This is a genomic window from Burkholderia reimsis (assembly GCF_003294055.1).
GTDB lineage: Bacteria > Pseudomonadota > Gammaproteobacteria > Burkholderiales > Burkholderiaceae > Burkholderia > Burkholderia cepacia.
Genome location: NZ_QMFZ01000016.1, coordinates 1 through 115,343, shown reverse-complemented (window position 1 = coordinate 115,343; position 115,343 = coordinate 1). Strand labels below are relative to the sequence as shown.

The 115,343-nt window shown below is 66.2% G+C and carries 96 protein-coding genes and 2 pseudogenes (1 of these 98 running past the window's edge); 50 read left to right on the top strand and 48 right to left on the bottom strand.

What is annotated here, in order from left to right; translation table 11 throughout:
• On the top strand, window positions 1-193 hold the final stretch of the coding sequence (locus DPV79_RS19710; protein ID WP_113046257.1) for an NAD(P)/FAD-dependent oxidoreductase. The gene continues 1,142 nt to the left of window position 1, outside the view; only the last 193 of its 1,335 coding nucleotides appear in the window; the start codon falls outside the window, past its left edge; it ends in the stop codon at window positions 191-193.
• An 82-nt stretch (window positions 194-275) separates the two neighbouring features.
• Window positions 276-1,370 carry a potassium channel family protein gene (locus DPV79_RS19705; protein WP_027789331.1) on the top strand — a complete coding sequence of 365 codons (1,095 nt, stop codon included), beginning with the start codon at window positions 276-278 and terminating at the stop codon, window positions 1,368-1,370.
• 171 nt (window positions 1,371-1,541) lie between these two features.
• Here the strand turns inward: DPV79_RS19705 and DPV79_RS19700 are convergent, their stop codons facing one another.
• Entirely contained in the window at window positions 1,542-2,471 is a 930-nt protein-coding gene (locus DPV79_RS19700) for a LysR family transcriptional regulator (protein WP_021156881.1), read from the bottom strand.
• A gap of 310 nt (window positions 2,472-2,781) precedes the next feature.
• Between DPV79_RS19700 and mdlC the strand changes: the two genes are divergently transcribed.
• The 13 genes from mdlC (at window position 2,782) to DPV79_RS19635 (ending at window position 19,801) form a co-directional block, all read left to right on the top strand.
• Window positions 2,782-4,371: a benzoylformate decarboxylase gene (gene mdlC / locus DPV79_RS19695; protein ID WP_113046256.1), complete on the top strand. Its 1,590-nt coding sequence runs from the start codon at window positions 2,782-2,784 to the stop codon at window positions 4,369-4,371.
• A 55-nt stretch (window positions 4,372-4,426) separates the two neighbouring features.
• Window positions 4,427-5,878 carry an aldehyde dehydrogenase gene (locus tag DPV79_RS19690; RefSeq protein ID WP_113046255.1) on the top strand — a complete coding sequence of 484 codons (1,452 nt, stop codon included), beginning with the start codon at window positions 4,427-4,429 and terminating at the stop codon, window positions 5,876-5,878.
• 263 nt (window positions 5,879-6,141) lie between these two features.
• Window positions 6,142-7,488 (top strand): MFS transporter, encoded by a 1,347-nt coding sequence (locus DPV79_RS19685; RefSeq protein ID WP_113046254.1) that lies wholly within the window; start codon window positions 6,142-6,144, stop codon window positions 7,486-7,488.
• A 114-nt stretch (window positions 7,489-7,602) separates the two neighbouring features.
• The gene (locus DPV79_RS19680) at window positions 7,603-8,775 is read left to right on the top strand and encodes a 4-hydroxybenzoate 3-monooxygenase (RefSeq protein WP_113046253.1); all 1,173 of its coding nucleotides are present in this window, start codon (window positions 7,603-7,605) and stop codon (window positions 8,773-8,775) included.
• A gap of 121 nt (window positions 8,776-8,896) precedes the next feature.
• Window positions 8,897-10,057, top strand: coding sequence for an alpha-hydroxy-acid oxidizing protein (locus tag DPV79_RS19675; RefSeq protein ID WP_081076231.1), 1,161 nt, complete (start codon window positions 8,897-8,899; stop codon window positions 10,055-10,057).
• Window positions 10,058-10,125: 68 nt separating this feature from the next.
• Window positions 10,126-11,085, top strand: a complete 960-nt coding sequence (locus tag DPV79_RS19670) for an AraC-like ligand-binding domain-containing protein (protein ID WP_162175278.1) — start codon at window positions 10,126-10,128, stop codon at window positions 11,083-11,085.
• Window positions 11,086-11,237: 152 nt separating this feature from the next.
• Window positions 11,238-12,290: a carbon-nitrogen hydrolase family protein gene (locus DPV79_RS19665; RefSeq protein WP_113046251.1), complete on the top strand. Its 1,053-nt coding sequence runs from the start codon at window positions 11,238-11,240 to the stop codon at window positions 12,288-12,290.
• Window positions 12,291-12,423: 133 nt separating this feature from the next.
• A complete protein-coding gene (locus DPV79_RS19660; protein WP_208866733.1) occupies window positions 12,424-13,656 on the top strand; it encodes an MFS transporter in 1,233 nt (410 codons plus the stop codon).
• A gap of 195 nt (window positions 13,657-13,851) precedes the next feature.
• Complete coding sequence (gene iaaH / locus DPV79_RS19655) at window positions 13,852-15,273, top strand: indoleacetamide hydrolase (RefSeq protein ID WP_113046250.1); 1,422 nt, start codon at window positions 13,852-13,854, stop codon at window positions 15,271-15,273.
• 36 nt (window positions 15,274-15,309) lie between these two features.
• A complete protein-coding gene (locus DPV79_RS19650) occupies window positions 15,310-16,494 on the top strand; it encodes a substrate-binding domain-containing protein (protein ID WP_113046249.1) in 1,185 nt (394 codons plus the stop codon).
• Between the two features lie 4 nt (window positions 16,495-16,498).
• Window positions 16,499-17,344, top strand: coding sequence for a branched-chain amino acid ABC transporter permease (locus tag DPV79_RS19645; RefSeq protein WP_059589073.1), 846 nt, complete (start codon window positions 16,499-16,501; stop codon window positions 17,342-17,344).
• Window positions 17,322-19,097: a branched-chain amino acid ABC transporter ATP-binding protein/permease gene (locus DPV79_RS19640; RefSeq protein ID WP_113046248.1), complete on the top strand. Its 1,776-nt coding sequence runs from the start codon at window positions 17,322-17,324 to the stop codon at window positions 19,095-19,097. Before DPV79_RS19645 ends, DPV79_RS19640 begins: the two co-directional genes overlap by 23 nt.
• Before the next feature lie 20 nt (window positions 19,098-19,117).
• A complete protein-coding gene (locus tag DPV79_RS19635) occupies window positions 19,118-19,801 on the top strand; it encodes an ABC transporter ATP-binding protein (protein ID WP_063806577.1) in 684 nt (227 codons plus the stop codon).
• A gap of 63 nt (window positions 19,802-19,864) precedes the next feature.
• Here DPV79_RS19635 and DPV79_RS19630 read toward each other — a convergent pair whose 3' ends face one another.
• Window positions 19,865-20,602 carry a helix-turn-helix transcriptional regulator gene (locus DPV79_RS19630; RefSeq protein WP_113046247.1) on the bottom strand — a complete coding sequence of 246 codons (738 nt, stop codon included), beginning with the start codon at window positions 20,600-20,602 and terminating at the stop codon, window positions 19,865-19,867.
• A 456-nt stretch (window positions 20,603-21,058) separates the two neighbouring features.
• Between DPV79_RS19630 and DPV79_RS19625 the strand changes: the two genes are divergently transcribed.
• A complete protein-coding gene (locus DPV79_RS19625; protein WP_244321779.1) occupies window positions 21,059-22,117 on the top strand; it encodes a porin in 1,059 nt (352 codons plus the stop codon).
• A gap of 66 nt (window positions 22,118-22,183) precedes the next feature.
• On the opposite strand, the gene DPV79_RS19620 is transcribed toward DPV79_RS19625, so the two are convergent.
• The gene (locus DPV79_RS19620; RefSeq protein ID WP_113046246.1) at window positions 22,184-23,575 is read right to left on the bottom strand and encodes an aminotransferase-like domain-containing protein; all 1,392 of its coding nucleotides are present in this window, start codon (window positions 23,573-23,575) and stop codon (window positions 22,184-22,186) included.
• 381 nt (window positions 23,576-23,956) lie between these two features.
• Between DPV79_RS19620 and DPV79_RS19615 the strand changes: the two genes are divergently transcribed.
• The 14 genes from DPV79_RS19615 (at window position 23,957) to DPV79_RS19550 (ending at window position 38,039) form a co-directional block, all read left to right on the top strand.
• The gene (locus DPV79_RS19615) at window positions 23,957-24,439 is read left to right on the top strand and encodes an MSMEG_0572/Sll0783 family nitrogen starvation response protein (protein WP_006405208.1); all 483 of its coding nucleotides are present in this window, start codon (window positions 23,957-23,959) and stop codon (window positions 24,437-24,439) included.
• Between the two features lie 19 nt (window positions 24,440-24,458).
• On the top strand, window positions 24,459-25,481 hold the full coding sequence (locus DPV79_RS19610; RefSeq protein ID WP_113046285.1) for a Nit6803 family nitrilase: 1,023 nt from the start codon (window positions 24,459-24,461) through the stop codon (window positions 25,479-25,481).
• Window positions 25,474-26,544: an MSMEG_0568 family radical SAM protein gene (locus tag DPV79_RS19605; protein ID WP_042973019.1), complete on the top strand. Its 1,071-nt coding sequence runs from the start codon at window positions 25,474-25,476 to the stop codon at window positions 26,542-26,544. The genes DPV79_RS19610 and DPV79_RS19605 overlap by 8 nt, the downstream gene beginning before the upstream one ends.
• Window positions 26,545-26,546: 2 nt before the next feature.
• Complete coding sequence (locus tag DPV79_RS19600) at window positions 26,547-27,107, top strand: MSMEG_0567/Sll0786 family nitrogen starvation N-acetyltransferase (protein ID WP_027789319.1); 561 nt, start codon at window positions 26,547-26,549, stop codon at window positions 27,105-27,107.
• A complete protein-coding gene (locus DPV79_RS19595) occupies window positions 27,104-28,087 on the top strand; it encodes a sll0787 family AIR synthase-like protein (protein WP_060319575.1) in 984 nt (327 codons plus the stop codon). The genes DPV79_RS19600 and DPV79_RS19595 overlap by 4 nt, the downstream gene beginning before the upstream one ends.
• On the top strand, window positions 28,084-29,268 hold the full coding sequence (locus DPV79_RS19590) for an MSMEG_0565 family glycosyltransferase (RefSeq protein WP_113046245.1): 1,185 nt from the start codon (window positions 28,084-28,086) through the stop codon (window positions 29,266-29,268). Before DPV79_RS19595 ends, DPV79_RS19590 begins: the two co-directional genes overlap by 4 nt.
• A 9-nt stretch (window positions 29,269-29,277) precedes the next feature.
• Complete coding sequence (locus DPV79_RS19585) at window positions 29,278-29,562, top strand: MSMEG_0570 family nitrogen starvation response protein (RefSeq protein ID WP_021156903.1); 285 nt, start codon at window positions 29,278-29,280, stop codon at window positions 29,560-29,562.
• Between the two features lie 56 nt (window positions 29,563-29,618).
• On the top strand, window positions 29,619-30,920 hold the full coding sequence (locus DPV79_RS19580) for an MSMEG_0569 family flavin-dependent oxidoreductase (RefSeq protein ID WP_113046244.1): 1,302 nt from the start codon (window positions 29,619-29,621) through the stop codon (window positions 30,918-30,920).
• 5 nt (window positions 30,921-30,925) lie between these two features.
• The gene (locus DPV79_RS19575) at window positions 30,926-31,759 is read left to right on the top strand and encodes a Pnap_2097 family protein (protein ID WP_113046243.1); all 834 of its coding nucleotides are present in this window, start codon (window positions 30,926-30,928) and stop codon (window positions 31,757-31,759) included.
• Window positions 31,756-33,897: a methylmalonyl-CoA mutase gene (gene scpA / locus DPV79_RS19570; RefSeq protein WP_113046242.1), complete on the top strand. Its 2,142-nt coding sequence runs from the start codon at window positions 31,756-31,758 to the stop codon at window positions 33,895-33,897. The genes DPV79_RS19575 and scpA overlap by 4 nt, the downstream gene beginning before the upstream one ends.
• A 203-nt stretch (window positions 33,898-34,100) precedes the next feature.
• A complete protein-coding gene (locus DPV79_RS19565) occupies window positions 34,101-35,027 on the top strand; it encodes a TauD/TfdA dioxygenase family protein (RefSeq protein WP_113046241.1) in 927 nt (308 codons plus the stop codon).
• Window positions 35,028-35,075: 48 nt separating this feature from the next.
• Window positions 35,076-36,107: an ABC transporter substrate-binding protein gene (locus DPV79_RS19560; RefSeq protein WP_059622643.1), complete on the top strand. Its 1,032-nt coding sequence runs from the start codon at window positions 35,076-35,078 to the stop codon at window positions 36,105-36,107.
• A gap of 67 nt (window positions 36,108-36,174) precedes the next feature.
• Entirely contained in the window at window positions 36,175-37,155 is a 981-nt protein-coding gene (locus DPV79_RS19555) for an ABC transporter ATP-binding protein (protein WP_060217289.1), read from the top strand.
• Window positions 37,152-38,039, top strand: coding sequence for an ABC transporter permease (locus DPV79_RS19550; protein ID WP_113046240.1), 888 nt, complete (start codon window positions 37,152-37,154; stop codon window positions 38,037-38,039). The genes DPV79_RS19555 and DPV79_RS19550 overlap by 4 nt, the downstream gene beginning before the upstream one ends.
• A 275-nt stretch (window positions 38,040-38,314) precedes the next feature.
• On the opposite strand, the gene DPV79_RS19545 is transcribed toward DPV79_RS19550, so the two are convergent.
• From DPV79_RS19545 to DPV79_RS19505, 9 genes are all read right to left on the bottom strand, one after another.
• A complete protein-coding gene (locus DPV79_RS19545) occupies window positions 38,315-38,839 on the bottom strand; it encodes a c-type cytochrome (RefSeq protein ID WP_060125752.1) in 525 nt (174 codons plus the stop codon).
• On the bottom strand, window positions 38,832-40,088 hold the full coding sequence (soxC, locus tag DPV79_RS19540) for a sulfite dehydrogenase (protein WP_113046284.1): 1,257 nt from the start codon (window positions 40,086-40,088) through the stop codon (window positions 38,832-38,834). The genes DPV79_RS19545 and soxC overlap by 8 nt, the downstream gene beginning before the upstream one ends.
• A 132-nt stretch (window positions 40,089-40,220) precedes the next feature.
• The gene (locus DPV79_RS43395; RefSeq protein ID WP_113046239.1) at window positions 40,221-40,445 is read right to left on the bottom strand and encodes a hypothetical protein; all 225 of its coding nucleotides are present in this window, start codon (window positions 40,443-40,445) and stop codon (window positions 40,221-40,223) included.
• Window positions 40,446-40,471: 26 nt separating this feature from the next.
• Entirely contained in the window at window positions 40,472-42,148 is a 1,677-nt protein-coding gene (locus DPV79_RS19530; RefSeq protein WP_113046238.1) for a dipeptide ABC transporter ATP-binding protein, read from the bottom strand.
• Entirely contained in the window at window positions 42,145-43,014 is an 870-nt protein-coding gene (locus DPV79_RS19525; RefSeq protein ID WP_081071545.1) for an ABC transporter permease, read from the bottom strand. Before DPV79_RS19525 ends, DPV79_RS19530 begins: the two co-directional genes overlap by 4 nt.
• Window positions 43,015-43,027: 13 nt before the next feature.
• Window positions 43,028-44,038: an ABC transporter permease gene (locus tag DPV79_RS19520; RefSeq protein WP_059496945.1), complete on the bottom strand. Its 1,011-nt coding sequence runs from the start codon at window positions 44,036-44,038 to the stop codon at window positions 43,028-43,030.
• Between the two features lie 59 nt (window positions 44,039-44,097).
• Entirely contained in the window at window positions 44,098-45,738 is a 1,641-nt protein-coding gene (locus DPV79_RS19515) for an ABC transporter substrate-binding protein (protein WP_113046237.1), read from the bottom strand.
• Window positions 45,739-45,803: 65 nt separating this feature from the next.
• Window positions 45,804-46,379: a GNAT family N-acetyltransferase gene (locus DPV79_RS19510; protein WP_113046236.1), complete on the bottom strand. Its 576-nt coding sequence runs from the start codon at window positions 46,377-46,379 to the stop codon at window positions 45,804-45,806.
• Window positions 46,376-47,503 carry an MsnO8 family LLM class oxidoreductase gene (locus DPV79_RS19505; RefSeq protein WP_113046235.1) on the bottom strand — a complete coding sequence of 376 codons (1,128 nt, stop codon included), beginning with the start codon at window positions 47,501-47,503 and terminating at the stop codon, window positions 46,376-46,378. Before DPV79_RS19505 ends, DPV79_RS19510 begins: the two co-directional genes overlap by 4 nt.
• Before the next feature lie 333 nt (window positions 47,504-47,836).
• Between DPV79_RS19505 and DPV79_RS19500 the strand changes: the two genes are divergently transcribed.
• From DPV79_RS19500 to DPV79_RS19475, 5 genes are all read left to right on the top strand, one after another.
• On the top strand, window positions 47,837-49,144 hold the full coding sequence (locus tag DPV79_RS19500) for an NtaA/DmoA family FMN-dependent monooxygenase (protein ID WP_113046234.1): 1,308 nt from the start codon (window positions 47,837-47,839) through the stop codon (window positions 49,142-49,144).
• Between the two features lie 183 nt (window positions 49,145-49,327).
• Window positions 49,328-50,131, top strand: coding sequence for a transporter substrate-binding domain-containing protein (locus tag DPV79_RS19490; protein WP_059496937.1), 804 nt, complete (start codon window positions 49,328-49,330; stop codon window positions 50,129-50,131).
• Window positions 50,132-50,135: 4 nt separating this feature from the next.
• Window positions 50,136-50,870: an ABC transporter permease gene (locus DPV79_RS19485; RefSeq protein WP_113046233.1), complete on the top strand. Its 735-nt coding sequence runs from the start codon at window positions 50,136-50,138 to the stop codon at window positions 50,868-50,870.
• Complete coding sequence (locus DPV79_RS19480) at window positions 50,867-51,637, top strand: ABC transporter permease (protein ID WP_021156913.1); 771 nt, start codon at window positions 50,867-50,869, stop codon at window positions 51,635-51,637. Before DPV79_RS19485 ends, DPV79_RS19480 begins: the two co-directional genes overlap by 4 nt.
• 26 nt (window positions 51,638-51,663) lie before the next feature.
• The gene (locus tag DPV79_RS19475; RefSeq protein ID WP_113046232.1) at window positions 51,664-53,043 is read left to right on the top strand and encodes an LLM class flavin-dependent oxidoreductase; all 1,380 of its coding nucleotides are present in this window, start codon (window positions 51,664-51,666) and stop codon (window positions 53,041-53,043) included.
• Between the two features lie 114 nt (window positions 53,044-53,157).
• Here the strand turns inward: DPV79_RS19475 and DPV79_RS19470 are convergent.
• Window positions 53,158-53,412, bottom strand: a pseudogene (locus tag DPV79_RS19470) (preprotein translocase); the annotation flags it as partial.
• A gap of 38 nt (window positions 53,413-53,450) precedes the next feature.
• On the bottom strand, window positions 53,451-54,371 hold the full coding sequence (locus DPV79_RS19465) for a LysR family transcriptional regulator (protein ID WP_113046230.1): 921 nt from the start codon (window positions 54,369-54,371) through the stop codon (window positions 53,451-53,453).
• Window positions 54,372-54,874: 503 nt separating this feature from the next.
• On the opposite strand from DPV79_RS19465, the gene DPV79_RS19460 reads away from it, so the two are divergent.
• Window positions 54,875-55,897: a formylglycine-generating enzyme family protein gene (locus DPV79_RS19460; RefSeq protein WP_124466815.1), complete on the top strand. Its 1,023-nt coding sequence runs from the start codon at window positions 54,875-54,877 to the stop codon at window positions 55,895-55,897.
• A 390-nt stretch (window positions 55,898-56,287) separates the two neighbouring features.
• Here DPV79_RS19460 and DPV79_RS19455 read toward each other — a convergent pair whose 3' ends face one another.
• The 5 genes from DPV79_RS19455 to DPV79_RS19435 all read right to left on the bottom strand — a co-directional run bounded on the left by DPV79_RS19455 (window position 56,288) and on the right by DPV79_RS19435 (window position 62,383).
• Window positions 56,288-57,034 (bottom strand): glucose 1-dehydrogenase, encoded by a 747-nt coding sequence (locus DPV79_RS19455; protein WP_113046229.1) that lies wholly within the window; start codon window positions 57,032-57,034, stop codon window positions 56,288-56,290.
• Between the two features lie 159 nt (window positions 57,035-57,193).
• Window positions 57,194-57,835, bottom strand: coding sequence for an HD domain-containing protein (locus DPV79_RS19450; protein ID WP_021156918.1), 642 nt, complete (start codon window positions 57,833-57,835; stop codon window positions 57,194-57,196).
• 66 nt (window positions 57,836-57,901) lie between these two features.
• On the bottom strand, window positions 57,902-59,371 hold the full coding sequence (locus DPV79_RS19445; protein ID WP_113046228.1) for a catalase: 1,470 nt from the start codon (window positions 59,369-59,371) through the stop codon (window positions 57,902-57,904).
• A gap of 376 nt (window positions 59,372-59,747) precedes the next feature.
• Window positions 59,748-60,680, bottom strand: a complete 933-nt coding sequence (locus tag DPV79_RS19440) for a helix-turn-helix domain-containing protein (RefSeq protein ID WP_165843535.1) — start codon at window positions 60,678-60,680, stop codon at window positions 59,748-59,750.
• 236 nt (window positions 60,681-60,916) lie between these two features.
• Entirely contained in the window at window positions 60,917-62,383 is a 1,467-nt protein-coding gene (locus DPV79_RS19435) for an efflux transporter outer membrane subunit (protein WP_048022556.1), read from the bottom strand.
• A 96-nt stretch (window positions 62,384-62,479) separates the two neighbouring features.
• Here DPV79_RS19435 and DPV79_RS19430 point away from each other — a divergent pair, with 96 nt between their 5' ends.
• The 3 genes from DPV79_RS19430 (at window position 62,480) to DPV79_RS19420 (ending at window position 67,390) form a co-directional block, all read left to right on the top strand.
• Window positions 62,480-63,097: a TetR/AcrR family transcriptional regulator gene (locus DPV79_RS19430; RefSeq protein ID WP_048022517.1), complete on the top strand. Its 618-nt coding sequence runs from the start codon at window positions 62,480-62,482 to the stop codon at window positions 63,095-63,097.
• Window positions 63,098-63,173: 76 nt separating this feature from the next.
• On the top strand, window positions 63,174-64,295 hold the full coding sequence (locus DPV79_RS19425) for an efflux RND transporter periplasmic adaptor subunit (protein ID WP_113046226.1): 1,122 nt from the start codon (window positions 63,174-63,176) through the stop codon (window positions 64,293-64,295).
• Entirely contained in the window at window positions 64,292-67,390 is a 3,099-nt protein-coding gene (locus DPV79_RS19420; protein WP_113046225.1) for an efflux RND transporter permease subunit, read from the top strand. Before DPV79_RS19425 ends, DPV79_RS19420 begins: the two co-directional genes overlap by 4 nt.
• A 196-nt stretch (window positions 67,391-67,586) precedes the next feature.
• On the opposite strand, the pseudogene DPV79_RS19415 reads toward DPV79_RS19420, so the two are convergent.
• From DPV79_RS19415 to DPV79_RS19390, 6 genes and pseudogenes are all read right to left on the bottom strand, one after another.
• Window positions 67,587-67,778, bottom strand: a pseudogene (locus DPV79_RS19415) (integrase core domain-containing protein); the annotation flags it as partial.
• A gap of 117 nt (window positions 67,779-67,895) precedes the next feature.
• Complete coding sequence (locus tag DPV79_RS19410) at window positions 67,896-70,058, bottom strand: TonB-dependent siderophore receptor (protein ID WP_244321778.1); 2,163 nt, start codon at window positions 70,056-70,058, stop codon at window positions 67,896-67,898.
• Between the two features lie 191 nt (window positions 70,059-70,249).
• Window positions 70,250-72,262, bottom strand: coding sequence for a Fe(3+)-hydroxamate ABC transporter permease FhuB (gene fhuB / locus DPV79_RS19405; protein ID WP_279636574.1), 2,013 nt, complete (start codon window positions 72,260-72,262; stop codon window positions 70,250-70,252).
• 4 nt (window positions 72,263-72,266) lie between these two features.
• Window positions 72,267-73,241 carry an iron-siderophore ABC transporter substrate-binding protein gene (locus DPV79_RS19400; protein ID WP_113046223.1) on the bottom strand — a complete coding sequence of 325 codons (975 nt, stop codon included), beginning with the start codon at window positions 73,239-73,241 and terminating at the stop codon, window positions 72,267-72,269.
• Window positions 73,238-74,068, bottom strand: a complete 831-nt coding sequence (locus DPV79_RS19395) for an ABC transporter ATP-binding protein (protein WP_113046222.1) — start codon at window positions 74,066-74,068, stop codon at window positions 73,238-73,240. Before DPV79_RS19395 ends, DPV79_RS19400 begins: the two co-directional genes overlap by 4 nt.
• Window positions 74,065-75,759: a cyclic peptide export ABC transporter gene (locus DPV79_RS19390; RefSeq protein WP_113046221.1), complete on the bottom strand. Its 1,695-nt coding sequence runs from the start codon at window positions 75,757-75,759 to the stop codon at window positions 74,065-74,067. The genes DPV79_RS19395 and DPV79_RS19390 overlap by 4 nt, the downstream gene beginning before the upstream one ends.
• 219 nt (window positions 75,760-75,978) lie before the next feature.
• On the opposite strand from DPV79_RS19390, the gene DPV79_RS19385 reads away from it, so the two are divergent.
• A complete protein-coding gene (locus DPV79_RS19385; protein WP_042972995.1) occupies window positions 75,979-76,764 on the top strand; it encodes an AraC family transcriptional regulator in 786 nt (261 codons plus the stop codon).
• 80 nt (window positions 76,765-76,844) lie between these two features.
• On the opposite strand, the gene DPV79_RS19380 is transcribed toward DPV79_RS19385, so the two are convergent.
• Together DPV79_RS19380 and DPV79_RS19375 are read right to left on the bottom strand one after the other, a co-directional pair.
• Window positions 76,845-77,603 (bottom strand): SDR family oxidoreductase, encoded by a 759-nt coding sequence (locus DPV79_RS19380; protein WP_059622682.1) that lies wholly within the window; start codon window positions 77,601-77,603, stop codon window positions 76,845-76,847.
• 127 nt (window positions 77,604-77,730) lie between these two features.
• Entirely contained in the window at window positions 77,731-78,675 is a 945-nt protein-coding gene (locus DPV79_RS19375) for a LysR family transcriptional regulator (RefSeq protein WP_048022509.1), read from the bottom strand.
• Window positions 78,676-78,841: 166 nt separating this feature from the next.
• On the opposite strand from DPV79_RS19375, the gene DPV79_RS19370 reads away from it, so the two are divergent.
• Window positions 78,842-80,056 carry an FAD-dependent monooxygenase gene (locus DPV79_RS19370; RefSeq protein ID WP_059622685.1) on the top strand — a complete coding sequence of 405 codons (1,215 nt, stop codon included), beginning with the start codon at window positions 78,842-78,844 and terminating at the stop codon, window positions 80,054-80,056.
• A gap of 123 nt (window positions 80,057-80,179) precedes the next feature.
• Here the strand turns inward: DPV79_RS19370 and DPV79_RS19365 are convergent, their stop codons facing one another.
• Window positions 80,180-81,109 (bottom strand): alpha/beta hydrolase, encoded by a 930-nt coding sequence (locus DPV79_RS19365; RefSeq protein WP_113046220.1) that lies wholly within the window; start codon window positions 81,107-81,109, stop codon window positions 80,180-80,182.
• 61 nt (window positions 81,110-81,170) lie between these two features.
• A complete protein-coding gene (locus tag DPV79_RS19360) occupies window positions 81,171-82,268 on the bottom strand; it encodes an OpgC domain-containing protein (RefSeq protein ID WP_059488221.1) in 1,098 nt (365 codons plus the stop codon).
• A 380-nt stretch (window positions 82,269-82,648) separates the two neighbouring features.
• Between DPV79_RS19360 and DPV79_RS19355 the strand changes: the two genes are divergently transcribed.
• Entirely contained in the window at window positions 82,649-83,803 is a 1,155-nt protein-coding gene (locus tag DPV79_RS19355; RefSeq protein ID WP_021156938.1) for a porin, read from the top strand.
• Window positions 83,804-83,846: 43 nt separating this feature from the next.
• Here DPV79_RS19355 and DPV79_RS19350 read toward each other — a convergent pair whose 3' ends face one another.
• Window positions 83,847-84,758: a LysR family transcriptional regulator gene (locus tag DPV79_RS19350; RefSeq protein ID WP_048022506.1), complete on the bottom strand. Its 912-nt coding sequence runs from the start codon at window positions 84,756-84,758 to the stop codon at window positions 83,847-83,849.
• Between the two features lie 138 nt (window positions 84,759-84,896).
• Between DPV79_RS19350 and DPV79_RS19345 the strand changes: the two genes are divergently transcribed.
• Together DPV79_RS19345 and DPV79_RS19340 are read left to right on the top strand one after the other, a co-directional pair.
• Entirely contained in the window at window positions 84,897-85,913 is a 1,017-nt protein-coding gene (locus DPV79_RS19345) for an aldo/keto reductase (RefSeq protein WP_113046219.1), read from the top strand.
• Between the two features lie 211 nt (window positions 85,914-86,124).
• On the top strand, window positions 86,125-86,865 hold the full coding sequence (locus DPV79_RS19340) for a sulfite exporter TauE/SafE family protein (RefSeq protein WP_113046282.1): 741 nt from the start codon (window positions 86,125-86,127) through the stop codon (window positions 86,863-86,865).
• A gap of 102 nt (window positions 86,866-86,967) precedes the next feature.
• Here DPV79_RS19340 and DPV79_RS19335 read toward each other — a convergent pair whose 3' ends face one another.
• Together DPV79_RS19335 and DPV79_RS19330 are read right to left on the bottom strand one after the other, a co-directional pair.
• The gene (locus tag DPV79_RS19335) at window positions 86,968-89,154 is read right to left on the bottom strand and encodes a hypothetical protein (RefSeq protein WP_113046218.1); all 2,187 of its coding nucleotides are present in this window, start codon (window positions 89,152-89,154) and stop codon (window positions 86,968-86,970) included.
• 631 nt (window positions 89,155-89,785) lie between these two features.
• On the bottom strand, window positions 89,786-90,682 hold the full coding sequence (locus tag DPV79_RS19330) for a LysR substrate-binding domain-containing protein (RefSeq protein WP_048022504.1): 897 nt from the start codon (window positions 90,680-90,682) through the stop codon (window positions 89,786-89,788).
• Window positions 90,683-91,203: 521 nt separating this feature from the next.
• On the opposite strand from DPV79_RS19330, the gene DPV79_RS19325 reads away from it, so the two are divergent.
• From DPV79_RS19325 to DPV79_RS19315, 3 genes are all read left to right on the top strand, one after another.
• Window positions 91,204-92,061: a peptidoglycan DD-metalloendopeptidase family protein gene (locus DPV79_RS19325; protein ID WP_113046217.1), complete on the top strand. Its 858-nt coding sequence runs from the start codon at window positions 91,204-91,206 to the stop codon at window positions 92,059-92,061.
• Window positions 92,062-92,280: 219 nt separating this feature from the next.
• On the top strand, window positions 92,281-93,180 hold the full coding sequence (bla, locus tag DPV79_RS19320) for a class A beta-lactamase (RefSeq protein ID WP_113046216.1): 900 nt from the start codon (window positions 92,281-92,283) through the stop codon (window positions 93,178-93,180).
• A 107-nt stretch (window positions 93,181-93,287) separates the two neighbouring features.
• Entirely contained in the window at window positions 93,288-94,160 is an 873-nt protein-coding gene (locus DPV79_RS19315) for a LysR substrate-binding domain-containing protein (protein ID WP_021161359.1), read from the top strand.
• A gap of 67 nt (window positions 94,161-94,227) precedes the next feature.
• On the opposite strand, the gene DPV79_RS19310 is transcribed toward DPV79_RS19315, so the two are convergent.
• From DPV79_RS19310 to sapR, 9 genes are all read right to left on the bottom strand, one after another.
• Window positions 94,228-94,563 (bottom strand): hypothetical protein, encoded by a 336-nt coding sequence (locus tag DPV79_RS19310; RefSeq protein ID WP_048022501.1) that lies wholly within the window; start codon window positions 94,561-94,563, stop codon window positions 94,228-94,230.
• A 328-nt stretch (window positions 94,564-94,891) separates the two neighbouring features.
• The gene (locus DPV79_RS19305; RefSeq protein ID WP_021161357.1) at window positions 94,892-95,146 is read right to left on the bottom strand and encodes a GlsB/YeaQ/YmgE family stress response membrane protein; all 255 of its coding nucleotides are present in this window, start codon (window positions 95,144-95,146) and stop codon (window positions 94,892-94,894) included.
• A 129-nt stretch (window positions 95,147-95,275) separates the two neighbouring features.
• Window positions 95,276-96,052, bottom strand: a complete 777-nt coding sequence (locus DPV79_RS19300) for an ABC transporter ATP-binding protein (RefSeq protein ID WP_113046215.1) — start codon at window positions 96,050-96,052, stop codon at window positions 95,276-95,278.
• Window positions 96,049-96,963 (bottom strand): ABC transporter ATP-binding protein, encoded by a 915-nt coding sequence (locus DPV79_RS19295; RefSeq protein ID WP_060158447.1) that lies wholly within the window; start codon window positions 96,961-96,963, stop codon window positions 96,049-96,051. The genes DPV79_RS19300 and DPV79_RS19295 overlap by 4 nt, the downstream gene beginning before the upstream one ends.
• A gap of 1 nt (window position 96,964) precedes the next feature.
• On the bottom strand, window positions 96,965-97,879 hold the full coding sequence (gene nikC / locus DPV79_RS19290; RefSeq protein ID WP_060217312.1) for a nickel transporter permease: 915 nt from the start codon (window positions 97,877-97,879) through the stop codon (window positions 96,965-96,967).
• 67 nt (window positions 97,880-97,946) lie between these two features.
• A complete protein-coding gene (locus tag DPV79_RS19285) occupies window positions 97,947-99,017 on the bottom strand; it encodes an ABC transporter permease (RefSeq protein WP_113046214.1) in 1,071 nt (356 codons plus the stop codon).
• Window positions 99,018-99,027: 10 nt separating this feature from the next.
• Entirely contained in the window at window positions 99,028-100,629 is a 1,602-nt protein-coding gene (locus tag DPV79_RS19280) for an ABC transporter substrate-binding protein (protein ID WP_113046213.1), read from the bottom strand.
• 61 nt (window positions 100,630-100,690) lie between these two features.
• Window positions 100,691-101,254, bottom strand: a complete 564-nt coding sequence (ddpX, locus tag DPV79_RS19275) for a D-alanyl-D-alanine dipeptidase (RefSeq protein ID WP_113046212.1) — start codon at window positions 101,252-101,254, stop codon at window positions 100,691-100,693.
• A 27-nt stretch (window positions 101,255-101,281) separates the two neighbouring features.
• A complete protein-coding gene (gene sapR / locus DPV79_RS19270) occupies window positions 101,282-102,169 on the bottom strand; it encodes a sap1 transcriptional regulator SapR (protein WP_048022495.1) in 888 nt (295 codons plus the stop codon).
• A 540-nt stretch (window positions 102,170-102,709) separates the two neighbouring features.
• Here sapR and DPV79_RS19265 point away from each other — a divergent pair.
• Window positions 102,710-103,966 carry an oxalate decarboxylase family bicupin gene (locus tag DPV79_RS19265; protein WP_059553582.1) on the top strand — a complete coding sequence of 419 codons (1,257 nt, stop codon included), beginning with the start codon at window positions 102,710-102,712 and terminating at the stop codon, window positions 103,964-103,966.
• A 90-nt stretch (window positions 103,967-104,056) separates the two neighbouring features.
• Window positions 104,057-105,382: an Nramp family divalent metal transporter gene (locus DPV79_RS19260; RefSeq protein WP_059650387.1), complete on the top strand. Its 1,326-nt coding sequence runs from the start codon at window positions 104,057-104,059 to the stop codon at window positions 105,380-105,382.
• A gap of 32 nt (window positions 105,383-105,414) precedes the next feature.
• On the opposite strand, the gene DPV79_RS19255 is transcribed toward DPV79_RS19260, so the two are convergent.
• The 7 genes from DPV79_RS19255 to DPV79_RS19225 form a co-directional block, all read right to left on the bottom strand.
• Window positions 105,415-106,668: a hypothetical protein gene (locus tag DPV79_RS19255; protein WP_113046211.1), complete on the bottom strand. Its 1,254-nt coding sequence runs from the start codon at window positions 106,666-106,668 to the stop codon at window positions 105,415-105,417.
• A gap of 27 nt (window positions 106,669-106,695) precedes the next feature.
• Entirely contained in the window at window positions 106,696-107,238 is a 543-nt protein-coding gene (locus DPV79_RS19250; RefSeq protein ID WP_021161346.1) for a class I SAM-dependent methyltransferase, read from the bottom strand.
• 178 nt (window positions 107,239-107,416) lie between these two features.
• Window positions 107,417-109,006: an ABC transporter substrate-binding protein gene (locus tag DPV79_RS19245; RefSeq protein ID WP_021161345.1), complete on the bottom strand. Its 1,590-nt coding sequence runs from the start codon at window positions 109,004-109,006 to the stop codon at window positions 107,417-107,419.
• Between the two features lie 137 nt (window positions 109,007-109,143).
• A complete protein-coding gene (locus DPV79_RS19240) occupies window positions 109,144-109,479 on the bottom strand; it encodes a sugar ABC transporter ATPase (protein ID WP_113046210.1) in 336 nt (111 codons plus the stop codon).
• Between the two features lie 257 nt (window positions 109,480-109,736).
• The gene (locus tag DPV79_RS19235; RefSeq protein WP_021161343.1) at window positions 109,737-110,066 is read right to left on the bottom strand and encodes a hypothetical protein; all 330 of its coding nucleotides are present in this window, start codon (window positions 110,064-110,066) and stop codon (window positions 109,737-109,739) included.
• A 175-nt stretch (window positions 110,067-110,241) separates the two neighbouring features.
• Entirely contained in the window at window positions 110,242-111,801 is a 1,560-nt protein-coding gene (locus DPV79_RS19230; RefSeq protein WP_059622710.1) for a DHA2 family efflux MFS transporter permease subunit, read from the bottom strand.
• A 421-nt stretch (window positions 111,802-112,222) separates the two neighbouring features.
• Window positions 112,223-113,125 (bottom strand): LysR family transcriptional regulator, encoded by a 903-nt coding sequence (locus tag DPV79_RS19225; RefSeq protein WP_021161341.1) that lies wholly within the window; start codon window positions 113,123-113,125, stop codon window positions 112,223-112,225.
• A gap of 145 nt (window positions 113,126-113,270) precedes the next feature.
• On the opposite strand from DPV79_RS19225, the gene DPV79_RS19220 reads away from it, so the two are divergent.
• Window positions 113,271-115,301, top strand: a complete 2,031-nt coding sequence (locus DPV79_RS19220; protein WP_113046209.1) for an FUSC family protein — start codon at window positions 113,271-113,273, stop codon at window positions 115,299-115,301.
• The last annotated feature ends 42 nt before the right edge of the window (window positions 115,302-115,343 follow it).

The following is a 115,343-nucleotide window of genomic DNA, read 5'->3' as shown; positions in this document are numbered from 1 at the left end:
CGACGCGCCGGGTACGCCGTCCGGGCTCGCGATTGCGACGGGGTTCTGCGGCCACGGTTTCGCGATGGGGCCGATCGTCGGGCGGCTGCTTGCCGAATGGATCGACACCGGCGCGCCGTCGCTCGACCTGTCGGCATTTCGCGCGCAGCGCTTCGTCGACGGGACGATGGTGCGGCCGCGCAGCATGCTGTAACGGACGAATCGATGCGATGACGTCGGCCGGTCGCGGCCGACCCATCGTAGAATCGAGCCCGCATCCTTCAGGAGATTCCCCGTTGGCATCGCCCTCCGCCCAGCGCCGCTCGTTGCGCTCACGCCTGCGTCGCGCGCGCAACCCGTGGCAGGCGCCGCGCGCGCGCACGCTGTTCACGCGTCGCGCGACGTCGCCGCGCCGCACGCTGCTGTTCCGTCTCGGCGCGGTCGCGCTGCTGTGCACGCTCGCGTTCCTCGTGCTGTATCTCGATCGCGACGGGTTGCGCGATTCGACCAAGAGCACGCCGATGACCGTCGCCGATCTTGTGTACTTCACGATGGTCACGGTCGCGACGGTCGGCTACGGCGACATCGTGCCCGTCACCGCACGGGCGCGTCTCATCGATGCGTTCTTCATCGTGCCGATCCGCATCGTCATCTGGTTCATTTTCCTGGGCACGGCCTATCAGTTCGTGATCCAGCGCGTCGTCGAGGAATTCCGCATGAAACGCCTGCAAAAGCAATTGTCCGATCACATCGTCGTATGCGGTTATGGCCTGTCGGGCTCGATCGCGGTGCGCGAATTGCTCGAGAGCGGTGTCGATCCGGCGACGGTCATCGTGATCGATTCGCAGCAGCAGGCGCTCGAGGCCGCGACGTCGCTCGGCGTGACGGGGCTGCTCGGCGATCCCGCGCACGAGGATCTGCTGCAGCAGGCGCAGGTGCGTTCGGCGAAGGCGGTGATCATTTCGGTGACCGACGATCCGACCGCGATCCTGCTGACGCTGTCGGTGCGCAGCATCGCGCCCGATACGAAGATCGTCGTCCGGATCCAGGAGAACCTGTACCAGCGGCAACTGCGGCAGGCGGGCGCCGACGTGATCGTGTCGTCGACGAAGATCGGCGCGCTGCTGCTCGCGGACGCCGTGCATAGCCGCTATATCGTGCCGTTCGTGAACGACATGCTGTCGACGCGCGGGCGCGCGACGCTGCTGGAGCGCGAGGCGATGCCGCAAGAGGTCGGCTGCATGACGAACGTCGTGCCGGGTGCGATCGTCGTCGGCCTCGATCGGTGCGGGAAGATTTTTTCGTTCTACGAGGATCCGCCTTGCAGGATCGAGGCAGGGGATACGCTGGTTGTGATTCAGTCGGCGCGGATTCCGGATCCGGATGTTTGATGCTTGAACCAATGCATTTTCATCAGGATTCCCTGGGTGGCGACTGCTGGCGACGGCGCATCAACGCGCAAACGCGGGGCCAGACCCGGGCTGACTTCAGTTGACCAAGGCGGGGTGTGCGTCGGGTCATGCCAAAACGCACGAATCGCGGGCACGCCCGATTCACGGCCATCAAGACAGGCTTTGCCCGTCCTTGCGCAAAGATCCCGTCAGGTGACGCAATTCGTCCAGCAGCTTGACGGCGGGCGCGGGTAGCGTGCCACGCCGGCGCCGGAATGCCGTCAGAGTGCGTTGCGCGTCCAGGCCTTCGATGTCCAGCGCGTCAATGACGCCAGCCTTGCTTTCGGTGTCGTACATCGGCTCGGCCATCCATGAGACGAAGCCGCATCGTGCTACCAGGCTTTTGAGCACGGTCACCGAACGGGTCTCGACTGCAATGGCCGGCATCGGCAGACCGCGGGCCCTGAAGGTCTCCTGCATGTGGGCATAAGGTCCGGTGCCCTTGGGTGTGAGTGCCCACCGTTGTGTCAGTGTGTCTTCGAGCCGCAGACCGCGCGTCGAGCGCAACGGATGATCGGTCGCCGCGACCACGAAACTCCGGTCGGTCCATGAACAATCGGAGAGCGCAGCGACCTCGTCGGTTTCGATTCCCGAGGTGCAGAGCGCCAGGTCGATCTCGTAAGCGAGCAAACCCTCGACGAGACGATCCCACACGCCTTCGATCACCTCGACGCGCAGGTTGGGCCATTTCTCGAGCACGCACGCGATGGCCATCGGCAGCACGAGGCTCGCGATGCTGCCCACCGCGCCCACCTTGATGACGCCTTTCGCGAGGCCGCGCATCGCGTCCAGTTCCTCGCGCGCCTGTTCGGCTTCCCGTTGCAGCAACATGGCATGCGGCATCAATGCCTCGCCCAGCGCGGTCAGCTGCATCCCTTTCGTGTGGCGCTCGAACAGCGGCGCCCCGACCGATTCCTCGAGCCGCTTGATCGATCTGCTCAGCGCGGGCTGGGTCATGTCGAGCAGCGTCGCGGCTCGTCCCAGGCTACCGGCGGACACGATCGTCGTGAACATCGTCAACTGCTGCAGATTGAAACTCATCGCGGCGAACCTGATTGAAAGGGAATAAAGGGGGGCGAGCAGGGTCCCGAGTTGGACGGCGCTAGGTGTCTTCCCTGAAAGGCACTGCCGCGTACGCTCGCGGCGGCTGCCGGAAAACCGGTGCTGGCGGCGCTCAGCCCCGCCCGGTAAGGCTTCCGGCCTGAATGGGCCCGTCAGGCCACTCGGTGATGCCATGCTTAAATGTAATGACTTTGAGCATTATTGGCAATTTTCAAACAAGGTATCGAATCCCATACTGCGGCTCATCCAATCACCGCCAGCCCGAATGGCTAACCGCAGAGGATTCGAGATGCAACGAAACACAAGTGGGCAGCCGACCGTTCGCGATGCCGTCGTGGACTTGATGCGGCGCCTCGGCATGACGTCCGTGTTTGCCAATCCCGGCTCGACCGAACTGCCCATGTTCCGCGACTTCCCGGAGGATTTCCGGTACGTGCTGGGCCTGCAGGAAGCGGTCGTGGTCGGCATGGCGGACGGGTATGCCCAGGCGACCGGCAATGCCGCGCTGGTCAACCTGCATTCGGCGGCCGGCGTCGGCAACGCGATGGGCAACATCTTCACGGCGTTCAAGAACCGCACGCCGCTGATCGTGACCGCCGGCCAGCAGGCCCGCTCGATCCTGCCGTTCGACCCGTTTCTGTCGGCATCGCAGGCAACAGAGTTGCCGCGCCCCTACGTGAAATGGAGCATCGAACCGGCTCGTGCCGCCGATGTGCCGCTGGCGCTCGCCCGTGCGTACCACGTGGCGATGCAGGAGCCGCGTGGTCCGGTGTTCGTTTCCATTCCGGTCGACGACTGGGATCAACCGGCCGACTTCGTCGAGGCGACACGGGTCAGCACCCGGTCCCGCCCCGATCCGGAACGGATCGCGGAGATCGGCGATGCGCTGGATCACTGCCAGCGGCCGGCCCTCGTCGTCGGCGCGGAACTCGATCGTGCCGATGCGTGGAGCGAGGTTATCCAGCTTGCCGAGCGCCACAACGCGCGGGTTTATGTTGCGCCGATGTCGTCGCGCTGCAGCTTCCCTGAAGATCATCGGCTCTTCGCCGGATTCCTTCCGGCGATGCGCGAAAAAATCGTCCGGATTCTGCACGGGCATGACCTGATCTTCGTCGTCGGGGCGCCGGCGTTTGCGTATCACGTCGAAGGCAGTGGGCCGCATGTGCCTGACGGTGCGGCGTTGTACCAGCTCATCGACGATCCGGCCACCGCCGCGTGGACGCCGGTCGGCACGTCGGTGGTGGCGAACATTCGCCTGGGGCTCGCGGACCTGCTCGCCCGTCCGGCGCCGCGAGGCCGGCCGCTGCCGGCGCCTCGCGAGGCCGTCGAGCGCGCCGAGCCCTCCGCGGTCATGTCGGTCGCCTATGCGTTGCAGACGCTGTCCGAGGTCCGCCGCGCTACCGATATCGTGGTCGAGGAGGCGCCCAGTTCGCGCCCCGTCATGCAACGTTATCTGCCGTTCACGCGCAGTCAGACGTTCTACACGATGGCAAGCGGCGGTTTGGGCTACGGCATGCCCGCCGCGGTGGGCGTCGCGTTGGCCAGACCCGGCAGCCGCGTGATCGGCCTCATCGGCGACGGCTCGGCGATGTATTCGCCGCAAGCGATCTATAGCGCGGTCCAGCTCGATCTTCCGATCACATTCGTGATCCTGAATAACTCGCGCTACGCCGCCTTGCAGGAATTCGCGCCCGTGTTCGGCTTCGCCGCATCGGATCCGGTACAGGGCACCGACCTGCCAGGGCTGGATTTCGTTTCCCTGGCCAACAGCATGGGGTGCGAAGGCGTTCGAGTGAGCGACGCGCTGTCGCTGAAGCCCGCGCTGGAAGACGCGTTGTCTTCGGGAAAAACACGCGTCGTCGAAATTGTCGTGGCCTGACCGCGAGCCGGTGATTCGGCAGGCCGGTTTTTCAAGAATATTCCAGGAGACGGTAATGAATCAGGTAACGATGTTGATCAACGGCGAGCGTGCGATGGCTCGCGACGGCACGACATTCGAGCGCCGCAACCCGCTCGACGACACGGTTGCCTCGACGGCGCCGGCCGCGACTGTCGCCGATGCACAAGCGGCAGTGCATGCGGCGGCCGCCGCGTTTCCCGCATGGTCGGCGATGGGCCCCGGCGAGCGACGCGCTCTACTGAATCGGGCCGCGGATGCGCTCGAAGAAAAAGGCGACGCGTTCGCGATGGCAATGGCAACCGAAACGGGTGCGTCCCGCCTGTGGGCGGATTTCAACGTCAAGCTTGCGGCCGACGGGCTGCGCGAAGCGGCTGCGATGATCACGCAGATTTCGGGCGAAGTGATTCCGTCCGATGTGCCCGGCAGTCTCGCACTGGGCGTTCGGCAGGCCGCCGGCGTCGTGCTCGGGATCGCGCCGTGGAACGCGCCCGTCATCCTGGGCGTGCGTGCGGTTGCGTTGCCGCTGGCGTGCGGCAATACCGTCGTGCTCAAGGGTTCCGAAATTTGCCCCGCGACCCACGGCCTCATCATCGAGGCATTGCAGGACGCGGGACTGCCGCGTGGCGTCGTGAACTTCGTCACGAACGCGCCGGCGAATGCCGGCGACATTGTCGAAGCGCTGATTGCCGAGCCTGCGGTCAGACGGGTGAACTTCACGGGTTCGACGCGCGTCGGCCGCGTCATCGCGACCCAGTGCGCGAAGTATCTGAAGCCTTCGGTACTTGAACTCGGCGGAAAGGCGCCGTTTCTGGTGCTTCACGATGGCGATCTCGACGCCGCCGTGCAAGGCGCGGCATTCGGCGCGTTCGCCAATTCCGGCCAGATCTGCATGTCCACCGAACGCATCGTCGTCGACACGGCGATCGCCGATGAATTCGTCGCGCGTCTGGCCGAGAAGGCGAAGAGCCTGCCGCTTGGCGATCCGAGAAAGGGCCCGGCCGTCCTCGGCTCCGTCGTGGACATGGCGACCGTCAGGCGATGCAACGACCTGATCGACGACGCGCTGGCGAAAGGCGCGACCCTGGTGTGCGGCGGGAAATCCGAGACCACGCTGATGCCGGCCACGTTGCTCGATCATGTGACGGCGGACATGCATATCTACCGGGAGGAGTCGTTCGGGCCAGTCAAGGCGATCGTCCGCGTCGATGGAGACGACGAGGCCATCGCATGCGCAAACAACAATGAATATGGTCTGTCGGCGGCGGTCTTCAGCCGTGATGTCGCGCGGGCGTTGACGGTAGCGAAGCGGATCGAGTCCGGGCTTTGCCACGTCAACGGGCCGACGGTTCACGACGAGGCGCAGATGCCGTTTGGCGGGATGAAGTCCAGTGGTTTCGGGCATTTCGGCGGCAAAGCCGGAGTCGCGGAATTTACCGATTTGCGCTGGATCACCGTGCAAACGACGCCTCGTCACTATCCGTTCTGATCGTTGCCGCGGTCAGCGCGCGTGATGCTCGCCATGGATGCGATGGGCTTCCGGATGGTGGGCACGAACACAATAACAACCCGATACCGTTGAGATGCCTTCGCTCCTGGAACGACGAGCGATCGGCTTAAGGAGACTGCAATGCCTGTCATCAATTTCGAGTCGTCGCTCGATCGCACCTGGTTCGAGTCCGACCGTCACGTCGGAAAACCAATTGCTCAGGACTGCGATTCGGACGTCGCCGGCCGGGCCGGGAGCGCGAAATGAACGATCGTAATCCGCGTCTGCCGACCGTAGACATCGGCCGCACCCTCGACGACGGGCTGTTCTCGGCGTTCCAGCGAATGGTCGTCCTGCTCGCCGCACTTGCGATCGTGATGGATGGATTCGATGGGCAACTCATCGGGTTCGCCATTCCCAGCCTGATCAAGGAATGGGGCATCACGCGCAACGCATTTGCGCCCGCCGTTGCCGCCGGCCTCGTCGGCATGGGCATCGGCAGCGCGTTCGCCGGGCTGTTCGCGGACAGGTTCGGTCGGCGCTGGGCGATCATCGGGAGCGTGCTGGTATTTGGCCTGGCGACGAGCTCGATCGCGCTGTCGCCGGACGTCACGACCATTGCGATCCTGCGCTTTTTCGCGGGATTGGGTATCGGCGGCGCACTGCCGAGCGCGACGACCATGACGGCGGAATTTACGCCTGCTCGCCGGCGGACGCTCGCCGTGACCGCAACCATCGTGTGCGTACCGCTGGGGGGCATGCTTGCGGGGCTGTTCGCGAGCGTCGTGCTTCCGCATTACGGCTGGCGCGGGCTCTTTCTGATTGGCGGCACGCTTCCCGTCGCACTGGCGCTCCTGCTGTATTTCGTCATGCCGGAATCGCCACGTTATCTTGCGCGTCATCAGGAACGCTGGAACGAACTGCGTCACCTGTTGACCCGCATGTCCCGCTCGGTTCAGCCGGACGCCGTGTTCGCCGATCAGAAGGAACAGAAGGCGGTACAGCGTCCAGGCTTTCGTGCGCTGTTCGCGGACGGTCAAGGCCGCGACACGATTGCAATCTGGGTCGCTTTCTTCATGAACCTGATCGCGGTCTACAGCGCATTCAGCTGGCTGCCGACGATGCTTGCAGGGGAGGGGCTCAGCCCTTCGGTGGCGGGTTCGGGTCTTACCGCCTACAACCTCGGCGGCGTATTCGGCGCAATAAGCTGCGCGGTGGCAATCGGTCGGTTCGGATCACGCTGGCCTTTGCTCGTCTGTTGCCTGATGGCGTCCGCGAGCGCGCTTTTCCTGCGCGGTCTCGACGTCTCTGCCCACACGACGTTGCTCGTGTTCGGAATCGGGTTGCACGGCCTCTTCGTGAACGCGGTTCAGTCGACGATGTATGCCCTTTGCGCGTATGTCTATCCCACCGAGATTCGCGCGACCGGGACCGCATCCGCGCTCGCGTTTGGGCGGCTCGGCGCGATTCTCAGCGCGTTCGCGGGGGCCTTCGTGATCACGCAGGGTGGAGCGTCTGCGTACCTGGGCATGCTGGGCGCCGCGATGGCGATGGTGTTCATCTGCCTGATGATCGTGCATCGCCATATTCCGCCCATCAAGGGCGCTTGAGATCAGTGTCGAGGGTGACGTTTGTCACGCGCTCCGCGCAGAGCACGTAACGATGTCGCTCATGTTGAACCGAATGACGGAAAACGTCCGACAGTACCTTCAGTTGGAGATAGCATGCGCACTCAAGTAGGCATTATTGGCGCCGGTCCTGCCGGCCTCCTTCTTTCTCATCTTTTGCATCTGAAAGGTATCGAGTCTGTCGTGCTCGAAACCCGCCGACGCGAGCAGATCGAATCGACGATCAGGGCGGGTGTACTCGAGCAGGGGACGATGGACCTGCTTGAAGCGTCCGGTGTCGGTGAGCGTATGAAGGCAGAAGGAGCGTTGCATCACGGCTTTGAACTCGCCTTCGACGGAAAGCGGCGGCGCATCGACCTCAAGGCGTTGACCGGGCGGGCCATCACCGTCTATGCGCAGCACGAAGTCATCAAGGATCTGGTGGCGGCTCGCGTTGCCGCGGGCGGCTCTATCCTGTTTGGTGTCGCGGATGTCTCGCTTCACGACATCGACACGTCGGCCCCGTCGATACGGTTCGTGCATCAAGGGCAATCGCATACGCTGGACTGTGATTTCGTGATCGGATGCGACGGTTCGCAAGGGGTGTCCCGTTCGGCGATTCCCGAGAGCGTTCGCCGCGATTTCGAGCGCGTCTATCCGTTCGGTTGGTTCGGCATTCTGGTCGAAGGTGCGCCGTCTGCGGACGAGCTGATCTATGCACGTCATGATCGTGGTTTTGCATTGGTCAGTACCCGTTCGCCGACAGTTCAGCGCATGTATTTCCAGTGCGACCCGAAAGATTCAGTCGACAACTGGTCCGACGACCGGATCTGGGCCGAAATGCACGCACGTGTCGACTCCGCCGATGGTCAATGCGTTGTCGACGGGAAGATTATTCAGAAGAATATCGTCGGCATGAGGAGCTTCGTCTCGACGACGATGCAGCACGGCCGACTGTTTCTTGCCGGCGACGCCGCTCATATCGTTCCTCCTACCGGAGCAAAAGGTCTCAACCTGGCAGTCTCCGACGTACGGATCCTGAGCAGCGGACTCGACGCGTATTACCGGACCGGCGATGAAGCGCAACTCGCTTCGTACAGTGAGCTTGCGCTGAAGCGGATCTGGCGCGCCGAGCATTTCTCCTACTGGATGACCCGCATGATGCATCGCCTCGACGATGCCTCGCCGTTCGAACAGCAGTTGCAGGTTGCCGAGCTCGAGCATGTGACCACGTCCGAGACTGCGGCGAGGTCCATGGCGGAAAACTATGTCGGTAGCGTCGTCGTCTAGCTTTCGACTTTGCGTCGTTACTCGGCATTCGGCATCGAACGGCCAAGAGAGACGCGCGAAACCGGCGTGCAGCGCGCCTCGAACTTTTCGCATCACGATTCAATCTGACAGTACCTCAATCATGACAACAGGATTTCCCGGCATTTTCTCCGTCAGCGACTATCGTGACGCAGCCAGACGGCGGCTGCCACGCATGGTGTTCGACTATCTGGAAGGCGCGGCGGACGATGAGTCGGGATTGACGCATAACCGTTCGGCGTTCGACGGATTGCAGTTGTTGCCGCGCCGGCTGTCGGATGTCAGCACGCGAGCGCAGTCGATGACGCTCTTGGGCCGCCGGATTCCATTACCGCTGGTAATCGCGCCGACGGGCCTCAACAGCGCGTTCTGGCCCAAGGGCGACCTCGCGCTTGCGCGCGCGGCGGGCAAGGCCGGTATTCCGTTTGCGCTATCGACGGCTTCCAACATGTCCATCGAAGAGGTGGCAAAGGGGGCCGACGGAGAACTGTGGTTCCAACTGTACGTCGTTCATCGCAACCTCGCGAAGAGCCTGGTCAATCGTGCCCGCTCGGCGCGTTATTCGACCCTGATCCTTACCACCGATGTCGCGGTCAACGGCTTTCGCCGACGCGATCTTCGCAACGGCTTTGCGATGCCGTTCAAGGCCAGTGCACGTGCGGTCGTCGACGGACTGTCGCACCCGCGCTGGCTTTGGTCTTACCTGATGAACGGCATGCCGGAGCTGAGGAATTTCGCGACGGACGATGCATCGGACACGGCCTCGCAGGCCGCGATCCTGCGCCGGCAGATGGATGCGAGTTTCGGTTGGGACGACCTGCGCCGTCTGCGGGACGAATGGCCGGGCAAACTCCTCGTCAAGGGCATCGTGACGGCCGACGATGCCGCGCGGTGTGTCGCGCTCGGCGCGGACGGCGTCATCGTTTCGAACCACGGCGGCAGGCAACTCGCCGACCTGCCGGCGACAGCCGACGTGCTGCCGGACATCGTCGAGCGCATCGCGGGCGCGACGGTCATGCTCGACAGCGGCATACGGACGGGGGCCGACGTCGTCAAGGCGATCGCGCTGGGGGCCCAAGCCGTGATGCTGGGGCGCGCTACGTTATACGGGTTGGCGGCCAGAGGGGAAGCCGGCGTGAGCGACGTCATCGAGATGATCAAACGGGAAACGGACCGGACGCTTGCCCTCATCGGTTGTCGCTCGGTGGAGGCGCTCGATCGCAGCTACGTTTCGAAGCGGCCGTCCCGGGGTATTGCGCATTGACGCCGGATTTTGGATGCGCAATGGTCCGGGATAACGCTCTCGCGTGTCTGCCACCGGAACCTCGTGCCATGAATCAAGTGACGACCACGGATCATTACCATCGTGACGACAGGCTTCTGGCATGGTCGGATCAGGTTCGGGCCAGTTGCGTCCCGATGGTTTTCAGGACCGAATCCGGGCAGGGATTTCATGGCGAGATTTCCAGCGTGGACACCGACGGCGTGTGTGTGTCGCGGATCTCGGCGGTCGATCACGTCGCGGCACATGACTGGGACGAAGTGCGGCGCACGGCGGACGACTACCTGCTCGTGTCGATCCAGACCGAAGGGCGAGGCGCGATCGAGCAGGATGCCCGCACCGCGTTCGTCGGCCCCGACGACATGGTGCTGTTCGATTCGTCGCGCAGTTTCGTCTGGCATTTCTCCGGACAACATTACACGATCCGCTTTCCCCGCAAGGCACTGGAGAAATGGGTGCCGTGCGGCCGGCAGCACACCGCGGTGAGGATTCCCGCGGCCACCGGGGTACGCCGGATCGCGGCGGACCATATCGCGTCCCTGCACCGGGCGCTTTCGGCGGACGAAGGCGCCATGACCGGTTGCGAGCGGCTTGGCGATGTGTCCGCGAACCTGGTCGCGCTGGCGTTGGCGGATTATTTCAACACGGTTTCGCTGCCCAAATCCAACGTGAAAGAGATGCATCTGCTTCGCGCACGTGCGTTGATCCATGACCGTATTCGCGAACCGGAACTCGGACCCGAACAGATCGCCGACGAACTGGGGGTATCGAGCCGTTATCTTTACCGGCTGTTCGCCGAGGTCGGAGAGTCGATCGGCGAGATCATCTCTACGGCCCGACTCGACGGATGCGGCGAGTGGCTTCGGCAACGCGCGTACGCCAACCGCTCGATTACCGATATTGCGATGGCTTGGGGTTTCAATAATGCATCGCATTTCAGTCGCACGTTTCGACGTCGCTTCGGCATGTCCGCGCGCGACTACCGTGCGACGCATCGCGACGTTGGTTGAATCGCCCCTGAGCGGGCCGCGCGGTAATCCCGCCGGCTGGCAGCATAAGTAAAAATCCTGTTCTGTCAGAGTCAAGCGTCCGCCATATTGGCCCCGGACACTTCCTCTACAACGTTGCGGGCGTCCCGTCCCGCGAGTCGTGGAGGAGTATCTTGGCTCTCAACCATCCCCAATATAAGGCGGCTGTCGTGCAGGCCGCCCCGGCGTTCCTCGATCTTCAGGCCGGAATCGAAAAGTCCATCCGCCTGATTGAAGAGGCGGCGCAGGCCGGCGCCGCCCTGATCGCCTTTCCCGAAGTGTGGCTGCCCGGCTACCCGTTCTACATCTGGCTCGGCACCCCGGCCTGGTATATGAGCAAGGGCTATGTTCAGCGCTACTTCGACAATTCGCTGAGCTACGACAGTCAGGAAGCCGATGCGCTGAGGGACGCAGCGAGGAAAAACCGCATCACGGTCGTGATGGGCCTCTCGGAGCGCAAGGGCCATTCGTTGTATATCTCCCAATGGATCATCGGCCCCGACGGCGAAACCCTGCTGCAACGACAGAAACTCAAGCCCACCCACCTCGAACGGACGGTTTTCGGTGACGGGGAGGGCAGCGGCCTGACCGTGATCGACAGTCCGTTGGGCAAGCTCGGCGCGCTGTGTTGTGCCGAACACGTGCAGCCTTTGACCAAAGCCGCCATGTACGCGCAAGGCGAACAGGTCCACGTTGCCGCGTGGCCGAGCTTTTCCCTCTATGAATTCGCCAGCGCATTGAGCTACCAGGTGAACAACGCGGTTTCGCGGACCTATGCCGTCGAAGGCGGATGCTTCGTCCTCGCGCCGTCGACAGTCGTCACCGAGGAGATGGTCGAGCATCTTTGCGACACCGAGGACAAACGTCAGCTGTTGCGGGCGGGCGGTGGCCATAGCGTTGGCTACGGGCCCGACGGGGCGGAGCTGTTCGACAAGATCGACGAAACCGCGGAAGGCCTGCTCTACGCCAATATCGATCTCGGCACGCAATCGCTGTCGAAGTGCGTTTTCGATCCTGTGGGGCATTACTCGCGGCCCGACGTGCTGCGATTGCTGATCGACCGGCGACCGCGCCCCCCTGTCGCCGAGATACTCGACAGAACGCCGGCGGAGACGGCCGCCGATGATCCCGCTTCATCGGACGGCGGCTGCCCGTCCGGGTTGGCGGGAAGCGGCGGAGATCGGTAGCGGGACCATCGGGCTCGCCATGTCGTTCCATGGCGGGCCGGTCGGAGGGGTTCGTTTCGCGGCCGGGTAGGCCTGGCGGTTTTTCTTCGAAACAACGGTCATTCAGTCACGACAATATAGTTAGGATGGCGATATGAAATACAAGGAAAGCGGAAACTACGAATGGAAGATGGTCATCTTTCTTGCGGTGCTGTTCGGCATCGTGGGTCTCGACCGTCTGGTCATCGTGTACCTGTTCCCGGTTCTGCTGCCGGAACTGAAACTGAACAACACGCAGGCAGGCGCCATCGCCTCGGTGCTTGCGTTGACCTGGGCCATTTCGACATGGGTGCTCGGAAGCCTGTCCGACCGCCACGGGCGTCGCAAGATTCTGCTCGGGTCTTCGATTTTCTTCTCGGTGATGACATCCTTCACCGGGGTCGCCAAGTCGTTCCACAGCATGCTGCTCGTGCGCGGCCTCCTTGGCGTCGGAGAGGGGGGCGTCTTCAGTGCCAGCGTCGCGACCATCGATGAAATATCGACACCGCGTCGGCGCGGCTTGAATCTGGGCATCCATCAGTCGTTCTTTCCCCTTCTGGGTATCGGCCTGGGACCGATTATCGCTACCCAGCTCGTGATGCATATGCGCTGGGAGTGGGTGTTTTTCGTTCTCGGTATCCCGGGGCTTCTGCTGACGTTACTGATCGGCAAGACCATGCGAAAGCCGGAGGCAAGTCGAGATAAACAGGCGCGATCGGCATCGGCCAGCCCCTTGACCGTGCTGAGATACAAGAACATCTGGTTGACCACGGTCATCGGCTCCCTTTTCCAGACGGGCCTGTTCGTTTTCTCGACGTTTGTCGCACTCTATCTGACCAAGGTAGTGGGCCTCAGCCTCGGCACGGTCGGCCTGATCATCTCCGGATGGGGTTTCGGCGGATTTATCGGGATGATCGCCGTTCCAGCGATGTCTGATCGGCTTGGTCGGCGTATTGTGCTCGTCGTTTCCGCGGCTTGCTACGGAATCCTGATGTTGGCATTCGTTCTTTGTCACGCGTCTCCGATCGTCATGTTCTGCAACCTCTTTGCCGCCGGGATTTGTGGCTTCGGCATCGCACCGCTCTTTCTTGCCGTGATTCCCTGCGAATCCGTACCGTCCACGCTGACCGGCTCCGCCGTAGGTGTTCCCACCGCTGTCAGCGAACTCATCGGTGGGGTCCTGATGCCGGTGGTGGCAGGCGGGCTCGCCGACACATTCGGTCTTGGTTATCCGATGCTGATCGTCGGGGGCGTGTCGTTGGTTAGCGCGCTCGTGGGGATGTTTCTCGAGGAAACGGTGCCCACCGCGACCTCGAAGCGTTCAGTCTCGAACATGGACGCGGTCTGAACGTCTGGCGAAGTGCCGGTGGATTTCAGGCCATTGCGGGGAATCGCGCGATCCAGGCCGCTGACGGCGGCCTGGAGGCGGTTTCGGGGGCGGTAAGGCGACGTTGCGAGGGTTGACAGCGTCGTCAATTCTAACGATGCGATACAAAAAAGCGGGCGCGCATTCTACGAAGACCAAAACGTAAGAGAGACGTAGATGCCAACCCTTCCGCAGCTTTCAGTCGTCGACGCAAAAGATGCGATTGATCGGGGCGAGATCTCCTGCCTGGAATACGTTCAGGCTCTGGTGGATCAACAGGCCAAAACCGAGTCGCTGAACGGGTTCGTGTATTTCGACCCTGAGGCGTTATTGCAATCGGCGCGGGCCCATGATGAATCGCCCGCTTCCCGGACAGGGCGGACGTCACTTGACGGCATTCCATTGGCAATCAAGGACAACATCGACTGCGTCGGCATGCCGACAGCCGCGGGAACAGCGGCGCTTCGCCACGCTGTACCTCGAGCGAACGCGCCGGTCGTCGCGCGCGTGATCGAAGCGGGCGCGTTGGTCGCCGGCAAGGCCAACATGCACGAACTCGCTTTCGGCTGCACGAACGACAACGGATTTTTTGGTCCGGCCCGCAACCCGTATGACCCGTCCAGCATTCCCGGAGGAAGCAGCGGCGGGTCCGCCGTGGTGGTGTCAAGTGGTGCGGTGCCGGCGGCCCTCGGCACCGACACGGGCGGATCGGTGCGGATACCGGCGGCGCTGTGCGGACTGGTCGGCTTTCGTCCTACGCATGGACGCTATCCGTCGGAGGGAATCGTCCCGATATCGCCCACGCGTGACACGGTCGGCCCGATCGCCCGAACGGTCTCCGACGTGATGTTGCTGGATGAGATCCTGTCCGGAAATGGCCCGGCACTGCCCGTTGTCGACGGCGCATGTGACTTCAGCCTGGCAGTCCCGTACTCGACGTTGTGGGAGGGGTTGTCACCCGACGCCCGGCCGGTACTCGAAGATGCGTTGCAGAAGCTCGAGGATGCAGGCTTCGAACTGGTCGACGTAGATCTGCGACGTTATCCATTTTTCCGTGCGCAGAAGAGCGCAACCATCCCTTTTTTCGAGTTCGGCGGTGCCGTCGGCCGCTATCTGGAAACAGGCGGGGTGGCCGTGACGTTCCCGGAGATCGTTGCCCAAATCAGGAGCCCGGATGTGGCGCGGATCGTCAGCGACATCCTGGGGGACGGTGCGATTTCCGCGACCGAATATGCCAAAGCACTTCTCGCGCGAGAGCGGTCGCGCACGTCTTACGTGGAGTGCCTTCGCGAAGTGGAGGCAGACGCACTGCTATTTCCCACCGTCCCGATTCCGGCATGCCACATCGGCGCGGAAACCGTGACGGTCGGGTCCGATGCACTCGACGTCTTTGCTGCCTATACACGAAACACCGAACCAGGCAGCAACGCAGGGGTACCCGGCATCACCATTCCCGCCGGCCTGACTCAAGATGGGCTTCCGGTTGGATTGGCGCTGGACGGTGCTCCGTATTCGGATCAGCGAATCCTGCAGATCGGCAAGGCAATGGAGCGCGTTCTGTGTGCCGCGACGTTTCCGCGTCTCGACGCACTCATTTAATACGTCCGGCAACGGCTTAACGAGAAAGGCAAGCAAATGAATCGTCGAAATATCCTGAAAAGTATTGCGCTCGGTGCTGCAAGTGCCGCGGTGGGCGTCGGGGGGCTCGTGCCGGCATCGGTACGCGCGGCCAACCAGCCGCTGAAGTTGGCGCTGATGGCGCCGATGAGCGGGCCGGCCGCATTTTTCGGTCAAGCCTGCAAGAACTGCGCAGCGATGGCGGTCGATGAGATCAATGCGCGCGGGGGCGTTCTGGGGCGCCCCCTCGAGTTGCTTGTGGGAGACGCCGGCGCCGCGCCTTCCGAGTCGGCGCAGACGGCTCTGCGCCTCTGGAAGCGCGACAAGGCGGAGGTCTTTGTCGGATCGCACGATAGCGCTGTCCGCACGGCGCTGGAAAGCCTGTTCAGAGGCCAGGTGCCCTACATCTATACCCCGATGTACGAGGGGGGCGATTGCGCGAAGGGCACGTTCTTCGTCGGCGAGACGCCCGCGCAGCAACTGACGCCGGTCATTCCGTGGCTGACCGCCCAGCACCAGGTCAAGCGCTGGTTCCTGATCGGCAACGACTACATCTGGCCGCGCAAGTCGAACGAAGTGGCGAAAAAGGCGATTCAAGGTTCCGGCGCGACCGTGGTCGGCGAAGAGTACGTTCCATTCGACGTCGATAACTTTGACGCGGTGCTCGGCAAAATCCGGGACAGCAAGGCAGATGCGGTTTTCATCACGCTGGTGGGCGGGTCGGCCGTCACGTTCAACAGAAGTTTTGCGAGCTTCGGTCTCAGCGACAAGATGATCCGCTTCGGCACGATGATCGAAGAAAACACATTGATCGGCATCGGGGCGTCCAACTCCAGGAACCTCTACTCGGCTTCCGGCTTTTTCTCGACGCCGACCGCCACGTCCGGCGAGTTTCTGGAGCGCTATCACAAGCGATTCGGCGCTTCGGCGGTATTGAGCAGCATCGGCGAGTCGACATACGAGGGCATCCTGATGTATGACGCCATGGCCAGGAAGGCGAACTCGGCGGCGATCGGCGATCTGACGAAGGCTTCCGACGGGGCAAGTTACAAAGGCCCGCGTGGCGTGATCACGATGAAGTCCCGCAACGTGACGGCCGACATCTTCCTTGCCAAGGCTTCAGGGGCCCGATACGACATCGTCAAGACGTTCTCGCAACTCAGCTCGGCCGAAACCTGCACGAGCGGAGCGGGTGCGGGTTGAAGTCATGCTTCTTTCCTACCTTCTCAATCTCGGGTACGCGTGTGCGGCCCTCGCGCTCACGACGATCGGTCTGGCAATCGTGTTCGGGCTGCTGGGCGTGCTGAACATGGCGCATGGCGAGTTCATCATGCTGGGCGCGTACTCGGTGGTCGTCGTGCAGCGTCTCGGGTTGCCCGCCTTGCTTGCCATACCCTTGGCGATCGTCGTATGCGCTGCTGTCGGGTGGATCGTCGAGCGCGTGCTGGTTCGTCCTTTGTATCAGCGGCCGTTCGATACCTTGCTCGCAACCTGGGGCGTTTCGATCCTTCTCCGCGAAGGCGTGGTCGCATTGTTCGGAAAGGGTTACCAGGACGTGGCGGGTGCGGATGGCGCATCGATCGATGTCTTTGGCACCCAGTACCCGGCATTCCGGCTTGCGATGATGCTCGCGGTGGGCGTGGCATTCGCCGGGCTCGCGGCATGGTACAGCCGCAGCCAGACGGGCGCGCGGATTCGCGGCATGGTCGCGAATCCCCTGCTTGCCAAGGCGGCCGGCATCAATACGACCCGCCTGGCCAGTGGCACTTTCATCACGGGTGTGGTTCTGGCCGGGTTGGCGGGCGTGCTGCTTGCACCGATCGTGCGGGTCGAGCCGTACATGGGCCTCGACTATCTGCTCAATTCGTTCTTTGTGCTGGTTGTCGGCGGTCTGGGCAGTCTGCTCGGTCTCGCGGTAGGCACGTTCGTCATCGGCGGAACGCAGGTCGCGGTGTCGAGTTTCATCGATCAGACGTCGGGGTATACCGCCGTTCTGATCCTGTCCATCTATTTCTTGTGGAGTCGCCCAAATGGCCTCGTCTCGCGCCGTTGAATCGTCCCTCCAGGCTGTCACGGCGGCGATTCTTCTAAGCTTGCCGCTGTGGGCCGGTGACTACAGTGCAAACCAGATCGGGCTTCTGTTGCTGTATGGAATGGCAACGCAAAGCGTTGCCTTGTGCTGGGGGAATGCGGGATTCCTGCCGCTGGGGCAAAGCCTGTTTTTCGGGTTGGGCGCGTATGTCAGCGCCTTTGTATTGCGCTCCGCGGCAGCGGCCGGCGGCGAATGGCAGATTGTTCTGCTTCCGCTTGCAATCGCGATACCGGCGGCCCTGGCCTATGCAATCGGATTGATCGTCTTTGCGCGCCGGATTGACAGTGGGCCGTTCTTTTCATTGATTACGCTTGCGCTATGCATGTTGGGATTTCTGGTCGCCAATCAATGGAGCAGCGTAACCGGTGGCTTCAATGGGTTGACCGATATCCCCGACCTGCCGATGACCGACAGGTATGGAAACCTGTATTACGTGATCGCCGCGGCTGCGGTTGTCGTCACGGCACTGATCACCTGGTTGAACCGCAGACCGATCGGGACGCTCTGGGCCGCCATCTCGGAGAATGAAGATCGCCTCCAGTTTTTCGGATTCGCGACGCACAAGCTGAAGGCCTCCGCTTTCGGCCTCTCGGGTGCGATCGCGGGTTTGGGCGGCGCCCTGTATGCGCCGCACGAAGGTCTGGTCGGTCCGCAGGCGGTCGGCGTGGCGTTGTCGGCGCAGTTCGTCATCTGGGCAGCCGTCGGCGGAAAGCGCAGTCCGTTGGGCGCGCAACTCGGTGCCGTCGTGATCGGACTGCTCGCCGCGACCTGGCGTGACCTGTTCACTTATTGGGAAGTGCTGGTCGCGCTGATTTTCATCGGCGTGGTGCGGTTATTTCCCGATGGCCTGGCCGGCGCGGCCGCCGCGCTTGCGCGAATGGCCGGCCTACGCGTCGCGAACCCCATTCCGGAGAAACGGATCGACGCGCACGACATCGCGACGATCGACCTGCGACCGGCTCAATCCACGCTGCTCAGCTTCAGGAAGGTGGAGGTCAGCCAGGGCGGCGTCAACATTCTCAACGGGCTCGATCTCGAGGTGGGAGCAGGGGGTGTCAATTGTTTCATCGGCCCCAATGGCGCCGGGAAGACGTCGACGTTCAACGCAATGACGGGCCGCTTGCCGGTCCGTTCCGGTGAAATCCACTTTCGCGGGGCCGAGATTTCGTCCTCGCAGGCGTGGCAGGTCGCCCGACTGGGCGTCGGCCGCAAGTTCCAGATTCCGTCGGTTTTTGCGCAGTTGTCCGTCAACGAGAATCTTCAGATCGCGCTGTGGGCGAACCGGATCCGTCCGCGAGAGATGTTGGCCGCCGCGCCGCTGCATTGGAATTCGCTTCAACGCGTTCGCACACTCGAAAAATTCGGATTCCTCGAATCGAATATGGCCGTTCGCACGGGGGATCTTTCTCAAGGGATGCGCCAGATGCTGGAGTTCGCGATGGTGGCGATCACCGAGCCGCGTCTTTTGCTGCTCGACGAACCGTGCGCCGGCCTCTCGGCGCACGAGACCCGTCATATGATGGATGCGATTACGTCGACCGTGAGCGAACTGGACGCGTCGGCCATCGTGATCGAGCACGACATGAGCGCGCTCGAAAAGATCGCCGACAACGTGGTGGTCCTGCACCAGGGCAGAAGCCTCGCGGTCGGCTCCCTGGCGCAGATCAAGATGTCGGAAGACGTCAAGGCCGTCTACTCGGGAGGAAGAAAGTGAGCGAGCGCCGGGGAGAAGCAATGCTGAGGTTTTCGTCGATCGTCGCGGGCTACGGCGACACGATGGTGCTCAAGGGGATCAGCGGCGAGGTGGCCGCGGGTAGCGTCCTGGGCGTATTCGGCCGCAACGGCGTGGGCAAGTCGACGCTCATGCGCGCTTTGGCCGGCGTCATCCAGCCCGCGTCCGGTACGGTCACTGTCAACGGCGGCGAAGTGGGCAACGTGCCGTCGCATCAACGGCGAAGTCTGGGGGTGAGCTATGCGCCGCAGGAGCGGGTCGTCTTCGACAATTTGAGCGTCGCGGACAACCTGACACTCGGATTCAAGACCCGAAGCCTGGACGCATACGACGATCTGTTCCGGGTTTTTCCGCGGCTGAAGGAACGCTTGTTCCAACCGGCCGGGAAGTTGAGCGGTGGTGAAAAGAAGCTGCTTTCCTTCGCCAGGATCATCGCGGAGCGTTCGCCGCTCACGCTGATCGACGAGCCGTCGGAAGGTGTTCAGCAGGAGAACCTGGAGCGGATGGCATCCGTGATCCGGTCTCGAATCGAGGAAGGCGCGGCGTTCGTGGTCGTCGAACAGAATCTGACGTTTCTCACGTCGATCGCCGACCATTTCATCGGTCTGGATCATGGAGAGGTCGTGCTGTCGGGCGACTCGATCGATGTGTCGCGCGACCGGCTCGAAGCGGTACTGGCGGTTTAGTCTCTTGTATCGGACGATTCGCCGCGTCGCGCGTACGTGGCCGTCGACCGCGCCGTTCAATCGTCATGACGGCAGGGGCGTTCCGGCCGCGGCGACGGAGGCAGCAAGCTCCGCGCGGTTGGAGAATCCCTTCTTGTCCATGATCCGCCGCAAATGGGTGCGCACGGTCGACAGGCTGACGCAGAGAAGGCGGCCGATATCCTGATCGGTACAACCCTTTGCGACCAGCTGGGCGATCTCGCTCTCACGGTCCGTGAGCCCTGTCGCGCAGCCTGCCCGGCGTTTGATCGCGCGGCAAAGGAACGGCTCGATTGCATCGAGCACGAGTTTGTCGCGCATCTCGAACTCAGGCCGATTCCTCGTTCGCCAGATTCTCAGGTCGCTGAGCTGGCGTTCGCCGTCGAAGACAAACACGTTGATCCCGTGATGCAAACCGTCGTGCGCGAGAAACTCGTTGTAGAACTCGCTTTTCTCCAGGGCAGGCCGGTCCATCACTTCTTCCACCAACGTAGCCCTGCGCCGCTTGCAGAGTTGCGCCGTCATCGGGTCATTGTGCTGGTACCAGCTCGTGTAGCGACGCACGTGATCCGAGTCGACATTGACTGCAATCGGGTCGGCGTACATCCCTTTTTCGGCATCCCAGTTGTAGGAGACGCAGAAATCGGATCGCAGCAGCCGGGTCAAGTCTGACAAAACGACACGCCTGACATCCACGATCGGCCCGAGCTCTTCGAGCCGCCCGATGATGTCACCGAAAAGTCGGAGTTCGGCGAGCGTGAGATCGTGAACTTGTGGCTTCAAGGGTGCCTCATCGGTAGGTGGAATCGGGAGACAGCATGCGCAACAGCCTCGAAAGACTGGTTCGCATTACACATCAAGCATAGCAGGGCAAAAAATCCCGATCAGCAACGAACTTCACTGCCATTGCCTGCCCGTTGTATTCATGCCGCAGTCAGGTCCACTGCCTATTGCAGATCGGAAGGGATGTTCGCGAGGGCGCCTGAATTTCTTGAGCGCGGGCTCAGGCCAAGTTTTCCCTGTCGATATTTCTAACGATGGGGCTCAAAAAACGGTGCTCATAGAGTAGACGCGCAGTGGGAAGCGGACGTGCTGAGACCGTTCGTTGTAGCGAGGCAAGCTGGAGGATTACCCGGACACGCCTGCCCATTGACCAAACGATTCCGATGCATTTCCAGCGGGACGTTTTCCTCAGTCATTTTCGTCAACGAAAGCTACACATAAAATTAGGAAAGCGATATGAATACGGTCATCAAGCGAAGCATGGTGGTGTGCGCCGCGGTCGGATGCGGCGCAGCACATGCACAGTCCTCAGTGACGCTGTACGGGCTGGTGGATGCGGGTATTACGTACACGAACAATGCGACATCGAGCACCGGACATGGCGCGCTCGTGCAGTTTGCGTCCGGGTCTTCGCAGGGAGATCGCTGGGGGCTGACGGGTAAAGAGGACCTGGGTGGCGGACTCAAGGCGATCTTCACGCTCGAAAGCGGCTTTCAACTGTCCAACGGGGCCTTGGCGCAGAGCGGGCTCTTGTTCAATCGCGCAGCCTTCGTCGGCCTTGACGGACGCTTCGGCACGCTGACGCTCGGGCGGCAATACGACTTCATCGGCGATATCTTTCCGGCGTACTCGATTGCGGGAAATACGGCAGCGGGGATCCTCGCGTGGGGCATTCCGGCGTATGCGGCTGGCGGCTATACGCTCGATAACCGACTGTGGGGCGATAACGTCAATAACTCGGTGAAGTATCTTTCGCCGACGATTTCGGGCTTCAGTGTCGGGGCGATGTACGGTTTCGGCAACGTCGCCGGCTCGTTGGGCACCAACAGCTCGATGAATTTTCTGCTGAACTACAGCCAAGGCGGGCTCGCCGCATCGCTGTCATATTTCAAGCAGCATAACGCGACCAGCTCCGCGAATCTGACCGAATACGCCGGCGGTGCAACCTACAGCCTGGGGAAAGCGCAGATTTTTGGTGTCGTGACCGATGTTCAGTTGAGCAGCGGCACCCAGGCTCGGGCGCTGACCTACGACGGAGGCATGACTTACTTCGTCAAGCCCGATATTTCGCTTGGAGCAGGGTTCCAGTTCCAACAGCGCAACAACGGCGTCGGCAGCGCGAACCAGGTGACCATCGGGGCGGATTACTTCATTTCCAAGCGAACGGACGTGTATGTCGTCGGGGCGCTCGCGCACGATCATGCACACGGCGCGCAAATCGAAGCAGCGCTCGGATCACCGTCCAGCACGAGTTTTCAGACTGCGGCACGGATCGGCATTCGCCATAAGTTCTGACGGTCGCGGGTCGAGCGCGATGGCGAACCGGGAGGCGCCTATTTGTCTTCGACGCGGTATCGGCCGCTACATCGCCGCACCATAAAGATGATGCGCGTCGGTCAGTGCATCCGCGACGAGTTCCAGGCCGTCCCGGCACTGCTCCCGATCCTGCGGCCCGCCAAGGCAGATACGGATCGCCGCCGGCGGGTCGCCGTCCGTCGAAAATGCCGCACTCGCCACGGCGGCGACGTTTCGACTCCGCAGATGCTGCGCCAGATCCGGTGCGGTCCATAGGCACTCGCGCGGAATCGGCAACCAGAGATGGAAACCGTCGGGGTGGGCATCGAAAGGCCATGCGCCGAGAACGCGGCTGGCGATCGCCTGCCGTGCATGCGCCTCCGATCGAATCGCGGCCAGCATCTCGCTTGCCGTGCCGTCATTGATCCACTGGGTAGACAGCAGCATCGTGAACGGGCTCGGCATCACGGTCGTGGCGCGCAGTGCGCCGGCGATCCGCTGTGCTTCGCGCACCGTCGGCGCGAGCAGGTAAGCGATGCGCAACCCGGCGCCGAAGTTCTTCGACATGCCGGTCACGTAGTAGGTCAGTTCTGGCGCCAGCAGCGCCAGCGGGGGCGGCGCGCTCTGCGGCAGCATCGCATAGGCATCGTCCTCGATGATGGGCACGTTGTAGCGTGTGGCGATATCGGCCAACGCTTCGCGGCGCCGGAACGGTATCGTGAGCGTGCTCGGGTTCTGCAGGGTCGGGTTGCAGTACAGCGCAGCGGGCTGTCCGCTTCGGCAGAGCGACTCGAAGGCATGCGGCAACGGCCCGTCGTCGTCCCGCGGCAGCGGCTGTAACCGCACGCCCAGTTGCGATGCGATGGCCTTGATGCCGGGGTAAGCGAGCGAATCGAGGCAGATCGAGTCACCGCGGCTCGCAAGCCGGGAAACGAGCGCGACGAGGGCGCTGTGGATTCCCGGGCAAACGAGCACGGTATCGCTGCTGCAGCCGGGCAGGCGATTGGCCAGCCATGCGCGGCCGGCGGCGCGATCCGCCGGTGTGCCGCCGAAATCCTGATATCGCATCAATTGGTAAGGGTCCGCCGCGGCGAACAACGCGGCAGCCGATTCCTGCAGTCGCCCGGCCATCCCGGGCGGCTCCGGTGGCATGTTCATCGACATCTCGATGCCGCTCCCGCCCGACAGCGGGATCGTCCGGGTTGGGCCGCGCACGAACGTACCGCTTCCTGCCCGTGTATCGAGCAAGCCGCGCCTGCGGGCTTCAGCATACGCGCGGGCCACCGTCGTGTAGTTCAGGTTCAGCGCACCGGCGAGATCGCGCAGCCCGGGTAGGCGGTCGCGTGGTTTCAGCCGGCCCGCCGCCAGGTCTTCCTCGATCAGGTCGGGGATCAGCAGGTACGCCGGCTTCCTGCTTTCCAGGAGTCGCTTCGACCAATGATGGATTGTGTAATCCATACCTGTTTCCATTTGATGATTCATCAAAACGTTAGCATGGCGCATTAATCGGAAATATCTATCTCGCCATTCCGAAGCCAGATGATTGCATTGATCGCATCATGTATCGGATTGATGCATGGATGCACGCTCGATGCGCACGCATGCTTGCTTGTTGCTTCACACGGGTGCGCGCCGTCGCCCGGACGGGACACTTCCTGTCCGAACCGCATTCGGTCACGCAAGGATCGGACCGGCTGCATCGGCATTTATCGATTGAATGATCGGAGAGTGATCGCATCAGGTCTGTGCCTGGTTGGCATATGCGTTGCGTTAATGAGATCGCCCGGACTCGAAAGTGTTCGGGAATATCACTGAACTCATTATCAAACGGAGCGTGCCATGCCCGCAGTCAATCAGCCGTTGCACAAGAAGGGAGATTTCCTCGTCGATTACGAGGAAAAGGTGTTCGAAGACGTCAAGGCGGAACCGGGCGAGAAAGCGCTCGTGACGTTCCACACGGTTGCGTTCGAGGGATCGATCGGCTTCGTGAACCTGCTGCAGGCGACTCGCCTGCAACGCAAGGGATTCGAGACGTCGGTGCTGCTCTATGGCCCCGGCGTGACGCTCGGCCTTCAGCGCGGGTTTCCGACGCTCGGCGACGAGGCGTTTCCCGGTCATCTGAACTTCAACAAGCAACTCGTCAAGTTCATGGAAGAAGGCGGGAAAGTCTACGCGTGCCGTTTTGCGCTGCAGGCGCTCTACGGGCATGGCGAAGCGTCGCTGATCGAGGGCATTCGACCGATCAATCCGCTCGACGTGCTGGATATCCAGCTGCTTCACCGCAAGGAGAACGCGCTGGTCATCCATACCTGGACCGTTTGATCGAATGACGGGTGCCATCATGTCCGACAAACGCATCGTCCGGGCGGCAGCCGTCCAGATCGCTCCCGATCTGGAACGCGCCGGCGGCACGCTCGACAAGGTCTGCGCGGCGATCGACGAGGCCGCCGGCAAGGGCGTCCAGCTGATCGTCTTTCCTGAAACATTCGTGCCGTATTACCCGTACTTCTCGTTCGTGCGGACGCCGGTCGCATCCGGCGCCGATCACATGCGGCTATACGAGCAGGCCGTGGCGGTGCCGGGCCCCGTGACCCATGCCGTTGCGGAGCGCGCGCGTCTGCACGGGATGGTGGTCGTGCTCGGCGTGAACGAGCGCGATCACGGCAGCCTGTACAACACGCAGCTGATCTTCGACGTCGACGGGCGCCTCGCGGTGAAGCGCCGCAAGATCACGCCGACGTTTCACGAGCGGATGATCTGGGGGCAGGGCGACGCGGCCGGACTCAAGGTTGCGCAGACCGGTGTCGGACGGGTCGGTGCGCTCGCGTGCTGGGAGCACTACAACCCGCTCGCCCGTTATGCGCTGATGACGCAGCACGAGGAAATTCATTGCAGTCAGTTTCCCGGCTCGCTGGTCGGCCCGATCTTTGCGGAACAGATCGAAGTCACGATCCGCCACCACGCGCTGGAAGCGGGCTGCTTTGTCGTCAATGCGACCGGCTGGCTGACGGACGCCCAGATCGAGTCGATCACGGGCGATCCGAATCTGAAGAAAGCCCTGCGCGGCGGATGCAATACCGCGATCGTGTCACCGGAGGGGCAGCATCTGGCCGAGCCCTTGCGGGAGGGCGAAGGGATGGTGATCGCCGACCTGGACATGTCGCTGATCACCAAGCGAAAGCGAATGATGGATTCGGTCGGCCACTATGCACGGCCGGAACTGCTGAGTCTTGCCATCAACGATCGGCCGGCGACGACGGTGACCCCGATGGGGCTCAGCGTGCCGGCCGCACGCGACTTCGAGGGACATTGCCATGAGCGCGAACGCGAAACCGTCGGTGCAGAGCCGGCAATTGATGACTGAACTGCAGTCGGTCGGGCTGCGCCTCGCGGATCCGCGGGTGGGCGCCGCGAGCCGGCGCGGCGGCGCCGGGCCGTCCGATCACAAGGCCGTGACGGTCGACGGCGTGACCATCATGGTGCCGGTGCACACGAGTACCGCGTGGGATTCGCCGTTCGTCGCGGCGGCGCCTGATGCGGCGGGCGTCAGCCTGCTCTCGCGCGGCACCATCCCGATCGCGAGCATCAGCTTTCCGTCGAGCCCGCGCTTCTACGCGTTGCAGACATTGGAGGGCGTGCCGTACTCGCACATCGCGACGCTGCATGGCGCCGACGTGCTGGCGACCACGGTGTTGCAGACCTGCATTCGCTACGAGAGCCGGCGCAAGACCTGCCAGTTCTGCTCGATCGGCCAGTCGCTCGCGGCCGGCCGGACGATCGCCCGCAAGACGCCGGAACAGCTCGCCGAGGTTGCGCGCGCGGCGGTCCTGCTCGACGGCGTCAAGCACATGGTGTTGACGACCGGCACACCGCCGACGCCGGATCGCGGTGCGCGCGTGCTGTGCGAAAGCGCGTTCGCGATCAAGGCGGCCGTCGATCTCCCGATCCAGGCGCAATGCGAGCCGCCCGACGACGACAGCTGGTTCGACCGGATGAAGGCAAGCGGGATCGATACGTTGGGCATGCATCTGGAAGCCGTGACGCCGGCGGTGCGCGAACGGATCATGCCGGGCAAGGCGAGCGTGCCGCTGTCCCGATACATGGCGGCATTCCGCGCGGCCGTCGGCGTGTTCGGCCGCGGCCAGGTCAGCACCTACATCCTCGCCGGGCTCGGCGACAGCGCGGCCGCGATCCTCGACATGTCGCGCGAACTGATCGGGTTTGGCGTGTATCCGTTCGTCGTGCCGTTCGTCCCGATCAGCGGCACGCCGCTGGAGAGTCATCCCGCGCCGTCGCCGGACTTCATGCGGGCGGTGCTCGAACCGCTCGGCGCCATGCTGCGCGACGCCGGCATGCGCTCCGCCGACATCAAGGCAGGCTGCGGAAAGTGCGGCGCCTGCTCGTCGCTTTCGACCTACGAGGGGTGAGCATGTACTGCGCAGAGATGGGACTGGCCGACTGCCGCGACACCTACCGACCCGCCGAATACCGGATCAAATGGGCGGCGCTTCCGTGGGAAATCGACGAAGCGTACAAATTGCGCCGGGCGGTGTTCTGCATCGAGCAGGGGATCTTCGCCGGCGACGATCGCGACGATATCGATCGCCACGCGCAACTGCTGGTCGCAGTCAGCTGCTGCGCGGGGCTGCCCGAGCAGGTGGTCGGCACGGTGCGGATTCATGAAACCGTGCCCGGAACCTGGATGGGCTCGCGGCTGGCGGTGCATCCGGCATTTCGCAGGCAGGGCAGGATCGGCTCGATGCTGATCGCACTTGCCGTCAGCAGCGCGCATGCCGAAGGTTGCCGGACCTTCGTCGCACACGTGCAATCGCAGAACGTGCCGCTGTTTCGTCGGCTTCACTGGGATGCGCTCGGCGAGGAAACGTTGTTCGGACGTCCTCATCAACTGATGCAGGCCCGGCTGGCGCACTATCCGCCGTGCGGCACGCCGTTCGAGGGTTTCGTCCTGCGCTCGGAGGTGCGGCCATGAGTGTCGACGGTCGCATCGCAACGCTGCGCGCAAGTCGCGGCTTCCAGCACAAGCACGACATCTCCGGCGTGGTCGCATCGCTCGCGGCGTCATTGCCGAACGGCGAGCGGGATCTTGCACAGGCGGTGGCACTCGGCGACGACTGCGCGGCGATTCCCGATGCGGACGGTTACCTGTTGTTCGCGATCGAGGGCATGGTCGGCGATTTCGTCGAGTCGATGCCGTGGTTCGCGGGGTACAGCGGCGTGATGGCGAACGTCAGCGACATCTATGCGATGGGCGGGCGGCCGATCGCCGTCGTCGATGCACTGTGGAGCGACGGAATCGACGCCGCGCGGCCGGTGCTCGCCGGGATGGCCGCAGCTGCGTCGGCGTATGGCGTGCCGATCGTCGGCGGCCACAGCAACACGCGCAGCGCGCAGGGGCAACTGGCCGTATCGATCCTGGGCCGGGCCCGCGCGCTGCTGTCGAGCTTCAGTGCGCGGCCGGGCGATCGCCTGATGATGGCGGTCGACCTGCGTGGCGCATTCGAGGATCCGTATCCGTTCTGGAATGCGTCGGTCGGCGCGCCGCCGGCCCGGCTGCGCGGCGATCTCGAGATCCTGCCGGCGCTGGCCGAAGACGGGCTGTGCGATGCCGCGAAGGATATCTCGATGGCGGGCGTGCTCGGTACGGCGCTGATGCTCGTCGAATGCTCGCGCGTGGGCGCGCGCATCGAACTCGACGCGATCCCGCGCCCGCCCGGCGTCGACTTCGATCGCTGGCTGACGGCCTTTCCGAGCTACGGGTTCCTGATGTCGGTCCGGCCGGCGCATGCCGACGCGATCGTGGAACGCTTCGCGGCGCGCGGGCTCGCGTGTGCCGTGATTGGCGATATCGACGCCACGCGCGAGGTCGTCGTCGAAGAAGCGGGCGAAACGGCGGTGCTGTGGGATTTCCGGATCGAACCGTTTATGACCGGCGGCGGAGGTGTCCGATGAGTGGCGACGCGTTGCGCATCGCGCTGCTGACCCATTCGGTGAATCCGCGCGGCGGTGTCGTGCACGCACTGGAACTCGCCAGTGCGCTGCACGAAGCGGGCAGCGACGTCACCGTGTTCGCGCCGGCCGCGCCGGGCGAGGCGATGTTCCGGGATGTCCCGTGCCGCGTCGTGCTGGCGCGCGTCGATGGCCGCCCTGGCAGCATCGCGGAAATGGTGTCCGCGCGGATTGCCGCGATCAGGCGCGCATTGCTGGAGCACGAGGCGGGCGGGTTCGACGTCCTGCATGCACAGGACAGCATCACGGGCAATGCGCTGGCCGAGTTGCGGCAGTCAGGCGCAATAGACGGTTTCGTACGGACCGTGCATCACCTCGACGTATTCGACGACCCGCAGCTCGAACGCTGGCAGGAACGTGCGTGGCGCGCGGCGGACCAGGTGCTGTGCGTGAGCGCCGTGTGGGCGGCCACGATGCGCAAGACGTTCGGGGTCGACGCAAGCGTGGTGCCCAACGGCGTGGACGTTGCCCGGTTCTCTCGTGCGGACCAGGCGGACATGCAGGCGGTGCGGCAGCGGTATGGCCTGCACGGCGGTCCGATTGTCCTGGCGATCGGCGGGATCGAGGAGCGAAAAAACTCGATCGCGTTGCTCGAGGCGTTCGCCCGATTGCGCGGCACGATGCCCGATGCACGGCTCGTGATCGCGGGCGGCGCGAGCCTTCTCGATCACGACGCATACGCGCGCCGCTTCGTCGCGCGCGCCGCTGCCCTCGGGCTGGGGATCGGCGTCGACGAACCCGTCGTGTCGACGGGGCCGCTCGACGACGCGGCGCTGGTCGCGCTGATGCACTGTGCCGACGTGGTGTCGATGGTGTCGGTTCGAGAGGGATTCGGCCTGGTCGTGCTCGAGGGGCTTGCTTGCGGAAAGCCGGTCGTCGTGTCCGAAATCGAACCCTTTACCGAGTATCTGGACGAGCACGCGTGCGTGTGGGCCGATCCCGCCGATGTGGATTCGATTGCCGACGCGCTGCACGACGCGCTCTCGGGACGGCGTGTTCCCGATTTCGCACATGCCGTCCCCGCTGTGCTGAACCGCTACTCATGGGAAGCGAGTGCGCGAAGGCATCTGGATATCTACCGGGCCCGGCTGGCGCAGCGTGCGCGAGTCGTGTCCACTGAATGAGGAGGAATCATGCCGGTCATGCATTTTCGGGTTCGTTGGCCCGATCAGTCGGAAACAAATTGCTATTCGCCTTCGACCGTCGTGTCGGAATTCTTCACGCCCGAGACGCAGTACGCGCTCGATGACTTCGTCGAGCGAGCCCGACGCGCACTGGGTATCGCGTCCGATCGCGTCCGCGAGAAATACGGATTCGCGTGCTCGGCCGCGATGGACGAGCTGGCACGGATCGAAGCGAACGCGGAACGATTTGCGCCGCAGGGCGACGCGACCGTGACCGTCATCGAACTCGTTTGACGCGTATGGCACGCAGGAATCCACTGTCTTTTTCAACACACATTCAGGACTGCATCATGTCAAGCGAACCCGTTGTTTCATCCAGCGTCCCGGATTCCGATTCCCATCTGCGCGTAGCCGTCATCGGCGGCGGGCAGGCGGGGTTGTCGATCAGCTACTACCTGAAGCAGGCAGGTATCGATCATCTCGTATTCGAAAAGGAGACCGTGACGCACACGTGGCGCAAGCAGCGCTGGGACGCGTTCTGTCTCGTGACGCCGAACTGGCAGTGCGCGCTGCCGGGCTATCCGTATCGCGGTGCCGATCCGCACGGCTTCATGACGAAAGACGAGATCGTCGAGTATCTCGACGGATTCATCCGCAGCGTCGATGCACCGGTGCTGGAACATACCGCCGTCGAGCGTGTGACGCGCGACGCGGACGGACGCTATCGCATCGCGACGTCGCGCGGCGCGTACACGGCGGATCAGGTCGTCGTTGCATCGGGCGGCTACCATCGGCCGATCGTGCCGCGGATGGCCGAGCGGTTGCCGGCAACGATCGTGCAGATCCAGTCGTCGGAATACCGGAATCCGGCCGCATTGCCGGACGGGCCGGTTCTCGTGGTCGGATCGGGACAGTCGGGCGCGCAGATCGCAGAAGACCTCCACCTCGCCGGGCGGAAGGTGTTCCTCGCGGTGGGCGATGCACCGCGCTGTGCGCGTTTCTACCGGGGCAGGGACGTCGTCGACTGGCTGGCCGACATGCAGTACTACGACATGCCGGTCGATGCACATCCGCTGCGCGAAGGCGTGCGCGACAATACCAACCATTATGTGACCGGCCGCGATGGCGGGCGCGATATCGATCTGCGCCGCTTTGCGGCCGAAGGGATGGAACTGTACGGCCGGCTGGAGGATTTCTCGGGCGGGCAGTTGCGCTTCTCCGCGGACCTGTCGGCGCAGCTCGACAGCGCCGATGATACGTACAACCGGATCAATGCCGGCATCGATGCCCATATCGAGAAGAACGGGATCGCGGCGCCGCCGGCGACGCGCTACGAGCCCGTGTGGCGTCCGGCCGGCGAGCGCACGGCGCTCGATCTCGCGGCCAGCGGCATCGCATCGGTCGTCTGGTGCATCGGCTTCACTCCGGATTTCAGCTGGCTGGATGCGCCGGTATTCAACGGCCGCGGTTATCCCGCGCACCGGCGCGGTGTGACGCCGGTTCCGGGGCTCTACTTCGTCGGGCTGCCCTGGCTATATACGTGGGGTTCCGGGCGATTCTCCGGGGTGGCGCGCGATGCCGCCCATATCGTCGACCAGATCCAGGCCGGGACGACGGCCGCGCGGCGCTCGGCCGAAAGCCTGGCCGCCTGACGCCGATGCATACCGCCATCCATCGCTATCGGGCCGGCATGCCGCAACTCGCGCACACGGGGCTCGCGGAGAACTGGCTGCTCAAGGAGTGCGGGCAGCGTCACTGGGACGCGCTGGCCGCGCACGGCGGCCGCGACGTCCCCGAGTTCTTCGACGACGAGGGGCGGCGTGCCTATGCGTCGTTCGTTGCGGTGCACGTCGACATGAACCGCCGTCACGCGATTCGCGAGAACGACACGTTCGCGCTTCATGTCGCGCTTCGCAGGGTCGGCCCGATTCGCCATTTCAGCGAGCAACGGATCCGGCACGGCGACGATGAAGCCGGTATCGTGCGGATGATGTCGACGTTCGTGACGCGCGAACACGCCGGCAGCAACCGCTCGGTGGCGAAGGCGCGCATGACCGGCATCGACGGCCGCACCGGACCCGTCCAGGCCGATGCGCTGGCGATGGCGGAACGTGCGAAGAAGTTGCGCGTGCGGGATGCGTCGATCGTGCCGGCGCTCGCAGGCCTCGCGGAGGGCAACGGCGCAAGCGTCTCGTTTCTGCCGTGCCCGAACATGGATTTCAATGGCGCGGACCTGCTTTACTTCGCCAGCTTCCAGGCATTCGTCGACCGCGCGGAATGGCAGCATTACCGCTTCGAGCAAGCCCCCGTGCTGGCGGCGCGTCAACTGTACTTTCACGGAAATCTCGACATCGGCGATTCGTTGACCGTGCGTTTCGCGCGTGCTCGATCCGATGCAGATGGCCTGTTGCACTGGAGCGAAATCGTGCGCGACGACGACGGGACGAAGATTGCCGATGTGATCACGCAAAAGCGCTGGAGTCGGGCATGAACGAAGCGGCATGCATGGAGCCGGGCACCGGCGTGGAGAACGTCACTCGGAACGATCGAGGCGCGCGCGCGGTGCCGCTGCGGAAACTCTACACGCGCAGCGATCTCGACGCCGTCGCGCATCTCGACGGCATGCCCGGAGCGTGGCCCTATGTGCGCGGGCCGTACGCGTCGATGTATACCGATCGCCCATGGACGATCCGGCAATACACGGGGCATGCCGACGCCGCAGATTCCAATCTCGCGTTTCGCACGGCACTCGAGCAGGGCGCGCAGGGGTTGTCCGTGGCATTCGACCTGGCAACGCAGCGGGGCTACGACTCGGACTGCACCGAGGCGCGGGCCGACGTCGGCTTGGCCGGTGTCGCGATCGATACGGTCGAGGACATGGTGCGGCTGTTCGACGGCATTGCGCTCGACGCCACGACCGTGTCGATGACGATGAATGGCGCGGTCCTGCCGATCATGGCGGCGTTCGTCGTGGCCGCCGAGGAGCAGGGCGTGCCGCCCGGGCGGATCGGCGGGACGATTCAGAACGACATCCTGAAGGAGTACATGGTCCGCAATACGTGGATCTTCGAGCCGGAACCGTCGATGCGGATCGTCGCCGACGTCGCGTTGTGGCTGGCACGGCATGCACCGCGCTTCAATGCGCTGTCGGTGTCGGGATATCACTTCCAGGAAGCCGGCGCCGATGCCGTGCTCGAGCTCGCGCTGACGCTGTCGAACGCGCGCGCGTACGTCGACACGCTGGCCGCACGCGGCATGCCTGCGGATGAAGCCTGCTCCCGTTTGAGCTTTTTCTTCGGCGTCGGCAGCGATTTCTATACGGAAATCGCCAAGCTGCGCGCGGCGCGCCTGCTGTGGGCGGAGATCGCACACGCGTGCGGCGCGCGTTCGCCCCGGGCGTGCGCACTGCGCATGCATTGCCAGACGTCGGGCTGGTCGTTGACGGCACAGGAGCCGGAAAACAACATCGTTCGCGTGACGGCGCAGGCGATGGCCGCGGCGTTCGGCGGCACGCAGTCGCTGCACACGAATGCGTACGATGAAGCGCTTGCGCTGCCTTCCGCGGCGGCGGCGCGCCTCGCGCGCAATACGCAGCTGATTCTGCAGCATGAAACGGGACTGTGCGACACGATCGATCCGTGGGCCGGCTCGTACATGATGGAGTCGCTGACAGACGACATCGCGACACGCGTGCGCGCCGAGCTGGCCGCCATCGACGCGCAGGGCGGCGTGATCGCCGCGATCGAGTCCGGCTGGGTCAAGCGGCGCTTGCTGCGCGCCGCGGCCGCGACGCAGGCGCAGGTCGATTCCGGGCGCCGGACCGTGGTTGGCGTGAACCGTTTCGTCGCGGACGAACCGACTGGCGAATTCATGGTGTGCGAGATCGACGGCCGTCACGTGCGTGCCGGGCAGGCGCGGCGAATCGCAGCCGTCAAGGCCGCGCGCGATCCGGCGCGGGTTGCGACGGCGTTGCAGCGGCTGGCCGATGCCGCGCGCGACGGCACCGGAAACCTGCTGGCACTGGCGATCGACTGCATGCGGGCACGTGCGACCGTCGGGGAGTGTACGCGCGCGCTGGAATCGGTATGGCCGCGGCATGTCGTGGCGGTGGAAGCGGACGGCGAGGGCGTCTACGGCGAACATCGGCGAGACGACGCTGCATGGCGGGCGGCGAAGGGCTGCGTCGACCGGCTGGCGAAACGCGTGGGACGCAGGCCGCGCATCATGATCGCCAAGCTCGGCCAGGACGGGCACGACCGCGGTGCGGCCGTCGTCGCAGCTGCGCTCGAGGACGCCGGATTCGACGTCCTGCGCCTGCCGCTGTTTCAGCAGCCGGCATGTGTGGCGGCAGCCGCGCACGCATATGGCGCCGACATCGTGGGCATTTCGTCGTTGTCGGGTGCCCACCTCGAACTGGTCGAAGGGCTAGTCCACGCACTGGCGTCGTATGACGCCGCGATTCAGGTGGTGTTGGGCGGAATCTTTCCCGTGGCGGATGCGCGACACCTGAAGATGAAGGGTGTCGCGGCGACGTTCGGGCCCGGCGCACCGATCGACGCTATCGCCGAAGCGCTGTGCGCATGTGTCGAGCGGGCTCGATGTGGACACCTGGCGGCGGGCGCCAGCTGACGCTTCCTCGTGCGCCGCAACAAGTCCGTGATGGAATGCGTGCGCGATTTCGGCGCGCAACTGCACACGGTATTGCTCGCCGGCGTCGTATGCGCGAGCAGCGATCTTTATCACCACAGCAGATAAACGTATCCGAATCGCTTCGTTGACGCACGCCGGCACGCCCTCGTAGATTCGCGTTTTGACCAAATCAGGGCCGTGCCGTGACGACTACCGCCATCCGCGACGCCGCGACGCTATCCGCTGGACATCCTGCCCTGCGACCGGACGCCGCGACGCAGCATTTCGACATCGTGCCGTTCGACGCGCCGCTCGGCGCCGAGGTGATCGGCCTGAACCTGTCGCAACCGCTCGGCGCCGACGACTTCGCGCGCATCCATCGCGCGCATCTCGATCACCACGTGCTGGTGTTTCGCGACCAGCGCATCACGCCGGACGAGCACATCGCGTTCAGCCGCCGCTTCGGCCCGCTGCAGATTCACGTGCTGCACCAGTTCGCGCTGGCCGGCCACCCGGAAGTGCTGATCGTGTCGAACATCGTCGAGAACGGCAAACCGGTCGGGCTCGGCGACGCCGGCCATTTCTGGCATTCCGACCTGTCGTACAAGGAAAAACCCAGCCTCGGCTCGCTGCTGCACGCGCAGGAACTGCCGGCGGAAGGCGGCGATACGCTGTTCGCGAACATGCATCTCGCGTGGGACACGCTGCCCGCGCACCTGCGCCGCGCGGTCGCAGGGCTACGCGCCGAGCATACGTATCTCGCGCGCTACGCGGAACTGCAGGCGCGCAGCCCGTGGCGGCCCAACCTGTCGCCCGAACAGATCGCGCAGGTCGCGGCGGTCGTGCATCCGGTCGTGCGCACGCATCCTGAAACCGGCCGCAAGGCGCTGTTCGTCAGCGAGCATTTCACGACGCGCATCGTCGGCTTGCCCGACGACGAAAGCCGCGCGCTGCTCGACGAGCTGTTCGCGCACAGCGTGCGCGCCGAGCACCTGTATCGGCACGCCTGGCGTGACCACGATCTGGTGTTCTGGGACAACCGTTCGCTGATGCATCTCGCCGCCGGCACGCCCGACCACCTGCGCCGCAAGCTGTACCGCACGACGATCGAGGGCGACGCGCCTTTCTGAGCCGCGCGCCGCGTCATTCATTTCCGCCCCATCCTGACCGGAGTTCCGATGTCGTTTTCGTTCTTGCCGGCGCGTCGCGCGCTGGCGGCCACGCTCACCGCCGCGCTTGCCTTCGCGGGCGCGATCATCCCGCAAGCCGCGCATGCGGAGGGCCGCATCCGCATCGCCGAGCAGTTCGGCGTCGTCTACCTGATGCTGAACGTCGCGCGCGACCAGCAACTGATCGAGAAGGAAGGGCGCAAGGCCGGCCTCGACATCAAGGTCGACTGGGTGCGGCTGTCGGGCGGCGCGGCCGTGAACGACGCGCTGCTGTCGGGCGCAGTCGACATCGCGGGCGCGGGCGTCGGTCCGCTGTTGACCGTGTGGGATCGCACGCGCGGCCGGCAGAACGTGAAGGGCGTCGCGTCGCTCGGCAATTTTCCGTACTACCTCGTGAGCAGCAACCCGAACGTGAAGACAATCGCCGACCTGAGCGCGAAGGACCGTATCGCGGTGCCGGCGGTCGGCGTGTCGGTGCAGTCGCGCGTGCTGCAGTACGCGGCCGCGAAGCAGTGGGGCGACAAGCAGTTCGACAAGCTCGACGCGTTCACGCAGGCGATTCCGCATCCGGACGCGACGGCCGCGATTCTCGCGAACAGCAACGTGATTACCGGTCACTTCGGCAATCCGCCGTTCCAGGAGCAGGAACTCGCCGGCAACCCGAACGCGCACATCGTGCTGAATTCGTATGACGTGCTCGGCGGCCCGAGTTCCGCGACGGTGCTGTACGCGACCGAGAAATTCCGCGACGACAACCCGAAGACCTACCGTGCGTTCGTCGCCGCGCTGGCCGAAGCCGCACGGCAGATCGCGGCCGATCCGGAACGCGCGGCCGATACCTATATTCGCGTGAACGGTTCGAAGATCGATCGCGCGCTGCTGCTGAAGATCCTGCGCAATCCGCAGGTGCAGTTCAAGACCGCGCCGCAGAACACGCTGCCGCTCGCGCAGTTCATGCATCGCACCGGCGCGATCCGCAACGAACCGAAGTCGTGGCGCGATTATTTCTTCGACGATCCGGCGACGGCCGGCGGCAGTTGAACGGCACCGATGCTGTGACGCCGCGATCGACGCTTATGCGTCGGCGCGGTTTCGATATGCGCAATCGATGGTTGGTCCGCACGGTGCCCGGCCGTATGTTGATGCTTTTCCCGCAAGAGATTCGATCGTGAACGCCACTTCTCCCCGAACCTGGTTGCCGCCGTATGCGGCACGTGGCGGCGCGTCGCCGGCCGCATCCGCCGTGCCCGATACGCGTGCCGACGATCGCCCGGCCGCGCAGGCCGGCACGCACAGCGAACGCCTGCTGGCGATCGACCAGGTCAGCCTCGAATACCGCAGCGGCGCGCGGATCGTTCGTGCGACGCATCAGGTGAGCTTCGACGTGTACGGCAGCGACCGCTTCGTGCTGCTCGGCCCGTCGGGGTGCGGGAAATCCACGCTGCTGAAGGCGATCGCCGGCTTCATCGAGCCCGTCTCGGGTTCGATCGCGCTCGACGGCCGGCCCGTGCGCGGGCCGGGGCCCGACCGCATCGTCGTGTTCCAGGAATTCGATCAGTTGCCGCCGTGGAAGACGGTCGTCGAGAACGTCGCGTTTCCGTTGCGCGCCGCCGCGAAGCTGTCGCGCGCCGAAGCACGCGAGCGCGCGCTGCACTATCTCGACAAGGTCGGCCTGAGCACGTTTGCCGATGCCTATCCGCATACGCTGTCGGGCGGCATGAAGCAGCGCGTCGCGATTGCGAGGGCGCTGGCGATGCAGCCGCGCGTGCTGCTGATGGACGAGCCGTTCGCCGCGCTCGATGCGCTCACGCGCCGCAAGATGCAGGAGGAACTGCTTCGGCTGTGGGACGAGTTCCGCTTCACGCTGCTGTTCGTCACGCACTCGATCGAGGAGGCGCTCGTGGTCGGCAACCGGATTCTGCTGCTGTCGCCACATCCGGGCCGCGTGCGCGCGGAGCTCAACAGCCACGAGCATTCGCTCGACAACGTCGATACCGGCGACTTCCGCGACAACGTCGCCCGAATCCACCGCCTGCTGTTCGACACCGACGCACCGCAGGTGCCCACGACGGAGGATGCCGCATCATGAGTACGATCGATCCGGTCCTGCCGCCGCTGCCGCCCGTGCGCGACGAATACACGCGCACGCTCGACGCGGTGCCGGACACCGAACGCGCGGCGCCCGCGCCGCTGCTGCGCCGGATCGCCGGCGCCGCATGGTTTCGCCGTAGCGTCATCGCACTGGTGCTGATCGCCGTCTGGGAGATCGTCGCGCGCGTCGTCGCGAACGATCTGCTCGTCCCGACCTTCGGCGCGACGCTGGCCGCGTTCGTGCAGGGCATCGAGTCGGGCGAACTGCTCGTGAAGACGGGCATCTCGATGTCGGTGCTGCTGCGCGGCTATGCGCTGGGCGTGCTGCTGGCGTTCGCGCTGACGTCGCTCGCGGTATCGACGCGCATCGGCCGCGATCTGCTGACGATGCTCACGTCGATGTTCAATCCGCTGCCGTCGATTGCATTGCTGCCGATCGCGCTGCTGTGGTTCGGGCTCGGCACCGGCAGCCTGCTGTTCGTGCTCGTGCACGCGGTGCTGTGGCCGCTCGCGCTCAGCATCTATACCGGCTTCGTCGGCGTGCCAGCCACGCTGAGAATGGCCGGGCGCAACTACGGGCTCACGGGCCTGCGCCAGATCGCGCTGATCCTCGTGCCGGCCGCGCTGCCGTCGATCCTGTCGGGCCTGCGCGTGGGCTGGGCCTTCGCGTGGCGCACGCTGATCGCGGCCGAGCTCGTGTTCGGCGCGAGCGCGGGGCAGGGCGGGCTTGGCTGGTACATCTTCCAGAACCGCAACGAGCTGTACACGGATCGCGTGTTCGCGGGCCTCGCGGCCGTCATCGTGATCGGGCTGCTGGTCGAGAACCTCGTGTTCGATACGCTCGAACGCGTGACCGTGCGGCGCTGGGGCATTCAGCACTGACGCGTCGGGACGCGATCAGTCCCGGCGCATGCGTGACGTAAGCTGAAATCGGCCCCTCACGCGGGGTGGGTAGGTCCCAATCCTTGCGGACGGCGAGTCACGTACGCCGCGTGACGGATACCGCATCGCGCGCTGCCGCGACGTGCCCCGATCCACCGGAACAGGGGCCTGCCGAATGACTGCCCGTGGTGCCGTCGATCCGCGCGACGCATGGCGCGATGCGCGCGGAGGGCTGCCTGGTGCGGCCGATCCGGCAGCAAGCGGAGCGAGACGCGTCATAGCTTGCCCGGCCTCGGGTCAGGCACGAAACCGTCGCGGTTCGGCATCTGCACGCGCGGCAGCGTGCGCGCGTCGAGCCTGGCGTCGCCGGGCACGATGCCGTTCAGGTGGAGGACGTACGCGGTGACCGCATAGACGTCGTCCGCGCTCAGCGATTGCGGCGCGTTGTACGGCATTGCACGGCGAATGTAGTCGAACAGCGTCGTCGCGTACGGCCAGTAGCTGCCGACCGTCTTTTTGGGCTTCGCGCTCGCGAGCGAGCCGATGCCTCCGACGAGCGGATCGCCGACGCCGCCTTCGCCGCCGGCGCCGTGACACATCGCGCACTTGTCCGCGAACACGTGGCCGCCGCGGGCGACCGTGCCCGCACCGGGTGGCAGGCCGCTGCCGTCCGGTGCGACGTCGATGTCCCACGGGGCGAGCGCAGCGCGGTCGATCGGCTGCCCGAGTCCGAAGCCGGCGCCGAATGCGTTCGACGTCATCGCGCAGGCTGCAAGCAGGCATCCGAGCGGCTTACGCATTGCGCACCTCGCCGTCCGTGCCGACGCGCCAGTTCTGGATACCGTTGTAGTGATACTGCGAGTTCAGGCCGCGCGCGGCGACGAGCGCGTCGCGGGTCGGTTGCACGTAGCCGGTCTCGTCGGTCGCACGGCTTTGCAGGTCGGCCGGCTCGCCGCGCCATATCCAGTCGGCCTCGAAGCGCGTCAATGCGCGGTCGCGTACGTCGCCGGCGAGCCGTGCCGGCCGCCACGTGCGACCGCCGTCGGTCGACACGTCGACGGCGCGAATTCGGCCACGGCCCGACCATGCGTAGCCGCTGACCGGGTAATACCCGTGCGCGGCGAGCCGGTGCCCGGCCGATGGCCGCGTGATGACCGACTTCGCGTCCATCTCGAACACGAACTGGCGCGCGCAGCCGTCGGGAAGCAGAGTCGTATATTTCGACGTTTCCTCGCGCGTTATCTCCGGCGCGCGCACCAGTTTCAGCCGTCGCAGCCACTTGATGTTCGTATTGCCTTCGAAACCCGGCACGATCAGCCGCACCGGGTAGCCGTTCTCCGGGCGCAGCCGTTCGCCGTTCTGCGCATAGACGACCAGCGCGCGCTCGAGGATCCGATCGAGCGGCAGGCTGCGCGTCATCGCCGCGCCGTCCGCGCCTTCGGCGAGCAGCCAGCGTGCGCCGGCATCGACGCCCGTTTCATCGAGCAGCGTCGACAGCCGGACGCCGGTCCATTCGCAGCACGACAGCAACCCGTGCGTGAACTGAACGGGCAGCCCGCTCGGGCCGTTCCATTCGCTGCCCGTGTTGCCCGAGCATTCGAGGAAGTGGATCCGCGATTCGGACGGAAAACGCAGCAGGTCGTCGATCGTGAAGACGCGCGGCTCGCGCACGAGGCCGTGCACGACGACGCGATGGCGCCGCGCATCGATATCCGGCACGCCCGCGTGATGACGCTCGTAGACGAGCCCGTTCGGCGTGATGTCGCCGAACAGGTCGGCGAGCGGCGTCATCGACGAGCCGGAGCCGGGCAGCGCGGGCGTGCGGGCGCTGCGACGGATCACGTCGCGCTCGTGCTGCCCCGGCGCGCCGTACGGAGGCGACAGCAGCGGCGCGCCGGGCGCGCGCGTCCACGGAGGCACGTCGAGCGGCTGGCTCGCGAGCGCGCCGCCGGTGGGCAGCATCGCGGCCGCCCAGCCGCCGGCGAGCTGGCGCAGCGCCGCGCGCCGGCCGGAGCGCGGCGCTCGGGGAGGAAAACGGGAATCGGTCATGGTCGAGCGTGTGTAGCACGCGGGAGCCGCGCGCGGGGAAACGATGATTTTCGGCAACCGGGCGCGGCGCGGCAAACAACGATTCCCGCTTTGCTTATCGCGACCGTTGCGCCGCGCCCGATGCACGTGCCGTCAGCACTCCACGGGCAGCCCGCTGACGAACGCGAGCTGCCGGTTCCTCGACGACCCGCTGCCGATGTTCGAGATCGCGGCGATCTTGCGATGGCCGTCCGACGTCGAGGTGCTCGCGTCGCCGGCCGCATCCGGGTGCCGCCACGCGGACATGTTGCCGGATGCGCGCTGGACGATGGCGTCGAGATGGATCTGGCGGGGAGACGCGGAAGTCGATTGGCTCATGGCAGCGGTTCGGTGAAGGGCAAAGGTCAAGCGAGGGCGGGCAGCGGCGACGCTGCCCGGGCGTTGGGCAGCATCGGCAGCGCATCGAGCAGCGACGCGGTGTACGGGTGCGACGGCGCGCCGAACACGCGCTCGACCGGGCCGCTTTCGACCACCCGGCCGCCGCGCATCACAAGGATCCGGTCGGCGACGTGATGCACGACGCCGAGATCGTGCGAGATGAACAGCATCGCAGTGCCGTGCTCGGCCTGCAGATCGGCAAGCAGATCCAGCACCTGCGCCTGGATCGACACGTCGAGCGCGCTGACGGGCTCGTCCGCGACGAGCAGCGCCGGGTTCGACGCGAACGCGCGCGCAATCGCGACGCGCTGCCGCTGCCCGCCGGACAATTCGCGCGGGTAGCGGTCGATGCAGCCGGCGCCGAGTTGCACTTCGTCGAGCAGTTGCAGCACGCGGCGGCGGCGCGCATCGCCGCGGATACCGGCCGCGTCGAGGCTTTCGCCGACGATCTGTCCGACCGAGCAGCGCGGGTCGAACGAGCTGTACGGGTCTTGCGCGATCAGTCGCAGCCGGGCGCGACGCACGCGGCGTGCGGCTTCCGGCACACCGCTCCATGGCTGGCCGTCGAGCGCGACGGTGCCGCTGTCCGGTTCGACGAGCCCGAGCACGATCCGTGCAACCGTGGACTTGCCGGAGCCGGATTCGCCGACGATGCCGAGCGTCTCGCCCCGTGCGAGCGTGAACGACACGCCGTCGACCGCGGCCGGCGCGGCGCGATCGCCGTAGCGTTTCGTCAGCGCGTCGACGGCCAGTACCGGTACCTGCGTATCGATGCGCTTCGGCGGCAGCGGCACGCGCGCGGCGGTCGCGAGCCGGAACCCGCGCGATGCGGCGGTGGGAATCGCCGCGAGCAATTCGTGCGTGTACGGGTGCGCCGGCGCGGTCAGCACGTCGCGCGCCGGCCCCTGTTCGACGACCTGGCCGGCGCGCATCACGAGCACGCGATCGGCGAGCTCGGCGACGACCGCGAGATCGTGGCTGATCAGCAGCACCGCGTCGCCGGCATCGCGGCGCGCGCGCAGCAGCGACAGGATCTGGCGCTGCACGGTCATGTCGAGCGCGGTGGTCGGCTCGTCGGCGATCAGCAGCGATGCGCCGCCCGCGATCGCGGTGCCGATCAGCACGCGCTGCCGCAAGCCGCCCGACAACTGGTGCGGATACTGCGGCAGCCGCCGCTCGGGATCGTCGATGCCGACCGCACGCAGCAGGTCGGCGCTGCGCGCCGCGACATCGCGCCCGCGCGTGTTGCGCAACGCCTCCGCGACGAGGTCGCGCACGCGCCACAGCGGATCGAGCGACACCAGCGCGTCCTGCAGCACGTAGCCGATCCGGCGCCCGCGTATCGCGCGCCAGTCACGTTCGCGATGGCCGCGCGCGTCGGCGCCGGCGATCTCGAAGCGTTCGGCGTCGATCACCGCGTTGGGTCCGTTCAGCCCGACGAGGCTGCGTGCGGTGACCGACTTGCCGGAACCCGATTCGCCGACGAGCGCGACGCATTCGCCGGCATGCACGGCGAGGTCGAGCGGTCCGACGACGGGCTGCGTGCCGTGCGCGCCGCGAAAGCCGATCGTCAGGCGCTCGATGCGGACCAGCGGTGCGGCGCGGGCCGGCGTTGCCGGCGTGGCGGATGCGGTCGTGCTCATGCTGCCTCCCTGCGTTCGAAGCGCGCCTGCCAGTAGCCGCCGAGCGCATTCACGGCGATCACGGCCGCAGTGATCGCGACGCCGGGCCACACCGCGATCCACCACGCGTTGTACAGGTAGTTGCGGCCCTCGGCGAGCATCAGCCCCCATTCGGCGGCGGGCGGCTGCGGCCCCATGCCCAGGAAGCTCAGTCCCGACGTGCCGATGATCGCGGTGCCGAGCCCGATCGTCGCGAGCACCGGTACCTGCGCGATCGCATGCGGCAGCACGTGCCGCCAGACCAGCACCGCCGGCGCGAGGCCGAGCGTGCGCGCGTGCTCGACGTAGCCGGAAGCCGCGACGACGAAGGTTTGCGCCCGCACCACGCGCGCAAAGCGCGGCACCGACGCGACGCCGAGCGCGAACACGAGGTTCACCGCGCCGGGGCCGGTGAACGAGATCAGCATCAGCGCGAGCAGCAGGTCGGGGAATGCGGACACGACGTCGAGCACGCGCGTGATCAGCTCGTCGAGCCAGCCGCGCGCAAGGCCGGCAAGCAGCCCGAGCGCGGTGCCGAACAGCGTTGCGACGCCGATCGCGGCCGCGCTGATCGACAGCGAGTAGCGTGCGCCGTACACGACGCGCGAGAAGATGTCGCGGCCCAGCTGGTCGGTGCCGAGCCAGTGCTCGGCACTGCTGCCGAGCTGCGCGGCCAGCGGATCGGCGGCCAGCGGATCGTAGTGCGCGAGCCAGCCCGGTGCGATGACCGCAATCGCGTTCAACAGCAGATAGACGGCAGCCAGCGCGAGGCCCGGATGGCGGCGCAGCCAGCCGGCCGCGGCGGATGTCGCCGGGGCGCGCAATGTGAGATCGACGGGAGTGGACATCGGAGCCTCCGGTTCAACGCGGTGCGCGGCGATCGCGCAGGCGCGGATCGATCAGCAGGTACAGCAGGTCGACGGCGGTGCTGAGCGCGACGTAAATCGCCGCGGACAGGATCGCGATCGCCAGGATCACCGGCATGTCCTTCGACAGCACCGCGTCGACGGTTACCTTGCCGAGGCCCGGCCGGCCGAACACCTGCTCGGTGATGACGGCGCCGCTGAGCAGCCCGCCCACGAGCCAGCCGGCGAGCGTGACGGCCGGCAGCGCCGCGTGGCGCAGCGCATGGCGCACGCGCAGCGCGAGGCCGCCGACGCCCCACGAACGTACCGTGAGCGCATACGGCTCGTCGAGCGCGCGCTCGATGCCTTGCCGCAGCACGCGGCCGATCACTGCGCCCTGTGCGAGCCCGAGCGACAGCGCGGGCAGGACGAGCGACGCGAAGCCGCGATCGCCGGCCACCGGGAACAGCTTCAGCGTGAAGCTGAACACGAACAGCAGCATGATGCCGAGCCAGAACGACGGCGTCGACGCGAGCAGCAGCTCGACGCCGGATGCCGCGCGCCCCGCCCAGCGGCGACCGGCCGTCAGCACGGCGAGGCCGACCGCGAACGCGATCGTCACGACGAACGCCGCGCCCGTGAGCTTCAGCGTCGGCCACAGCTGGCCGAGCACGAGCGGTGCGACGTCGGTGTTCAGGATGTACGAGCGGCCGAACTCGCCGTGCAGCACGCGCCACAGGTAGTGCACGTATTGCAGCGGCAGCGGCTCGTCGAGTCCCCATTCCCGGCGGATCGCCGCTTCGATCTCCGGCGTGCTCAGCTGCTCGCCGATCAGGATGCCGACGATGTCGCCCGGTGCGAGATGCACGGCCGCGAACGACAGCGTGACCGCGGCCCACAGTACGAGCGCGCCGGTCGCGAGCCGCGTCGTGACCGGCGAATGCAGCCAGCGGCGCCAGGGGGCCGGCGAGCGTGCGGCCGGCAGCGCGTCCGGGACGGAGACGGGAGCGGAAGGCGAAGGGTTCATGTGCGATATCTCCTGTCGGTTTGGCGCGGCGTGCGGGGCAACGCGCTCGACGCGCCCGCCTACTTCTTGACCCACACGTCGTACGGGTTCTCGGGCATCTGCGCGAACGAGCGGAAGCGCAGCCCCTGGACGGCCTTCGCGGCGGCGATCTGGTCTTCGGGCTCGTACAGCGGCACCGCGTACGCCTGCTCGTTGATCGCGAAGTGCTGCAGCTCGCCGTACAGCTTCTTGCGTTCCGCGATGTTCTGCGTGCGTGCGGCCGCCTGCAGCCAGTGCGTCAGCTCGGGCGCTGCCGCTCGGCTGTAGTTCAACGCGCCACCGCGATCGACGGGCAGGTAGTGGCCTTCGATGTCGATGCCGTCCGGCGGTGTGTTCGAATTCGCGATCGAGCCGAACTTGCCGCTCTTGCGCGCTTCGACGTACGTGCCGTCGTCGACGTACTGGATCTTCAGGTCGACGCCGAGTCGCTGCCGCGCCTGCGCCTGCAGTGCCTGCAGCAGCACGTCGCGCTGGTCGCGCACCGTCGCCTGCGCCTGGATCACCGCGATCGTCAGCCGTTCGCCGTTCTTCGTGCGGTAGCCGCCGCTGTCGCGGACGTTCCAGCCGGCTTCGTCCAGCAACTGGTTCGCGAGCTTCGGGTTGTTGCCGTAAGTCTTTTCGATCGATGCGACATAGAGCGGATCGATCGGCGACGTGACGCCCCATGCACGCGTGCGCTCGCCGCGGTAGATCGACTGCACGATGCCTGTTGTGTCGAGGCCTTCCAGCAGCGCCCGGCGCACCTTCACATCCTGCGTGGGACCGTAGCCGACGTTCAGGAACAACGAGTAGGGCGTGCCGGTGTTGAGCGCGCGGCGGTAGGTGAAATCGGCGTTCTTGCGGATCAGCGCGGCGTCGTTGCCGGACACGCCTTCGATCACGTCGACCTGACCGGACAGCAGCGCGCCGGTGCGCACGGACGATTCGGGCAGGAACCGGTAGACGATCCGGTCCAGGTACGCGGGGCCCTGGTGGCCCGCCGTCGGCGGCGCCCAGCGATAGTCGGGGTTCTTCGCGAATTCGATTTCCTGCCCCTTGACGTAGCGGCGCAGGATGAACGGGCCGGTGCCCGCGATGTCGGGGCCGCCCGATTTCAGGCTCGGTCGGTCGAACGCGTTCGGCGACAGCAGCGGCAGCCGGCCGGCGAACGTCAGGAACGGCGCATACGGCGCATCGAGCGTGATCGCGACCGTGTGCTCGTCCGGTGTCTTCACGTCCGCGACGTGCGAGATCAGTCGCGCGAGCTGGCTGCCGGCGGAGTACGACAGTTCGCGCGCGTTCAGGAAATTGCGGGCCACGGCCTTCGCGTCGAACGGCGCGCCGTCGGTGAACTTCACACCGTCGCGCAGCGTGAACGTATACGTCTTGCCGTCGGCGGAGACCTTGTAGCCGGTCGCGAGCCACGGCACGTAGCTGCCGTCCGGCTTCTGTGCGAGCAGGCTTTCGTATGCGTTGCGCAGGAGCAGCTCGACCTTGTCCTGGCCGTTCAGTTGCGGGTTCAGCGTGCGCGGCTCCGTTTCGACGCCCCAGGTCAGCGCGCCTCCGGAGACGGGCGTGCCCTGTGCGAATGCCGCATACGGGAACGCGAGCGCGACCAGCAGCGCGGCCGAGGCGGTGCGGCGCGAAGCGCGGAGAGCGGAATCCGGAAATGCGAATGTCATGCGTGGCAGCCTTTCACGAGGTGGGTAGCAGGGGATGCGATGCGCGAAGCCCGGAGGGCGGGGCGTCACGCGTTTGCGTGGAACGGCACGTCGTGCGTGGTGGTATCGTCTGCCGCCGGATCGCGATAGAGCTCCGGGAGCAGGATTTTCCGCAGCCAGACGAGCGGCGTGCCGAGCGCATTCGTCGAGCGATCGAACGGCAGGTAGCCGTTACGTTCGTAGTACGGCTGCAGCCACGGATGGTTGGTCGCGGTCGCGAGATAGGTCGCGGGCGCCTTCACCTGCGCGGCCAGGAACCGCGATTCGACGTGCTCGATCAGTGCGTGCCCGAACCGCTGCCGCTTGAACGCGGGCGCGACCGCGAACCAGTGGAGGAACGGATACGGCATGCGGTGGCGTTCGCCGGATACCCATGGAAAGCGCACGGTCAGCGTGGCCGCGAGGGCCAGTCGGCCTTCCGGTGTCGTGCGTTCGAGCACGAACGTGGTTTCGCGCGCGACGGTCTGCGCGACGCGCTCGATCGGCGAGCGCGTGATCGTGAAAAGCACGCCCTGCTGCACGAGCGGCGCATACGCATCCTGCAGCAGCGCGTAAAGGGCCGGCACGTCGTCCGCGCCGGCGATGCGGATCGTATCGGTCATCGCGCGGTGCCCTCGAAGTCCGGTTGCGGCGTCGCGGCGCGCTCGCGCGATTCCCGCGCATCGTGCTCGTCGGCCGACGCCCCCGCCAGCAGTCGCAGCGACGCAATACGCGGTGCGGCATCGGCGAGCGGCGTATCGATGACGAATTCGTCAATCCCGTGGCGGCGATGCAATGCGTGCAGTTCGTGCAGCACGTCGTCGCGCGTGCCGTGCACGATTCGCGTTTCGCGCGGATCGATGCGATGCGGGCCGCCGCCTGCCTGCCGGATATAGGCGTGAGCCTGATCGAGGCTGCCGACGTTGACGGCAGGCGTGTCGCCCACCTGCACGCGAAAGCCCTGATGTCCGCCCGCCAGTTGCGCGGCCGCGTCGCGGGTTGCCGCGACGATCGCGGAGATCGCGAGCAGCGGCGTGCGGCCGCCGGATGCGCTGCGGTAGGCATCGAACGCGCGTTCCAGATCGGTCGGTGATGCGTTCAGATGCGACGCGTAGACGAACGCCCAGCCGAGCCGCGCCGCGAGCGCGGCGCTTTCCGCACTGGCGCCGAGCAGGAACGGTTGTGCGGGCTCGGGCGGGCGCGGCGTCGCATGCGGCGTGGCGTCATCCTGCCCGGTCGTATCGGCAGCCGTGGCCGGGCCCTGAAGATGACGATTCAGTTCGTCGGCCAGATCGGCGAACGACGCGCGCCGCGCGGGATCGTAGCCGGCCTGCAGCGCGCGCGTCGACAGCGGCAGGCCGCCCGGCGCCTTGCCGATGCCGAGATCGACGCGGCCCGGCGCCAGCGACGCGAGCAGGTTGAAGTTTTCCGCGATCTTGTACGGACTGTAGTGCTGCAGCATCACGCCGCCCGAGCCGACGCGAATGCGCCGCGTATGCGCGAGCACGTGCGCGATCAGGATCTCCGGCGACGGGCACGCGAGCGCGGCGGTGTTGTGATGTTCGGCGAGCCAGTAGCGGTGATAACCGGCAGCATCGGCGAAGCGCGCGAGCGATACGCTGCGCGCAAGCGCGTCGGCGGCCGTTTCTCCCGGCGCGACCGGGCTCTTGTCGAGCACGCTCAAGCGGAACGGCAACGCGGTCGAAACGGACGAATCGGAGTCTGAGCGGATGGCGTCGAACGTCATGATGAAGCGATCGGCGCGGGTCGAAACGGCCTGATCAACGGGTTTGGCATGCCGAATTATTTTGCGGCGCCGTTCGCACGGTCAAACAATCAAGAAGAATATCGAAAGCCGAAAATATTCGTTCCGGCCGACCGGGGGGCTTGCATTATGGTCGTTGACTGCGCGTCGCCACGCGGCGTGCGCCCGGTGCCTGCCGGGCGATGCGGGGCCACGATGCCGACACGAAGTGTCAGATCGAACGGAATCAAGAGGAATGCAGATGAATAACAAAAGCGTACTGCGTGATACGCGAACCCTCGCTACGCGCCATCGCGCGACGAACGGAGCCGCGTCATGAGCGGCGCACGTAGACGGTTGAAGACGCTCGTCGGCGCGGCGAGCGTGCTGTACGCACCCGGCGATGCGGATGTCGTACACGGTGTGCGACGTGCGGCGTCGCTCGCACGCAAGGCGGAAGCCGAGAAGATCACCGGCCTCTTTACCGCCGACCTGCTGCAGGCCGATTCGGCCGGCCTCGCCGGCACGACGGGCAGCCAGGAGCCGATCGTCGCGCTGGCGGCGCTGAGCCAGGCGACGTCGGCGATCGGCCTCGTCGCGACGGTGTCGACAACGTATCACCACCCGTACAACCTCGCGCGGCTGATCGGCACGCTCGACCACGTGAGCGGCGGTCGTGCTGCGTGGAACGCGGTGACGTCGTCGGTCGGCGAGGAGAATTTCGGCGATGCGGCGCTGCCCGACCCCGAACGGCGTTACGCACGTGCGGCCGAATTCGTCGAGGTCGTCAACGCGCTGTTTGACGCGAACGATCCGGGCGCGACGCGGCGCGGGCAGGGCGGTGGCATCTCGGTCGATCCGCGCAAGCTCGGCGCGATCGACTATCACGGCGAGCACTTCCAGGTGCAGGGGCCGCTGAACGTGCCGCCGTCGCCGCAGCGCCGGCCGGTGCTGTTTCAGGCGGGTCAGTCGGCCAGCGGCGTATCGCTCGGCGCGAGGTACGCGGAGGTTGTGTATACGTCGCAGCCGACGCACGAAGATGCGCGCGCATTCGTGGCCGAACTGCATCGGCAGGCCATCGCATTCGGCCGCGGCGACCGGCTGCCGCTCGTGATGAACTCGTTCCATTCGGTGATCGGCGAATCCGATGCCGACGTCGCGCGACGGTTGCGCGACAAGCATGAACGTATCGATTACGAACAAGGCAGGCTGAAGCTCGCCGACATGCTCGGCGGCGTCGTCGACCTGCGCGACCTGCCGCTCGACCAGCCGTTGCCGGCGTCGCTGCTGCCGGCCATCGACAGCGTGCATCGCCGGCGCGGGCGGGTTGCGATCTTCGTCGGCTATGCGCGCCAGCGGCTGACGCTGCGCGAGCTGATCGTCCGCGCGCAGGAGACCGGTCACTGGTTCGTCGCCGGCACGCCGGAGCAACTCGCCGATGCGATCGAGGCGCGCTATCGCGCGGGACTCGTCGACGTGCTGTCGCTGCACGGGCTCGGCCAGCCCGACCAGGAAGACCTGCTGCTCAACGGCTTGCTGCCCGAGTTGCGGCGTCGCGGCCTGCTCGATACCGACTACGTGGGCGGCGATTTCCGCGCGAACCTGGAGTTGCCGGCTTTGCGGCGCGAAACGGCGCTGGCGTGAGCGGGCGAACGGCCGAACGGTGCACCGTGCTTCGCGTTCGGCGGTGCGCCGTTGCGCCATATCGCGCGATCAGATATCCATCGAAAAAATAACCATTTGGTACACGCTTGCGCGCGCTTTACAGTCTGGCCTCCTGCCGGCTGCAACGCCGGTCGTTTCGACGTTATTTCAGAAATTCGCCACATGAATCGTTTGATGCGTTCCAGGGTCCGCCGTGCCGCGGCCGCGCTGTTCGTACTCGGCCTCGTGCCGGCTTCCCATGCAGCCCAGCCGACGTTGCGCGTCGGCATCGACGCCGAGTCGTATCCGCCGTTCTTCTCGAAGGACGCGGCCGGCAAGTGGAAGGGCTGGGAAATCGACCTGCTCGATGCCGCATGCGGCAAACTGAACGTGCGGTGCGAACTCACCGACATTGCGTGGGACGGCCTGATTCCGGCATTGCAGAACCGCAAGATCGACGTGATCTGGTCGTCGATGACGATTACCGGCGAACGGCAGAAGGCGATCGATTTCAGCCGTGCCTATTACGAGTCGCCGACGGTGTTCGTCGGCGCGAAAAGCGACCGGCGCCGCGTCGATTGCGCGGTGCCCGCGAGCTTCAAGGGCCGCGTGATCGGCGTCGAGGCCGGCACGAACTTCTCGGCGTTCCTCGACTCCCGCTTCAAGCCGGACGCGCAGATCAAGGCCTTCGACAAGTTCGACAACGCGCTCGCGGATCTGGTGTCCGGCCGGGTCGACTACGTGCAGGAAGGCAAGGGGCTGTTTACGGCATTCCTCGCGTCGCGCGACGGCAAGGACTTCGAGGTCAAGGCGACCTGCGCGGACAACCCGGTGCTGGGCCTCGGCATCGGCGCGGGCGTGCGCCAGGGCGATGCGCTGCGCGGCAAGCTGTCGACCGCGATCGCGCAACTGCAGCAGGACGGTACGTGGGATGCGATCACCGCCCGCTATCCGAACCTGAAGGGCACGATCGAGAAGGGCCGCTGACGCGATGGCCGCGGACGATTCGCTGCTCGCGTTGCTCGCATTCGGCGACGGCGGTTATGGCCGCGTGTTCGCGGGCGCGTTCGCGCTGACGTTCGGCGTCGCGGCAGCGTCGTTCGGCACCGGCGTGCTGCTCGGCATCGCCGGCGCGCTCGGCAAGCTGTCGCGCCACGCGCCGCTCGCGTGGCTCGCGCGGCTCTACACGACGCTGGTGCGCGCGCTGCCCGAGCTGTTGTGCCTGCTGCTCGCGTTCTATGCGCTCGCGCCCGCCGTCGAGGCCGCGCTGCACCGCGGCGGCCTCGTGCCCGAAGGCTTCGCGTTCCCGCCGTTCCTCGTCGCGGCGCTGTCGCTCGGGTTCATCCAGGGTGCGTATCTGACCGACATCTTCCGCGCAGCGCTCGTCAACTTGCCGGCCGGGCAGATCGAAGCCGCGCATGCGTACGGGATGACGCCGTGGCAGACGTTCGCGCGAATCCGGCTTCCGGCCGCCGCGCGGCTCGCGTTGCCGGGCACGGGCAACGTGTGGCTCAACGCGACCAAGGATGCGTCGTTCATCAGCGTGCTCGGCTCGTTCACGGATCTGCTGAAGGCGAGCCAGCTCGCGGCCGGCGCGACGCGCCACTACGTATTCTTCTATCTCGTCACGGCCGCGCTGTTCCTGTTGCTGAGCATCGTGTCGACGGGACTCTTCGCGGCGCTCGAGCGCCACGCGAACCGTGGCACGAGGCGCGCAACCGCATGATCTTCTCGCTGCCATTCCTGCTCGACACGGTGATGCCGAAGCTGCTCGCCGCGGTGCCGACGACGCTCGCGCTGACCCTCGTGTCGGGCGCGGCCAGCGTGCTGCTGGGCGTGCCGCTCGCGCTCGCCGCCGGCGCGCGCCATGCGCCGCTGCGCTGGTCCGCGCGCGGCTGGATCATGCTCATTCGCGGCACGCCGCTGCTCGTTCAGCTCTATTTGCTGTACTACGGATTCGGGCAAATCGTGCCGCGCGAATGGATGCGCGACAGCTGGGCATCGCCGCTGCTGCGCGACGCGTTCTGGTACGCGATCGTCGCGTTGAGCGTGAACGAGAGCGCGTATGTCGCGACGATCCTGCGCGGCGCGATCGCCGGTGTGCCGGCCGGCGAGATCGAAGCCGGGCACGCATACGGCATGACGCGCGCGCAGGTGCTGCGCCGCATCGTCGGCCCGCGCGCATGGCGGCTCGCGCTGCCCGCGCTCACCGGCGAGGCGATCCTGCTGCTGAAATCGACCGTCCTCGCTTCGACCGTGACCGTGTTCGATGTGATGGGAACGGCCAATACGCTGCGCTTCGAGACGTTGCGCGTGTACGAACCGCTGGCCGGCGCGGCGATCGTCTATGTGGTACTGGTCGCGCTGCTGATCATTCCCGCGGGCCGTTTCGAGCAGCACGTCAATCGCTACCTTACGCGTGCGCCGGACGAGCGCACGCCAGCACGGCGCCGCCGCCGCGCGTCGTCGGGTGCGCGGGCCGCGACCAACTGATTCCTTTCCTGATACCGATTTCTACGATGTCCGATCCTCGCCCGTTGCTGTTTTCCCTGTATGAACAAGCCAGTGTCGGTTGCGGTGGCGCACCAAGCCTGTGGACCCACCCCGCCGATGAACGGCTGCGCGCCAATACGCTCGCGTTCTGGTCGAACCTCGCTCGCACGGCCGAACAGGCCGACCTCGACATGCTGTTCTTCGCGGACGTGCTCGGCCTGTACGACGTCTATGGCGGGTCGGCCGATGCCGCGCTGCAGTGGGCGGTCGAGTCGCCCGCGAACGATCCGATGATGTTGATTCCGGCGCTTGTCGCGCAGACCGAGCGGCTCGCGTTCGGCGTGACCGCGAGCACGACCTACGAGCATCCGTTCGCGCTCGCACGCCGCTTCAGCACGCTCGATCATCTGAGCAACGGCCGGATCGGCTGGAACATCGTGACGTCCTACCTGACGAGCGCTGCGCGCAACTTCGGGCTCGAACGGATGATCGGCCATGATGAACGCTATGCGCGCGCGGAGGAATTCCTCGACGTCGTGTACAAGCTGTGGGAAGGGAGCTGGGCGGACGATGCGGTGGTCGCCGACAAGCAAGCGCCGCGCTATGCGCGCGGCAACCGCGTGCGGCCGATCGCGCACGAAGGCACGCACTATCGCGTGCAGGGGCCGCACGTCTGCGCGCCCTCGCCGCAGCGCTCGCCCGTGCTGATCCAGGCCGGCTGGTCCGGGCGGGGGCGCGAATTCGCGGCGAAGCACGCGGAGGTGGTGTTCGTCGCGAAGTCGAATCCGCACGAGATTCGTGCGGGCCTCGACGAGATTCGCCGGCTGGCGACGGAGCGCGGCCGCGCGGCGGACGATGTGAAGTCGCTGACCGTGCTGCGGATCGTGACCGCGCGTTCGTCGATCGACGCGAAGGAGAAATACCACACGCTGCAGCAGCACTACCACCAGCACGCGCAACTCGTCAGCTATGCGGGCGATACCGGCATCGACATCGACCGCTATGCGGACGACGAACCGCTGACCACGCACACGGAAGGGCTCACGTCCTATGTGGTGCGGCCCGACGGCAGCGGCAAGCCGCTCACAGCCGGTGACGTGCGGCGCAAGTTCGCGAGCGTCACGCGTGGCACCGACCTGATCCTCGTCGGCTCGCCCAGCGAGGTCGCCGATCAACTCGCCGAGCATGCGCGCCAGTCGACGACGAGCGGCTACATGCTCAATCCGCTGATCAGCCCGGGCACGCTCGACGATTTCGCCGAGCTGATCGTGCCGGAACTGAAAAAGCGCGGCCTGTACCGCACGACGGCGCCGGCCGGCACCTTCCGCTCGCGGCTGAGCGGCCGCGACCGCCTGCCGGACACCGCGCATGGCGCGTCGTTTCGGCAATCCGCCATCCCCATCTGACGGACGGTGACGCGCCGGTCGTTACGGACCGGCTATCAGGGGAGGGGCGCGATGTGAACCACGACGTGCCGTTCCGGCTGTAACCGCGCCGTGCCCGCCATTGGAAGCGTCTGGAACGTCTCGACGTCGCGCTTCAACTTGTCGGGCTTCGTGGGCAGCTTGCTGTTCTGCCCGCGATTCGCGCGGATCGTTACCGTCGTCGACCAACGTCTTGAGCCGGGTGGTTTCGGTGCGTGCCCGGCCCAAATCCCGGGTCCGGATATTCCCGATGGTCGGGCGAACCGTTTTGCCGAACAGACGCGACTCGAAGATGCAGGATCGTGCACGTGCGGCCGTGACGCGAAGTCCGGGGCCAGGTGCTTTCGCATCCGGCGAGTCGGCGCCGAGGTGCGAGACGGGCATCTGCTTCAGGCAGCGATGCGGCCCGCGCTGAAAAGCCTGGATATCAGATCGACCTGATCCAGTTGTTCGATCCACCATCTCGACGCACGCCCTGTCTTATCCTCGCGCCAGCCGAGGTAGCAGTTCGTGTGCGACCGCACGCCTGTTACCTGGCACTCCACGAGCTTGCCCTGGCGTATCAACTCCTCGGCGACGGGCGCGGGCAGCATGCCGACGGCCATGCCTTCGCAAAGGAGGTCGATTTTGGCGGCCAGGTTCGGTACGACGATGACCGGTTGTCCGTCACGAATGGCCACCGATCTCGGCTCGAGGTCACGCGACGTATCGCTGATGATGACGCCGCGGTGACTTGAAATTGTGCCGCTGTCGAGTGGCTTTTCGTTCACGGCAAGCGGATGATCAGGCGCCACGACAAAAGCGTGACGTAACAGGCCGATGGGCCTTGCTGCAATGTTGGGCGCGTGTGGCGGCTCTCCCGCGGCGCCGATCGCGATATCCGCACGCCCCGTCACGAGCGCGTCCCAAACGCCGCCGAGCACTTCGGTCGATAAACGGAGCCGTGTCGTCATATTCAGTTCGTAGAAAGCACGCACGTACGGCCATAACGAAGGCAACGGAAGAATCTCGTCGACGCACAGCCTGAGCTCAGCCTCCCAACCCGCATGGACGCTTCGAACCTTGCTCTCCAGATTCTGCCCGGCTCGCAGCAAACGACGACCGTCCTCGACGAGCAGTTGCCCAGCCTCCGTCAGCTGCGCACGCCGGCCGTTGCGATCAAACAGGGCGACGCCAAGATCAGCCTCTGTCTTTTTCACCAGGTAAGTCAGTGCAGACGGTACGCGATGAAGCAGCGAGGCCGCTTCCGCGAACGTGCCAGTCCGGTCTATGGCATCGAGCACTTCGAGAACTTCAAATGACAATTTCAAAGCGATGACCTGTTAGATACGCCTCTGATGATCGACGCAGGGCTTGGGATGCCGCTTGGTCGAGACTTCCCGCGCGGCTGCGGCTACTTGGCACGCTCGCCGTCGTGGCTCAGGCGGCTGCGGGGGGCGCCATTTTGGCAGCCGCCAAGACGCTTTGCCACTGGTTCCTCAAATCACGCACGTCAGCCTGGCTGGACTTTGGGGGCATTGATACGAGGTGTTCAGGGACGAAAACGTCGGGCACAAGTCTATCAATGCCGGAGTTCAATCCATTCGGATTCGAAGGGCGGTAGCAGGGTGGCGAACGTCTGGCGCTATTCGGCCAGTTATGGACATCCGCCATTGCGCTCCACATCGCCGACAATTCGACCTGTAACGAACACCATTCGTGACAGTTTTTGGCAGTCTCGCCCGCGATTGCGACTTATCATTTCTGGGGCCGAGTTAGAGTCATACCATTTCACGGCAAAAAGACACAGTCACTTCACCAAGAGAGTTCAGAGATGGCTTTGTATGATAATTTTTCCGAATGGCAGCATGCATCGCCTTCTCAACGAGAGCACGCATCGTACGAACTTGCACAAGTGTTGCCCACCGGGTTTGCTTTCGACGCGGTTCGCTCATTCGAGCTCGCGGGCCGACAATGTGAAATAGCTCAGTTCACTCTAGGGACAGCACGTTTCTCGCTAATTCCGGGCAACACCGTCCAATTAGGCTTTGATGTAGCCAATTGGACACCGACACCCGACATGATCGAAAGCTGGCGGGATACCGCTCAGGAATACGGCATCGAAGAATCGTTGCACGATTATGTCGACGCCCGTACCAGCGAGATCAGGACCGCAACAGTGGCTCCGCTACTGGTCGAAAATCAATACGCGGAGGTGGGCTGGCGGCAGATCGATTCCTCAGATGCAGAAGTGCAGGCGCTGTTGCAGCAGCATCCGCGCGGCGTGACCAGCTTCGGTGACGTCACCACCCGTGTGACAGTCACCGATAGCGGTCACATCATTGCTGAGCGGGCCGATGAGAACGACCTGTCACATGCGGCAATTGCGACGAACTTCATCGAAGCGGGATTCCGTCTGCCGACTCCGGACGAATGGGAATATCTCTGCGGTACTGGCGCGACCACGCTGTTTCGGTGGGGCGATCATGTGCCCTGCGATCGCTATCCAACCGACATCAGCCCCGAGGAAGCCACGTGGCGACGCCAGTGGGCTCTCTCCTCCGGCCAGCTTGAACGGCCAGAGGCTGGCTTTCGTCGTGACTGGGAATTCCATCGCGTCGCGAACGCATTCGGTCTGCACATTGCCTCCGATCCGTACAAGATGGAGTTGACGACCCAGGCAGGACTGACGTTCGGCGGCGACGGTGGGGGCGCCATCTGCGGCGGAACAGGCTTTCTGTCAGGCTGGCTACCGCTGGCAAGTGCATGGAACGATCCCGATGTCTGTCAACATGCACCTGATGTAGAAATTTCGCTTGGTTATACCGTTGCCCGGCGCGTTTTGCCTTTGACATGAATCCCGCTTGGGCAGTTGGCAATGCAGAATGCGTCTGGATAAAGCGTACGTGCGTTGAGAGGGCAAATAGAAAGTTGAAGCTTTAAGCCGCGATTCGAATGGCTGCTTTGTGGCGGCAGGGCAATACGGAGCATGATGTCGAGCTGGCGATCGCAAACGGCTCGTCGCACCGGCGTCCGCCGGTTTTCAGCGTGGCGGCGAGCAGCGACCCGCGCATGCGGGTCACGCTTCTGGAAGTGTGGGCATCGTCGTTTCGTTTCAGCGACTGCAGTCGTCACGCTTCGATTTCACGCGGCAACGTACTGAACCGCGGGCGATCCGGAACGACCGTCACATTTCTGTTTGTCGATGTCGAGGCCGACCGTACGCCCGCGGTTTCGCGAACCTGCGTCAGCGCATGCCGCCACTGGCGACGATGTGCTCGCCCGTCAGCCACTTTGCGTCGTCGGAAGCGAGGAAAACCGCAATCGATGCGATGTCGTCCGGTCTGCCCACGCGCCCGAGCGGCGTCTGGCTGACCGCCGAATGCTCGAACTCCGACCCGATCACCCCGGCGCTTTGCGCGCCTTCGGTCACGATCACGCCCGGATTGATCGTGTTCACGCGAATACCGCGCGGCCCGAGTTCACGTGCGAGCGCGCCGGTGATGGAATCCACCGCGCCTTTCGTGCCGCTGTAGACGGCGGTCGTCGCCGGTGTGAGCGTCGAGACGACCGAGCTGACATTGATGATGCTGGCGCCTTCGCTGAGGTGCTGGACGGCGGCCTGTGTCGTGAGCAGGACCCCGAGCACGTTGATGTCGAACTGCCTGCGGTATTGCGCTTCCGTGAACGCTTCGATCGGTGCGAACTCGTAGACGCCCGAGTTGTTGACGAGGATGTCGAGGCGGCCATACGTTTCGATCGCCGCATCGACGATGCCTTTCGCGTCGGCCGCCTTCGACACGTCGCCGCCCACGGCAACGGCTTTCCCACCGGCCGTGGTGATGGCGGACACGACGTCGTCCGCGCCGGCCTTGCTGCTTGCGTAGTTCACGACGACCGACGCGCCGTCTGCCGCGAGCGCCTTGGCGATGGCGGCGCCGATACCCTTCGATGCACCGGTTACAACGGCGACTTTCCCTGCAAGCTTGCCCATGATGTTCACCTCAGTGTGAATGATTCCGTTGATGGACACCGGCCTGCCGTCTCGCACGATGCGATCGCCGGTGTTTTCTGCCTATGCGGACCAGCATGCGGTCGCGATCGGTTGGCGCGGCGCGACTGGCCGGGCATCGATGCGCGGGACACCGCATCGTCAACCCGGCCATGCCGAGTTGCGGATGACGGAACAGAAATTCCCCCGATGAAAATGAGGCTCCTTGTCGGCGATCACGTCGGCTTTCACGTTGCCGAACGTGGTCTCCGGTTTGTGCTTGATGCCGTTGTAGAACGCCTGAATGATCTCTTCCTTGAAGTGCGGCGGACGCGGATGCGCACGCGTCACGGCTTCGCGTTCCTCGTGCGAGAACGCGTGGTATGAAAGTCCGAGCACATCCATCTCGACCCCGGCGGTCACCAGTGCAACGACCGGGTGCATATGGCGCGGAATGCCCGGCGTGGTATGCAGCGCAATGGCCGTCCAGACGAGATCGATGTCGGCCGCGGTGATGCCCCGGCCCGAGAGAAACTCGCGGGCCGCATTGGCTCCGTCGACTTCGAAGCGTTCGGTGGCGCTGCTGTACGCGCCGGTGAGGCCGATGTCATGGAACATGGCGCCCGCGTACAACAGTTCCGGATCGAATTTCAGGCCGCGGCGCGCGCCCTCCAGGGCGCCGAACAAATAGACGCGGCTCGAATGATGAAAGAGCAGCGGGGTGGACGTGTCGCGCACGAACTCGGTAATTTCCCGCGCAAGCTGACTGTCGGGCACGGCGACATCCTGAATGACCTGCGACATGACGGTTCTCCATCGAAATGTGAGCGGATGCCGGCGTCGTGGCGGACGCCGCACGCGCATGGCCGGCTACTTCGTCGCAGTCGTTGCCCCGATTCTTGCCAACGCGTCGCGAACGCCCGCGCCGTACTCGGGGTCGGCCTTCGCGCAATTGACGATGTGGCGCTCCTGGATATGCGCGTGGACGGAGGCCATCTGGCGAGCGGTGTTATCGAACAGCAATTGTTGCTGCGCCTGGCTCATCAGGCGAAACAGATTTCCGGGCTGCGCGAAGTGATCGACGTCCACGCGGTGGTCCCAATGTGCGGCGTCGCCTTCGATCCGCAGCGGCGGCTCGTGAAGATCGGGCCGCACTTCCCACTCGCCGGAACTGTTCGGGTAGTAGGACGGTGTGCCGCCGAGGTTGTCGTCGGTGCGCATGGCGCCGTCGCGGTGGTAGCTGTGGAAGGGGCACTTCGGCGCATTGACGGGAATGTGATTGAAGTTCACGCCCAGCCGATAACGTTGCGTGTCGCCATAAGAGAACAGCCGCGCCTGCAGCATCTTGTCCGGCGAAAAGCCGATGCCGGGCACGACGTTCGCGGGCGAGAATGCCGCCTGCTCGACCTCGGCGAAATAATTGCCCGGGTTGCGGTTCAATTCGAGCACGCCTGCCTCGATCAACGGGAAATCGCTTTTCGGCCAGACCTTGGTCAGGTCGAACGGGTTGAACGGCAGCGCCCTGGCTTCATCGTCGTTCATCACCTGAATGAAGAGGGTCCAGCGCGGGAAGTCGCCGCGTTCGATACTTTCGTAAAGGTCGCGGCCATGCGTTTCGCGATCCTTGCCCACGAGCTGTTCGGCTTCGCCGTCGGTCAGATTCGCGATGCCTTGCTGTGTACGGAAGTGGAATTTCACCCACGTTCGCCGATTGTCGGCATCGACGAGGCTGAACGTATGACTGCCGAATCCATGCATGTGGCGATAGCTGCGCGGGATACCCCTGTCGCTCATGACGATCGTGACCTGGTGAAGCGCTTCCGGCAGGAGCGTCCAGAAGTCCCAGTTGCTGTTTGCGCTGCGCAGTCCCGTGCGCGGGTCGCGCTTGATCGCATGGTTGAGATCGGGAAAACGCAGCGGGTCACGGAAAAAGAACACGGGCGTGTTGTTGCCCACGATGTCCCAGTTTCCTTCTTCCGTATAGAACTTCACCGCGAAGCCGCGGATGTCGCGCTCGGCATCCGCGGCGCCGCGCTCGCCGGCGACGGTCGAGAAGCGCATGAATACCGGCGTTGCCTTGCCGACTTCCGAAAAGAGTTTTGCCTTGGTGTAGCGCGAGATGTCGTGCGTCACCGTGAATACGCCGTGCGCGCCCGATCCTTTGGCGTGCATGCGTCGTTCGGGAATGACCTCGCGGTCGAAGTGCGCGAGTTTCTCGATCAGCCAGATATCCTGCAGCAGCGCGGGACCGCGCGGGCCGGCCGTTTCAATGTTCAGATTGTCGGTGACGGGCGCACCCGTTGCGTGATCAAGACGCGTAGACGTATCGCGATTCTTCATGCGTCGACTCCAGGAGGGTTGGGCGGACCGGCGCAGCGCCACGCCGTTTCGGGGCGGGCGGCCGCGCGGGGCTTTACGGGAAAACCTACGTGCTGTCTCGGCAGGTGCGCCGAAATGAAACGGCCGGACCGCGATGGCCACCCGATCAACGAGTGACGAGCCACGGAGGCATCGGCGATTCGATGTGAGAGAAGCGTACCTGCGGGGTGCCCGCGCGATCTTGTATAAAACAACGATTCGTTGGACGATTCGCGGACGAGCGTCGAATACCGGGGGCAGTGGCTGAATTCGGATCGGGAGGCGGGGGGGCGTGGTGAGTCGACGCGTATCGAGCGGGCGCACGCGCGCCGCTCACGACGTTTGCATTTGTCCGGTGCTATCGGTTCCGCTGCGCCCAGTCTTTCGGCCCGCATCCCTCGAGACGCGAGAACACGCGTGAAAAATGACTCTGGTCGAAAAATCCGCAGTCCGATGCGATGCTGGCCAGGCTCGCATCGGTTTCCCGCAACAGCGATTTCGCGCGCTCGATACGGCGCTTGAGCAGCCACTGATGGGGCGTGCTGCCGGTGGTCTGCTTGAAGGCTTCGCCGAAGTAGCTGGTGGAGAGATTGCACTCGCGCGCGAGATCGGCGATCGACGGATTGTCGTCCAGGTGGGACGCGAAATAATCCTCGATGCGCCGCATCTGCCACGGAGCGAGTCCGGAGCGGCGTGGCCGGAGTGCCGGATCGGCTCGGCCATAGCGTGTGACGACGTGTTCGCAAAACGCCAGCGCGAGGTAATCGATGAACAGCGCACTCGTCAGGTCGGGCTGCTGCAGGACCGCCTGCAGCGTATGCGACAGACTGAACAGCACCGGGTCGCTGGCGCCGAGATGCGGCTGCACGAGCCCGCCTATGCGCCGGCGCCGTTTTTGATCGGTGAACTCCTCGATCGCGCCCTGGGCCAGATAGAGCCGCATGGTATCGAACGGCATGTCGAGACGGCGCGTCGGGCTCGCGCGCAGGTCGAGCAGATAACAACTGCCGGGACTGCACGATGCGGAAGCATCGAGGTTGCCGCTCGAATAACGGAGGCCGGGATCGGGGCCGACTATCAGCGGCATCTGGAAGACAAAGGCTTCTTCCGGTTGCGGCGTGAGCGAGCGCCCCGGTTGGGGCCGCGGGTTGATCAACCGGGTGAACGAGATCGGTTGCCCGTGGGAGAAAACGCCGGCCCGTACGGTGGGCGCATCTCGCAGGAGAAACCGTCTGGCGAGCGTGTCGTCTGCAACGGGTTGCCCGAAATCGACAGGATCCTTGTCGTTCATTCTTCGCGCCCTGGAGTGCGCCCGTACGGGCATTGCGTGCCTTTACCCGACGGCGGGTTCAAACGAAATCAGGCCCAATTTAGCGCAATTCGATGACGGCCGCGCGATCGGTGCTGTGACGCGCGAGACGCTGCTCGATTGCGGGCGCGACGCGCACGGCAATGGTGCGGTTCGCACTCGCGCGAACCCGGAAAGTGCGCGGGTTTCGTCGCGCGCGCCAATGCTGGGCGGCTTCGTCAGCGTGAAGTCAGCGATGTCTGCCCGACGTGCGCTGCCGGATCCCAGCCGCCGCCGAGCGCCTTGAACGTCGAGATCGCCGCACGTGCGGATTCCGTTTGTGCTTGCGCACGCGCGTCGGCGGCCTGGAGCAGCGTCTCGTTGGCGTGCAATACGTCGATGAAACTCGCCGCACCGCTGCGGTACGCGGTCATCGACGCATCCTTGGCGCGGGAAAACGACGACTCGGCATGCGACAGCGTGGCCGCCTGCGCCTGTCGGTTCACCAATGACGAGAGCGAGTTTTCGACGTCCTCGGACGCGCGGAGCACGGCCTGCCGATAGGCCGCGAGCGCTTGCGCGTCGGCGCCTTTCGCCGCTTCGACATCGGCGCCGATGCGTGCGAAATCGAACAGGCGCCAGCGTAGCCCGACGAGGCCGGCCGCCTGGTTGGCGCCGCCCGAGAACAACGTGCCGGTGGCGGCGGCGGTCGCGCTGCCGAGGAAGGCGTTCAGCGAGACCGTCGGGTAGTACTCGCCGATCGCGGCGCCAATGCGCGCATTGGCCGCGGCGAGGTGACGTTCGGCGGCGATCAGGTCGGGACGTCTTTGCAGCAGATCGGCCGGCGTGCCCATTTCCGCGAGCGACGGCGCAACGGGGATCACGGACGGCGGGCTCAGCTCCGCGCGGTGCGTGCCGGGAGGGGAGCCGAGCATCACGTCGAGGGCGTTCGACGCTGCATCGAGCGCCGCGAGCAGGACGGGCACGCCGGCCTGAACCTGGTCGAGCGCGCCTTGCGCCTGCTGAACCTGATAGTCGGCCGCCGCACCCTTCGAATACAGGAGTTTCACGTCCGCGAGCAGCGCCTGCTGCGTCTGCACCTGCCGGGTCGCGATGTCCAGGCGAGTCTGAAGCCCGCGGATCGTGACGTAGATGTCAGCGGTCTGGGCCGCGACGGCAAGGCGGGTGGCGACCGCCGCCGCCTGCGTCGCGGAGTAATCGGCGAGCGCGGCTTCACGCTGACGGCGCAGACCGCCAAAGATGTCGATCTCCCAACCGGCCTCCAGGTTGGTTTCGTACTCGGTGCCCCAGCGCGCGTAACCCGGCGTGGCATTGAGCAACTGCCCCAACGGCGTGTCGACGGACTGATAGGCACGGGCCGCCGACGCGGAAACCGAAGCCGACGGGAGGAGCGCCGCGTTGGCCGTGCCGAGGCGCGCACGCGCCTGAGTGATTTGCGCAACGGCCTGGGCCAGGTCCAGGTTCTGCGCCAGCGCCAGCGAAACGTAACGCGTGAGCAGCGGGTCGTTGAAGCTTTCCCACCACGCGGACAGATCGGCAACCGGAGCCTTTGCCGTGCCGGCGGGCGGCTGGGTCATGTAGTGCTGCGCCAGCGGCGCATCCGGGCGGTGGTAGTCGGGACCCACGGCGCACGCCGAAAGGGCGGCGACGCTGGTCAGGAGAACAAGTGAACGGTGCAAGGGCATGATCATTTCGGGAGTGCAACGGAGGGCGGATGGTGTGACCAATATACAATATGGTCACACGTTGTCAACTCGCGAGTGAGGGGCTAAGCTTGAGACATGAACAAACCGACTCCCTCCGCCTCCCCGTCCCGCGGCCCCTCGGACCACGAAGTTCGCGCCCAGATCGTCGACGCCGCAACGGAATACTTCAGCCGCTACGGCTACGAAAAGACCACCGTTTCCGACCTCGCGAAGGAAATCGGGTTTTCAAAAGCCTATATCTACAAATTCTTCGATTCCAAACAGGCGATCGGTCAAGTCATCTGCGCGAATCGCCTCGCGGCGATGATCACCGCCGTCAGGGAAAACATCGACGGCGTACACAGTGCGACGGAAAAATTTCGCTGTATGTTCAAGACCTTGCTTTCATCGGGAAGCGAGCTCTTCTTCCAGGATCGCAAGCTTTACGACATCGCCGCCGTGTCGGCCGCATCACCCTGGCCATCGGTCCAGGGTTATGAGGACCAGATCCGGCAACTCGTCGCCGAGATCCTGCGGCTCGGGCGCGAAACCGGCGAATTCGAACGCAAGACCCCGCAGGACGAGGCGGTGAACGCGATCTTCCTGGTGATGAAGCCCTATTTCAATCCGCTGCTGCTCCAGTACAACCTCGAGGGTGCGGAAGAGGCGACGACCCAACTTGCGAACCTGGTACTCAGAAGTCTCGCTCCATGAATCGTGTTGTGACTGTTGACTGAATTGGTCACTGGTATCAGAATGAGGGCTCCTGTTCTTTGCGAGAGGGGACCTCATGTTCCGGCGCCATCATTTTGTCTACACATTGGGCGTGGCTTCGCTTGCGCTCGCGGCATGCGGCGAGCATCCGGCCGCCGATCCGCGTACCGAGGCGCCACTTGTACGTATGAGCGCCGTTCACGGCGCGGCAGGGGCGAGCCGGTCGTTTTCGGGTGTCGTGGGCGCCCGCGTTCAGAGCGATCTCGGTTTCCGGGTTCAGGGCAAGGTCATCGAGCGGCTGGTCGACGCTGGCCAGACGGTCAAGCGCGGCCAGCCGCTGATGCGCATCGATCCGATCGACCTGGGGCTGCAGGCCCGTGCGCAGCAGAAGCTCGTGGATGCCGCGCAGGCACGCGCGACGCAGACCGCCGCCGATGAGGCGCGCTATCGGGATCTCGTCGCGGCAGGCGCGGTCTCGGCGTCGACCTATGACCAGCTGAAGGCAGCGGCGGACTCCGCCAAGGCCCAGCTCGTCGCGGCGCAGGCGCAGGCCGTGCTCGCCAACAATGCGTCCAGCTACGCTGTCGTCATGGCGGACGCCGACGGCGTGGTGGTCGAGACGCTGGCGGAGCCCGGCCAGGTCGTCGCGCCGGGACAAATCGTCGTGCGGCTCGCGCATGCCGGCCCCCGCGAGGCCGTCGTCCAGCTTCCCGAGACGCTGCGTCCCGCATCCGGCTCGATCGCCGAGGCGACGCTGTACGGCGCGGCCCAGAAGCCTGTTCCCGCCGTCCTGCGTCAGCTCTCCGACTCCGCCGATCGGCTGACACGGACCTACGAGGCGCGGTACGTCCTCCAGGGCGCGCTGTCGAATGCGCCGCTCGGCGCGACCGTGACGCTCGATCTTGCCGGCGATGCCGGCCACGCACCCGCCGGCATGGTGGTCCCGGTCGGCGCCGTGTTCGATCCGGGCACGGGCACCGGGGTCTGGACGGTCGACCGGGCCCAGTCGCGCGTGACCTGGCGCAAGGTGCGTGTCATCGCGTTGAGCGACGACAGTGCGACGGTGACGGGCGACCTTCGCGACGGCGACCAGGTCGTCGCGCTCGGAGCCCAGTTGTTGCACGACGGCGAGCATGTGCGTCTCGCCAACGACAAGATGATCGCGGCATCCGTCTCCGCGCAAGGAGCGGCGCAATGAGCGGCTTCAACTTGTCGGCGCTCGCGGTGCGGGAGCGCTCGGTCACGCTGTTTCTGATCATCCTGATCTCGATCGCCGGCGTGGTTGCCTTCCTGAAACTGGGGCGGGCCGAAGATCCGCCCTTTACCGTCAAGTCGATGACGGTCATCACGGCATGGCCCGGCGCGACCGCGCAGGAAATGCAGGACCAGGTGGCCGAGCCGCTCGAAAAGCGCATGCAGGAACTGCGCTGGTACGACCGGACCGAGACCTATACGCGTCCGGGGCTGGCTTTCACCACGGTGACCTTGCTCGACAGTACGCCGCCCGCGGACGTGCCCGAGGAGTTCTATCAGGCACGCAAGAAGCTGCATGACGAAGCGGGCAACCTGCCGCCCGGCGTGATCGGCCCGCTCGTCAACGATGAGTACTCCGACGTAACGTTCGCGCTGTTCGCACTCAAGGCAAAAGGCGAGCCGCAACGAGTGCTGGTGCGCGACGCCGAGGGCTTGCGCCAGCGGCTTCTGCATGTGCCGGGCGTCAAGAAGGTGAACATCATCGGCGAGCAGGCGGAACGGATCTATGTCTCGTTTTCGCATGACCGCCTCGCGACGCTCGGCGTGACGCCCCAGGAGATCTTTGCCGCGTTGAACAACCAGAACGTTCTGACGCCGGCCGGTTCGATCGATACGGCGGGCGCGCAGGTATTCATTCGTGTCGAAGGCGCGTTCGACAAGCTGCAGACCATTCGTGACACGCCGATCGTCGTTCAGGGCCGCACGTTGAAGCTCTCCGACGTGGCGACCGTCGAACGCGGTTACGAAGACCCGGCCACGTTCCAGATTCGCAACAACGGCGAACCGGCGTTGCTGCTCGGCGTCGTGATGCGGGACGGCTGGAACGGGCTCAACCTCGGCAAGGCGCTCGACGCGGAGGTCGCATCGATCAATGCCGGGATGCCGCTGGGCATGAGCCTCACGAAGGTGACCGACCAGGCCGTCAATATCCATTCGGCCGTCGACGAATTCATGGTCAAGTTCTTCGTCGCGCTGCTCGTGGTGATGGTCGTGAGCTTCGCGAGCATGGGATGGCGCGTCGGCATCGTCGTGTCGGCGGCGGTCCCGCTGACGCTCGCGGGGGTCTTCGTCGTGATGGCCGCCACCGGCAAGAGCTTCGACCGCATCACGCTCGGTTCGCTGATTCTCGCGCTGGGCCTGCTCGTCGACGACGCGATCATCGCCATCGAGATGATGGTCGTGAAAATGGAGGAGGGCTACAACCGCGTCCAGGCGTCGGCTTACGCGTGGAGCCATACGGCCGCGCCGATGCTGTCGGGCACGCTGGTCACGGCGGTCGGCTTCATGCCGAACGGCTTCGCGCGCTCGACGGCCGGCGAATACACGAGCAACATGTTCTGGATCGTCGGCATCGCGCTGATCACGTCGTGGGTCGTGGCCGTCGTCTTTACACCGTACCTCGGCGTCAAGCTGTTACCCGACATTGCCGTGATCGAAGGCGGCCACGCAGCGATCTACAACACGCGGAACTACCAGCGCTTTCGCCGTTTCCTCGGGCGCGTGATCGGACGCAAGTGGATGGTCGCCGGGATCGTGGTGGCATCGTTCGTGATCGCCGTGATGGGCATGGGGCTGGTGAAGAAGCAGTTCTTCCCGACGTCCGATCGCCCGGAGGTGCTCGTCGAAGTGCAGATGCCCTACGGGACTTCGATCGAGCAGACCGCGTCGGCGACGGAAAAGGTCGAGGCGTGGCTTGCGAAGCAGCCGGAAGCGCAGATCGTGACCTCGTACATCGGGCAGGGCGCGCCGCGCTTCTATCTGGCCATGTCTCCGGAACTGCCGGATTCGTCCTTCTCGAAGATCGTGATCCGCACGAACGACGAGCACCAGCGGGAAGCGCTCAAGTTCCGTCTGCGCAAGGTCGTCGCCGAAGGACTGGTGCCCGGCGCGCAGGTTCGCGTCACGCAGCTGGTGTTCGGCCCTTACTCGCCTTACCCCGTCGCGTTCAGGGTCATGGGCCCGGACGCGGGGACGTTGCGCACCATCGCCGCGCAGGTCGAGCGGACCATGAACGCCAGCCCGATGATGCGAACGGTGAACGCCGACTGGGGGCCGCGCGTTCCCACCGTGCATTTCACGCTCGATCAGACGCGTCTCGGGTCGTTCGGGCTGACGTCCAGCTCGGTCGCGCAGCAACTGCAATTCCTGCTGACCGGCATTCCCGTCACGCACGTGCGCGAGGACATTCGTTCGGTGGAACTGGTCGCGCGTTCGGCGGGAGACACCCGGCTCGACCCGCAACGGATCGAGGGATTCACGCTGATCGGTAACGCAGGGCAGCGGGTGCCGCTCTCGCAGGTCGGCAAGGTCGACATCCGCATGGAGGATCCGATCCTGCGCCGTCGCGATCGAACGCCGACGATCACCGTGCGCGGCGATATCGCTGAAGGATTGCAACCGCCCGACGTATCGACCGCGATGCTCGCGCAACTGCAGCCGATCATCGCGAAGCTGCCGAGCGGTTACCGGATCGAGGAGGCCGGCTCCATCGAGGAGGCCAACAAGGCGACCAATGCGCTCGCGCCGCTGTTCCCGATCATGATTGCGCTGACGCTGCTCATCATCATTTTCCAGACGCGCTCGATTGCCGCGACCATGATGGTGTTCGCGACCAGTCCGCTGGGTTTGATCGGCGTGGTGCCGACACTCCTGCTGTTCAATCAGCCCTTCGGCATCAACGCATTGGTGGGGCTCATTGCGCTCTCCGGCATCCTGATGCGAAACACGCTGATCCTGATCGGCCAGATCGAAGAGAACACGCGTGCGGGCATGGCGCCGTTCGATGCGGTAGTGGAGGCCACCCTGCAGCGCTCGAGGCCCGTGATCCTGACGGCGGTTGCCGCGATGCTGGCGTTCATTCCACTGACCCATTCCGTGTTCTGGGGCACGCTGGCTTATACGCTGATCGGAGGAACGTTCGCCGGAACGATTCTTACGTTGGTGTTTTTGCCGGCCATGTACTCGATCTGGTTCAAGATCCGGCCTGGGGCAGGGGAAAGTCACTCTGCGCTCGAACCCAGCGTCAGCGTGACTACGTAGACATGTGCGCCCCGGGCGATGATGGTCTTGCCCGGGGCCGTCGATGTGAATCAGCACCACGACGCGTCCGGCCGGAAAGCAACTTCGCGCAATGGCCACGATTCATTTTTCCGGGCAGTGGCGCACGCTTCGCGCGCCGCTTGGCGCGAAATGCCGTGCACGAACAATGTGACCTGCGGCGGAATTCCGTGATCAATCAGGCAGTGAGTTTCGCATCGATATTGCCGGAATCCAGCGAGGCTCGACGGACCGTGGCCGGAGGTCGGTAGCGATGGGCGCTGTGGGGCCGGCGTTCGATGAGCACCTTGGCCTCGGCGCGACTGCGGAACCGTTCGCGGTTTGGCAATTCGGCTCGCAGTTTGCCGTTGAAGCTTTCGACGAATCCGTTTCGAAGAATCGGTCCGGATCCGGATGTTTGAAGGCGGGTGACTTTTGAAGAAGTCAGACTATTCTGTGGGCGCAGGGTCACCATGCGTCGCGCGACGCATTCGTCGCGCGGCGGCCCCTAGAAATCCGAACGCACGGTCAACATCACGTTGCGCGCATCGCCGAATACGCTGTAGTAGGTGCTGGGCGGACGAATGTAGTACCTGCGATTGAACACGTTATTCAATTGCAAGGAGGCCGTCACGTGCTTGTTGAAACGATATCCCGCTTGTGCGTCGAAAACCGCATAGGCACCCTGTTCGACGCCACGCGAAATCCGCGTTTGAGCGAGCATGCCGCCCCCGATCGAGAATCCGCGTAACGGGCCTTGCGACAGCGTATATCGGGTCCACAGCTTGAACAAATGCTTCGGATCCGTGCCGTCGGTGAGATCGGGCGAGTCGTTCTCGTAGTGGGCGTTCAGATACGTGTAGCCGGCATAGAGATTCCAGTCCGGCGTCGGCTGGCCAGTGAGTTCGAGTTCGATACCCTGATTGCGTGCCTTGCCTGCGGCCACGTAATAGAACTGATGGGCAGGATCGGCAACGGCGCGGTTGTCGTCGTTGATGCGGAACAGCGCGGCGTTCGCATTCAGGCGGCCATCGAGCAGGCTGCTTTTTACGCCTACTTCGTACTGCTCACCCGAGCGCGGCGGCAGGCCCGGCCCCGAGTACGTGCCTTGCGTTTGCGCATCGAGGAAACGCGCATAGTTGGCATAGGCCGTCAGCGACGGCACGATGTCCCACAGCAAGCCGGCGGACGGCAGGAAGCGATGATTGACCTGTGCGTTGGTCGTCCAGTCCGCGACGCTCGGCAACGTCGACTGCGTGCGGTCCTGCAGGAACGCCTCGCGGCCGCCGAGCACGAGCGTCAGCGGCGTGGCGAGCTTGATACGCGCCTGCGCATAGACGCCGTATTGAACGGTGCGGTGATTGGTGCCGAACGTGTACGGTACGTCCACGGCGGGGACCGCATTGGGATCGTAGAGACTGTAGGCGCCACCGTACGGGCCGCTCAACGCGCGGTAACCCGACTGCGCGCCCGATGTCATCACGGCGTAGTTCGCGCCGATGGTCAGCGTATGCGTCTGCCCCCAGAGGCGCACCGGGCCGGATACGTTGGTGTCCGCGCCGAACCAGTCATAGCTCGTGCGCTGCCGCTGGTCTCCGAAGCGCGCGAGGCCGTTTGCGGTCGCGCCGGGGCCGGAGTACGCGTAGTAGGCCTTGGAGAGTTCGTGGCGGTAGAACAGCGTGGTCGAAGATTGCCACGCGTTTTCGAACCGATGCACGAGGTTGGCGTTGACCTCCTGCAACGAGGTGTACGCGTAGTTCCAGCTCGGACTGAAGTTCCGCGTATATTCGCTCGGCACACGCCCGGTGAGCGCGGTACGCGTGCTGTTCAGCACGCCGCCCGCACCGTAATCGATGCCGGAAATCGGCGAGACCTGATATCCGCCCGAGAACGACAGCGTCGTGCGCGGCGTGAGGTCCCAATCGAGCGCACCATAGGCCATCACCTCCTTGCTGCGCGTGCGCTCTATGGATTGCGTACCGGTGCCGCCCACGAGAACGGCGCGTCCGCGCAGCGTGCCGTCCTTGTTCAGCGGCCCGGTGACGTCGATCATCTGGCGCACGCTGCCGAACGAATCGACCTGCGTTTCCGTGCCGAGGTGGAACTGATCCTGAGGGCGCTTGCGCACGAGATTGACGACGCCGCCCGGCTCGCCCATGCCATCGATCGAGCCTGCCGGGCCGCGCAGGATTTCGACGCGGTCGTACATCGCCAGATCGAATTGCAACTGGTACTGCAGGCCGCTCAGTGTCGGGACCCCATCGAATTCAATGCCGAGCTGCGAGCCGCGCGCGCGGAAGTACGCGGTACCGTCGCCGTAGTCGATCGAACTGACGCCGGTCACGGAGCGCAACGCCTGCTGGATGGTCGTGACGTTCTGGTCGTCCATCCGCTCGCGCGTGAGCACCGAGACCGAGTTCGGCGTCTCCTTGATCGATTGCGCGACTTTTCCGCCGATGGTGGCCCACTTTGTAGCGTAGTTGCCGCTGCCTTCGGTTGTCGCGTCGGCGTCCTTTGTGCCCACCACCGTCAAGACGGGCAGCGTGTCGCCGACCGGGGCGGGCGAGCCTTGCGCGTTCGCCCACGAGGAGGCGAGGCACAGCGCCGAAAAGGCGAGCGGGGCACCGCTGCATCGTCCCGTCGTCACGCGCCGCGCGCGAGGGTGGTCCATTCTCGTTGTCATGGTTGATCATCCCGATGTTGAAAAACGTCGAACTGCTTCCTCCCGCCAGCGGCGGGTTGAAAAATGGGGGGGACGATCTTTATCGACGGGCATCTGACGGCCTCGTCTGTCTTGAATCCATGCACGACCGAACAATCGCCGGACCGACATCGTGGCCGGTCCCGCGACCCGTGACGCAATTACCGCCGCAACCCGCGCAGCATCACGAGCGCGACGAGCCACGGTCCGCCGAGCAGCGTGGCGACGAGGCCGGTCGCGATTTCCTGCGGAAAAGCGATCTGCCGCCCGAGCCAGTCCGCCGTCACCATCAGCAGCGCGCCGAGGGTTGCGGCCAGATAGAGCTGCGGCACGGGGCGGCGCGCACCGGAGAACCGTGCGATATGCGGCGCGATCAGCCCGACGAACGACAACGGCCCGACAATCACGGTAGCCGCCGCCGTTGACATGGCCGCCAGCAGCAGCAATGCGAAGCGCGCGCGACCCACGGGCACGCCGACGCTCGCCGCGACGTCCGTGCCGAGCGCCAGAGCGGCGAGCCAGCGTCCGGTCAGCGGTGCAACGGCGAGCGTGAGGAGCGCCAGTGCCGCGACGCTCCATGCGATGCCAGGCGCGACGTAGTACGTGGATCCGATCAGCAGATCGACGAGTACGCCCGCGCGCGGATCGCCGCTCGACATCAGCGCGCCGACTACCGTGTTGAACAGCGCACTGATCGACAGCCCGACGAGCAGCAGGCGCTCGGGCGCGAATCGCGCGCGCCGTCCGAACCAGACGAGCAGCACCAACGTCGCGAACGTGCCGGCCACGCAGCCTGCCACCAGCGCGGCGGGAACGAGGCGGTGACCGAGAAACAGCACGGCGACCATGCCGAACATGCCGCCGGAACCCACACCGAGCACGTCGGGACTCGCCATCGGATTCGCGCTCATGCGTTGCAGCAGTGTTCCCGCGACTGCCAGCAGGGCGCCCGCCGCCAGCGCCGCGACGAGGTGAGGTCCGCGCCAGAACAGCAGGCTTTCGATTTGCGTGAGCGTTGCGACGCTCGTACCGGTGGGGCCGCGAGAGACCGCCAGCGACAGCAGGCATGCGAGCGGCAGCAGCATGGCCCACACCAGCGCCATCGCACGAGGCGCGCGGCGATCATGCCGGGGGCCCGTTGCAGCATGCGCATCGGGCCGCGTGCGCAAACGCGGCAGCAACCCGACGAGCAGCGGCACGCCCACGATCGCGGTCGCGCTTCCGGTTGCGATCACGTGCGCGGAAAACAGGTCGGCCCGCGCGGCTGTGCGCACGATTTCATCGGTGAGCCACAGCAGCGCCGCGCCGGTGAGCGGTGACCACACGAGCCGCGCGCGCAATTGCCGCGCGCCGGCCAGGCGGGCCAGCAACGGTGCGGCCAGGCCGATGAAGCCGATGACGCCCACTTCGGCGACCACGAACGCCGTGAGCGCGACCGCGACGAACAACGCGGCGCCGCGCACCCATCCGACCGCGACACCGAGATGGCGCGCCGTCGTGTCGCCTGCGTCGAACAGATTCAGCGGACGATAGAGCAGTGCGGCGCCGCCCGCGCAGGCGGCGAGCTGCATGCCCAGATGCAGCGTCGGTTGCCAGCCGTTCTGGTCGAGCGCGCCGCCGCCCCAGATCTGCAAGCCCGCAAGCCTGTCGAAATGCACCACCGAGATCGCGAGACTGATTGCGCCGCAGTACAGGTTCACCACCATGCCGCCGAGGATCACGCCGAGCGGCGACATACGCTGCGCCCATGCCAGCGCGAACACGACGAGCATCGCGGCCGCGCCGCCCGCCAGCGCCAGCGTGCTTCGACCCATGGCCAACCAGCCGGGCATCCAGATCGTCGCGACAGACAGCGTGAGATACGCGCCCGGGAACACCCCGAGCGTCATGGGTTCGGCGAGCGGATTGCGCAGCACCTGTTGCATCAGCGTGCCCGCGAGACCGAGTGCGGCGCCGCACAGCAGCGTCATCGCGACGCGCGGCAGCAGGCTGTAGTGGACGAGCAAGGCCCCCACGTCCTGCGTGTCGGCGGTGGCCGCGAGCGCGTGCCAAAAGGATGCGCCCGCGAGTGCGCGATGCACGTCCGTGGCGGTGAGGCAGGCGGCGACTACGGCCATGGCGCCGACCAGTGCCAGGCGCCGATCGCTTGTGCGCGCGACGCGTCCGGCCAGCACGAGGTTACGCAAGGCCGCCTCCACCGTGCTCGAGTGTGGCGAGGGCGATCGACACGGCCGCGGCGAAGCGCTGCATCGACACGAGTCCGCCGAAGGCCGCGATCACCGGCAGTACTGCGACGCGTTTCTCGCGCACGGCAGGCAGCGCACGCCACAACGGGCTCCGGTTCAGCGCGGCACGCACGTCGGCGCGCAGCGGCCCGATCAGCAGAATGTCCGCATGCGGGACATCGAACAGGCGTTCCAGCGCGACGGTGGCCGAGCCGGTTACGGAGGTGCGCCATGGCGTGGAGGCCGCGCGGCTCGCCGCGTCGCGAGGATGGGCAGCGTTGTCGACACCGATGCGCGCGAGCACGTCGTCGAACAGGCTACCCGTGCCATAGACGCGAAAATGTCGCTCGTCGAGTGCTTCGGCGACGATCACGGCGCGCGCCGGGTGAGCCCCGGTGCTCGCGATCCGGGTGGCCACCGACGCGAATTCCCGTTGCGCGGCGGCGATCAGCTCGGTGGCGCATAGCGGCGCATCGGTCGCGCGCCCCATCGCGGATGTTTCGTCGCAGAGCACTTCGAGCGGCCGTGCAGCGCTCATGTATGTGCCCAGCGTGAGCGTCGGCGCGATGCGTCGGAGCGGCGTCATCAGCGCCGCATGCGCCGGCGTGACGATGATGAGATCCGGCGCGAGCGCGAGCAGCACCTCGAAATTCGGTTGATAGAGCAGGCCGACATCGGCGACGCCGGGCGGCAACGGCGGCGTCACGATGCCGCTCGCATACCAGTCGGGCAACGGAATGCCGACGGGTGCGCGCCCGAGCGCGAGCAGCGTTTCCGTCAGTTCCCAGTTGAGCACCACGATGCGGTGCGGGAACCGTGTGACCGCGGCAGCGACGCATGGCGCGGAGAACCGTGGGCCTGAGCCGGCGAGCGCGGTGAGCGCGACGAGCAGTTGCCGGCGGCGCGGATTCGCAACGAGCAGGTTCATGCCGGAAACCCCAGGCGCCGCCCGCTGACCGGATCGGCGCTCACGCGCATCGGCACGCCGTAGATCGATTCGAGGTGTACCGGGTCCATGATGTCGGCGGCGCGCTCGCGCATCAGCAGACGGCCCTCGCGCAGCGCAACGATACGGTCGCAGAACCGCGCGGCCATGTTCACGTCGTGCAGAACGACGACGGCGCTCATCGCCCTCGTCGCGCAGAGCGTGCGCACGAGTTCGAGCACGGAGAGCTGATGGTTGAGGTCGAGCGCCGACGTCGGTTCGTCGAGCAGCATGCAGCGGCAGTCCTGTGCGACCAGCATCGCCAGCCATGCACGTTGACGCTCGCCGCCCGACAGTACGTCGACGGGGCGATCGGCGTGACGGAGCACATCCGCTGCACGCATCGCGCGCTCGACGTGCGCGGCGTCTTCGTCCCCGAAGCGTCCGAGCGCGCCATGCCACGGATAACGCCCGAGGGCGACCAGTTCGTGCACGGTCATGCCGTCGGTGGGCGGCGTCTGCTGCGGTAGATACGCGACCTCGCGCGCGAACTGGCGTGCGCCCCAGTCGGCGAGCGGCTTGCCCGCATAGCGAATCGTGCCGGCAGCGGGGGCGAGCTGACGAGCGAGCAATTTGACGAGCGTGGATTTGCCCGAACCGTTGTGCCCGACCAGCCCGGTCACGCATGCGGGTTCGATCGCGAGATTGATCGATTGCAGCAGGGGACGGCCGCTGGCGACGTACGACACGCGTTCGAGCGAGAACGTCGCGGCATTGCCGGTGTCGCCGCATGCGGAGCGGGCTGCTTCGTCGCGCACGATATCGCTCATGCCGCGCTCGCCATGTCGTTGCCGCCCGTACGCTGCGCGTTGTCCGCATTGTCCGCATTGTCCGCGCCGGCCGTGTCCGCGGTCATCGCGGCGATGCGTCCGTTCTCGAGTTTGATGAGCCGGTCGGCGAGGTCGAAGTAGCGATCGTCGTGCGTGATAACCAGCACGGTCTTGCCGTTCGCCTTCAGCGCGGGCAACAGCGTGCGATAGAACACGTCCTTGAAGGCCGGGTCCTGATCGGCCGCCCATTCGTCGAAGACATAGAACGGTCGATCCTCCAGGAATGCGACCAGCAGCGCGAGGCGCTTGCGCTGACCTTGCGAAAGGGCGAGCGTGGAGAACGTGCCGCGCTCGATGCGCACCTTGTGGTCGAGTTGCAGCGCGACGAGCAACGTACGCGCCATCCCTTCGCGTTCGCCGGTCAGGCCGAGCAGCGAATCGAACAGATGAAAATCGCTGAAGACCACCGAGAAACGCTGTCGATACGCGGCACGCGTCGTGTCGTCCACGGCGACGCCGTCGACGAGCAGACGGCCGCGCTCGGGCGCGTAAAGGCCGACGAGCAGCTTCGCGAGCGTGGTCTTGCCGCTGCCGTTGCCACCGACGAGATACACGAGCTCTCCGGCGTCGAACGTCAGATCGATGGGCCCGAGCGTGAACAGGCCGTCGTCGCTTTCGCGCACATAGCGATGTTCGACACCTTCGAACGCGATACGCGAGAATCCTTCGGCCGGGGCGGGGGCGGAACCGGCGTGATTGCCTGGCTCGGCAGGCAGCGCCGCTTCGAGCGCGCCGATGCGCTCGAACGCAACGCGTGCCGAGTTGAGCGACGGTAGCGCCGCGAGCAGCCCTTCGACGGGCATGATCAGATAGAGGAACACGAGCGCGTAGCCCGACATGACGTGTGCGTCGGCGCCGAACAGATGCGCGAGCACGAAAGTCGTGAGGCCGACGAAGCCGAACAGCAGCAAATTGCCCCAGCTTGCCGCGAGCGCGTGCAGCACATAGCCGCGCGTACGCTGCACGCGCACCGCTTCCACGTGCGGTGCGAGCTCGCTGCCGACGAACGCGTTCGCGCGTGCGCGATGCAGCTTGAGTTCCTTGGCGCCGTCGAACAACGCACGAAACTGGTTCAGCAGCGTGTCCTCGCGGTCGCGCGAGGCGCGCAGATGACGCAGCGCACGGGCGCTCACCAGCTGCGTGCCGAGCGTGCCGGCCCCGAGCACGCCCAGCGCGACCGCGAGGATCGGCAGCGAGAGCATGCCAAGGTATGCGAGACAGCCGACGATCACGGCGCCCTGCATCGCAATGGAGGGCAGGCTCACGAAGAACACGACGATGCTGTCGAGATCCTGGGTCAGCGCGCCCACCGCGCGGGCCGCGCCGCACCGCTCCAGATCGCGGAACGATGCGGCAGTAATGCGTCCGATCGTCTGCATGCGCAGTTGGGCCTTGACGCGTTGACCGAGATACATGAACAGCGCCTGTGAGCCGATGCGCGTCACGAGCACCAGCGCGGCGAGCAGTACGAAGCGCATGCCCAGGTGCATCAGCTGTGCGCCCGACGCTTGCAGCGCCTGGTTGATGAGTGCCACGAGCGCCGCGTTCGCGAAGCCGCTCGCGAGACTCGCGAGCAGCGCGACCGGCAGCAACCAGCGTGAGTAGCGGAGCAATGAGGCAATCGGAGGCATAAGTCGTCGAAGGTCGTGCGGACGTGCTGGCTGCACGTGTTGTGTCTCATAGATAAGAATGAGACGTATTAAATGTAGAGAACGGGGTTTGGCCGTAACCGTTGATGGATAAGGAGATTAATGCCTCGCGCAGCCGAAAGGTAGACACGCGATATCGAATTTTTGACAGAATTTGGTGAATTTGAAATATCATGGCGCACTTCCTTTCGACCGTCTCCGATGAAGGCCTTCCTGCTCAAGCGCTATCCGCTGGCGCGGGTGCCGCTGCCGCGCCAAGTGGCCGCGACCCTCGTGAACTACCGTCAAGGCGAACGCGTGGCTTGGCATCAGCATCGCCATGGCCAGCTCGTCTTTGCAGCCAAGGGCGTCGTCCGCGTGCTCACGCCGGCACGAACGTGGACGCTCCCGCCGTCGCGGGCGGTGTGGCTGCCGTCGGACGTCGATCACGAACTGCACGCGGTGGGCGACACCGCGCTATGCAGCGTCTATGTGGAACCCGAAGTGTTTCCGTGGCCTTGGGAAGAGCCGGCGGTCATCGCCGTGTCGGTGTTGCTGCGGGAACTCGCGCTCACGGTGGTCGACGGGGCGGATACTTATACGGCCACGAGCCGTGCCGGACTCGCCGCGTCGTTGCTGATGAAAGTGCTCGCGGAAACGCCGAGCCTCGCCGAGCCGGGTGTGCCCTTGCCGCGCGACGAGCGCCTGCTCAAGCTTTGCGAGCACATGATGAACGACCCCGCGAGCGATCTCACGCTGGACTTCTGGGGCGAGCAATTCGGCGCGAGCGGCCGTACGCTCGCGCGCCGGCTGCATGCCGAGACGGGGCTGACGTTCGTGGCCTGGCGGCAGCAGATGCGCGTCGCGGAAGCGATCACGCGCCTCGCGCTCGGCCAGTCGGTTGCGCAGGTGGCAAAAGATCTCGGGTATCGCAGCGCGAGCGCGTTCATCGTCATGTTCCGACGGATCACGGGCGAATCGCCGCAGCGATATCTCGCAGCGACCTGAGCAGGGCTGATTCGGGCCGGCCCGGCGATGCGGCGCCGCGGACGCAGGCGGCCCGAACGGGATTCGATGTCGCCGCGCGCTTACCCCCGCCCGACGAACGGCATGGCCGTCGCCATGATCGTCATGTTCAGGATGTTGGTGTCGAGCGGCAGGTTCGCCATCTGGACGATCGCGTTCGCGACGTGCGTGACGTCCATGCGCGCTTCGGGCGCGAGGCTGCCGTCGGCTTGCGGGACGCCTTGCGTCATCCGTTCCGTCAGCGACGTCGCGGCGTTGCCGATGTCGATCTGGCCGCACGCGATGTTGTACCGGCGGCCGTCGAGCGCCAGCGCCTTGGTGATGCCGGTCACCGCATGCTTGGTGGCCGTGTACGCGATCGTATCGGGGCGCGGCGCATGCGCCGAGATCGAGCCGTTGTTGATGATGCGGCCGCCCTGCGGCGTTTGCGTTTTCATCAGGCGCCATGCGGCCCGTGCGCACAGAAAGACGCCGGTCAGGTTCGTCGCGACGACGCCGTTCCACACGTCGAATTCGTATTCGTCGAGCGGAACCGGCGGCGCGTTGCGGCCGGCGTTGTTGAACAGCACGTCGAGCCGGCCGAACTGCTGCGCGATCTGCGCAAACGCGCGGTCGACCGATGCTTCGTCGGTGACGTCCGCAGGAAACGCGTGCGCGTCGCCGCCGGCGGCGCGGATCGCGTCCTGCGTTTCGCGCAACGAGGCCTCCGTGCGACCGAGCAGCGCGACGGTGAATCCCGCCTGGGCGAGCGCGACGGCCGCTGCGCGACCGATGCCGGAGCCGGCGCCGGTGACGGCTGCGAATTTCTTCGAGACAGACATGGCTTGATTTCCTGCTGGTTGAAAGAGGACGAGGCGGCCGGTGACCGGGATCATCGCCGCATTCGGCAATGTAGTCGAAATGCGCGGCGCGCATGTCCGGGCGACATCGCAACGCACGCTCGGCTGACTACTTCGTCCGGCCGGGCGCGGCCCTGCGTGCCCGCGTGCCGGTCTGCGCAAACAGATCGACCACGACGTCGCGCAGCCACCGGTTCCCTTCGTCTTGGTTGACCCGTGCATGCCAGAGCATGTGAATCGGCGTCCCCGGCAGCGCGACGGGCAGTGCGCGCCAGCCCAGCGAAAACGGCGCGGCGAGCTGTTGCGCGAGATGCTCGGGCACCGTCGCGATCAGGTCGGTGCGCTGCAGGATGTAGCCGACGCTCATGAAATGCGGCACCGTCAGCCGCACCTGTCGCGTCACGCGACGGCGCTTCAGCCATTCGTCCACCTGCCCGTGACCGGTGCCGGCCGACACCACGACCAGATGTTCGGCATTGCGCCATGCGTCGACCGTCAGCGGCGTGTCCTCGAGCGGATGCCCCCGCCGGAACAGGCACACATAACGCTGATCGAACAGCCGGCGCTGATAGAAGCCGCCCTTGAGCTGCGGCAGCAGGCCGATCGCGAGATCGACGCGGCCGTCGGCCATTTCGTCGCCGAGGTTGATGCTCGTGTTGCGCACGGTGTTGAGCGCGATGCCCGGCGCCGCGTGCGACAGGTGTTCGAGCAGCGCGGGCAGGAACACGACTTCGCCGATGTCGGTCATGCCGATCGTCAGCGTGCGCGTGGCGCGCAGCGGATCGAAACCGGTCTCGGGATTGAGCGCGGCGTGCAGGGTCGCGAGCGCGTGCGACACGGGTTCCGCCAGGCGCAGCGCGAACGGCGTCGGCACCACGCCGCCCGGCCCGCGCACGAACAGCGGATCGCCGAGCCGGCGGCGCAGCTTCGCGAGCGCGTTGCTCACGCCCGGCTGGCTCATGTTCATCTGCTCGGCGACGCTCGACACGCGCCGTTCCTGCATCAGCCGCTGGAAAAGCAGCAGCAGGTTGAGGTCGATATCGCTCAGTTCCATGGGTTTTGCCTCGCCCGGTTCATTGTATCCGGTGATGATGCAGATTCATTTCATTTTATTGTGGAATGAAAGTCGGCTCCCGAGAATACCGATACGGCCCATGCAATCGGCATGGCCGCTGCGCACGTCGCACACCCCACATCGGAATATCGGAGACACCTTCATCATGCAGACGAACCTGAAGATTGCGATCGTCGGCGCCGGGATCGGCGGCCTGACGCTCGCGCTCGCGCTGCGCGAGCACGGCATCGACGCGCAGATCTACGAACAGACGGAGGTGCTGCGCGAAGTCGGCGCGGCCGTCGCGCTGTCGGCCAATGCGACGCGCTTCTACGAACGCATGGGCCTGCGTGCGGCCTTCGACGCGGTGTGCGCGGACATCCCGGGGCTCGTCTATCGCGACGGCCGCAGCGGCGCGGTGATCGGCCATCATCGCGGCGAGCCCGACTATCGCCGGCAATTCGGCGGCGCGTACTGGGGCGTGCATCGCGCGGATCTGCAGGCCGTGCTGTCGAAGGCGGTCGGCCTCGACAGCATCCATCTCGGCCACCGGCTGACCGATCTCGTGCAGCACGCCGATCGCGTCACGCTGGCGTTCGACAACGGCGTGCGCATCGATGCCGATCTCGTGATCGGCGCCGACGGCGCGCGCTCGATCACGCGGCGCTGGATGCTCGGCTACGACGATGCGCTGTATTCGGGCTGTTCGGGGTTTCGCGGCGTGGTGCCGGCCGCGCGGCTGAGCCTGCTGCCCGATCCCGAAACGCTGCAGTACTGGATCGGGCCGCACGGGCACCTGCTGCACTATCCGATCGGCGACGGCGGCGACCAGAATTTCCTTCTGGTCGAGCGTCATCCGTCACCGTGGCCGTCGCGCGACTGGGTGATGCCGTCGGAAGAGGGCGAGCAACTGCGTGTATTCAGGGACTGGCATCCGGCGGTGGTGCAGATGATCACCGCAGTGCCGATCAGCCAGCGCTGGGGCTTGTTCCATCGGCCGCCGCTCGGCCGCTGGAGCCGCGGGCGCGTGACGCTGATCGGCGACGCCGCGCATGCGCTGGTCCCGCACCACGGGCAGGGCGCGAACCAGTCGATCGAGGATGCGGTGGTGCTGGCGGCGCAACTGGCGCAGGCCGGGCCGGGCAACTGGCGCGAAGCGCAGGAAGCGTACGAGCGGCTGCGTCGCGGCCGCACGCGCAAGGTGCAGTACGCGTCGATTTCCGTGGCCGATGTGCTGCACCTGCCCGACGGGCCGGCCGCGCAGGCACGCAACGCGCGTCTGGCCGAGCGCGACAGCGTGCTGCATCACCTGGACTGGATTCACGATTTCGATGCGCTCGCCGGGGAGCCGGACGAGCGGCAGGGCGGCACGTGGCTTTGAATCCGCCGTCGGGCCCGGGCGCGCCGGGACGGCGTGCGCAGTGCATGGGACGGGGCGACGGCCTGCGGCCGGCCGGTCACCGTCCGGCCGGGTGAAAACGGGCGGGGTCGCGCCCGCGCGCAATCACTTCACGCACTCGAGCGCGTACTTCAGCCCCGTCCCGAGCAGCCCGCGCCAGACGTCCCACGTATGCCCGCCGTCGACGATGCGCAGTTCGGCCGGGTTCTGCGCGCGGCGCAGGTGCGTGTACAGCACGCTCGATTCGGCCTGGATGGTCAGGTCGTCGTCGCCGGCCGCGATGAACATCGGGATTCGCCAGCTGCGCGCGAAATAGCCGCGCATCAGCGCCGGGTAGTTGAGTTCGTGCCACACGCGCGGGTCGAACTGCCGGTCGCCGAACACGCCGACGTAGCGCGCGGCGGAATTGAGCGGCGGCTCGTTCGCGTAGATCGCGGGGCTCAGCAGCATCGCGCCGCAGAACAGCCCCGGTTCGAGCAGCGAGAAGCGCAGCGCGCCGAAGCCGCCCATCGACACGCCGCCGATCGCACGGCCCGCGCGCTGGTTCGACACCGCGAAGTGCGCTTCGACTTCGGGCAGCAGGTCGTTGAGGAACGCGCTCTGCATCTTCTCCTTGCGGTCGACGTACCAGTCGGTGCCGCCCTGCGGCATCACGATCACGACGGGCGGAATCTCGCGGCGCTCGATCAGCGTGTCGGCGGTGGCCTGCAGCCGGCCCTGCGTGACCCAGTCGTTCGCGTTGCCGGCATTGCCGTGCAGCAGGTACATCACCGGGTAGCGCGCGCCTTCCGGGTTGTAGCCGGGCGGCAGGTAGACCGTGTACGACCAGTCGCGCTTCAGCGACGCCGACCGGAACGTGCGCAGCACGACGCTGCTGCCCGGATTGAGCGCGGGCTCCTGGGCGGCCGACGGGGTCGTCGCGGTCTGGACGGCCGGCGGCGCGGGCGATGCCGCCGGCGCGGGCGGCGTGGCGCCGGCGGTGGCGATGGAGCCGGCGATCAGGGCGAGGGCGAACGGAAGGGCGAGTCGGCGCATGTCGAATCGTTTCAGGAGAGGCGCCGGCTATCGTAGCAGCGGAGCATGACGGCGCGGCGCGTCATCGCCGCGATCGGAACGGCAGCCGCGCGACGAGCGGCCCGTAGAGTTTGGCGACGAGATACAGCAGGCCCATCGCGACGACGTCGGCGGTCAGCCCGAGTTTCACGTCGAGATAGCCCTCGGTCGCCTGGTAAAGCAGCGAATCGACCGCGAGCGAGATGCCGGTGCCCGCGACGAAGCACAGCAGCCCCTGCCGGCCGATCGTGCCGATCCACGGCATCGCGTGCGCGACCTTCTTCATCCAGCCGAGGTGGACGAGCTTGGCCGCGAGCCATGCGATCGCGAGGAAGTTCGCGAGCCGCAGCGCGCCGAGGTTCTGCTTGATCGACGGATCGGTCGGGAACGGTTCGATGCGCAGCCGGTAGTACGCGCCGGCCGCGACGATCGCGAGCGATGCGGCCGTCAGCAGCCAGCCCTGCGGCTTGGGCGCGAGCGTCTGGTAGACGGGCTGGCAGCGCGCGATCACGCCGAGCACGAACAGGAACTGCCACGCGAACGGGTTGAAGTCCCACGGCGCGCCTTCGACGGTCGGCAGGAAGCGCGCGACGTGCGGCGCCGCGAACCACAGCGAGCCGCTGAACGCGAGCAGCAGCCACGGCTGCGTGCGTGCGAGCGGCAGCGTGAGCGGGACGAGCAGCGCGAAGAACGCGTACATCGGCAGCACCGACGCGAGGTACGGCTGGCGGCGGAACAGCAGGATGTCGCGCAGCGCGGCGAGCGGCTTGTGGAGCAGGCCGTCGAGATCGTTGGTCGGCATGTTCGGGCCGTCGATCGCGAACGCGTTCAGCACGGCCGTGATCAGCAGCATCAGGCCGGCCGTCACGAGGAATGCACGGTAGATCTCGAACGCGCGCCGGATGAAGCGCTGGCGCGCGGCGGCCTCGTCGTGCCGCTCGGCGAGCGAGTTGTACGCGATCGCCGTCGCGAAGCCGCCGAGGAACACGAACACCTCGGCCGCGTCGCACAGCGCGTACGCGTGCAGCGTCACGCGCGACAGGATGCTGCCGCCGATGTGGTCGACGACGATGACGAGCAGCACGAGGCCGCGAAAGAAATCGAGCTCGGCGTAGCGGCCGGCCCGGGCCGGCGCGGTCATCGGGCCGCCTTCCGGCGCGGGCCGCGTGCACGGCCGGCACACGCCGCGCATGAATCGGGGTGAAGCATGACTTCGTGAAGAAATGACGAACGGATGCGCATTGTGCCACCGATGCGCCGGGCCTCGGGTTTACGCGGATGGCGGCGCGTCCCGCCGCTGCCGATAAGCCGGGTCAGGCCGTCCGCGCGGCGGGGCAGTTGGACGAGCGCAACGTTTTGCGCAGGGTTCACATGCCCCGATGGACGGACGGTTTGCGACGTGACACCATTTTGTCCTCACGCGGCCGCACACCGCGTCGTCCGCCCTGCGGGCCACCCATACAACAGATCAAACATTCGCCGGGCGCGCGACTCGCCCGGCCCCGGCTCCGGAGATCCGTCATGAAGAAGCACGTCATTTTTGCCGCCGCGCTCGCCGCTTTCGCCGCGCCGGTCTTCGCCCAGAACAGCGTGACGCTGTACGGTGTGATCGACGAAGGCTTCAACTACACGAACAACGTGAATGTGAATGGGGTCGGAAAGTCGAACTACCAGCTCGCGAGCGGTTATGCGCAGGGCAGCCGCTGGGGCCTGAAGGGCAGCGAGGATCTCGGCGGCGGGCTGAAGGCGATCTTCACGCTGGAAAACGGTTTTGACGTCAACAACGGCCGGCTCGGGCAAGGCGGCCGCATGTTCGGCCGCCAGGCGTTCGTCGGGCTCTCCGAGTCGCGCTTCGGCACGCTGACCTTCGGCCGCCAGTACGACTCGGTCGTCGACTACCTGGCGCCGCTCACGGCCAACGGCAACTGGGGCGGCACGCTGTTCTCGCACCCGTTCGACAACGACAACACGGACAACTCGTTCCGCGTCAACAACACGGTCAAGTATGCGAGCGCCGACTGGAACGGCCTGACGTTCGGCGGCACGTACAGCTTCAGCAACAGCACCGGCTTCTCGAACAACCGGCAGTACAGCCTCGGTGCGCAATATTCGCTGGCCGGGCTGCAGGTCGCGGCCGCGTACCTGCAGGCGAACAACCCGGGGGTCGGCAACGCGGGCGCGATCGCCGCGGATGACGCGAACTTCGTCGCCGACCGCCTGCGGATCTTCGGCGGCGGCGTCAACTACACGTTCGGCCAGGCCACGGTCGGTTTCGTCTATACGAAGACGGACGTGAAGAATCCGGTATCGACGGTCTACCTGCCGGCTTCGACGTTCGCCGGCCTCGGGCTGACCGCGACGAAGTTCCAGAACTTCGAGATCAACGGCAAGTACCAGCTCACGCCCGATTTCTATCTCGGCGCGCAGTACGTGTACACGGACGGCAAGTTCGATGCCGCGGCCGGATCGTTCAAGCCGAAATACCACACGGTCGGCCTGATGGCCGACTACAGCCTGTCGAAGCGCACAGACGTCTACCTGCAGGGCGCATGGCAGAAGGTTGCCGGCGACAAGACCGGCACCGCGGCCGACGGCGGCTACGTGGTCGGGACGGACGGGCCGTCGGCGTCGTCGAACCAGTTCGCGGTGCGCGCCGCGATCCGCCACAAGTTCTGAGCGGTTCGACCGGCCGGGGCCGGCGCCCCGGCCCGAGCCCGCGTCAGCCCGCCCGGTACGGGCCGCCGAGCGTCTCCGCGAGCCAGTCGACGAAAATCCGCACGCGTGGCGCGAGATGCCGCCCGGTCGGAAACACCACCGACACGGGCAGCGGCTCGGCATTCCATTCCGGCAGCACCTCGACCAGCGAGCCGTCCGCCAGCAGCGGCCCGAGCCCTTCGCGCGGCGCCTGGATCAGCCCGAGGCCCGCGAGACAGCACGCGAGATACGCCTGCGAGCTGTTGACCGACACGACGCTGCGCATCTTGACCGCGTGCAGCTCGCCCGTATCCATGTCCGCATATTCCCAGTCCAGCTCACGGCCCGTTCGGCTCGAGAAATAGCCGACCGCGACGTGGTCCGGCAGCTCGTCCGGCGAGCGCGGCGTGCCGTGGCGCGCCAGATACGCGGGCGCCGCGCAGTTGATCTGCGCCAGCTCGCCGATGCGCCGCGCGACGAGCGACGTGTCGGACATCGTGCCGACCCGCACCGCGCAGTCGATGCCGTCGGCGACGAGATCGACGAAGCGGTCGGTCGTGCCGATCACGACGCGCAGGTCGGGGTAGCGTGCGTGGAAATCCGGTAGCGCCGGAATCATCTGGTTCACCGCGAAGCGCTCGGGCAGGTCGACGCGGATCGCGCCGCGCGGCGTCGCGCCGGCGTCCTCGAACAGCGTTTCCGCATCGTCGAGATCGGCCAGCAACCGCATGCAGCGCTCGTAGTAGGTCGCACCCTCGGCCGTCAGCGCGACGCGCCGTGTCGTGCGCTGCAGCAGGCGGACCTTCAGGTGCTTTTCCAGATACTGGACGGCGTTGCTGACCGTCGGGCGCGGCAGTTGCAACTGCTCGGCCGCCTTCGTGAAGCTGCCGAGATGGGCGACGCGCGCAAAGATGCGCATTGCATGCAGATGATCCATGCGGGGCGGGGGTGTGGGCGGATGGACAGGCTCCATTGTTAATCAGCGTCGAATGGTTTGGTGGAGTGTTTCGCATTTATCGTGCGTCGCGATGCGGCCAGAATCCGGCCTGTTGATTCATCACTCGAGGAAACGGACATGGATAGGCGTGAACTGGGCCGGTCGGGCCCGCGGGTATCGGCGCTTGCGCTCGGCTGCATGGGGATGTCGGACTTCTACGGGCCGGCCGATCGAGCCGAGAGCATCGCGACGCTGCACGCGGCGCTCGACCACGGCATCACGATGCTCGACACCGGCGATTTCTACGGAATGGGCGACAACGAGATGCTGATCCGCGATGCGCTGCGCGGCCGGGCGCGCGACCAGGTGCTGATCAGCGTGAAATTCGGCGCGCTGCGCGATCCGGCCGGCGGGTTTGCGGGCTACGACGCGCGGCCGGCGGCGATCCGCAACTTCGTCGCGTACTCGCTGAAACGGCTCGGCACCGATTACATCGACATCTACCGGCCGGCGCGCGTCGATCCGGCGGTGCCGATCGAGGAGACGATCGGCGCGATCGCCGATCTCGTGAAGGCCGGGTACGTGCGCCATATCGGCCTGTCGGAAGCCGGCGTCGACACGATCCGCCGCGCGGCGGCCGTCGCGCCGATCTCCGACCTGCAGATCGAATATTCGCTGCTGTCGCGCGGTATCGAGGCCGGGATCCTGCCCGCGTGCCGCGAACTCGGGATCGGCGTGACGGCCTACGGCGTGTTGTCGCGCGGGCTGCTCGGCGGGCGCTGGAGCACGGCGCGGCAGGGCGAGCGCGATTTCCGCGCGGCGAGCCCGCGCTTCCAGGGCGAGAACCTCGCGCACAACCTCGCGCTCGTCGATGCGCTGCGCGCCATCGCCGACGAGAAGGGCAGCAATCCCGCGCAGGTCGCGATCGCGTGGGTGCTGTCGCGCGGCGGCGATATCGTGCCGCTGATCGGCGCGCGCAAGCGCACGCAGCTCCAGGACGCGCTGCAGGCAGCAGAGATGCAACTAACGGTCAATGACATGGTGCGCATCGAAGCGGCGGTTCCCGCCGGGGCGGCTGCCGGTGAGCGCTATCCGGCCGCACAGATGGCTCACCTCGACAGCGAGCAGGGACGGGGGACATTTCACGGGGACTGATCGACCGGGCCGGTAGCCGGCGCACGCGACCTGCGTTGAACGAAGGCGGGCGTGCGCCGGACGGCGGCGGCGCGGTGTGCGAATGCGCGCGTGCGCCGGCCGCGCCGGCTCCGCGCGCCAGGCCCGAGCCAGCCTCAGGCAAAGCCAGATGGCGGGCGGCGCGATCGGGGTTCACCATCGGCGCCGTACTCAACCGGACGGAATGCCTTTCATGCACATTCACACGCTGACGATCGTCGCGGTGGTTTTCCTGCTGGCCGGCGCGGTCAAGGGAATGATCGGGCTCGGCCTGCCGACCATCGCGATGGGCTTGCTGACGCTCGCGATGCCGCCGTCGGCCGCCGCGAGCCTGCTGCTCGTGCCGTCGTTCATCACCAACGTGTGGCAGTTGTGGCTCGGCCCGTCGTTCGGGCCGCTGCTGCGCCGGCTGTGGCCGCTGCTCGCCGGCCTGACGATCGGCACGCTGACGGGCGGGCTGCCCGCGCTCGCGGCCGGCAGCACCTGGACGCATGCGGCGCTCGGCGTGGTGCTGATCCTCTACGGGCTGTGGGGGCTCGCCGCCGCGCGGCTGCCCGCGCCGGGGCGCCACGAAAAATGGCTGTCGGCCGTGGTCGGCTACCTGACGGGTGTCGTGACGGCCGCGACCGGCGTGTTCGTCGTGCCGGCCGTGCCGTACCTGCAGGCGCTGCGGCTGTCGAAGGACGACCTGATCCAGGCGCTCGGGCTGTCGTTCACCGCCTCGACGATCGTGCTCGGCCTGCAGTTGCGCGTGACGGGTGCGCTGGAGATGGTCGATCTCGGCGTGTCGGTGCTCGCGCTCGTGCCGGCGCTGGCGGGTATGGCCGGCGGGCAGTATGCACGGCGCGTGATGAGCGAGAAGGCGTTCAAGCGCTGCTTCTTTGTCGGGCTGATCGCGCTCGGCGCGTACATGGCGGCTTCGGGGTGGCGGTGAGCGGGCATCGCCGGCGAGCGTGATGCCCGCTGTCCGTGACGATCCCGAAGCCGGCTGACGAAACCGGCTTCGGGTGCATTCACCGGGCGCGGGTCACCCCGCTCAGGCCGGGTCGGCGTACTTCAGCGTCCATCCGAAGGTACGGGTCGCGCCCGCGCCGAGCGCGAACGGCTTCGTCGTGCACGCGAAGTTCGAATGCAGCTGGCCGATCGGCGTCGTCGACAGCGGATTCGTCGTGCCGTTCACCGTATCGAAGGCGGACAGCGCGCAGTTGTCGAACCCGGTCGCCGCATAGCCGGTCGCGGGGCTGTTCGCGTACGCGACCGACACGCCGTCGCCGTTGGCCTGCGTCGACGCGAAATCCGCGAACGACGTGAAGTCCGTTTCGACCGACAGGTTGCCGGTGAGCGTGCCGGTGCTCAGCGTGTCGCTGCGCGCCACCGAGCCGTGCGCGAACGTCAGCACCGTGTGCACCTGGAGGTCGAGATCCGTCGTGTACGCCGCGTTCTTCGATGCGAGCCGGAACTTCGCGGTATCGAACGACACGATTACCTGCCCGTTGCCTTGCTGGACATTCAGGTTCTTGTAGTACGTGACGGGAATGTAGGTCTTGCCGTTGTACGACACCTGCGGAATCAGCAACGCGTAGCCGAGATCGGTCGTGCCGTAGGTCAGCTTGTCGGAGGACGGCACCGGGTAGTACGGCGTGTACGAGTTGTAGTCGGGCGCCTGGCTGAGGTTCAGGTTGATCACGCGCCGGCCGTCGCGCACGGTCACCAGCGCCGCGCTGTACGGATGCGCGGGGTCGTTCGGCTGGTTGTACCAGGTGAGCGTGTAGTGCGGGCGCGCGTCGAGCCATGCGTTGTAGTCGGCGTCGGCCATCGGTGCCTTGCCGCCGAAGCCGAGCTTGTTCCACCACGCGTTCACGTACAGGTACTGGTGCAGCAGGCTGAAGTTCTCGCCCATCACGCGCGGCTTGCCGCGATACGCGTCCGTGCCGCGACCCTTGACCCACATGTTCACCGAGGGCGTCGGCAGCGACGGGTCGTACCAGAACGTGTCGAAGCGATGCGCCGCCTTCGTGATGAACGTGTAGGCGACCTGCTTCTCCTGGTCGGACAGCACGCCGGCGTTGGCCGCGGCCGTCAGCACTTCCATGAACGCGGAATCGCCGTACGGGCCGATCGAGCGGCCGTAGTTGAAGCCTTCGCCGTCGCCGTTCAGCTGCGGCAGGATCAGGTCGACGGACTTGCGCAGATACCCCTTCAGTTCCGGCGTGAAATTCGCTTCGTTGCCCATCTCGAACGTGCGCTCGGTCACTTCGCCGATCAGCAGCGTGCTGTAGCGGTCGAAGCGCGCCTGGTCGTAGTAGGTCGTGTGCGTGTTCGACGCTTCGTCCGAGAACCCGCCCGACGAGTCGTTGCGGATATGGTTCGTGAGCGTGTACAGCAGCGCGTCGCGCGCGCCCATCGTCGCGACCGACGGATCGGTCTTCGACGCGAACGACGGGCTGCTCCAGCCGAGCTTCTGGCGCAGCCCGGCGATTCCGTAGGACACCGCATAGTAGTTCTGTGCGGTGTTGAGCGACGCGATGTCGATCGGCGTGCCGGCGGCCGGGCACGTGTCGACCTTGCCGCTCGCGTCGGGGCCGAACATGTCGCAGAACCGCAGCCGCTGCTGCAGCGTCGCGAGCATCGCGTCGCTGAAGACTTCGTTGAGCATCCCGTGCGCCTGCAGGTTGTTCAGCGCGACGAGATAGTAGTACTCGCCCCACGACGTATTCGCATACGTATAGTTGCCGCCCGACTGCGCCATCATCGCGGTCGTGATCTTCTGGTAGGTCGCGAGGTAGCTCGCGTATTGCGGATCGTACTTCGACTTCATGTCGATCAGGATGTACGACAGGCCGAGCGCGAGCTTGCCGGGCAGGAATTTGTCGCCGGTGTTCGTGTCGAGCACGTGGACGGGCGTGCCGTCGCCGAGATCCATCACGACCTGCGTGAAGTCGGGCGACTTCCGGATCAGGTCGAACAGCGCGCGCATCTGGCCCATCATCGTGATCGGCGTGTCCGTGCCGGCCGGCACGCTCGTGTCGGCCGCGCCGTAGACGAGCGCCTGCAGCGAGTTCGCCGCGAGCGCGGAGGCGGGCGGCGACGTCGGCGTCGAGTTCGACGGCGGGGACGACGAAGACGGCGGATCGGTGATGTCGTTGCCGCCGCAGGCACTGACGAACAGGACGGAAAGGGCGCTGAGCGCGGCGCCGAGCGCGAATCTGCTGCGCGGATGCATTGTGTCTCCAGTTTTGAATAGTGATGACGGACGGGCGGGTGTGGCCGTTGCCGTGCTCGATGCCCGTGCGTGGCCGCCGCCTTGCAACCCTGATCCCTGAAGACGGACGGCCTGAATCACCACTCGAGCGGGCAAGCGTTCTCCCTGCACGGGCCGTGACCGGCGTCGCGCGGATGCATTGGAAAACGTTTTCCAAATTTAGGCATTGGACGGTGCGATGTCAATGAACTTTCACGCTGGAGGCGCGGGTAGAAACCCGGATAGTGGACGCGGAGAGAGGAGGGGGAGGTCAGGATTGCGCGGGAATTGCCGGTTTTTTTTGATGAGTGGTGCAGTGCGACGTGGAATGCAGGCGTGAATGCGGCGGGCGGGAAGGCTGTCTGGTTATGCGTTTTCGTTCGGGATCGAGAGAAAACGTTATCCGTATGGATCGAATGGTGTCGGGTCGCGCATCGGGGCGTCGGTCGCGATCGGTGCTGCTAAAGCCGCGCCTCGATCGCCGCCTTGTCGATCACCGACCCGGCCTGTCGGTTCAGGCAGTCGATATACGCGCGGTAGCGGGTGGCAAGATCGGTGTCGGCCAGAGCCGTGCTTCCGTGTGTCGCAGGGGTGGGGGCGAATGCGGCGGGCGTTACCGCGACGTTGCTTCGCCGGACAGAAACGCCACGAACTCCCGCGTGTACTTCGGCAGCGCATCGAACGACCGCGCGCACAGCTTCAGGCGGCGGTGGCTCCACGGATCGGACAGCTCGACGAGCCGCACGTCCATCGTCTGCATCGCGCGCTCGGCCGCATGGCGCGACACGATGCCGATGCCCACGCCGCTGGCGATCACGCGGCAGATCGCGTCGAAGCTCTTCAACTGCACGCGGTAGCGGATCCGCTTGCCGAGCGCGCGCGCCTGGTCGGCGAGATGCACCTGCAGCGCGCTGCCGTCGGTGAGGCCGATGAAGTCGGCGTCGGCGATCGTGTCGAACGCAACCTTGTCGTGTGATGCGAGCGGATGCGCGGCCGGCACGACGACGATCAGCCAGTCCTCGCGGAACGGCTTCTGTTCGAGCCCGCCGAGCCCGACCGAATCGGCGACGATGCCGACCTCGGCCGTCTTGTTGCGGATCGCATGCACGATCTCCTGGCTCGAGCGCTCCTCGACGCTGATCGACAGCTTCGGATGATGCGGCAGGTAGTCGGCCAGCGCGTCGGGCAGGTATTCGCTCAGCGACGCCGTGTTGCACAGCAGCCGGATATGCCCGCGCAGCCCCTGGCCGAATTGCTGCAGTTCGCCGCGCATGTGGTCGATCTGCTGCAGCACGGTGCGCGCGTGGTGTTCGAGCGCGCGGCCTGCGTCGGTGGCCTGCGCGCCCGCCTTGGTCCGGTGCAGCAGCGGTACGCCGAGCTCGTCCTCCATGCCGCGGATGCGTTCGCTTGCGGCCTGCAGCGTGATGTGGGTCCGCTCGGCCCCGCTCGTGATCGTGCCGGCCTCGCAGATGTTCAGGAAGAGCCGCAGGTCGGTCAGGTCGAAGCGCATGAGGGTGGGGGCGATCGTGTTGGAATGGCCGATAAGTTAGCAGGGAACCGCGGCCGGGGTCTCAGGCTTGGCCTGAGGCCCGATTCGCCGGTTCCGAATTTTCGGGGCGCGATCGATGACGGATCATGGCCGCACTTCAACCGGGGGAGCCTGTCATGCGGATCGATCCATCGTGGGGCGTGTCGTTCAAGATCGCGCTGCACGTGCTGTTCCTGTGCATCGGCATCGCGTGGGCCTGTTCCGAACTGGCCGCGTGGCTGCGTTGAGCGTCGCGGCGCGCTGCAGTGGTACGCTGCGGCGCCTATCAAAATAAGTTCGCCATAGTTTTACAGAACGAAAATTCTTCCGCTTCCGCGCGAAAAGACCATCAAGTTTTTCCGAATCGGACCGTATTACCGGTAGCGAATGCCGGCCGGCATCCGGTTCGTGATCGTTTGTCATCATTGTTTTCATCCGGTTACACGTCGTCCGTTCCGTTTTTGAGATGCTTGAAAGATTGTCAAACCGGAGTCGGATCGTCCATGAAATCGCGCGAGATTCACCGTCACGCGGCGTGGCTGCCGGGCCTGGCCGCCGTGCTCGTCATGGCCGGTTGTGCAAGCACGCAGTCCGTTCCGCCGAGCGACACGCTGGCGGCACAGTCATTACCGTCGAGCCCGCCGGCCGTTGCGCCGGCGGCCGTCACCCCGCCTCCCGCGCCGATTCTCGTTGCGCAGAAGTACGTCGTGAAGCGCGGCGACACGCTGACGGGCATCGCGTCCGCGAACGGCTGCAGCATTGCCGACCTGCGCACCTGGAACAAGCTGGGCGCGAACGGCAGGCTGCGCATGGGGCAGGTGCTGCGCATCGTCAGGCAGCAGCCGTTGCCGCCGCCGGGCGCAGCCGGCATGCAGGCCGCGTCGTCGGCTGCGAGCAATGGCGCGGGGAGCAGCCCGGCATCGGCGCAGGCCACCGCGTCGACCGCGAGCGACCGTCAGGTCGTCAAGGAAACGAAGCGGCATGCAGGCGGTGTCGCGCTCAAGTGGCCCGCCAACGGCAAGATCGTCGACGGGTTCCGGCCGGGGCAGAACCGCGGCATCCAGATCGCCGGCCGGCCGGGCGACCCGGTCCGCGCGGCCGCCGACGGCCGCGTGATGTACGCCGGCACCGGCCTGAACGATTACGGCAGCCTGATCATCGTCCAGCACAACGCGGATTTCCTGACCGCCTATGCGCACAACCGCAGGTTGCTCGTGAAGACAGGCGACATCGTGCGCCAGGGCGACGAGATCGCCGAGATGGGCGACCTCGACAACTCGCGTGTCGCGTTGCTGTTCGAAGTGCGGCGCGACGGCAAGCCGGTCAATCCGATGCCGTACCTGCCTTCGTCGCAAGGGTGAGGCAGGGTCGTTTCGCTGGAACGTGGCGGCGGTCGCTGCTACGCTAGGGCCTGTTCATGCGAATCCCGTGCTTCACGCGGGGCCGACGGCCATCTTCAGGGGATGCGCGGTGAATACCGTCGCGGGCCGGCCGCCGGCGCGAACGCGGGCGCTTCGTTGAAGCGCGCCCGCGTTGCTTCGTGCCACCGTTTCCGACAGAAGACAGAACACACCTCATCCATGGAACACTCTCCGACACGCCGCTCGCTGTTGCTTGCCGCCGTGGCCGCGCCGTTCGTCGCCGCGTGCACGTCCGCGCCGGTCGCCGACCAGGGGCGCGCCCACGCCGCCCAGGCCGAATTGACCGCGCTCGAGAAGGCGTCGAACGGCCGGCTCGGTGTCGCCGCGCTCGATACGTCGAACGGCGTGCGCATCGCTCACCATGCGCGCGAACGCTTCCCGCTGTGCGGCACGTATGCGGTCGTCGCGGCTGCCGCGATGCTCGCGCGCGGCTCGCTCGACGCGTCGCTGCTGCCGCGCCGAATTCTTTACCGCCGCTATGAAATCGTGTCGGGCTCGCCGGTCACGGAAAGCCACGTCGACACGGGCATGACGATCGAGCAGCTGTGCGTGGCGATGCTGCAGTCGGGCGACAAGGGGGCCGGCAACCTGCTGATGGGTGTGCTGGGCGGCCCGCAGGCCGTCACGTCGTTCGCGCGCGCGAGCGGCGACACGTCGTTCCGCCTCGATCACTGGGAACCCGAACTGAATCACGCGGCGCCCGGCGACGAGCGGGACACGTCGACACCGGTCGAAATGATCGACACGCTGCAGCGGCTGCTGCTCGGCAACACGCTGCCCGACCCGCAGCGCGCGCAGCTGACGGAATGGATGGTCGGCGGCGCGCGCGGCGCGACCGGCATCGCGGCCGGCGTGCCGCCCGACTGGCGCATCGCGGACAAGGCCGGCACGGGCGGTTACGGCACGACGACCGACGTCGCGGTGCTGTGGCCGCCGTCGCGTGCGCCGATCGTGATGGCCGTGTCGTTCACGCAGCCGCAAGCCGCGGCGGCGGCCCGCGCGGACGTCGTCGCGTCGGCGGCGCGCATCGTGGCGGGTGCGCTCACCGCGACGGCCTGAGCGCGTCGCTCCTCGCGCAAAACCGGCGTTTGGCTTATCGTGTCGGACAGCGCGCGCCGGAGCCGGCGCGCGGCCCTTCCGCGCCGTTTTTTGCGTTTGCCTTCTTCATGCGCCGACTTCCGCCCCTGCACGCACTGCAGATCTTCTCGACGGTGGCCCGCCACCGCAGCTTCACGCGCGCGGCCGAGCAGCTGTGCATCACGCAGGGCGCGGTGAGCCGGCAGATCCAGACGCTCGAGGCGCATTACGGCTTTCCGCTGTTCAAGCGGCATGCGAAGGGGCTCACGCTGACGGCGGAGGGCGAGCAGTTGCTGCCGGTCGTCAACGAGAGCTTCGCGCGGATCGAGGACATCTCGATGAAGCTCACGCGCCAGCGCACCGATCTCGCGCTGAAGGTGCCCACCTGCGTGATGCGCTGGATGCTGCCGCGCATCATGCGCTTCCAGGGCGAGCATCCCGATCTCCATGTGCAGATCACGACCGCGTGGCAGCACGTTGTCGATTTCTCGACCGAGCCGTTCGATGCGGCCGTCGTCTACGGCACGTCGCCGGGCCCCGGTGTGTTCGCACTGCCGCTGTTCGACGAGCGGCTGACACCCGTGTGCGCGCCCGAACTGCGGCAGGCGTCGCCGCTCGATGCGGTCGGCGATCTCGCGCGCCATACGCTGCTGCATCCGACGCGAGACCATCGCGACTGGCGTGCGTGGCTCGATCATGCGGGCGAGCGCAGTGTCGATCCCGCGCGCGGGCCGACGTTCGACACGCTCGATCTCGCGACGAACGCGGCGATGCAGGGCTTCGGCGTCGCGATCGGCGACGTGACGCTCGTCGACGACGACGTCAGCGCACACCGGCTCGAACGGCCGTTCGACATCGTGCTCGAAACCGGCGCGCGCTACTTCTTCGTGTATCCCGAGACCATCGGCAGCCAGCAGAAGATCCGCGCGTTCAGCGACTGGATCGCGCGCCATCGCGACTGAGCGGCGACGCGCGCACGTTCACCGAACCGGCGGGCGAACCCGCCGGGCGTCGCGCCGGCGAGCGGCTTTACTGGTATGTCACGACCGCGATCATCGGTGCGTGATTGTTGCCGGGACGGTTCGGTAAAACGATTGCGCGCGAGGCCTGAGTAAAGGTCGTGGTCTTGATCGCCTGCTGGCTCGCCGCGTCGACGAACGCGATCTGGCCGGTTGCCGGGCGCGGACAGTCGGCGCGTACGCGCCCGTTGGCGACATCGGCCGTATCGAGCGCGAACGAGCAGGGCGGCTCGACGATCATGCCGGAGAAGTGGATGATGCCGGACGCGCCGGCAGCGAAGGACGAGGAAGTGGCCAGAAGCGAGGCAGCCAGGGCGAACGAGGCGGCGATATGGCGATGCTTCATGACAGGCTCCAGAGAGGAAGCGCGTCGCAGCGGGGCCGCTCGGGTGGCAGTCCGTCAACGCCGCGATGCTGTATGCGTAAACGGCAGAACCATCGGACCTCTTGAATGAAAAAATCGAAATAATGGCTATGGGCAAACGATTGCGAATTGCTTGAACCAATGTAGGCCGAATCTGCGCAATCGCAAGTCAGGGAAAAGCCGGGGGAGATAAGATCGAACGGCGAACGGTCTCCGCGACCGTTGTGCGGGCAACGGCCTCGCGCCGCCCGGAAAGCAAAAACGCCGCTCGTCTCGAGCGGCGTTTTGCGTTGGGGCGCAGGTGCGCGGTTCAGTTCATGCGCTTGCGTACCGCGCCGACGATCACGAGCAGCACGATCGCGCCGACGATCGACGCGATCCAGCCCGCGCCCTGGCCCGGCGCATACCAGCCGGCCGCACGGCCGACGTAGCCGGCGACCAGCGAGCCGACGACGCCGAGCACGACGGTCATCAGGATTCCCATCTTGTCGTCGCCGGGCTTGAGCGCGCGGGCGAGGAGGCCGACGATGAGCCCGACGACCAGGGTTTCGATGAATTGCAGCATGAACGCCTCCCTATTGCTGTTGAGCTGTTGACGAAAGTAAATTGACCCGTGCAGTGCACAAGGGTTCCATGCGGCGGCAAGCCGGCGCGTGGCCCGCCGAGTATCGCATGGCGGCGCGACGTGCGGATGTCAGGCGGCCGGCGCGTCAGGCGCCGGCTCGAGACGGCGATAGCCTTCGGTCGCATTCAGCAGCGTGCGCGTGTATTCGCGCGCCACTTGTCCGGCCCGCACGTCCTCGATCCGCAACTGCTCGACGATCTCGCCCTGCTGCATCACGGCGACGCGCTGGCACAGGAAGCCGATCACCGCGAGGTTGTGGCTGACGAGGATCATCGTCAGGTTGCGTTCGCGATGCAGCCGGCGCAGCAGGTTCAGGATCTCGGCCTGCACCGACACGTCGAGCGCGGACGTCGGCTCGTCGAGCAGCAGCACGCGCGGCTCGACGATCAACGCACGCGCGATCGCGACGCGCTGCCGCTGGCCGCCCGACAACTGGTGCGGATAACGAAACCGGAACGTGGGGCCGAGCCCGACCTCGGACAGCGCGCGTGCGATGCGCGCATCGGTGTCGCGCATGCCGTGGATCGACAGCGGTTCGCGCAGCGTCTGGTCGACCGTGAAGCGGGGATGCAGCGACGCATACGGGTCCTGGAACACCATCTGCACGTGGCGGCGAAACGCACGGTCGGGCGTGCCGCCGACCGGCCGTCCGTCGATCAACAGGCTGCCGGACGCGAGCGGCACGAGGCCCGTCAGCGCGCGCAGCAGCGTCGACTTGCCGGAACCCGATTCGCCGACGAGCCCGAACACCTCGCCGTCGCGCACCGCGAAGCTCGCGTCGCGCACGGCGTCGACGTGACCCGTGCGGGTCGGGAAACGGATCGATGCGTGATCGACGTCGATCATCGTGCGGCCTCCTGTCGATCGGCGGGCGTGCCGGCATGCGGCGCGGGTTCGAGCCACGCCGGATCGCGCCGCAGCACGGGCAGTTCGTCCGGCGGATTCGCGAGCGGCGGGTTCGCCGCGAGCAGCCCGCGCGTATAGGGATGGGAAGCGTTGCGCAGGTCGCGCGCGGCGCAGGTTTCGACCACGCGGCCCGCGTACATCACCGCGACGCGATCGCAGAACGACATCACGAGCGGCAGGTCGTGGCTGATGAACATCAGGCCCGTGCCATGGCGCGCGATCATCGCGTCGAGCACCGCGAGCACCTGCATCGACACGGCGACGTCGAGCGCGGAGGTCGGTTCGTCGGCGATCAGCAGGCGCGGGCCGGTCGACACCATCATCGCGATCATCACGCGCTGGCCCATGCCGCCCGACAGCTCGTGCGGATACGCATCGGCCACGCGCGCCGGGTCGCGGATCTGCACAGCCTCGAGCGCATCGACGATCCGCTCGCGCAGCGCGCGGCCGCGCAGCCCGGGCTCGTGCAGCCGGAACGCTTCGCCCATCTGCTTCGCGACCGTCATCACCGGGTTCAGCGAATATTTCGGGTCCTGCAGGATCATGCCCATCTGGCTGCCGCACAGCCGCCGGCGTTCGCGCGGCGACATCGCGAGCAGGTCGTGGCCCGCGAAGCGCATCGTGCGCGCCGACCAGCGCGCGGCGTCGGGCAGCAGGCCGAGCAGCGCGCGGCCCGTCAGCGATTTGCCGGAGCCCGATTCGCCGACGATGCCGAGGCGTTCGCCGGGTGCGAGCGTCAGCGACAGGTCGCGCACGGCATCGGTGACGGTGCCGTCGTGCCCGCGAAAGCCGATCTTCAGCCCGTCGATCTCGCAGAGCGGCGCGGGTGCGGTAGCGGTATTCATCGGCATGTCACGCTCCATGGCGGGGATCGAAGACGTCGCGCAGCCCGTCGCCGAGCAGGTTGAACGCGAGGCTCACGAGCAGGATCGCGATGCCGGGCAGCGTCGCGACCCACCACGCGTCGAGCAGCACGTTGCGGCCCGACGCGACCATGAAGCCCCACTCGGGGCTCGGCGGCTGTGCGCCGAGGCCGAGGAAGCCGAGGCCCGCGACGGTCAGGATGATGCCGGCCATGTCGAGCGTCGCGCGCACGATCACCGACGACATGCACAGCGGCACGATGTAGCGCAGCAGGATGCGCGGGCCCGACGCGCCTTGCAGGCGGGCGGCGTGGATGAAGTCGGCCTGCGCGATGCGGATCGTCTCCGCGCGCGCGAGCCGCGCATACGCGGGCCATGCGGTGATCGAGATCGCGACGACCGCGTTGATCACGCCGGGCCCGAGCGCGGCCGCGAATGCGAGCGCGAGCACGATCTTCGGGAACGCGAGCGCGATGTCGGTGATGCGCATCAGCACGCTGTCGACGAAGCCGCCGCAATAGCCGGCCGTCGTGCCGATCGCGAGGCCGATCGGCACGACGATCACGACGACGAGCAGCGCAATGCCGAGCGTGAGGCGCGAACCGGCGATCAGCCGCGAAAGGATGTCGCGGCCGAGCTGGTCGGTGCCGAGCCAGTGCGACGGCGAGCCGGGCGGCAGCAGCCGGTCGGACAGCACCTGGCGCAGCGGGTCGTGCGGCATGATCAGCGGGCCGACGATCGCGACGATGATCAGCGCGACGAGGATCGCGAGCCCGAACAGGTTGAGCGGGTTGGCGGCGAAACGGCGCCAGCGGCGATACGCGAGGCCGAGTGCGGCCTGCGAGCGCGACGCGGGCGCGTCGGACAGCAGCCACGCGCGCAGCGTGAGACGCTCGGCGTTCATGGTTGGACGACCTTCGGCATGGGCGATGAAAGAAGCAGGGTGGAAGCGGTCATGTCGTGTCGGCGCCTCAGCGCGCGCGCGGATCGAACACGCGGTACAGCGCGTCGGTCAGCAGGTTGACGGTGATGAACATCGCGCCGATCACGAGCGTCGCGCCGAGCACCGCGTTCATGTCGGCGTTCAGCAGCGCGCCGGTCAGGTACGAGCCGAGCCCCGGCCACGCGAACACGATCTCGGTCAGCACCGAGCCTTCGAGCAGGTTGCTGTACGTGAGCGCGATCACGGTGAGCAGCGGCACCATGATGTTGCCGAACGCATGCCGCCAGATCACGCGCCGTTCCGACAAGCCCTTCGCGCGCGCGGTGACGATGTATTCCTGGCTCAGCTGGTCGAGCATGAACGAGCGCGTCATCCGGCTCAGGTACGCGACCGAGTAGTAGCCGAGGATCGCGGCCGGCAGCGCGATATGCGACACCGCGTTGCGGAACGCGTCCCACTCGCCCGCGAGCGCCGCGTCGATCAGCAGGCTGCCCGTGCGCGTGTCGACCATTCCGTCGTACACGGGATCGAGCCGGCCGGGCCCGCCGACCCAGTGCAGCCGCGCGTAGAACAGCAGTAGCCCCATCAGCCCGAGCCAGAACACCGGCACCGAATTGCCGATCAGCCCGACGAAGCGCGCGACGTGGTCGATCGGCCGGTTGTGCTTGACGGCGGCTGCGACGCCGAGCGGCACGCCGATCGCGATGCCGATCAGCGTCGCGATCGTCGCCAGTTCGAGCGTGGCCGGGAACACGCGCCTGATGTCGTCGAGCACCGGGTTCGCGGTCAGCAGCGACATGCCGAGATTGCCGTGCAGCACGTCGCGCGCATAGATCAGGAATTGCGTGACGAGCGGCTTGTCGAGGCCGAGCGCGATGCGTTCGGCCGCGTACGCCTCGGCCGACGCGCGATCGCCGAGGATCGCGAGCACGGGATCGATCGGCACCTTGCGGCCGATCACGAACGTCAGCGCGAGCAGCCCCGCGAACGTGACGGCGAGCGTGAGCGCCCAGCGCAGCACACGCAGGGCCCAGCGCACGGCCGGGCGCCGTGCGGGCAGCGTGCGCAGTGCTTCGAGGGAGGAGGCGGGAGTCGACATGCGGCGAATCTCATTGCTTCTTCAGGTTGCGGTACGACACGAGATCGTTGATCGGCCCGACGTCGAGCCCGCTCACGCCGGGCCGCGTCGCGACCTGAGCGACTTTCTCGAACATGATCACGAACGGCGAACGCGCGAGCATCTCCTTCTGCATCGCCTGATACCGTTGCGCGCGTTTCGCGGTGGTCGGTTCGGCGAGCGCGGCGTCGGTTTCCTTCGTCAGTTGCGGGATGTCCCAGCTGTTGCGCCAGGCCAGCATTTTATAGCTCGACTTGTCGGAATTGTCGGGGTTCCATGCAAAACCCTGCGCGTTGCTGTGCGGATCGATGTAGTCGGCCGACCATTCGCCGATGTAGATGTCATGCTGGCGCGCGCGGTATTTCGCGAGCGTCTGCTTGTTGTCGCCGGGGATCAGCTGCACCTTGATGCCCGCCTGCGCGAAGTTCGCCTGCACGGCCTGCGCGATTTCGGTGTACGGATAATCGTTGCGCACGTCCATCGTCACCGGGAACCCGTTCGGCACGCCGGCCTTCGCGAGCAGCGCCTTCGCCTTCGCGACGTCGAGCCTGTACGGGTTCGCGTTCAGCGTGCCGAGGAAGCCTTCGGGCAGGAACGTCTGGTGGACCTTGTAGGTCGTCTTCACCACGTTGCCCTGGATGCCCGCATAGTCGACGAGCCACTTCAGCGCTTCCTGCACGTCGGGTTTCGCGAGCGTCGCATTCTTCGTGTTCAGGCCGAGGTACAGCAGCGTCGCCTGCGGCGATGCCGACACCTTCGCCTTGCCGGATTTCACGACGGACGCCAGATCGTCGGGGCTCAGGTCGCGTGCCGCATCGACATCGCCGTTCTCCAGCAGCAGGCGCTGGCTCGCCGCTTCGGGCACGTGGCGCAGCACGATGCGCTTCATCGCGAGCGGCAGCCGGTAGCCGTCGAAGCGCTGCAGCACGACGCTGTCGCCGGCGGTCCACTTGACCAGCTTGTACGCGCCGGAGCCGGCCTCGTTGGTCTTCAGCCACGCGTTGCCGAAGTCGCTGCCCTGCTGGTGCGACAGCAGCAGTTTCCTGTCGAGCACCGAGGCGGGCCAGGAGCCCAGCACGTTCAGGACGAAGGTCGGCGCGTACTTCTGGTCGGTCGTGACCGACACCGTCAGGTCGTCGAGCTTCTTCACGTTGGCGACGACGTTCGCCTTCGTGAGCCCGATGCCGGTCAGCACGGCCGCAGGCCCCTTGTCGAGCAGCACCGCGCGCTGGATCGACCACGCGACGTCGTCGGCCGTCAGCGGGTTGCCCGAGTGGAACTTGAGGCCGGGGCGCAGCTTGAACGTGTAGGTCAGCCCGTCGGTGCTCACCGTCCACGACTGCGCGACGTCGCCGTTGAATTTCGACGGGTCGCGCAGGTCGACGCGCACGAGCCGGTCGTATGTGTTCGCGACGTATTCCTCCGGCACCAGCTCGTAGACCTCGCCCGGGTCCAGCGTCGTGAATTCGTCGAGCAGCGTGGCCATCACGAACATGTCCTTCGGCGTCTCCGCATGCGCGGCGGAAAGCGGGACGGCGGCGAGAACGGATGCGGCGGCCAGCGCCGCGACGAGCCGGGATGTCAGGGGTTTCATCTGCGCTCCTTGTGTCGTTGAAGTCGTTGAACGTGAACGGTGGGGGGCATGCGCCGGGCCATCACATCAGGCGCCACGGGCCGCTTGCCGCATTGTCGATCTGGGGCAGCGCATGCGAGCCGGGCAGTTCGTAGTGCCACCATTCGCTGTCGATGTGCGCGAAGCCGGCCGCGTGCATCACGCCGAGCAGCAGCAGGCGGTTGCGCTGCACGGCTTCGGGCAGCCCCGCGTGGAAGTGGCCGGATGCGGCGACCATCTCGTCGAAGCCGGTGCCCATGTCGAGCGGCTCGCCATCCGCGCCGACGAGCGTCAGGTCGAGCGCGATGCCGCGGCTGTGATTCGAGCCGCGGCCGAGATCGGCGACGAAGTTCGGGTCGGGCAGGAAATCCCACAGCACCTGCTGCGCCTGCGGCGGCCGGTACGCATCGTAGATGCGCAGCGTGAAGCCGGCCTGCGCGGCGACGTTCACCGCGCGGCGCAACGCGGCCTCGGCCGGCGCCAGCAGCAGGCAGTGCGCGCGGCGGTAGATCGGCTTGCCGGTCAGGTTGCGGTCGGTCGCGTAGACGAGGTCGATGTCGACGCGATGGATGGCGGGCGTGATTTCGACGAGGCGGTGGTCGTTCATCGGCGGTTCGGGTTCGGTCGGGCTCGCTCAGGATTCGAATTGGTCGAACGTGTGCTGCAGTTCGCGGTTGCGCGCGACGCGCCGGTCGATCGCGGGGCCGAGGCGGTCGACCACGGCCGTGATCAGCAGGTTGAACAGGCAGGTGAGCGGTGCGAGCGAATCCCAGAACTGGCCGACGTCGGTCTTCACCTGCAGCAGGTCGGCCGGCCAGTCGCGCGCCCACGGGCACGAGAGATCGGTGACCAGCGCGAACGGCTGCCCGCGCTCGGCGGCCGCCTGGCAATAGCGGCGCGCGCTGCGCGAATACGCGCGGGTGTCGGTGACGATGCAGTACGGCCGCTCGAATTCGGAGTTCAGCGAATCGACGTACGAGCCCGACTGGCCGTCGGAATAGAACACGCGCGGGCGCAGATACTCGAGGTAGCTGCTGAACGCATTGCTGATCCCGCGCGTCGACTGGATGCCGAGGATGAATACCGCGTCCGCATGCGCGATCCGGTCGGCCACCTGCGCGAACACCGGGCCTTCGGCGAGGCGGTACACGTGGCGGATCGCATCGAGCTCGCGCTCGAGCGAGGATGCGAGCGGGCTGTTGGCGGCATTGGCATTGCCGTTGCGGTGGGCCGGTTGCGTACCCGCGACGCGGCGGTATTCGTCGAGCCGGTCGGTGATCATCCACGGGCGATCGCCTCCGCCGCGCAGCTCGCGTTTCAGGTCGTCGAGATTGCGGTAGCCGACGCTGCGCAGGAAGCGCCCGACCGAGATGCCGCTCGTTCCGGCCTGCCGGGCGATCTGGTCGGCCGTTTCGAGCCCGAGCCGGTCGAGGTTCGCGAGCATGTAGCTCGCGATGCGCTTCGCGGTCGGCGTGAGCTCGGCATAGCGGGATTCGACGGTACGGGCGAACGCGCAGGTCATCGGCTGTTAGATCGTTGTCGTCTGATGATCGAATGTCATCCATCTAACGAAGCCAAAATCATTCGCGCCAGCGGATAAAAACTATGGTGTGAGGATAGGTGATAGGGTCGGAAGTGCGTTCGACGGTGGGGCGGTCCGCGCCGGAATGGGAATGGTTTTATCTCTGTCAGGCATATTTTGCGTTTATTCCTGACAGAGATAATTTGCGTTTATGTCTGTCAGGCATGTTGATCGAATCGAACCGCGATCGTCCGCTACGTGCCTCCCTCTCGTCTTGCCGTCAGTCGCACTTCACGACCGGGCTCATCGGACCTGACCGATTTGCCGCCCTCGATCGTCGCCCGCCATCCCGCTGCACCGCAATAATTACAAAATTAAAGTCGATCAGCTTTAATCATTAATTCAGGTTAATAATTCATTTAATTTATTCGTCGAATTGTATTTAACTTGCGTGACGGGATGTTCGATTTTCGATAATCCGAAAAACGGCATGTGTTCCGTAATGGGAATTCACTTGATCGCAAGAATGAAGGAGAAGTCATGACGAATCTTTCTCGACGCAGGATGCTGGCGAATACGGCCGGCGCCATTGCCGCCGCCGGTATTGCGGTATCGGCGAAGGCCGCCTCGTTCGGCAATCCGGACAGTCCGCCGGAAGGCGCGGTCAATGCGCGCAACCGCCAGAGCCTGACCGATCCGGGGCCCAAAAATCCGGCTATTGCCAACCAGTTTCCGTCCTTTCAGGATCCGCCGGCCACCGATATCAACGGCATGCCGTTATTCTGGGCCTCGTTCAATAATGCGCATAAAAGAATTCAAAATGGCGGATGGGCGCGTGAAGTTACCCAGGACGATTTTGCGATTTCCGAAACCATTTCCGGCGTCAACATGCGCCTGACGCGCGGCGGCATTCGCGAGATGCACTGGCACCAGCAGGCCGAGTGGGCCATCATGCTCGACGGCCGGTGCCGGATCACGGTGCTCGACGAACTCGGGCGGCCATCGGTGCAGGACGTGAAAACCGGCGATCTCTGGTATTTCCCGCCCGGCCTGCCGCATTCGCTGCAGGGCCTCGGCACCGACGGCGCCGAATTCCTGCTCGCGTTCGATAACGGCCGCGCGTCCGAATTCAACACGCTGCTGCTGACCGACTGGGTCGCGCACACGCCGCCCGACGTGCTCGCACTCAACTTCGGCGTGCCGGCCGACGCATTCCGGAACATCCCGCTCGACAACCTGTGGATCTTCCAGGGCGACGAACCGGGCCCGCTCGCGGAAGCCCAGCGCGCGTCGGCGTCGGCGGCAGGGGCGCCGCCGCATCCGTTCATCTTCCCGCTCGGCGACATGAAACCGGTCAGGAAGACCCGCGGCGGCGAAGTGCGCATCGCGGACAGCACGAACTTCAACGTGTCGACGACCGTCGCGGCGGCGCTCGTCACCGTGCATCCGGGCGGCATGCGGGAGCTCCACTGGCACCCGAACGCCGATGAATGGCAGTACTACCTGCAGGGCGAGGCACGGATGACCGTGTTCGACACGGGGCCGAAGGCGCAGACGGCCGACTTCCGCGCGGGCGACGTCGGCTACGTGAAGAAAAGCCTCGGGCACTACGTGCAGAACACCGGCAATACCGATCTGGTGTTCCTCGAGATCTTCAAGACCGACCGCTATGCGGAAGTGTCGCTGTCCGACTGGCTCGCGCATACGCCGCCGAAGCTCGTCGAAGCGCACCTGAACGTCGCGCCGGACGTGATCGCGCAGTTTCCGCGCAACCGTCCCGACGTCGTGCCGCTGTAACGCCGCCGCGGGCGCCGCGGCCGGCAGCCGACATGCCGGCCGTGGCGCCCAACCTTCAGGAATCCTTCCTCATTCGAACGGAACACCACCATGATTCCCGTCACGAACAAACCTGCCGGCGGCTTCGCGCTACCGGGCCTGCGTACCGGGCACAACGACCACACCGGCCACACCGACGGCGCGGCGCGTGCCGCGCTGGAAGGGCGCCGCACGGGCGTCGCCGCACTGCTGCCGTTCGTCGGCCCGGCCGTGATCGCGTCGATCGGCTATATGGACCCCGGCAACTTCGCGACCAACATCCAGGCCGGTGCCGCGTTCGGCTACCGGCTGCTGTGGGTCGTGCTGGCCGCGAACGCGATCGCGATGCTGTTCCAGGCGATGTCGGCGAAGCTCGGCATCGTGACCGGCCGCAATCTCGCGGAGCTGTGCCGCGACCGGTTTCCCGCGCCGGTCGTATGGGGCATGTGGGTCGCGTCCGAGATTGCCGCGATGGCGACTGATCTCGCCGAATTCCTCGGCGGCGCGCTCGCATTCGGGCTGTTGTGCCACCTGTCGCTGTTCGCGGGGATGATCGCGACGGCGCTCGCGACCTGCGCGATCCTCGCGCTCGAAAAGCGCGGCTTCCGGCCGCTGGAAGCCGCGATCGCGGCGCTGGTCGGCGTGATCGGCGCTTGCTATCTCGGCGAACTGCTGATCGCGCCGCAGGACTGGCATGCGGCCGCGTTCCACCTGGTCGTCCCGCAGATTCCGGATCGCGCGGCGCTGACGATCGCGGTCGGGATCATTGGCGCGACGATCATGCCGCACACGCTGTATCTGCATTCGGGGCTCACGCAGGATCGCACCGCGCCGCGCGACGATACGGAGCGGCGGCGGCTCGTGCGCTTCTCGAATCGCGAGGTGGTCGTCGCGCTCGGGCTGGCCGGGTTCGTGAATCTCGCGATGGTGATGATGGCGTCGTCGGCGTTTCACGCGAGCGCGCCGGGCATGACCGACATCGGCGATGCGTATCACACGCTGATCCCGGTGCTCGGGCCGGCGGCCGGCGCGCTGTTTCTCGTCGCGCTGCTGACCTCGGGCGTGTCGAGTTCGGTGGTCGGCACGATGGCCGGGCAGGTCGTGATGCAGGGTTTCATCCACCGCCGCGTGCCGGTCTGGGTGCGGCGCGCGGTGACGGTCGTGCCCGCGTTCGCGGTGGTCGCGCTCGGCTGCGATGTCACGCGCGCGATGGTCGCGAGCCAGGTGGTGCTGAGTTTCGTGCTGCCGATGCCGATGATCGCGCTGCTGATGCTGTCGGCGCGGGCGGACGTGATGGGCGCTTACGCGATGCGGATGCCGCTGCGGATCGTCGCCGGCGCGGCGACGGTCGTGATCGTCGGGTTGAATGCATACCTGGTGTGGGCGGCATTCCATTGACCGGCGGCGGGCCGCCGCCTACTGTCCGCTGCCTATTGCTGCATGTCCGGCGCCTCGCGCAGCCGCCAGATCGCATTGCACTGCTGGCCGCCGAGGCTCGTCGAGCGCAGCGTGATGACGGTGCCGGGCGCGATCCGGTACGTGAAATGCGCCGTCAGCTCGGTGCCTTTCCGCTGCGGCTGCCCGTCGACCAGCACTTCGCACAGCAGCGGCGACGGCGACCCGGACGGGTGCGTGACGTAGACGTTCAGCCGCGCGATGTCGCGTGTCGCGGTGAACACGACCTCGTGGTTTCCGCTGCCGATCAGCATCGTGCCGCCGGGTTCGTCGATCACCTGCAGGTAGGCGCCCGCGCTTGTCTCGATCGTTGCGGCCGCAACGGTCAGCCCGGCCGAGCGCACGTAGTCGGTCGCCGCGATGCGCGCGGCGACCGCGTCGGACTGTGCCCGCGTGCCGTCCGACAGCGCGAACGGCACGCCGTCGCGCAGCGCGGCGTCGACGTGGTTCGCGTAGTAGCGCCAGCGGTCGAGGAAGCGGATGTCGCCGGTCATGTGCAGCGCGCGGATCGGCTCGCCGTGATACCGGAGCGTCGTCGTGCCGGTGCCTGCATCGAACGCTTCGTGAATGCCGTACTTGCTGACGAAGTTCTGGACCGGATCGAGCAGCGCCGTTTCGCCCTGGGCGCTCCACAGGTGCAGGAACGTCGTATCGATCCCGAAGCACTCCTGGAAATCGGTGCCGATGCGGGCGGTGCAGTCACGCAGGTGGCCGGCGTAGCGTGCCCACGCGTCGGCGGTCCCGGCGACGAGCCCGGCCTGCAACGCGCTGCCGTGGCGGGCGGAGACTTCGTCGACGACGAGGCGCCAGTGATGGTCGCGCCGCTCGCCGATCAGCGGCGTGACGACGAACGTGCAGAACAGCGGGTCGGGGCACGCGTGGAGCCGGTCGTCGCCGATCTGCGAGAACAGGTCGAACGGCGGCGCGCAGAACCAGATGTCGGCGTCGTACAGCGCGAGCTTGCGGATCTGCGGGTTGCGTGCGCAATACTCGGCGGCCTCGATGAAGCGGCCGACCGGCAGCGCATACGCGCTCGACGCGTCGATCACGTCGACCGACTGGCTCGCGAGGATCTGCCGCTTGCGTTCGGACAGTCCGTAGCCGATCACCGCGATCCGCCCGTCGTAGCCGGTGTGCCGCAGCGACAGCAGGAACGGCACGAGCATCTCGTACCACGCGCGGTTGTTGTCGTTGATCGCCACGCAGACCGCGTGTTCGCTCGATTGCATGTTCGCCCCCCGTTGCGCGCGCCCGGCTCAGTAGCCGACGTGGCGCTCGCAGACGACCGCGCCGCAACCGCGGCTGTCGTGATACGTAATATGAAACTGCTTGTTGTCCCACAGCCACTGGAACACCGCCTGGTACACGCCGGCCACGGTCATGTCGTGCAGCACGATCTTCTTGCGCGCCAGCGGGCCGAAACGGTTCAGTTCGGCGAGCGTCTGCTCGTACGTATGCGTGGTGTCGATGAACAGCAGGTCGGCGGCGAGCGGCTCCATCGCGAGATCGTCGGCGATCCGGAATTCGAAGTCGATCGACAGGTCTTTCGCCGCCTGCTCCAGTTCGGGCCGGATCTGGAAATACTCGTCGGAGATGTCGACCGACACGAGGCGCTTCGGCTGCGCGAGCAGGAAGGCCGTCGTGGTCAGCCCGGTGAACACGCCGAGCTCCAGGATGGTGTCGCATCCGGCGGCCGTTTGCGTATAGAAGTCGAAGCGGGAAGGGCTGTCGCCGAGCCAGCCGATCGGCTCGATCTTGTACTGAAGGAACTCCATTCGCAGTTGTTGTAGCGTGCGCATCCTGTTTTCCTTGGCGAAGCGGATTAGCGGATTCGGTGGTCCCCATCGTCGCCGGTCGCGGCCGGCGTCCGTGGCGTCGCGCATTGTAGATCGCCCGCGCCGCACGGCATAGCACCGCCGCCGCGGCCCGCGGCGATTACCCGCGCGCCGGCAGGGCCGGGCGCGCGGGCGGGCGCCATTATTTCGCGAGCGTGCGGTATGACACGAGGTCGTTGATCGGCCCGATTTCCGGCCCGGTCACGCCGGGGCGCGTCGCGACCTGCACGACCTTCTCGAACATGATGATGAACGGCGAGTTCGCGAGCACGGCCTTCTGCAGCGCTTCGTAACGCTGCGCGCGTTTCGCGGGCGACGGCTCGACGAGCGCGGCCTCGGTGTCCTTCGTCAGTTGCGGAATGTCCCAGCTGTTGCGCCACGCGAGCATCTTCGTCGGCGACTGGTCGGAGTTGTCCGGATTCCACGCGAAGCCGCGCGCGTTGCTGTTCGGGTCCATGTAGTCGGGCGACCATTCGCCGACGAAGATGTCGTGCTGGCGCGCGCGATACTTGCCGATCGCCTGCTTCGCATCGCCCGGAATCAGCTTCACGCGGATGCCGCCCAGCGCGAAGTTCGCCTGCAGCGCCTGCGCGATCTCGAGGTACGGGTAGTCGTTCGGCATGTCCATCGTCACGTCGAAGCCGTTCGGCAGGCCGGCCTTGGCGAGCAGCGCCTTCGCCTTCGCGACGTCCTGCTTGTACGGGCGGGCGTTCGACGCGCCGAGGAAGCCTTCGGGCAGGAAGGTTTCATGCACCTTGTACGTCGTGCTGACGATGTTGCGCTGGATGCCGTCATAGTCGACCAGCCATTTCATCGCCTGCTGCACCTCGGGTTTCGCGAGGTTCGGGTTCTTCGTGTTCAGGCTCAGGTACAGCAGCGCGGACACCGGCCACGACGCGACCTTGATCTTGCCGGCTTTCGTCAGCGCGGCGAGGCTGTCGGGGCTCAGGTTGCGCGCGGCGTCGGCGTCGCCGTTCTCCAGCAGCAACCGTTGCGCGGACGCTTCGGGCACGTGGCGCAGCACGACGCGCTTCATCGGGTACGGCGTGCGGTATTTCTCGAAACGCTGCAGCACGATGTTTTCGTTGGGCGTCCACTTGACGAGCTGGTACGGGCCCGAGCCCGCGTCGTTGGTCCGGAGCCAGCCGCTGCCGAAATCGTTGCCCTGCTGGTGCGACAGCAGCAGCTTCTTGTCGAAGACCGATGCCGGGCATGCGCTCAGCACGTTGAGCACGAAGCTCGGTGCGTACTTGCGGTCGGTTTCGAGCACGACGGTCTGCGGGTCGACCACGCGCACCTTCTGCGCCACGTTCGCTTTCGTGAGGCCGAGGTCGGCGAGCACGCCGGCCGGCCCCTTGTCGAGCAGGATGGTGCGCTGCAGCGACCACGCGACGTCGTCGGCGGTGACCGGGTTGCCGGAATGGAACGTGAGGCCGGGGCGCAGCTTGAACGTGTAGGTCACGCCGTCGGCGCCGACCGTCCACGATTGCGCGATCTGCCCGTCGAAGCGCGTCGGGTCCTTCAGGTCGACGCGCACGAGCCGTTCGTAGGTATTCGCGACGTACTCCGACGGCACCAGTTCGTAAATCCCGCTCGGGTCGAGGGTCGTGAATTCGCCGAGCTGCGTGGCGACGACGAAGATGCCGGGCGGCGTGGCCGCCTGTGCCGGCAGCGCCGGGACAAGCGCGACGAGCGCGGCGCTGACGAACAGCCGGGACAGCAGGTGCTTCATGCGGGCTCCGTTGAAAGGGAATCGTGGGTGCGATTCTCTCATCGACGGCCACCCGGATGAAAATATTCGGCGTGCGCGCCGGCGGGCCGGCGCGCAGGAGCGAGCCGGGCGGGCGCCCGGCATCGGCGGGGTTCGGATCAGATCAGGCAGCGTGCGAGCGCGAAGCGCATCGTTTCCTCGGGCGGCTCGCTGCCCGAGCCGCGCACGACCTTGACGACCGAACCGCTGCCCGACGGCGTCAGCGTGACGAAGTACGAGTTCGAGCCGACGGCGATATCGGTCACGCTGTTGTGCTGCGATTGCTCGGTGCCCGGCAGGCGGCTGTCGAGGCAGTTGGCGATCGCGTAGGCCGGACGTTGCGACGACACGTACATCATCGGCGCCGCGCCGGACGAGGCGGCCGAGTCGGACGACGGCGCGGAACCGCAGGCGGCGAGCAGGGCGGCGGGAAGGAGCAGCAGGAATCGTTTCATGGTGGGTCGTCGTGGGTCTCGTATCGAGGCTGGGGCGCGGGGTAGGCGAAACGCGAAGCTTCGCGACGAAACCGCCCGGAATCGGGCCATGTTTGACGGACGACGATGCGGCAGGCGGCTGACGACGGAGTATACCCGCAGCATTTGAAGCCGTTGGCGCGTTGAAACGATTCGATACACAACAAGCACCCGCTGCCGCGCGGCGGCAGCGGGCGTTTCAGGTGGTGGCGAATGGGCACCTGCCGGTATTGTCGATCTTATTGGCCGATCTGGTGGCTGACCGCATTTTCCTGCTGGTTCAGCACGTGCTGTTCGCTCTTCGTGATGTGGCTGCGGTCCTGCGCAGCCATGTCCCGCTCTTCCCGGCGGATCTTGCGGTCGTCACGGTGCAGGCGCGCGGCCTGTGCGTGCGACATCTCGCCTTCCTTCACTTCGTGATGGATCCGGCGATTCTGGTTTGCGAGGCGCTGGTTGACCTCTTCGCGGCGCGGATGCGCCTGTTGCCACGGCGTGTCGGCGAACGCGGTGCCGGTCAGTACCGACATCAGGGTGGCGGCAATCGCGAGATGGCGCGTCAAGGCTCGCATGGTGTTTTCTCCTGTCGTTGCGCGCCCGGATCGTGAGCGCTTGTCCAGAAAACGCGGCGCGGGCACCGGCTGTTGACGTTTCCGCCTGTATCGATTGCAAGTCTTTATTACGCCGGCGGGTGACGACGCGAGGCCCGGCGTGCGCGACGCGGGGCCCGGCTGGCGCGCATGCGGATCAATGCGCGCCGGCCGCTGCCGCGTCGGCATCGCCGCCGCCCGAGCGCGACGGTTTCGTGATCCAGATCAGCGGAATGATCGCGACGAAGATGATCGCCGATACATAGAAGATGTCGTTCAGCCCCATCACGGCCGCTTGCGAATCGACCGACGTGTTGAAGAGCGCGAGCGCCGAATCGGGGCTCAGGTGCAGCAGCGAGCGCGTCGTGTCGACGTGTTGCGCGAAGGTCGGGTTGTCGATGCTCGCCTGTTCGGTGAGCCGCGCGTGGTGCAGGATCGTGCGGTCGTTCCAGGCGTTGCTGATCAGCGACGTGCCGACCGCGCCGCAGAATGTGCGGCCGAAATTCGACAGGCCGGCGGCGGCCGGGATCTTTTCCGGCGGCAGCCCGGACAGGATGATCGACGTCAGCGGCACGAAGAACATCGCCATCGGGATGCCTTGCAGCAGCGTCGGCAGCACGAGGTCCCAGCGCGACACGTCGGTGTAGAAGGTCGTGCGCATCATGAACACGACCGCGAAGCCGACGAACGCGAGTGTCGCGATGTAGCGCGGGTCGGTGCGCGGCAGCAGGCGCCCCATGACCGGCGTGAGCAGGATCGCGAACACCCCGAGCGGCGCGGTGGCGAGCCCCGAATCGACCGCGCGGTAGCCGAGATAGCCCTGCATCCATTGCGGCAGCAGCACGAGCGTGCCGAAGAACATCCCGTACGCGACCGAGATCGCGATCGTGCCGCCCGCGAAATTGCGCTGCGTGAAGAGCCGCAGGTCGACGATCGGGTTGGCCTCGTGCAGCTCCCACACGAGGAAGAACGCGAAGCCGATCAGCGCGACGATGCCGAGCGCGACGACGACGGGCGAGTTGAACCAGTCGAGATCCTTGCCCTTGTCGAGCATGATCTGCAGCGACGCGACCCACAGCACGAGCAGCAGCAGGCCGACCGTATCGATCGGCAGGCGGCGCGTGGCCGACTCGCGATCGCGGAACACGAACCACGTGACGGCGGCCGCGAAGAAGCCGACCGGAATGTTGATGTAGAAGATCCACGACCAGTTGTAGTCGTACGTGATCCAGCCGCCGAGCGATGGCCCCGCGATCGGGCCGACGAGCGCCGTCATCGACCACAGCGCCAGCGCGCTCGACGATTTCTGCCGCGGCCACGCGCCGAGCAGCAGCGCCTGCGACAGCGGCGCGAGCGGCCCGGCGACCGCGCCCTGCAGGATCCGCGCGGCGAGCAGTGTCGGCAGGTTCGGCGCGATCCCGCACAGCCACGACGCGAACACGAACAGCAGGATCGACGTGACGAACAGGCGTACCTGGCCGAAGCGCTGCGTGAGCCAGCCCGTCAACGGAATCGACACCGCGTTCGCGGCCGCAAAGATCGTGATGACCCACGTGCCTTCGTCGACCGACACGCCGAGGTCGCCCGAGATGGTCGGAATGGCGACGTTCGCGATCGACGAGTCGAGCACGTTCATGAACATCGCGAGCGATACCGCGATCGTGCCGATCGCGAGCTTGCCGCCCGACAGCGGGGCGGGAGATGACGGAGTGGACATGGGTTTCCTGCGTAAGAAGCGTAAGGGGCGTAAGGTGCTTGACGGCTGCGGCCCGTCGCGGCGTGCACGCGCCACCGCGCACGCACGCGTGCGAACGCGACGCAGGCGCGGCGCGGCTGCTGAACGGAAAGCGCACGGCGCGCGACGCGGCCCGGTAGCCGGGGCCGACGCGTGCGATGTGCGGCTCGATCGGATGCACGAAGCCGTGGCGGGCTTCGGAAGGCGGGATGCTGCCGGTCAGGAAGGCGGGACGCGCGTGACGCGTCTGCGGGCAGCGGTCAGGCGGCTGGCGTCGCCGGTGGAGTCGTTGTGCATCGCGACAGGCTAACGATGCGGCGTGCCGCCATCAACACGGGCCGGCTCATTAATCGATTTCGCGCCGCGCAATAATCGGCGTGCGAACCGGGCCGAGCGGTACCGGTTACGGTGCGGTTCGCCATGCGGTGAACAGTTCCGCGAGGAAATCGACGAACGCGCGCACCTTGCTGTCGAGCGTCGCGCGCCGCGGGTACAGCACGTGCAGCTCGACGTCGTCGGCCCGGTGCCAGTCGGGCAGCACGATTTCGAGTTCGTTCCGTTCGAGCCGGCGGGCCGTGTAGTGCGTCGAGGCCAGCGCGATGCCACCGCCGCTCGCGGCCTGGCGCAGCACCGTCACCGATTCGTTGGTGATCAGCACCGGCCGCACCGGCACGTCGGCGACTTCGCCGGCCGCATTGGTGAGCCGCAGCGTCTGGCCGGGCGCGTCGCGGCCGACGAGCAGCAGGTCGTGCTGCGCGAGGTCCTGCGGCGTGGCGGGCCGGCCGACGCGGTCGAGATAGGCGGGGCTCGCCGCGAGCTTCGCCTGCGACCAGCCGAGCGAGCGTGCGATGTAGCTGGAGTCGGTCAGCACGCCCGCCCGCAGCGCGACGTCGAAGCCGTGCTCGACGAGATCGAGCGGGTTGTTGTCGTAGATCAGCACGAGCTGGACGAGCGGGTAGCGCCGGCGAAACTCGGCGAGCGCAGGCTCCAGTTCGAACAGGCCGATCGAGTAGGGCACCAGCACGCGCAGCGTGCCCTCCGGCGCCATGCGCAGCGCGCGGGCCTGGCGGTCCGCGTCGAGCAGGATGTCCTCGGCGCGCAGGCAGCGCTCGTAGTAGTCGCGTCCGGCCTCGGTGACGGACACGCGGCGCGTGGTCCGGTACAGCAGCTGGACGCCGAGATCGTCCTCGAGCTGCTTGACCTTGCGGCTCACGCGGCTGAGCGGCATGTCGAGTTGCGTGGCGGCGGCGGTGAAGTTGCCGCGCTCGACCACGCGCAGGAATATGCGGATGCTTTCGAAGTTCATACGGGGTGCTTCCGTGTTCGACCTGCGCGCATCTTACCTTCGCCGGCCGGATCGCTCCGTGCGGCGGCGATTATCCTGCCCGGTGCAATAACGCATCCCGTCCACGCGTCTTAGTGGCGGCGGCGCGCGCCCGTATGCTCGCCGCATGAAATTCGCCTTGCCAGATCTGCCGCCGCTTGCGGCCTTCCGCACCGTGCTGCGCGACGCACGGCCCACGCTGCCGCCCGGTGCGGTCGCCTTCGCGTTGCGCAACACGGCCGCGTCGCTGCTCGCGCTCTACATTGCCTTCCGGATGAATCTCGACGACCCGAAATGGGCCGCATCGACGGTGTGGATCGTCGCGCAGGGCAGCCGCGGGATGGGCTTGTCGAAGAGCCAGTACCGGATTCTCGGCACCGCGATCGGCGCGGCCGTCGCGCTCGTGCTGACCGGTGCATTCGCGCAGACCCCCGAGCTGTTCCTGCCGGCGCTCGCTGCCTGGATCGGCCTGTGCGCGGGCGTCGCGACGTTCCAGCGGAATTTCCGCGCCTACGCGGCGGTGCTCGCCGGCTACACGGCCGCGATCGTCGCGATGGATGCGGTATCCGCGCCGCTGCACGCGTTCGACATCGCGGTCGCGCGGTTCCTTTACGTGGTGGTCGGTATCCTGTGCGGCGCGCTGTTCGATACGGTCTTCGCACCGGGCACGCCGCTGGACGATGTCCGTACGCGCCTCAAGCGCTATCTCGACCGCGCGGCGGCGGTCGGCGCGGGTGCGCTGCGCCGCGAGCCGAACGTCGCGGCCGTGCACCGGCTGTTCGCGGATGCGCTCGAACTCGACACGGCGGCCGAATATGCGGCCACCGGCGCGCCGCCGGTGCGCAACGCGATCGGCCATCTGCGCACGGCGGTGCTGGGCGTGCTGTCCGCGCAGGCCGCGGGGCAGGCGCTGCACGATCACGCGGCGCGCAGCGGCGGCACGCCGGACCCGCTGGTCGCCGATGCCGCGCAGGTGCTCGACGGCGTGGCGGCGTCGGGCGAAGCGGGCGCCGCGCTCACCGCATTGCGGGCGCGCGTGGACGACGCGGTGCGCGCCGAGGCCGCGGAGCCGTCCGGCCCGGACCCGTCGCGCCTGCTCACGCTCGACCGGCTGGCGGCGCTGCTTGCCGGGTTCGACGCCGCCTTTGCGGGCAACGCGCAGCTGGACCTGCCGAATCCGCCGGCGTCGCGGGTGCGCTATGCGTTCCACCACGATCCGGTGCTCGCGTGGCACAACGGGATGCGCGCGTTCATCGCGGTGCTGATCGCAGCGGTGTTCTGGATCGTGACGGCGTGGCCGTCGGGCGCCGGGTTCGTCGCGATCACGGGGGTGGTCTGCGCGCTGTTCTCGACGCGCCCGAACTCGGTGGGCGCCACCGTCGGCTTCCTGAAAGGCGCCGCCTGCGCGGCGGTCGCGGGTGCCCTTTGCAACTTCGTGCTGCTGCCGGCGGTGTCGGGCTTCGAGATGCTCGCGTACATCCTCGGCGTGTTCACGATCGGCGCGGGCATCGCGATGCGCCATCCGCGTGCGGCCGGCATCGGCAGCGGCTTCTCGATCTTCTTCTGGAATTTCACGTCGCCGGACAATACGGCGCGCATCGGCGACGCCGCCTTTCTCAATTCGGCGCTCGCCACGCTGCTCGGCATCGCGTTCGGCGCGATGGTGTTCGCGCTCGTGTTCCCCGGCGATCCCGGCGCGAGCCGGCGGCGCCTGCATAGCGCGGTGCGCGGCGACCTCGCCCGCATCGCACGCAATCCGCGGGCATGGCCGGCGAGCGCGTGGCTGAGCCGCACGGCCGACCGTCTCGGGCGCGAGCTCGGCTTCGCGGGGCGTCTGCCGGCCACCCTCATCGAGCGCGACCTGCGCGACTTGCTCGCGGCCTGGACGATCGGCGACAGTCTGTTGGCGCTGGCCGAACTGGCGGCGCGCGAGCCGGCGGCGCGCCGTGCGGTCGCGTTGGTGCGGGGGCGGGTCGGGCGCGCGGATTTCGCCGGGCTCGAGCGGGCTTGCGGCGCGGCGGCCCGCGTGCTGCTGCGGCGCGTGACCGAGGTCGACAGCGACGACGGGCGCGCGCTGCTGCGCGGTGTCGTGCTGCTGCGGACGATCGCGGAGACGGCGGCCGCGCATGACCGCTTCTTGCGCGGCCGCCGGGATTGAGGGGCTGAGGGGCTGAGGGACTGAGAGGAGGAGGGCGGAGGG

Bases quoted from the DNA above. Each gene is read 5' to 3' on its own strand.
- DPV79_RS19700 (WP_021156881.1), bottom strand. From the start codon at position 2,471: ATGAGTTTCAATCTGCAGCAGTTGACGATGTTCACGACGATCGTGTCC.
- mdlC (WP_113046256.1), top strand. From the start codon at position 2,782: ATGCAACGAAACACAAGTGGGCAGCCGACCGTTCGCGATGCCGTCGTG.
- DPV79_RS19690 (WP_113046255.1), top strand. From the start codon at position 4,427: ATGAATCAGGTAACGATGTTGATCAACGGCGAGCGTGCGATGGCTCGC.
- DPV79_RS19685 (WP_113046254.1), top strand. From the start codon at position 6,142: ATGAACGATCGTAATCCGCGTCTGCCGACCGTAGACATCGGCCGCACC.
- DPV79_RS19680 (WP_113046253.1), top strand. From the start codon at position 7,603: ATGCGCACTCAAGTAGGCATTATTGGCGCCGGTCCTGCCGGCCTCCTT.
- DPV79_RS19675 (WP_081076231.1), top strand. From the start codon at position 8,897: ATGACAACAGGATTTCCCGGCATTTTCTCCGTCAGCGACTATCGTGAC.
- DPV79_RS19670 (WP_162175278.1), top strand. From the start codon at position 10,126: ATGAATCAAGTGACGACCACGGATCATTACCATCGTGACGACAGGCTT.
- DPV79_RS19660 (WP_208866733.1), top strand. From the start codon at position 12,424: ATGAAATACAAGGAAAGCGGAAACTACGAATGGAAGATGGTCATCTTT.
- iaaH (WP_113046250.1), top strand. From the start codon at position 13,852: ATGCCAACCCTTCCGCAGCTTTCAGTCGTCGACGCAAAAGATGCGATT.
- DPV79_RS19650 (WP_113046249.1), top strand. From the start codon at position 15,310: ATGAATCGTCGAAATATCCTGAAAAGTATTGCGCTCGGTGCTGCAAGT.
- DPV79_RS19645 (WP_059589073.1), top strand. From the start codon at position 16,499: ATGCTTCTTTCCTACCTTCTCAATCTCGGGTACGCGTGTGCGGCCCTC.
- DPV79_RS19640 (WP_113046248.1), top strand. From the start codon at position 17,322: ATGGCCTCGTCTCGCGCCGTTGAATCGTCCCTCCAGGCTGTCACGGCG.
- DPV79_RS19635 (WP_063806577.1), top strand. From the start codon at position 19,118: ATGCTGAGGTTTTCGTCGATCGTCGCGGGCTACGGCGACACGATGGTG.
- DPV79_RS19625 (WP_244321779.1), top strand. From the start codon at position 21,059: ATGAATACGGTCATCAAGCGAAGCATGGTGGTGTGCGCCGCGGTCGGA.
- DPV79_RS19620 (WP_113046246.1), bottom strand. From the start codon at position 23,575: ATGGATTACACAATCCATCATTGGTCGAAGCGACTCCTGGAAAGCAGG.
- DPV79_RS19615 (WP_006405208.1), top strand. From the start codon at position 23,957: ATGCCCGCAGTCAATCAGCCGTTGCACAAGAAGGGAGATTTCCTCGTC.
- DPV79_RS19610 (WP_113046285.1), top strand. From the start codon at position 24,459: ATGTCCGACAAACGCATCGTCCGGGCGGCAGCCGTCCAGATCGCTCCC.
- DPV79_RS19605 (WP_042973019.1), top strand. From the start codon at position 25,474: ATGACTGAACTGCAGTCGGTCGGGCTGCGCCTCGCGGATCCGCGGGTG.
- DPV79_RS19600 (WP_027789319.1), top strand. From the start codon at position 26,547: ATGTACTGCGCAGAGATGGGACTGGCCGACTGCCGCGACACCTACCGA.
- DPV79_RS19595 (WP_060319575.1), top strand. From the start codon at position 27,104: ATGAGTGTCGACGGTCGCATCGCAACGCTGCGCGCAAGTCGCGGCTTC.
- DPV79_RS19590 (WP_113046245.1), top strand. From the start codon at position 28,084: ATGAGTGGCGACGCGTTGCGCATCGCGCTGCTGACCCATTCGGTGAAT.
- DPV79_RS19585 (WP_021156903.1), top strand. From the start codon at position 29,278: ATGCCGGTCATGCATTTTCGGGTTCGTTGGCCCGATCAGTCGGAAACA.
- DPV79_RS19580 (WP_113046244.1), top strand. From the start codon at position 29,619: ATGTCAAGCGAACCCGTTGTTTCATCCAGCGTCCCGGATTCCGATTCC.
- DPV79_RS19575 (WP_113046243.1), top strand. From the start codon at position 30,926: ATGCATACCGCCATCCATCGCTATCGGGCCGGCATGCCGCAACTCGCG.
- scpA (WP_113046242.1), top strand. From the start codon at position 31,756: ATGAACGAAGCGGCATGCATGGAGCCGGGCACCGGCGTGGAGAACGTC.
- DPV79_RS19560 (WP_059622643.1), top strand. From the start codon at position 35,076: ATGTCGTTTTCGTTCTTGCCGGCGCGTCGCGCGCTGGCGGCCACGCTC.
- DPV79_RS19555 (WP_060217289.1), top strand. From the start codon at position 36,175: ATGGTTGGTCCGCACGGTGCCCGGCCGTATGTTGATGCTTTTCCCGCA.
- DPV79_RS19550 (WP_113046240.1), top strand. From the start codon at position 37,152: ATGAGTACGATCGATCCGGTCCTGCCGCCGCTGCCGCCCGTGCGCGAC.
- DPV79_RS19545 (WP_060125752.1), bottom strand. From the start codon at position 38,839: ATGCGTAAGCCGCTCGGATGCCTGCTTGCAGCCTGCGCGATGACGTCG.
- soxC (WP_113046284.1), bottom strand. From the start codon at position 40,088: ATGACCGATTCCCGTTTTCCTCCCCGAGCGCCGCGCTCCGGCCGGCGC.
- DPV79_RS43395 (WP_113046239.1), bottom strand. From the start codon at position 40,445: ATGAGCCAATCGACTTCCGCGTCTCCCCGCCAGATCCATCTCGACGCC.
- DPV79_RS19530 (WP_113046238.1), bottom strand. From the start codon at position 42,148: ATGAGCACGACCGCATCCGCCACGCCGGCAACGCCGGCCCGCGCCGCA.
- DPV79_RS19525 (WP_081071545.1), bottom strand. From the start codon at position 43,014: ATGTCCACTCCCGTCGATCTCACATTGCGCGCCCCGGCGACATCCGCC.
- DPV79_RS19520 (WP_059496945.1), bottom strand. From the start codon at position 44,038: ATGAACCCTTCGCCTTCCGCTCCCGTCTCCGTCCCGGACGCGCTGCCG.
- DPV79_RS19515 (WP_113046237.1), bottom strand. From the start codon at position 45,738: ATGACATTCGCATTTCCGGATTCCGCTCTCCGCGCTTCGCGCCGCACC.
- DPV79_RS19510 (WP_113046236.1), bottom strand. From the start codon at position 46,379: ATGACCGATACGATCCGCATCGCCGGCGCGGACGACGTGCCGGCCCTT.
- DPV79_RS19505 (WP_113046235.1), bottom strand. From the start codon at position 47,503: ATGACGTTCGACGCCATCCGCTCAGACTCCGATTCGTCCGTTTCGACC.
- DPV79_RS19500 (WP_113046234.1), top strand. From the start codon at position 47,837: ATGAGCGGCGCACGTAGACGGTTGAAGACGCTCGTCGGCGCGGCGAGC.
- DPV79_RS19490 (WP_059496937.1), top strand. From the start codon at position 49,328: ATGAATCGTTTGATGCGTTCCAGGGTCCGCCGTGCCGCGGCCGCGCTG.
- DPV79_RS19485 (WP_113046233.1), top strand. From the start codon at position 50,136: ATGGCCGCGGACGATTCGCTGCTCGCGTTGCTCGCATTCGGCGACGGC.
- DPV79_RS19480 (WP_021156913.1), top strand. From the start codon at position 50,867: ATGATCTTCTCGCTGCCATTCCTGCTCGACACGGTGATGCCGAAGCTG.
- DPV79_RS19475 (WP_113046232.1), top strand. From the start codon at position 51,664: ATGTCCGATCCTCGCCCGTTGCTGTTTTCCCTGTATGAACAAGCCAGT.
- DPV79_RS19460 (WP_124466815.1), top strand. From the start codon at position 54,875: ATGGCTTTGTATGATAATTTTTCCGAATGGCAGCATGCATCGCCTTCT.
- DPV79_RS19455 (WP_113046229.1), bottom strand. From the start codon at position 57,034: ATGGGCAAGCTTGCAGGGAAAGTCGCCGTTGTAACCGGTGCATCGAAG.
- DPV79_RS19450 (WP_021156918.1), bottom strand. From the start codon at position 57,835: ATGTCGCAGGTCATTCAGGATGTCGCCGTGCCCGACAGTCAGCTTGCG.
- DPV79_RS19445 (WP_113046228.1), bottom strand. From the start codon at position 59,371: ATGAAGAATCGCGATACGTCTACGCGTCTTGATCACGCAACGGGTGCG.
- DPV79_RS19440 (WP_165843535.1), bottom strand. From the start codon at position 60,680: ATGAACGACAAGGATCCTGTCGATTTCGGGCAACCCGTTGCAGACGAC.
- DPV79_RS19435 (WP_048022556.1), bottom strand. From the start codon at position 62,383: ATGCCCTTGCACCGTTCACTTGTTCTCCTGACCAGCGTCGCCGCCCTT.
- DPV79_RS19430 (WP_048022517.1), top strand. From the start codon at position 62,480: ATGAACAAACCGACTCCCTCCGCCTCCCCGTCCCGCGGCCCCTCGGAC.
- DPV79_RS19425 (WP_113046226.1), top strand. From the start codon at position 63,174: ATGTTCCGGCGCCATCATTTTGTCTACACATTGGGCGTGGCTTCGCTT.
- DPV79_RS19420 (WP_113046225.1), top strand. From the start codon at position 64,292: ATGAGCGGCTTCAACTTGTCGGCGCTCGCGGTGCGGGAGCGCTCGGTC.
- DPV79_RS19410 (WP_244321778.1), bottom strand. From the start codon at position 70,058: ATGGACCACCCTCGCGCGCGGCGCGTGACGACGGGACGATGCAGCGGT.
- DPV79_RS19400 (WP_113046223.1), bottom strand. From the start codon at position 73,241: ATGAACCTGCTCGTTGCGAATCCGCGCCGCCGGCAACTGCTCGTCGCG.
- DPV79_RS19395 (WP_113046222.1), bottom strand. From the start codon at position 74,068: ATGAGCGATATCGTGCGCGACGAAGCAGCCCGCTCCGCATGCGGCGAC.
- DPV79_RS19390 (WP_113046221.1), bottom strand. From the start codon at position 75,759: ATGCCTCCGATTGCCTCATTGCTCCGCTACTCACGCTGGTTGCTGCCG.
- DPV79_RS19385 (WP_042972995.1), top strand. From the start codon at position 75,979: ATGAAGGCCTTCCTGCTCAAGCGCTATCCGCTGGCGCGGGTGCCGCTG.
- DPV79_RS19380 (WP_059622682.1), bottom strand. From the start codon at position 77,603: ATGTCTGTCTCGAAGAAATTCGCAGCCGTCACCGGCGCCGGCTCCGGC.
- DPV79_RS19375 (WP_048022509.1), bottom strand. From the start codon at position 78,675: ATGGAACTGAGCGATATCGACCTCAACCTGCTGCTGCTTTTCCAGCGG.
- DPV79_RS19370 (WP_059622685.1), top strand. From the start codon at position 78,842: ATGCAGACGAACCTGAAGATTGCGATCGTCGGCGCCGGGATCGGCGGC.
- DPV79_RS19365 (WP_113046220.1), bottom strand. From the start codon at position 81,109: ATGCGCCGACTCGCCCTTCCGTTCGCCCTCGCCCTGATCGCCGGCTCC.
- DPV79_RS19360 (WP_059488221.1), bottom strand. From the start codon at position 82,268: ATGACCGCGCCGGCCCGGGCCGGCCGCTACGCCGAGCTCGATTTCTTT.
- DPV79_RS19355 (WP_021156938.1), top strand. From the start codon at position 82,649: ATGAAGAAGCACGTCATTTTTGCCGCCGCGCTCGCCGCTTTCGCCGCG.
- DPV79_RS19350 (WP_048022506.1), bottom strand. From the start codon at position 84,758: ATGGATCATCTGCATGCAATGCGCATCTTTGCGCGCGTCGCCCATCTC.
- DPV79_RS19345 (WP_113046219.1), top strand. From the start codon at position 84,897: ATGGATAGGCGTGAACTGGGCCGGTCGGGCCCGCGGGTATCGGCGCTT.
- DPV79_RS19340 (WP_113046282.1), top strand. From the start codon at position 86,125: ATGCACATTCACACGCTGACGATCGTCGCGGTGGTTTTCCTGCTGGCC.
- DPV79_RS19335 (WP_113046218.1), bottom strand. From the start codon at position 89,154: ATGCATCCGCGCAGCAGATTCGCGCTCGGCGCCGCGCTCAGCGCCCTT.
- DPV79_RS19330 (WP_048022504.1), bottom strand. From the start codon at position 90,682: ATGCGCTTCGACCTGACCGACCTGCGGCTCTTCCTGAACATCTGCGAG.
- DPV79_RS19325 (WP_113046217.1), top strand. From the start codon at position 91,204: ATGAAATCGCGCGAGATTCACCGTCACGCGGCGTGGCTGCCGGGCCTG.
- bla (WP_113046216.1), top strand. From the start codon at position 92,281: ATGGAACACTCTCCGACACGCCGCTCGCTGTTGCTTGCCGCCGTGGCC.
- DPV79_RS19315 (WP_021161359.1), top strand. From the start codon at position 93,288: ATGCGCCGACTTCCGCCCCTGCACGCACTGCAGATCTTCTCGACGGTG.
- DPV79_RS19310 (WP_048022501.1), bottom strand. From the start codon at position 94,563: ATGAAGCATCGCCATATCGCCGCCTCGTTCGCCCTGGCTGCCTCGCTT.
- DPV79_RS19305 (WP_021161357.1), bottom strand. From the start codon at position 95,146: ATGCTGCAATTCATCGAAACCCTGGTCGTCGGGCTCATCGTCGGCCTC.
- DPV79_RS19300 (WP_113046215.1), bottom strand. From the start codon at position 96,052: ATGATCGACGTCGATCACGCATCGATCCGTTTCCCGACCCGCACGGGT.
- DPV79_RS19295 (WP_060158447.1), bottom strand. From the start codon at position 96,963: ATGCCGATGAATACCGCTACCGCACCCGCGCCGCTCTGCGAGATCGAC.
- nikC (WP_060217312.1), bottom strand. From the start codon at position 97,879: ATGAACGCCGAGCGTCTCACGCTGCGCGCGTGGCTGCTGTCCGACGCG.
- DPV79_RS19285 (WP_113046214.1), bottom strand. From the start codon at position 99,017: ATGTCGACTCCCGCCTCCTCCCTCGAAGCACTGCGCACGCTGCCCGCA.
- DPV79_RS19280 (WP_113046213.1), bottom strand. From the start codon at position 100,629: ATGAAACCCCTGACATCCCGGCTCGTCGCGGCGCTGGCCGCCGCATCC.
- ddpX (WP_113046212.1), bottom strand. From the start codon at position 101,254: ATGAACGACCACCGCCTCGTCGAAATCACGCCCGCCATCCATCGCGTC.
- sapR (WP_048022495.1), bottom strand. From the start codon at position 102,169: ATGACCTGCGCGTTCGCCCGTACCGTCGAATCCCGCTATGCCGAGCTC.
- DPV79_RS19265 (WP_059553582.1), top strand. From the start codon at position 102,710: ATGACGAATCTTTCTCGACGCAGGATGCTGGCGAATACGGCCGGCGCC.
- DPV79_RS19260 (WP_059650387.1), top strand. From the start codon at position 104,057: ATGATTCCCGTCACGAACAAACCTGCCGGCGGCTTCGCGCTACCGGGC.
- DPV79_RS19255 (WP_113046211.1), bottom strand. From the start codon at position 106,668: ATGCAATCGAGCGAACACGCGGTCTGCGTGGCGATCAACGACAACAAC.
- DPV79_RS19250 (WP_021161346.1), bottom strand. From the start codon at position 107,238: ATGCGCACGCTACAACAACTGCGAATGGAGTTCCTTCAGTACAAGATC.
- DPV79_RS19245 (WP_021161345.1), bottom strand. From the start codon at position 109,006: ATGAAGCACCTGCTGTCCCGGCTGTTCGTCAGCGCCGCGCTCGTCGCG.
- DPV79_RS19240 (WP_113046210.1), bottom strand. From the start codon at position 109,479: ATGAAACGATTCCTGCTGCTCCTTCCCGCCGCCCTGCTCGCCGCCTGC.
- DPV79_RS19235 (WP_021161343.1), bottom strand. From the start codon at position 110,066: ATGCGAGCCTTGACGCGCCATCTCGCGATTGCCGCCACCCTGATGTCG.
- DPV79_RS19230 (WP_059622710.1), bottom strand. From the start codon at position 111,801: ATGTCCACTCCGTCATCTCCCGCCCCGCTGTCGGGCGGCAAGCTCGCG.
- DPV79_RS19225 (WP_021161341.1), bottom strand. From the start codon at position 113,125: ATGAACTTCGAAAGCATCCGCATATTCCTGCGCGTGGTCGAGCGCGGC.
- DPV79_RS19220 (WP_113046209.1), top strand. From the start codon at position 113,271: ATGAAATTCGCCTTGCCAGATCTGCCGCCGCTTGCGGCCTTCCGCACC.